Source organism: Arthrobacter sp. 01T425, from assembly GCF_056398725.1.
This window is the reverse complement of record NZ_JBFTPY010000019.1, coordinates 1-82,153: the sequence shown is the minus strand read 5'-3', so window position 1 is coordinate 82,153 and position 82,153 is coordinate 1. Positions and strand designations below refer to the sequence as shown.

Annotated in this window: 76 protein-coding genes, 1 tRNA gene, 1 rRNA gene and 2 riboswitches; of the genes, 19 read left to right on the top strand and 59 right to left on the bottom strand. The window is 67.0% G+C overall.

Features of this window, described 5'->3' with window-relative positions; translation table 11 throughout:
* From AC1DNG_RS18385 to AC1DNG_RS18360, 6 genes are all read right to left on the bottom strand, one after another.
* Window positions 1-1,138, bottom strand: a 1,138-nt coding sequence (locus AC1DNG_RS18385) for an L-serine ammonia-lyase (protein ID WP_476887947.1), incomplete at its 3' end; no start/stop codon positions are given.
* 174 nt (window positions 1,139-1,312) lie between these two features.
* Window positions 1,313-2,659, bottom strand: coding sequence for a serine hydroxymethyltransferase (gene glyA / locus AC1DNG_RS18380; protein WP_476887946.1), 1,347 nt, complete (start codon window positions 2,657-2,659; stop codon window positions 1,313-1,315).
* Window positions 2,656-3,039: a glycine cleavage system protein GcvH gene (gcvH, locus tag AC1DNG_RS18375; RefSeq protein WP_230007215.1), complete on the bottom strand. Its 384-nt coding sequence runs from the start codon at window positions 3,037-3,039 to the stop codon at window positions 2,656-2,658. Before gcvH ends, glyA begins: the two co-directional genes overlap by 4 nt.
* A 510-nt stretch (window positions 3,040-3,549) precedes the next feature.
* Complete coding sequence (gene gcvT / locus AC1DNG_RS18370) at window positions 3,550-4,698, bottom strand: glycine cleavage system aminomethyltransferase GcvT (RefSeq protein WP_476887945.1); 1,149 nt, start codon at window positions 4,696-4,698, stop codon at window positions 3,550-3,552.
* 12 nt (window positions 4,699-4,710) lie between these two features.
* Window positions 4,711-7,632 carry an aminomethyl-transferring glycine dehydrogenase gene (gene gcvP / locus AC1DNG_RS18365; RefSeq protein WP_476887944.1) on the bottom strand — a complete coding sequence of 974 codons (2,922 nt, stop codon included), beginning with the start codon at window positions 7,630-7,632 and terminating at the stop codon, window positions 4,711-4,713.
* A 39-nt stretch (window positions 7,633-7,671) separates the two neighbouring features.
* Window positions 7,672-7,786, bottom strand: a riboswitch (glycine riboswitch).
* Between the two features lies 1 nt (window position 7,787).
* A riboswitch (glycine riboswitch) is annotated at window positions 7,788-7,886 on the bottom strand.
* A gap of 307 nt (window positions 7,887-8,193) precedes the next feature.
* Window positions 8,194-8,733 carry a TetR/AcrR family transcriptional regulator gene (locus AC1DNG_RS18360; protein ID WP_079555622.1) on the bottom strand — a complete coding sequence of 180 codons (540 nt, stop codon included), beginning with the start codon at window positions 8,731-8,733 and terminating at the stop codon, window positions 8,194-8,196.
* 67 nt (window positions 8,734-8,800) lie between these two features.
* On the opposite strand from AC1DNG_RS18360, the gene AC1DNG_RS18355 reads away from it, so the two are divergent.
* Entirely contained in the window at window positions 8,801-10,387 is a 1,587-nt protein-coding gene (locus tag AC1DNG_RS18355; protein ID WP_476887943.1) for an MFS transporter, read from the top strand.
* A 138-nt stretch (window positions 10,388-10,525) separates the two neighbouring features.
* Here the strand turns inward: AC1DNG_RS18355 and AC1DNG_RS18350 are convergent, their stop codons facing one another.
* Together AC1DNG_RS18350 and AC1DNG_RS18345 are read right to left on the bottom strand one after the other, a co-directional pair.
* Window positions 10,526-11,005, bottom strand: coding sequence for a Dps family protein (locus AC1DNG_RS18350; RefSeq protein ID WP_028275324.1), 480 nt, complete (start codon window positions 11,003-11,005; stop codon window positions 10,526-10,528).
* A gap of 166 nt (window positions 11,006-11,171) precedes the next feature.
* Entirely contained in the window at window positions 11,172-11,990 is an 819-nt protein-coding gene (locus tag AC1DNG_RS18345) for a sigma-70 family RNA polymerase sigma factor (RefSeq protein ID WP_026538956.1), read from the bottom strand.
* A 243-nt stretch (window positions 11,991-12,233) separates the two neighbouring features.
* Here AC1DNG_RS18345 and flgN point away from each other — a divergent pair, with 243 nt between their 5' ends.
* Window positions 12,234-12,749 (top strand): flagellar export chaperone FlgN, encoded by a 516-nt coding sequence (gene flgN / locus AC1DNG_RS18340; RefSeq protein WP_476857540.1) that lies wholly within the window; start codon window positions 12,234-12,236, stop codon window positions 12,747-12,749.
* Window positions 12,750-12,763: 14 nt separating this feature from the next.
* On the opposite strand, the gene AC1DNG_RS18335 is transcribed toward flgN, so the two are convergent.
* The 13 genes from AC1DNG_RS18335 to AC1DNG_RS18275 form a co-directional block, all read right to left on the bottom strand.
* On the bottom strand, window positions 12,764-13,012 hold the full coding sequence (locus AC1DNG_RS18335; protein WP_026538957.1) for a carbon storage regulator: 249 nt from the start codon (window positions 13,010-13,012) through the stop codon (window positions 12,764-12,766).
* Between the two features lie 9 nt (window positions 13,013-13,021).
* The gene (locus AC1DNG_RS18330) at window positions 13,022-14,293 is read right to left on the bottom strand and encodes a hypothetical protein (protein WP_476887942.1); all 1,272 of its coding nucleotides are present in this window, start codon (window positions 14,291-14,293) and stop codon (window positions 13,022-13,024) included.
* Window positions 14,271-16,319, bottom strand: coding sequence for a flagellar biosynthesis protein FlhA (locus AC1DNG_RS18325; protein WP_476887941.1), 2,049 nt, complete (start codon window positions 16,317-16,319; stop codon window positions 14,271-14,273). Before AC1DNG_RS18325 ends, AC1DNG_RS18330 begins: the two co-directional genes overlap by 23 nt.
* 73 nt (window positions 16,320-16,392) lie before the next feature.
* The gene (locus AC1DNG_RS18320) at window positions 16,393-17,481 is read right to left on the bottom strand and encodes an EscU/YscU/HrcU family type III secretion system export apparatus switch protein (RefSeq protein ID WP_476887940.1); all 1,089 of its coding nucleotides are present in this window, start codon (window positions 17,479-17,481) and stop codon (window positions 16,393-16,395) included.
* A complete protein-coding gene (locus AC1DNG_RS18315) occupies window positions 17,481-18,239 on the bottom strand; it encodes a flagellar biosynthetic protein FliR (RefSeq protein WP_476872222.1) in 759 nt (252 codons plus the stop codon). Before AC1DNG_RS18315 ends, AC1DNG_RS18320 begins: the two co-directional genes overlap by 1 nt.
* 1 nt (window position 18,240) lies before the next feature.
* Window positions 18,241-18,516 carry a flagellar biosynthesis protein FliQ gene (gene fliQ, locus AC1DNG_RS18310; RefSeq protein WP_079555610.1) on the bottom strand — a complete coding sequence of 92 codons (276 nt, stop codon included), beginning with the start codon at window positions 18,514-18,516 and terminating at the stop codon, window positions 18,241-18,243.
* Window positions 18,513-19,379, bottom strand: a complete 867-nt coding sequence (gene fliP, locus AC1DNG_RS18305) for a flagellar type III secretion system pore protein FliP (protein ID WP_476872221.1) — start codon at window positions 19,377-19,379, stop codon at window positions 18,513-18,515. Before fliP ends, fliQ begins: the two co-directional genes overlap by 4 nt.
* Window positions 19,376-20,002, bottom strand: a complete 627-nt coding sequence (gene fliO / locus AC1DNG_RS18300; protein ID WP_476851541.1) for a flagellar biosynthetic protein FliO — start codon at window positions 20,000-20,002, stop codon at window positions 19,376-19,378. Before fliO ends, fliP begins: the two co-directional genes overlap by 4 nt.
* A complete protein-coding gene (gene fliN / locus AC1DNG_RS18295; protein WP_028277087.1) occupies window positions 20,003-20,725 on the bottom strand; it encodes a flagellar motor switch protein FliN in 723 nt (240 codons plus the stop codon). It lies immediately after the preceding gene.
* Window positions 20,722-21,618 (bottom strand): flagellar motor switch protein FliM, encoded by an 897-nt coding sequence (locus AC1DNG_RS18290; protein ID WP_223914317.1) that lies wholly within the window; start codon window positions 21,616-21,618, stop codon window positions 20,722-20,724. The genes fliN and AC1DNG_RS18290 overlap by 4 nt, the downstream gene beginning before the upstream one ends.
* A gap of 109 nt (window positions 21,619-21,727) precedes the next feature.
* Window positions 21,728-22,552, bottom strand: a complete 825-nt coding sequence (locus AC1DNG_RS18285; RefSeq protein WP_079555607.1) for an OmpA/MotB family protein — start codon at window positions 22,550-22,552, stop codon at window positions 21,728-21,730.
* Entirely contained in the window at window positions 22,549-23,358 is an 810-nt protein-coding gene (locus tag AC1DNG_RS18280) for a motility protein A (RefSeq protein WP_028277084.1), read from the bottom strand. The genes AC1DNG_RS18285 and AC1DNG_RS18280 overlap by 4 nt, the downstream gene beginning before the upstream one ends.
* A gap of 2 nt (window positions 23,359-23,360) precedes the next feature.
* Window positions 23,361-23,663: a flagellar FlbD family protein gene (locus AC1DNG_RS18275; RefSeq protein ID WP_018775806.1), complete on the bottom strand. Its 303-nt coding sequence runs from the start codon at window positions 23,661-23,663 to the stop codon at window positions 23,361-23,363.
* Between the two features lie 285 nt (window positions 23,664-23,948).
* Between AC1DNG_RS18275 and AC1DNG_RS18270 the strand changes: the two genes are divergently transcribed.
* On the top strand, window positions 23,949-25,115 hold the full coding sequence (locus AC1DNG_RS18270; protein ID WP_476887939.1) for a cytochrome P450: 1,167 nt from the start codon (window positions 23,949-23,951) through the stop codon (window positions 25,113-25,115).
* Window positions 25,116-25,129: 14 nt separating this feature from the next.
* Here the strand turns inward: AC1DNG_RS18270 and rox are convergent, their stop codons facing one another.
* The 18 genes from rox to AC1DNG_RS18180 all read right to left on the bottom strand — a co-directional run bounded on the left by rox (window position 25,130) and on the right by AC1DNG_RS18180 (window position 41,695).
* Window positions 25,130-26,590 (bottom strand): rifampin monooxygenase, encoded by a 1,461-nt coding sequence (rox, locus tag AC1DNG_RS18265; RefSeq protein WP_476887948.1) that lies wholly within the window; start codon window positions 26,588-26,590, stop codon window positions 25,130-25,132.
* Between the two features lie 79 nt (window positions 26,591-26,669).
* The gene (locus AC1DNG_RS18260) at window positions 26,670-27,134 is read right to left on the bottom strand and encodes a phage tail protein (protein WP_476851543.1); all 465 of its coding nucleotides are present in this window, start codon (window positions 27,132-27,134) and stop codon (window positions 26,670-26,672) included.
* 197 nt (window positions 27,135-27,331) lie between these two features.
* A complete protein-coding gene (locus AC1DNG_RS18255) occupies window positions 27,332-28,498 on the bottom strand; it encodes a flagellar hook protein FlgE (protein WP_028277079.1) in 1,167 nt (388 codons plus the stop codon).
* A 31-nt stretch (window positions 28,499-28,529) separates the two neighbouring features.
* A complete protein-coding gene (locus tag AC1DNG_RS18250) occupies window positions 28,530-28,964 on the bottom strand; it encodes a flagellar hook assembly protein FlgD (protein ID WP_018775811.1) in 435 nt (144 codons plus the stop codon).
* A gap of 18 nt (window positions 28,965-28,982) precedes the next feature.
* Window positions 28,983-31,094 (bottom strand): flagellar hook-length control protein FliK, encoded by a 2,112-nt coding sequence (locus AC1DNG_RS18245; protein ID WP_476887938.1) that lies wholly within the window; start codon window positions 31,092-31,094, stop codon window positions 28,983-28,985.
* Window positions 31,091-31,822: a C40 family peptidase gene (locus tag AC1DNG_RS18240; RefSeq protein ID WP_476887937.1), complete on the bottom strand. Its 732-nt coding sequence runs from the start codon at window positions 31,820-31,822 to the stop codon at window positions 31,091-31,093. Before AC1DNG_RS18240 ends, AC1DNG_RS18245 begins: the two co-directional genes overlap by 4 nt.
* The gene (locus AC1DNG_RS18235; protein WP_026538968.1) at window positions 31,819-32,253 is read right to left on the bottom strand and encodes a flagellar FliJ family protein; all 435 of its coding nucleotides are present in this window, start codon (window positions 32,251-32,253) and stop codon (window positions 31,819-31,821) included. The genes AC1DNG_RS18240 and AC1DNG_RS18235 overlap by 4 nt, the downstream gene beginning before the upstream one ends.
* Window positions 32,250-33,578 (bottom strand): FliI/YscN family ATPase, encoded by a 1,329-nt coding sequence (locus AC1DNG_RS18230; RefSeq protein WP_476887936.1) that lies wholly within the window; start codon window positions 33,576-33,578, stop codon window positions 32,250-32,252. The genes AC1DNG_RS18235 and AC1DNG_RS18230 overlap by 4 nt, the downstream gene beginning before the upstream one ends.
* Window positions 33,575-34,324 (bottom strand): FliH/SctL family protein, encoded by a 750-nt coding sequence (locus AC1DNG_RS18225; RefSeq protein WP_476887935.1) that lies wholly within the window; start codon window positions 34,322-34,324, stop codon window positions 33,575-33,577. The genes AC1DNG_RS18230 and AC1DNG_RS18225 overlap by 4 nt, the downstream gene beginning before the upstream one ends.
* The gene (gene fliG, locus AC1DNG_RS18220) at window positions 34,314-35,330 is read right to left on the bottom strand and encodes a flagellar motor switch protein FliG (RefSeq protein ID WP_476887934.1); all 1,017 of its coding nucleotides are present in this window, start codon (window positions 35,328-35,330) and stop codon (window positions 34,314-34,316) included. The genes AC1DNG_RS18225 and fliG overlap by 11 nt, the downstream gene beginning before the upstream one ends.
* Window positions 35,327-36,931: a flagellar basal-body MS-ring/collar protein FliF gene (gene fliF / locus AC1DNG_RS18215; RefSeq protein WP_028277074.1), complete on the bottom strand. Its 1,605-nt coding sequence runs from the start codon at window positions 36,929-36,931 to the stop codon at window positions 35,327-35,329. Before fliF ends, fliG begins: the two co-directional genes overlap by 4 nt.
* Entirely contained in the window at window positions 36,931-37,242 is a 312-nt protein-coding gene (gene fliE, locus AC1DNG_RS18210; RefSeq protein ID WP_028277073.1) for a flagellar hook-basal body complex protein FliE, read from the bottom strand. The genes fliF and fliE overlap by 1 nt, the downstream gene beginning before the upstream one ends.
* Window positions 37,242-37,634: a flagellar basal body rod protein FlgC gene (locus AC1DNG_RS18205; RefSeq protein ID WP_079555549.1), complete on the bottom strand. Its 393-nt coding sequence runs from the start codon at window positions 37,632-37,634 to the stop codon at window positions 37,242-37,244. Before AC1DNG_RS18205 ends, fliE begins: the two co-directional genes overlap by 1 nt.
* Complete coding sequence (gene flgB, locus AC1DNG_RS18200; RefSeq protein WP_028277071.1) at window positions 37,634-37,975, bottom strand: flagellar basal body rod protein FlgB; 342 nt, start codon at window positions 37,973-37,975, stop codon at window positions 37,634-37,636. Before flgB ends, AC1DNG_RS18205 begins: the two co-directional genes overlap by 1 nt.
* A 145-nt stretch (window positions 37,976-38,120) precedes the next feature.
* Complete coding sequence (locus AC1DNG_RS18195; RefSeq protein ID WP_476887933.1) at window positions 38,121-38,546, bottom strand: hypothetical protein; 426 nt, start codon at window positions 38,544-38,546, stop codon at window positions 38,121-38,123.
* A complete protein-coding gene (locus AC1DNG_RS18190) occupies window positions 38,539-39,048 on the bottom strand; it encodes a flagellar export chaperone FliS (RefSeq protein WP_476887932.1) in 510 nt (169 codons plus the stop codon). The genes AC1DNG_RS18195 and AC1DNG_RS18190 overlap by 8 nt, the downstream gene beginning before the upstream one ends.
* Entirely contained in the window at window positions 39,045-40,373 is a 1,329-nt protein-coding gene (gene fliD / locus AC1DNG_RS18185) for a flagellar filament capping protein FliD (protein ID WP_476887931.1), read from the bottom strand. The genes AC1DNG_RS18190 and fliD overlap by 4 nt, the downstream gene beginning before the upstream one ends.
* Before the next feature lie 149 nt (window positions 40,374-40,522).
* Window positions 40,523-41,695, bottom strand: coding sequence for a flagellin N-terminal helical domain-containing protein (locus AC1DNG_RS18180; RefSeq protein WP_476857556.1), 1,173 nt, complete (start codon window positions 41,693-41,695; stop codon window positions 40,523-40,525).
* Between the two features lie 292 nt (window positions 41,696-41,987).
* On the opposite strand from AC1DNG_RS18180, the gene AC1DNG_RS18175 reads away from it, so the two are divergent.
* From AC1DNG_RS18175 to fliW, 4 genes are read left to right on the top strand one after another with little or no spacing between them, the layout of a single operon-like run.
* Window positions 41,988-42,476 (top strand): flagellar protein FlgN, encoded by a 489-nt coding sequence (locus AC1DNG_RS18175; RefSeq protein ID WP_476857557.1) that lies wholly within the window; start codon window positions 41,988-41,990, stop codon window positions 42,474-42,476.
* Window positions 42,477-42,486: 10 nt separating this feature from the next.
* A complete protein-coding gene (gene flgK, locus AC1DNG_RS18170; RefSeq protein ID WP_476857558.1) occupies window positions 42,487-43,899 on the top strand; it encodes a flagellar hook-associated protein FlgK in 1,413 nt (470 codons plus the stop codon).
* Window positions 43,900-43,901: 2 nt separating this feature from the next.
* Window positions 43,902-44,825 (top strand): flagellar hook-associated protein FlgL, encoded by a 924-nt coding sequence (flgL, locus tag AC1DNG_RS18165; protein WP_476857559.1) that lies wholly within the window; start codon window positions 43,902-43,904, stop codon window positions 44,823-44,825.
* On the top strand, window positions 44,822-45,226 hold the full coding sequence (gene fliW / locus AC1DNG_RS18160; protein ID WP_476887930.1) for a flagellar assembly protein FliW: 405 nt from the start codon (window positions 44,822-44,824) through the stop codon (window positions 45,224-45,226). Before flgL ends, fliW begins: the two co-directional genes overlap by 4 nt.
* A gap of 53 nt (window positions 45,227-45,279) precedes the next feature.
* Here fliW and AC1DNG_RS18155 read toward each other — a convergent pair whose 3' ends face one another.
* The 3 genes from AC1DNG_RS18155 to AC1DNG_RS18145 form a co-directional block, all read right to left on the bottom strand.
* Window positions 45,280-45,825 carry an AMIN-like domain-containing (lipo)protein gene (locus AC1DNG_RS18155; protein ID WP_476857582.1) on the bottom strand — a complete coding sequence of 182 codons (546 nt, stop codon included), beginning with the start codon at window positions 45,823-45,825 and terminating at the stop codon, window positions 45,280-45,282.
* Between the two features lie 320 nt (window positions 45,826-46,145).
* The gene (locus tag AC1DNG_RS18150; RefSeq protein WP_018775830.1) at window positions 46,146-46,448 is read right to left on the bottom strand and encodes a DUF4193 domain-containing protein; all 303 of its coding nucleotides are present in this window, start codon (window positions 46,446-46,448) and stop codon (window positions 46,146-46,148) included.
* Between the two features lie 193 nt (window positions 46,449-46,641).
* Complete coding sequence (locus AC1DNG_RS18145; protein WP_476887929.1) at window positions 46,642-47,136, bottom strand: GyrI-like domain-containing protein; 495 nt, start codon at window positions 47,134-47,136, stop codon at window positions 46,642-46,644.
* A 234-nt stretch (window positions 47,137-47,370) separates the two neighbouring features.
* Here AC1DNG_RS18145 and AC1DNG_RS18140 point away from each other — a divergent pair, with 234 nt between their 5' ends.
* From AC1DNG_RS18140 to AC1DNG_RS18125, 4 genes are all read left to right on the top strand, one after another.
* Window positions 47,371-48,396: a nitrilase-related carbon-nitrogen hydrolase gene (locus tag AC1DNG_RS18140; RefSeq protein ID WP_476887928.1), complete on the top strand. Its 1,026-nt coding sequence runs from the start codon at window positions 47,371-47,373 to the stop codon at window positions 48,394-48,396.
* Window positions 48,393-49,436, top strand: coding sequence for an agmatine deiminase family protein (locus tag AC1DNG_RS18135; protein ID WP_476887927.1), 1,044 nt, complete (start codon window positions 48,393-48,395; stop codon window positions 49,434-49,436). The genes AC1DNG_RS18140 and AC1DNG_RS18135 overlap by 4 nt, the downstream gene beginning before the upstream one ends.
* Window positions 49,433-51,001: an APC family permease gene (locus tag AC1DNG_RS18130; RefSeq protein ID WP_476851555.1), complete on the top strand. Its 1,569-nt coding sequence runs from the start codon at window positions 49,433-49,435 to the stop codon at window positions 50,999-51,001. Before AC1DNG_RS18135 ends, AC1DNG_RS18130 begins: the two co-directional genes overlap by 4 nt.
* A 240-nt stretch (window positions 51,002-51,241) precedes the next feature.
* Window positions 51,242-52,564, top strand: a complete 1,323-nt coding sequence (locus AC1DNG_RS18125; RefSeq protein WP_476887926.1) for a hypothetical protein — start codon at window positions 51,242-51,244, stop codon at window positions 52,562-52,564.
* 25 nt (window positions 52,565-52,589) lie between these two features.
* On the opposite strand, the gene AC1DNG_RS18120 is transcribed toward AC1DNG_RS18125, so the two are convergent.
* From AC1DNG_RS18120 to speB, 7 genes are all read right to left on the bottom strand, one after another.
* Window positions 52,590-53,468 (bottom strand): polysaccharide deacetylase family protein, encoded by an 879-nt coding sequence (locus AC1DNG_RS18120; RefSeq protein ID WP_476887925.1) that lies wholly within the window; start codon window positions 53,466-53,468, stop codon window positions 52,590-52,592.
* Window positions 53,469-53,521: 53 nt separating this feature from the next.
* On the bottom strand, window positions 53,522-54,445 hold the full coding sequence (locus tag AC1DNG_RS18115; RefSeq protein ID WP_476851558.1) for an NAD-dependent epimerase/dehydratase family protein: 924 nt from the start codon (window positions 54,443-54,445) through the stop codon (window positions 53,522-53,524).
* Window positions 54,446-54,483: 38 nt separating this feature from the next.
* A complete protein-coding gene (locus AC1DNG_RS18110; protein WP_476851559.1) occupies window positions 54,484-55,242 on the bottom strand; it encodes an SDR family NAD(P)-dependent oxidoreductase in 759 nt (252 codons plus the stop codon).
* A gap of 100 nt (window positions 55,243-55,342) precedes the next feature.
* On the bottom strand, window positions 55,343-56,638 hold the full coding sequence (locus AC1DNG_RS18105) for a D-arabinono-1,4-lactone oxidase (protein WP_223914341.1): 1,296 nt from the start codon (window positions 56,636-56,638) through the stop codon (window positions 55,343-55,345).
* A gap of 28 nt (window positions 56,639-56,666) precedes the next feature.
* The gene (locus AC1DNG_RS18100; RefSeq protein ID WP_476872206.1) at window positions 56,667-58,169 is read right to left on the bottom strand and encodes an aminobutyraldehyde dehydrogenase; all 1,503 of its coding nucleotides are present in this window, start codon (window positions 58,167-58,169) and stop codon (window positions 56,667-56,669) included.
* A gap of 99 nt (window positions 58,170-58,268) precedes the next feature.
* Complete coding sequence (locus AC1DNG_RS18095; RefSeq protein ID WP_230007952.1) at window positions 58,269-59,741, bottom strand: purine-cytosine permease family protein; 1,473 nt, start codon at window positions 59,739-59,741, stop codon at window positions 58,269-58,271.
* A gap of 179 nt (window positions 59,742-59,920) precedes the next feature.
* Complete coding sequence (gene speB / locus AC1DNG_RS18090) at window positions 59,921-60,925, bottom strand: agmatinase (RefSeq protein WP_223914344.1); 1,005 nt, start codon at window positions 60,923-60,925, stop codon at window positions 59,921-59,923.
* A gap of 195 nt (window positions 60,926-61,120) precedes the next feature.
* Here speB and AC1DNG_RS18085 point away from each other — a divergent pair, with 195 nt between their 5' ends.
* Both AC1DNG_RS18085 and AC1DNG_RS18080 read left to right on the top strand, forming a co-directional pair.
* On the top strand, window positions 61,121-62,674 hold the full coding sequence (locus tag AC1DNG_RS18085; protein ID WP_476860113.1) for a PucR family transcriptional regulator: 1,554 nt from the start codon (window positions 61,121-61,123) through the stop codon (window positions 62,672-62,674).
* 50 nt (window positions 62,675-62,724) lie between these two features.
* Entirely contained in the window at window positions 62,725-63,435 is a 711-nt protein-coding gene (locus tag AC1DNG_RS18080) for a methylenetetrahydrofolate reductase (protein WP_476857571.1), read from the top strand.
* A 66-nt stretch (window positions 63,436-63,501) separates the two neighbouring features.
* Here the strand turns inward: AC1DNG_RS18080 and AC1DNG_RS18075 are convergent.
* Both AC1DNG_RS18075 and AC1DNG_RS18070 read right to left on the bottom strand, forming a co-directional pair.
* Window positions 63,502-63,578 (bottom strand) — tRNA-Thr (locus AC1DNG_RS18075).
* A gap of 227 nt (window positions 63,579-63,805) precedes the next feature.
* A complete protein-coding gene (locus AC1DNG_RS18070; protein WP_476887924.1) occupies window positions 63,806-64,696 on the bottom strand; it encodes a DsbA family protein in 891 nt (296 codons plus the stop codon).
* A gap of 182 nt (window positions 64,697-64,878) precedes the next feature.
* Here AC1DNG_RS18070 and AC1DNG_RS18065 point away from each other — a divergent pair, with 182 nt between their 5' ends.
* Window positions 64,879-66,399: an alpha,alpha-trehalose-phosphate synthase (UDP-forming) gene (locus AC1DNG_RS18065; RefSeq protein WP_476887923.1), complete on the top strand. Its 1,521-nt coding sequence runs from the start codon at window positions 64,879-64,881 to the stop codon at window positions 66,397-66,399.
* On the top strand, window positions 66,389-67,234 hold the full coding sequence (otsB, locus tag AC1DNG_RS18060; RefSeq protein WP_476887922.1) for a trehalose-phosphatase: 846 nt from the start codon (window positions 66,389-66,391) through the stop codon (window positions 67,232-67,234). Before AC1DNG_RS18065 ends, otsB begins: the two co-directional genes overlap by 11 nt.
* 33 nt (window positions 67,235-67,267) lie before the next feature.
* Here the strand turns inward: otsB and AC1DNG_RS18055 are convergent, their stop codons facing one another.
* Window positions 67,268-67,669, bottom strand: coding sequence for a VOC family protein (locus AC1DNG_RS18055; RefSeq protein ID WP_476887921.1), 402 nt, complete (start codon window positions 67,667-67,669; stop codon window positions 67,268-67,270).
* Between the two features lie 262 nt (window positions 67,670-67,931).
* Between AC1DNG_RS18055 and AC1DNG_RS18050 the strand changes: the two genes are divergently transcribed.
* Window positions 67,932-69,014 carry an ABC transporter ATP-binding protein gene (locus AC1DNG_RS18050; protein ID WP_476887920.1) on the top strand — a complete coding sequence of 361 codons (1,083 nt, stop codon included), beginning with the start codon at window positions 67,932-67,934 and terminating at the stop codon, window positions 69,012-69,014.
* A 240-nt stretch (window positions 69,015-69,254) separates the two neighbouring features.
* Window positions 69,255-70,673 carry a DUF4032 domain-containing protein gene (locus tag AC1DNG_RS18045; RefSeq protein WP_476887919.1) on the top strand — a complete coding sequence of 473 codons (1,419 nt, stop codon included), beginning with the start codon at window positions 69,255-69,257 and terminating at the stop codon, window positions 70,671-70,673.
* A 48-nt stretch (window positions 70,674-70,721) separates the two neighbouring features.
* Here the strand turns inward: AC1DNG_RS18045 and AC1DNG_RS18040 are convergent, their stop codons facing one another.
* The 5 genes from AC1DNG_RS18040 to AC1DNG_RS18020 all read right to left on the bottom strand — a co-directional run bounded on the left by AC1DNG_RS18040 (window position 70,722) and on the right by AC1DNG_RS18020 (window position 78,170).
* Window positions 70,722-72,092: an FAD-binding oxidoreductase gene (locus AC1DNG_RS18040; RefSeq protein WP_476857574.1), complete on the bottom strand. Its 1,371-nt coding sequence runs from the start codon at window positions 72,090-72,092 to the stop codon at window positions 70,722-70,724.
* Between the two features lie 34 nt (window positions 72,093-72,126).
* Window positions 72,127-74,112, bottom strand: coding sequence for a glycoside hydrolase family 13 protein (locus AC1DNG_RS18035; protein ID WP_476887918.1), 1,986 nt, complete (start codon window positions 74,110-74,112; stop codon window positions 72,127-72,129).
* 2 nt (window positions 74,113-74,114) lie between these two features.
* Complete coding sequence (locus AC1DNG_RS18030) at window positions 74,115-75,098, bottom strand: sugar ABC transporter permease (RefSeq protein ID WP_476887917.1); 984 nt, start codon at window positions 75,096-75,098, stop codon at window positions 74,115-74,117.
* Window positions 75,095-76,747, bottom strand: a complete 1,653-nt coding sequence (locus AC1DNG_RS18025) for an ABC transporter permease subunit (RefSeq protein WP_476887916.1) — start codon at window positions 76,745-76,747, stop codon at window positions 75,095-75,097. The genes AC1DNG_RS18030 and AC1DNG_RS18025 overlap by 4 nt, the downstream gene beginning before the upstream one ends.
* Before the next feature lie 124 nt (window positions 76,748-76,871).
* Window positions 76,872-78,170 carry a sugar ABC transporter substrate-binding protein gene (locus AC1DNG_RS18020; protein ID WP_476872196.1) on the bottom strand — a complete coding sequence of 433 codons (1,299 nt, stop codon included), beginning with the start codon at window positions 78,168-78,170 and terminating at the stop codon, window positions 76,872-76,874.
* 280 nt (window positions 78,171-78,450) lie between these two features.
* Here AC1DNG_RS18020 and AC1DNG_RS18015 point away from each other — a divergent pair, with 280 nt between their 5' ends.
* Window positions 78,451-80,229 carry a glycoside hydrolase family 13 protein gene (locus AC1DNG_RS18015; protein WP_476887915.1) on the top strand — a complete coding sequence of 593 codons (1,779 nt, stop codon included), beginning with the start codon at window positions 78,451-78,453 and terminating at the stop codon, window positions 80,227-80,229.
* A gap of 2 nt (window positions 80,230-80,231) precedes the next feature.
* Window positions 80,232-81,263 carry a LacI family DNA-binding transcriptional regulator gene (locus AC1DNG_RS18010; protein WP_476887914.1) on the top strand — a complete coding sequence of 344 codons (1,032 nt, stop codon included), beginning with the start codon at window positions 80,232-80,234 and terminating at the stop codon, window positions 81,261-81,263.
* 169 nt (window positions 81,264-81,432) lie between these two features.
* Here the strand turns inward: AC1DNG_RS18010 and AC1DNG_RS18005 are convergent, their stop codons facing one another.
* Both AC1DNG_RS18005 and rrf read right to left on the bottom strand, forming a co-directional pair.
* A complete protein-coding gene (locus AC1DNG_RS18005; RefSeq protein WP_476887913.1) occupies window positions 81,433-81,933 on the bottom strand; it encodes an SRPBCC domain-containing protein in 501 nt (166 codons plus the stop codon).
* A 126-nt stretch (window positions 81,934-82,059) separates the two neighbouring features.
* Window positions 82,060-82,153, bottom strand: a 5S ribosomal RNA gene (rrf, locus tag AC1DNG_RS18000); the annotation flags it as partial.

Sequence of the window (82,153 nt, the reverse complement as noted above, 5' to 3'; positions counted from 1 at the left end):
GCTGGGGCGTGCCGCCCATGACTTCGGCCAGGCCGGCGGCCGCCATCGACGACGCCGAGCCCACCTCGCCCTGGCAGCCGACTTCCGCCCCGGAGATCGAGGCCTGCTCCTTGTAGAGCACGCCGATGGCGCCGGCGGTCAGCAGGAACCTGACGATCGTCTCGTCCCGGTCGGCCTGGGTGGCCTGGTCCATGCCGGGGGCGAAGTGCAGCGCGTAGTAGAGCACGGCCGGGATGATGCCGGCGGCGCCGTTCGTGGGGGCGGTGACGACGCGGCCGCCGGAGGCGTTTTCCTCATTCACGGCCAGCGCGATCAGGTTGACCCATTCCTGCCAGTACTTCGGGTCCCGGTAGTCGGGGTCCTGGCCGCGGGTTTCCTTCATCAGCCGTTCGTGCCAGTCCGGGGCGCGGCGGCGGACCTTGAGCCCGCCGGGCAGCAGCCCGGTGCGTTTGAGGCTGACCTCGACGCAGCCTTCCATCACCGAGTAGATGTGCAGCAGCCCGTCGCGGATTTCCGCTTCGGTGCGGGAGGCGCGCTCGTTGACGAACATGATCTGCCCGATCGAGAGGCCCTTGGACTGGCAGCGGCCCAGCAGTTCCGCGGCCGTGCGGAACGGCAGCGGCAGTTCCTTCTTGGATTCGTCGAGTTCCTTCAGGGCCGCGTCCTCCTCGCCCTCGCGGACAATGAAGCCGCCGCCGACGGAGAAGAATGTGGCGCGGTGGAGGACTTCGCCGTCGGCGTCGGAAACCGTGAACGTCATGCCGTTGGTGTGCCGGGGCAGGATGGTCAGCGGCCGCAGGATCATGTCCTTCACCCCGTACGGCAGGGCGACCGAGCCGGCCAGCTGCAGAGTACCGGTCTCAGCGATCGTGGCCAGCCGTTCCTCCACTTCCTCGGGCAGGATCAGTTCGGGGTGGAAGCCTTCCAGGCCGAGAAGGATCGCGGTCATGGTGCCGTGCCCGTGGCCGGTGGCGGCCAGGGAACCGTACAGGTCCACGCGCAGCGACGCTACCTTCTCCAGGTTCCCGGAGGCCTTGAGTTCCTCGGCGAAGAGGGCGGCGGCCCGCATGGGCCCCACGGTGTGTGAGCTGGATGGCCCTATTCCGATGGAAAAGAGGTCGAAGACTCCAACAGCCATTGTCGGTTCCTAACTAGGTCTTGCTGTGGCCCGGCAGAGGGTCCTGCCGGAAGGCGCTGCGGGCGCTGGTTGGCGGCCGCATGCCGGATGCACGACGCCGGGCGGCGGCTTGTGGCGGCAACCCGGCGTCGTGATCTGTACTGCTGTTAGTTCTGTACTGCTGCTACTTCAGTCTTACGTCGCCTGGGCGAGGTTTTCAACCGAGGGGTAGAGCGGGTGGGCGGCGGCGAGGGCCTGGACCCGGGAACGCAGACCGGACAGGTCCGCGCCGGCGTCGGCGGTCAGGGCCTCGGCGATGATGTCGGCAACCTCGGCGAAGGCCGCCTCGCCGAAGCCGCGGGTGGCCAGCGCCGGAGTGCCGATCCGCAGCCCGGAGGTGACCATCGGCGGGCGCGGATCGAACGGCACGGCGTTGCGGTTGACCGTGATGTCGATCGCCGCGAGGCGGTCCTCGGCTTCCTGCCCGTTGAGCTCACACTCGCGCAGGTCCACCAGGACCAGGTGCACGTCGGTGCCGCCGGAGATCACGTTGATCCCCTTGGCGGTGACGTCGTCCTGGACCAGGCGCTCGGCGAGGATCCGGGCGCCGGCCAGGACACGCTCCTGGCGCTCCCTGAACTCCTCGGACCCGGCGATCTTGAACGCCACGGCTTTGCCGGCGATGACGTGCTCCAGCGGCCCGCCCTGCTGCCCGGGGAACACCGCCGAGTTGATCTTCTTGGCGATCTCGGCGTCGTTGGACAGGATGATGCCGCCGCGCGGACCGGCAAGGGTCTTGTGCGTCGTGGAGGTGGTGACGTGCGCGTGCGGGACCGGGGACGGGTGCAGACCGGCCGCGACGAGGCCGGCGAAGTGCGCCATGTCCACCATCAGGTAAGCGCCCACCGAGTCGGCGATCCGGCGGAACTCGGCGAAGTCGAGCTGCCGGGCGTACGCGGACCAGCCGGCCACGATCAGCGCCGGCTTGTGCTCCAAGGCCAGGGCCTCGACCTCGGCCATGTCGATCCGGTGGTCCTCCTCACGGACCTGGTACGGGATCACGTTGTAGAGCCGGCCGGAGAAGTTGATCCGCATGCCATGCGTCAGGTGCCCGCCGTGCGCCAGGTTCAGGCCCATGATGGTGTCGCCCGGACGGATCAGGGCATGCATCACGGACGCGTTAGCCTGCGCGCCGGAATGCGGCTGCACGTTGGCGTATTCCGCACCGAACAGGGCCTTGACCCGGTCGATCGCGAGCTGCTCCACAACGTCAACGTGCTCGCAGCCACCGTAATAGCGCTTGCCCGGGTAGCCCTCGGCATACTTGTTCGTCAACACCGAACCCTGCGCCTGCATCACAGCCTTGGCGGTGTGGTTCTCCGAGGCGATCATCTCCAAACCGTCACGCTGCCGGGTGAGTTCGGCGTCGATCTTCGCGGCGATCTCCGGATCCAGCACGGACAAGTCCGCGTCCAAGCTCGGAGAAACGACCTGCTCGAAGGCCAGCGTCTGGGTGCCCGCGGCCGCCGATGCGCCGCTCACAGTTCGCCACCGTTCTTGGACGCGTACTCCTGCGCGGAGAGCAGCGGGCCGTCCGATTCGGCGGCCACCTTGAAGAGCCAGCCGGCACCGTACGGGTCGCTGTTGATCAGCGCGGGGTCATCGACGACGGCGGGGTTGATTTCGGTGACCTCGCCCGTGACCGGGGCGTAGAGGTCCGAGACCGACTTGGTCGACTCGACCTCGCCGCAGGTCTCCCCCGCAGTCACCGCGGAACCGACCTCGGGCAGGTCCACGTAGACGATGTCGCCCAGGGCATCCGTGGCGACGGCGGAGATGCCGATGGAAACAACGTTTCCGGCCTCGCGGGCAACCCACTCGTGCTCGTCGGAGTACTGCAGTTCAGGGGCAACTTTTGCCATGTGTTTTTCCTTTACGTTTGAAAAGTCGTGGGCCACAACAATTGGGGTGGGTTGGGTGGCGGATGAGGCAATTCCTCCGCGTGCTCGCTCGTCCCTCGCTTAGACGCACGCTTCCGGAATCCCCTCACCCGCCGCTATTCAGTTCAGTTTTTGGGGCCAGCCGTTTCCCCGGAAGAAACAGTGGCTTTTCGATATCTTCCAGAGCCGGGGTGCTCCGAGGCTTCAAGGGTGTCATCAAGCTCAACCCCCAATGATCGGGCTTGGGACAGTCCTACCCCGCGGCAGGCGCTACATCCCCCAGCACTTTTGCTTTCGAAGGCGCCGGTACCCGTCGGTCCTGTTGTGGTCGGTTTTCCACAAAGGTGAGCTTCTCGCGAGGGGCGGCTGGCCGCGGTTTTCGAAAGCGTGCGTCTAAGCGAGGAACGAGCGAGCACGCGTGAAAACTGGGGCCTGCCGTCCCCGGGGCCGGGTACTGCTGAGGCACCCGGTCCCGCTGAGGTACCCGTTCGGCTACTTTTGGCGCTTGTAGAAAGGCAGTGCGACAACTTCGAAGGGTTCGGCCTTGCCGCGGAGGTCGATGTCCAGTGCGGTGCCGGGCTCGGTGAATTCGACGTCGACATAGGCCATCGCGACCGGGTAGCCGAGGCTCGGGCTGGGCTGGCCGGAGGTGACTTCGCCGACGACGTTGCCGTCCTTGAGGACCGGGTAGTGGCCGCGGCCGGCCCGGCGCCCGAGGCCCTTGAGCCCGACGAGCTTGCGGCCCGTCGTGGCGCCGGCGCCGGTTTCCTTCTTGGCGGCCAAGGCGGCCTTGCCGATGAAGTCGCCTTCCTTGGACAGGGCGACGACGGGGCCCAGGCCGGCGGCGAACGGATCGCCCTCCAGGGAGAGCTCGTTGCCGTAAAGCGGCATGCCGGCCTCGAGACGGAGCGAATCGCGGGACGCGAGACCGGAGGGGGTCAGCTCGCCGTCCTCTGCGATGGCGACGAGCGCCTGCCAGAGGGCGGCGGCGGCGTCGTTCGCGACGAAGATCTCGAAACCGTCTTCACCGGTGTAGCCGGTGCGGGCCAGCAGGAGGTCCTGGCTGGCTCCAGCGAACATGAACGGGACGTCCACTGCGGCGTAGTACTTCAGGCCGGTGACGAGCTCGTGCTGCGCGGCGGGGACCAGGCGCAGCAGGATCTCCTGGGCCTTGGGTCCCTGCACGGCGATCAGCGAGATCTCGGCGGACGCGTCACGGACGGTGACGTCGAATCCGCCGTCCTTTCCGGAACCGGCGCGCTCGGCCAGGGCCGCGGCGACGACCTTCGCGTTGCCCGCATTGGGGACCACAAGGAATTTCTGGTCGCCGCGGCGGTAGGTGATGAGGTCGTCGATGATGCCGCCGTCCTCGTTGCAGATCAGCGAGTACTTGGCCTTGCCGATGGCCATCGCCGAGATCTTGCCGACCAGGGCGTAGTCCAGGAAGGCTGCGGCGTCCGGGCCGGTGACCCAGACTTCGCCCATGTGGGAGAGGTCGAACAGGCCCGCGGACTTGCGGACGGCGTGGTGCTCGGCTAGTTCCGAGCTGTACTTCAGCGGCATCTGCCAACCGCCGAAGTCCGTGAAGGAGGCGCCGAGCTTCTTGTGCTCTTCGTAAAGTGCCGTGTAATTCTCATTCATCGGTGGCTGTCCCTAGCTGTCAGAGTCGGAGTTGGCGGAGTCGTCGGAGTGGACTGCTGTGTCTTCTTCGAAGGCCTCGAGGGGAGGGCACGAGCAGATCAGGTTGCGGTCCCCGGCTGCGCCGTCGATGCGGCCGACGGGCGGGAAGTACTTGTCCTGCTTGAGCGTGTGGACCGGGAAGACGGCCTGCTCGCGCGGGTACTCGCGGGTCCAGTCGGTGCTGATCACGGCAGAGGCGGTGTGCGGGGCGTTGCGCAGCGGGCTGTGCTCCACGGTGAAATCGCCGTTGGCCACCTGGTCGATCTCGGCGCGGATGGCGACCATGGCCGTGATGAAGCGGTCGATCTCGCCCAGGTCCTCGGATTCGGTGGGCTCCACCATCAGGGTGCCGGCCACCGGGAACGCCAGGGTGGGGGCGTGGAAGCCGTAGTCGATGAGGCGCTTGGCCACGTCCTCGGCGGTCACGCCGGTCTTGGCCGTGAGTTCGCGCAGGTCCAGGATGCACTCGTGGGCCACCAGGCCGCCTTCGCCGGTGTAGAGCACCGGGAAGGAGTCGTTGAGGCGGGCCGCGATGTAGTTCGCCGCGAGCAGCGCGGACTTGGTCGCCTCGGTGAGGCCGCGGCCGCCCATCAGCTTCACGTAGGCCCAGGAGATCGGCAGCACGCCGGCCGAGCCGTAGCGGGAGGCGGAGATCGGGGTGCCGTCGGCGCCATTGGCGGGATCAGCCGCGTTGCCCGGCATGAACGGTGCCAGGTGCGCCTTGGCCGCGACCGGGCCGACGCCCGGTCCGCCGCCGCCGTGCGGGATGCAGAAGGTCTTGTGCAGGTTCAGATGCGAGACGTCGCCGCCGAACATGCCGGGCTGGGCCAGCCCGACCAGGGCGTTGAGGTTGGCGCCGTCAATGTAGACCTGGCCGCCGGCGGCGTGGACCGCGTCGCAGACCTCGCGGACATCGGCGTCGTACACCCCGTGCGTGGACGGGTAGGTGATCATGATGCAGGACAGCGCGTCCTTGTGCAGCTCGATCTTCGCGGTCAGGTCCGCGTGGTCGATCGTGCCGTCCGAAGCCGTGGCCACCACCACGACCTTCATGCCGGCCAACACGGCCGAGGCCGCGTTCGTGCCGTGCGCGGAGGCCGGGATCAGGCAGATGTTGCGCTGGGCATCACCGCGGGAGAGGTGGTAGCCGCGGATCGCCAGCAGCCCGGCGAGCTCCCCCTGGGAACCGGCGTTGGGCTGGATGGAGACCTGGTCGTAGCCGGTGATCTCGGTCAGCTGGCCTTCGAGGTCCTCGATCAGTTCACGCCAGCCGGCGGTCTGGGATTCCGGGGCGAACGGGTGGATGGACGCGAACTCCGGCCAGGAGATGGCCTCCATCTCGGCGGTGGCGTTCAGCTTCATGGTGCACGACCCCAGCGGGATCATGGTCCGGTCCAGGGCCAGGTCGCGGTCCGAGAGACGGCGGATGTAGCGCAGCAGCTGGGTTTCGGAACGGTGGGTGTTGAACACCGGGTGCTGCAGGTAGTCGGAGGTGCGCTCGACGGCGGGGTCCAGGCCGAACGCAGTGTCCGTGCCTGCAGCCGCGGCAGTCACGGACGCGCCGAACGCGGCAATGACGTCGGCGACGACGGCCACCGTCGTGGCCTCGTCGGCGGAGATGCCGACGGTGTCGGCGTCGATGGCGCGCAGGTTGACGCCCTTGGCGTCGGCTGCCGCGATGATCTCAGCTGCCCGGCCCGGCACGGAGACGGTGATGGTGTCGAAGAAAGAGGTGTGCAGCACGTCCAGGCCGGCGGCCTTCAGGGAGGCGGCGATGGTCTTCGCGTGGACGTGGACCGACTGGGCGATTGCCTTCAGCCCGTCCGGGCCGTGGTAGACGGCGTAGAAGGAAGCCACGATGGCCAGCAGGGCCTGGGCGGTGCAGATGTTGGAGGTGGCTTTCTCGCGGCGGATATGCTGCTCGCGGGTCTGCAGGGCCAGGCGGTAGGCGGGAACGCCGGCGTTGTCCTTGGAGACACCCACGAGGCGGCCGGGCATGGAGCGCTCGAGCCCCTTCTGGACGGCCATGTAGGCAGCGTGCGGTCCGCCGAAGAACAGCGGCACGCCGAAGCGCTGGGCGGATCCGACGGCGATGTCAGCGCCCTGCTCGCCCGGGGACGTGATCAGGGTCAGGGAGAGGAGATCTGCCGCGACGGTGACGAGGGCGCCGCGTTCCTTGGCGTCGGCGATCACGGCGGTGTGGTCGAACACGCGGCCGGAGACGCCCGGCTGCTGCAGGACGACGCCGTTGATGACGCCGTCGGGCAGGCCCTTGGAGAGGTCGGCGACCTCGACCTCGAAGCCGAGGGCCTCGGCGCGGCCCTTGACGATCGCGATGGTCTGGGGCAGGCAGTCGGCGTCGAGGACGGTCTTGCCGTCGTGCGCCGTCTTGTTCTTATTCGCGCGGCGCATCATCAGCACGGCCTCGGCCACGGCGGTGGCTTCATCCAGCAGGGAGGCGTTGGCGATCGGCAGGCCGACCAGGTCCTGGACCATGGTCTGGAAGTTCAGCAGCGCCTCCAGCCGGCCCTGCGAGATCTCCGGCTGGTAGGGCGTGTACGCGGTGTACCAGGCCGGGGCTTCGAGGATGTTGCGGCGGATCACCGGCGGGGTGAGCGTGTCGTAGTAGCCCTGCCCGATCATCTGCACGGCGGTCTTGTTCTTCGACGCCAGCTTGCGCAGCTCGGCGAGGACTTCGACCTCGCTCAGGGCCGCGGCGAGCGCGAGGTCGGCGTCCTGGCGGATGTCCTTCGGAACGGCGGTGTCCACCAGGGCGTCGACGGTGTCGTAGCCGACAGCCTTCAGCATGGCGTCGACGTCGGCCTGGCGGCGCGCGCCGATATGCCGGTCAACGAAGGACGTGGAGGCTGGGGTAACAGTCACAAGGAACTCCATAACTCAGGCGGCGCAGGGTACGCCACATTGATTCGGGTTCCTCCCCGCTCTGTATTGGACCTGAGAGTTTCCGCGCAGCCCGCGTTTCAGGGCTCCGCTTGCACCGTCGGTGAGCACAGCATGTCCGGGACACGCCTGCTACTTTCCAGAGATGCCTTGCCGCGGCGGTACATGGGCCTGAGAGATTCCTGGGGAGGGTTTGCTCCTACGGCGCCTGCTTGTACCTACTTGCAGGACTCTCCCGCCGCAGATCAAAGGCGTATTTAATTAGGTGTTCAATCGGGGGTGACTACAGTCACAACTCTCATTGTCCTATGCCGGGCGCGCGTCCGCAAACTCCCTCCCGGCGGCGGACCCAGGTTACGGGCCACGAGCCACCCGGCGGCGAATCCGGCGGCGCGAATTCGCCGGAAACGCCCGGAGTCGCCGCAACTTTCCGGCGTACTCGAACGCTTCCGGCGAATTCGGCGGGGAGTAAGGGGGTCGGCGGGGAGTAAGGGGGTCGGCGGGGAGTAAGGGGGTCGGCGGGGAGTAGGGGGTCGGAGGGGGTGGGTGTGGGCTTCAGCCGCGCAGGCGCTCGACGGCGGCCAGGAGGCTCTGGACGTCCGCCTCGACTTCCGGCGGCGGCCCGCCGGGACCCCGCGCCAGCATGGCGTTGAAGTACAGCCCGTCCCCCATGCACAGGACGGCCTTCGCCATGGCGGGCCCGACGTCGGCCGCCAGCAGTTCCAGCCAGCTCGCCTGGCCGGCGGCGAAGCGGCGGAGGGTTTCCCCGTGCGCCACCTCGGCGAGCCGCGTGGCCGCCACGAAGACCCGGTCCATGGGCGTGTCCGCCCACACCGAGGACTTGATGAAGTACGCCGCCGCCCCTTCCGGGGCTGCCGCCATGGCCGCAACATCGGCAGCCAGGAGCCGGTCCAGCCGTTCCAGCAGGACCGCGATCATGGCCTCTTTCGTCGGAAAATGGTAGAGCAGGCCGCCCTTGGAGACGCCGGCCCGGCGCGCGACGGCGTCCAGCGTCGCGGCGCGTTCACCGACTTCGATGAGCAGGGATTCGAAGGCATCGAGGACGGCCTCGCGGGCGACGGGTTTCCTGGGCATGCCTCCCATCATGCCTGTCCGCGCGCGCATTTCTTAACTGTACCGTCCAGACGGTATAGTTATCCTTATGAGCATTTCATCGATCACCGTAGCCACCAGCACTCCTGCGGCCACCGGGCCCCGGGCACCGTGGCGTGACTGGGTGGCGCTGGCCCTGCTGATGTTCCCCGTCCTGCTCGTGGCCGTGGACAACACCGCGCTCACGTTCGCCCTGCCGGCCATCGCCAGCAGCCTGACCGCCTCCGGCGTCGAACTGCTCTGGATCGTCGACGCCTACCCCCTGGTCCTGGCCGGACTCCTGGTCGCGATGGGTTCCCTGGGCGACAGGATCGGCCGGCGCCGGCTGCTGTTCGTGGGCAGCGCAGGCTTTGCCGCGGTGTCCGCCGTGACGGCGTTCGCGCCGAGTGCGGAATGGCTGATCGCCGGCCGCGCCGGGCTTGGCCTGTTCGGCGCCATGCTGATGCCATCCACGCTGTCGCTGATCCGGAACATCTTTCCGCAGCCCAACCGGCGCAGGCTGGCGGTGGCGATCTGGGCCGCCGGCTTCTCCGGCGGCGCCGCCCTCGGCCCGATTGTCGGCGGCTGGCTGGTGGAACACTTCTGGTGGGGCGCCGTCCTGCTGGTCGCGGTGCCGATCATCCTGCCGCTGCTGCTGCTCGGGCCGGCCCTGATCCCGGAATCCCGCGATCCGAAGCCGGGCCGGGTGGACGTGCCCAGCATTGCCCTGTCCCTGCTGGTCATGGTGCCGGTGGTCTACGGGATCAAAGCCCTTGCCACCCACGGGCCGGCTCCCGAGGCCTTCGCGAGCATCGGAACCGGCCTGCTCATGGGCTATGTGTTCATCCGGCGGCAACGCGCGCTTGCCCGTATCCACAGGACAGACCACAGCACCGCGCCGATGCTCGACGTCAGCCTGTTTGGCAACCGGATCTTCAGTACGGCCATTGTGGCCAACGTCCTGGCACTGTTCTCCTTCAACGGCTTCATTCTCTTCCTGGCCCAGCACCTGCAGCTGCTGGAGGGCCAGTCCCCCTCGGCCTCCGGCGTCGCCATGGTCCCGGCCCTCATCGCCACGGTTGTAGCGGGGCTGCTCGTGGTCCCGCTGGTGCGCAAGGTGCGGCCCGGCTTTGTGGTGGCCGGCGGCCTGCTGCTGAGCGCGGCGGGCTATTTCGTGGTGGCATTCGGCGACCACAGCCAGGGCCCGTCGCTGCTCCTTGCCGCCCTGCTGGTGCTCTGCCTGGGGGTGGGGGCCGCGGAGACGATCTCCAATGACCTGATCCTGGGCGCGGCGCCCGCCGATAAGGCAGGGGCAGCCGCCGCTATCTCCGAGACCGGCTACGAAGTGGGGTCCCTGCTGGGTACGGCGATTCTCGGCTCAATCCTGACGGCCTCCTACCAGGGCAACCTCCGGCTTCCCGCGGGCGTGTCCGAACTCGCCCCGGCGGCGGCCACCCGCCAGGCCGGTGAAACCCTGGCCGGCGCTGTGGATCTGGCCCGGATGCTTCCGGCGCCCCTGGCCGAGGCGGTGACGGCGGCCGCGCGCACCGCCTTCGACTCGGGCGTGCACGTCACGGCGTCCATTGCACTGGTCCTGATGTCCGGGGCCTGCGTCCTGGCCGCCGTCGTCCTGCGGTCGGTGCCGAAGGCCCAATAGGGCTCAGCGGCCGCCGTCAGCGTCAAGCCGTCGTCAGCACCAAGGGGTTCCAGCCCTTAAACAGCAGCGTCCGGCGCCGGGAGGATACCCGGTGCCGGACGCTGCTGTTTTTTTTGGGGGGGGTGTGGGAGCCGGTCCCTACTTGCTGTCCGGGGTGGTCACGCTGGCAGTGGCCCGCATGGTCTCGGCATTCACCATCCAGGCGTACTGCTCAAACTTGGCGATGAACTCGTGCAGCAGATCCGCGGTGGTGGGATCTTCCTCGTCCACTTCGTCATGGACCTTGCGCATGGTGCCGACGGCCGCCTCAAGCGCGGCGACAATCCGCTCGATGGCGTCCTTCGTGTTGATCAGGCCCTTCGGGAACTCGGCCAGTGCGGTGGACTTGGAAACCGTGGAGCTTCGGCCGTCCGGGAGGGCGTGGAGGGCACGCATGCGCTCGGCAAGGTCATCCGCGAATCCCCGGGCGGCGTCGATGATTTCATCCAGCTGGAGGTGAAGGTCCCTGAAGTTGGTCCCGACGATGTTCCAGTGTGCCTGCTTGCCCTGAACGTGGAGTTCGATCAGGTCCACCAGTACTGCCTGCAGGTTGGTCGTCAATGTTGGTGATGCTTTCATGAATCCTCCTCGATAGAACCGGTGCCGTGCGGGCCGCGCATGCCATTGCTGGCACCCCGGCCGATGCTTCCGACGCTACCGCAGCGCGGCGCCGGGCCGCGATGCTTCTGGGAGGAATTTCTCGGTCAGCTTACTAAGTCGGCTTACTAACCGTTTTGGGGGCGGCTTAGACGGCCTCGTTGAGGATGGGCCCACGCGGGAACACGGCCCGTGTGATGCCGCCGGAGGTGGATTCGGACAGCTGGGTGAGGTAGTCGTTGCGCCGCCTCGGGGTAATCCTGGACTGGGGCTGGAACGGCTGCTCGGGGTCGTCGGCGTAGTGGGCGCTCAGGCCGTCGCGCATGAGCCGGATGGCTTCCGAACGCTGCTGGGACACCGCTGCGTGCGTGGATCCGAGTTCCGCGGCCAGGTCTTTGACCGTGCGGTCTCCGAAATAGATCTCCTCCACCACGTAGCGCATCCGTTCCGGAAGGGATTTCACGGCGGCCCGAAGGTACTGGAGCCGTTCGTCCGCGAGCACGGAGTGTTCCGGGGTGAGGGTTTCGGCGGCCAGGGTGTCCACCACGGCCTCGTCGAGGGGCGTCAATGTGCGCGAGGCATCCGCGAGCGCGGCCTCCACAACGCTCTGCTGGACGCCCAGGGCAGAGGCGATCTCGTCCACTGTGGGGGTGCGGCCCAGGGCGGACGCCAGGGTTTCCTGCACGGACATGGTTTCCTTGATCCGGCGGCGGGCGGATCGGGTGGCCCAGTCGCTGGCCCGCATCTCGTCTGCGAAGGCGCCAAGGATACGCCGGCGCGCGAAAGCGCCGAACGGCACCCCGAGGCCTGGATCGAACGAATCGGCCGAGGTAATCAGGGCAATAGCGCCGGCTGACGCCAAGTCATCGCGAGAAAGGTGTGACGCCTTCGAGCACAAATCTGAGACGAGATACCCCACCAGCGGAAGGTGCTGCGTGACCATCTCGTTGCGTTCCACGCGATTCAATACTGTGTCCCCCCATGAGACCGGATCCGAAGGGTCCTCGACCCTTAAAACGCCGAGAGCCGCACCCAAAACCGACCGGTGCTCCCCCCATTGGAGTCAGCGTTCGCAAGTAGGGCGCAGCACCCATGGAGGAAACCTATCACCTGTTCCAAGATCTGCGTGTACCCTCAGGGAAAAGCTGTGCGAAAAATGCGGTGACCGCCCCGAAGCTGTGATTCACGGGGCGGAAAGAGAATGGGGCACATGAGCGCAAGTGATCTCTCCGCGGCACTGTGGCAGGAGCGGCGGCAGCTGGAGCTACTCCTCTTCAGGCTGGAAACGCAGCGCCTGCACGTCGTGGCCGGGAATCTGGAATGGCTGAGCTTCATGGCCTCCGAGATTGAAACCGTGCTGGACCGCCTGCGCTTCGAAGCCCTGGCCCGGAGCGTCGAGTCCGCTGCCGTGGCGGCCCAATGGGGCCTGCCGGCACAGACCACGCTCGTCGAACTGATTGCGGCCGCGCCCGCCGGGCCATGGCCCGAGATCCTGCGCGAGCATCTGGACGCCCTGCACGCACTCCTGGCCCGGCTGGGCGAGGCTTCCAGCGTGAATGAGGACGCGCTGCGGAGCCTCCCGATGCCGGGACGCGCCGGCCCGGCGGGTACGGCCGGGCTTCTGGACCAGCTGACCATGGGAGGAAACCTGGAGCGGTCCCTCGCCGTGCTCCGGCGTTCAGCCCAGCCGCTCCTGGCCCAGTATCTCGGCGGGGACCATGTCTGATCCGGTGCGGGTCCTCAGCCGTCGGCGGGAGTGGCGCGCGGCGGCATGAGCCCGCGCAGCGCTTCCTCGGCGTCCGGGCCCGCTTCCGCCGCCGCGAGGTTCGCCGCTGCGATGGCTTCGATGACTTCCCGGCGCTGGATCGGCACACCGCGGGGCGCCTCAATGCCTATCCGAACACCGTCGCCGCGGCCTTCCAGAACAGTGATGACGATGCCGTCGCCGATCATGATCTGTTCGCCCGGCTTGCGTGTAAGTACCAGCATCCTCTCAATCTACCCTTCAGTCCGGGGAGCATCGTACGATTCCCGCCGGTTCTGCCATGTCGGTTCGGGCCCGGCGGGGCGCCCGTCGATCCAGCCCACGGGCAGTCCCAGGCCATTGACGCTTTCAGGCGACCCGGTCTCCGAGGCGCCGACCACCGCTACCGCGGTCACGTTGAGCTGGGCGGACAGCACGCCGACCCAGCGCGCCGTGTCCTCGTGCTTGCGTCCGGCATCGACCACAACCCAGACCTGGTCGGCGGAGAGCGCCGCCACGGACGGCACCCGGGCCAGGGCGTTGCGGGCTTTGCCCAGTCCGAACGCCACCAGGACGGTGCGCTCCGTCACCACGGCATGGGCGCGCGCGGCCGTGGCACTTTGGCGTCCGTCGACGTGCAGGTGGCCATAGGCGGAGAGCTCACCGGCGGTGCGCACATCGGCACCTCCGGAGGCCATGGACATGGCCAGGGCGGTATCCATCGCGTCCTCCCCCAGCCCGATCAGGAGCACGAGATCGCCGACGCCGGTCAGCGGAGCCGGAGCCGGGGCACCCGCAGCGTTGCCCGGCGCGACGGCGGCCGGGTGCGCGGGGCTCCCGACGGCGGCCGGTTGCGCGACGGCGGCCGGGTGCGCGGGGCTCCCGACGGCTGCGGCGGGGTGCGCGGGGCTCCCGGCGGCGGCGGGCGCTGCGGCGGGCGGATCTGTGGGGGTCCGGAGCCCGGTGCCGAGCTGTTCCAGCAGTTCGGCGAAGTCCCGCGATTCGGTGGACACACCGGCAGGAGCGGGCCGGTGCAGGCTCAGCTCGGCGGCGTCCGCCTCCTCCAGGAGTGCGGCGATGGCGGCGCCCTGCAGGTGATGGGTCGGGGCGGCGGGCCGTGCCGACCCTCCGGCCGGGCCCGCCTGCGCTGCGGCCCGGGCCGCCGGCGGGGCCGGTGCTGCCGCCACGGCTCCGGCGTCGTACTTCCCGGCGGGGGTCCCGGCGCCCGGAACAGTGCCCGCGGTAGCCGCCCCGGCGGCGGTCTCCCCGGCGGGACCACCAGTCGCCGGGCCGGAATCGGCCCCGGCCAGGATGTCGGCGTCAGGCACTACCTCGCCGGTGACGACCTCGTGTTTGGACTGGAGCTCGATCATGGCCTCGTAGCGGTCCTGGGCGAAGAGGCCGGCGATTCCGGGGCTGCTGACGCGTTCGGCGGACACGATCCGGGCCGCCGAACCGTACAGCTGTTCTGCCTTGCGGCGGATTTCCTCGAGCGAGGCTCCCTTAAGCCGATAGCGGTTCGGCATGGCGCACCACTCCTACTGTTTCGATCCGGACGTTGGCGGAGGTCACCTCGCGGTAGGACAACACGGGCACCGATCCCGGCTGCGCCCCGACGAGGCGGTAGATGGCGGGCCGGAGCGCGGGTGCACAGACAAGCACGACCTGGCGGTTGGCGGCGGCCGCGGCGTCGACGGCCGACCGCACCGAGCGCAGCACGGCGTCGAGCCGTTCCTGCCCCATGACGATCTGGCTGCCGCCCTCCGCGGGCCGCATGTCCTCGAGCATGTGTTGTTCCAGGACGGGGTCGATCATGATGACGTTGAGCACCTCGCCGTCCATGAACTTGGCCGTGAGGGCGGGGCCCAGGGCCTGCCGGGCGGCTTCCACAAGCGATTCCGGATCCGTGGAAATCTTGGCACGGAGCGTGAGGGCCTCATAGATCCGGGCGAGGTCGTTGATGGGCACCTGCTCATCCAGCAGGCCCTGGAGGACGCGCTGCAGCTCGGCGAGGGAGAGCAGGGCCGGGGTCAGTTCGTCGACGGCGGAGGGGCTCTGCTTGCGCACGCCCTCGGTCAGCACCCGGACGTCCTCGCGGGACAGCAGCCGGGCAGCGTTCGCCGCGACGATCGAGGACAGGTGGGTGACCAGGACGGAGACCCGGTCGATCACTGTGGCACCTGTCATTTCGGCGTTGTGGCGCATCTCCCCCGGAATCCATTTCCCGGCGAGCCCAAATACGGGTTCGATCATCGCCGGGCCCGGGAGCGAGTCCAGGTTCTCGCCCAGGGCGAGCATCTGGCCGCTGGGGGCCGTGCCGCGGCCGGCTTCCACGCCGGCAATCCGGATGGCGTAGGTCGACGGCGGCAGGTCCACACTGTCCCGGGTGCGCACCGGCGGGATGACCAGGCCCAGTTCCATGGCGATCTTGTGCCGCAGGGACCGGACCCGGGCCAGGAGGTCATCGGAGGCGCCGGAGACCATATCCACGAGGTCAGGTGCGAGCAGGATCTCCACGGGGTGGATGCGCATGTCTTCCAGCAGCTTCTCGTTCGGATCCTGTTCCGGGAAGTTCAGCGCGGTCGACTCGGCCTCCCGGGCCGTTTCCGCCAGCTGTTGGCTTGCCGCGGTCCGGCGGGAGGCGATGAACAGGCCGGCGCCTACGACGACGAACGGGATCGGTGGCATGCCGGGGATCAGTGCCATGGCGACGGCGGCGACGCCGGCGATCATGAGGGCGTTCGGTGACTGCAGCAGCTGGGTGGAGGCCGTCCGCCCCATGTCGGACTCGGCGTTGGACCGGGTCACGATCATGCCGGTGGAGACGGCCATGAGCAGTGCCGGGATCTGGGTGACGAGCCCGTCGCCCATGGTCAGCAGGCCGTAGGTGTTCAGGGCGTCGCCGATTTCCAGGCCGCGCTGGACCATGCCGATGGCGATGCCGCCGACGAAGTTGATGATGATAATGATGATGCCCGCGATGGCGTCGCCCTTGACGAACTTCGAGGCGCCGTCCATGGCACCGTAGAAGTCGGCCTCGGCAGAGACTTCGGCCCGCCGCTCCCGGGCCTGGGTGTCGGTGAGGAGGCCGGCGTTGAGGTCGGCGTCGATCGCCATCTGCTTGCCGGGCATGGCGTCGAGGGTGAAGCGCGCGCCCACCTCGGCCACGCGCTCGGCGCCCTTGGTGACCACGACGAACTGGATCACCACGAGGATGAGGAACACGACGGCGCCGATGATCATGGAGCCGCCGACCGTCACCTTGCCGAAGGCTTCAATGACCTGCCCGGCGTATCCGTTGCCCAGGACCAGGCGGGTTGAGGCGACGTTGAGGCCGAGCCGGAACAGCGTGGCCACCAGCAGCAGGGACGGGAACACCGAGAAATCCAGCGGTTTCTTGACGAACATGCTGGTCAGCAGGACCAGCAGTGCCAGCAGGATGTTGCAGACGATGAGGAAGTCGAGCAGCGGCGCGGGAACGGGAACCACCAGCAGGAGCACGATCCCCACGATGCCGATGGGCACCACCAGCCGGTTCAGCCTGTTGTTCATGGTGCTGTCCTTTCACAGACGCTGATTCCCGAAGATTTCGTGCCGTGTTGCACGCTGTGGAGCCCGCCGTGTTTCATACGGTGGCCACCGTGGTGGTCATGCGGTGCATCCCGGCAGCGGCGCCCCGGGCCTTGAGTGCCATGACGAACGCGAGGACGCCGGCCACCGCCCGGTAGAAGTCCACCGGGATCTCGTCCCCCAGCTCACAGGCCCCGTGGAGGGCCCTGGCCAGCGGGATGTCCTGGACCATGGGCACGTTCTTTTCCTCGGCTTCTTCCCTGATCCTCGCAGCCACGTGGCCGGCGCCCTTGGCAACGACGCGGGGCGCGGATTTTCCGGGCTCGTATTTCAGGGCCACCGCCACGTGCGTGGGGTTGACCAGGACGACGTCGGCGTCCCCGATCGCCGCGATCATGCGGTTGCGGCTCATGGCCATCTGGCGCGCCCGGCGTTGGGACCGGATCAGCGGATCGCCCTCGCTGTTCTTGTTTTCGTCCTGGACTTCCTTCTTGGACATCCGCGTCTTCTTGCGGTTGCGCCGCATCACGACGAAGAAGTCGGCCGCGGCCAGCACGATGCCGGCGGCCACCGCGAACTGGACCAGGGCGGCTATCCCGCCGGCGGCGGCCTGCACTACCCCGGCGACGGGCAGGCCGCCGGCGGTCAGCAGCACCGGAACCAGTCCCTGCACGACGGTGTAGAGCACCAGCCCCACGACGCTTGCCTTGAGCAGCGCCTTGAGGCCGCCCCACACGGCCTGCGCGCCGAACAGCCGCTTGATCCCGGCGAGCAGGTTGAAGTGTTCGAATTCGAGCCTGAATTTCTTCAGGTGGACACCGCCCTGGAGGGCCGAGCCGGCGAGGACGGCCAGGAATACGACAACCAGCAGGGGTCCGACGATCCCGGCGATGGACGCGAAGCCGGCTTCCAGCGCCCGGACGGCTTTGCCGGGGTCCGGGGCGGACACGATCCCGCGGATGCTGAAGAGCTGGTCCGTGGCGGCGTTGGCGGCCCGGTCCACCGTGCTGGGCAGCATCAGCGCGGCGACGCCGACGCCGAGCCAGGCGGTGAGGTCCTGGGAACGGGACAGCTGGCCCTTGGAGCGGACCTCCCGCATTCGTTTCTCGGTGGCTTGCTCGGTCTTTTCCTGTGAATCCGCCATCAGCCCACCCCCAGTACGGCTTTGGCGGCCTGCCCGGCGAGGCTGGAAACGAGTCGGGGCAGGGCCAGGAACATGAAGCCGGCCAGCGTCAGGGTGAGCAGGATCTTCAGCGGGAAGCCGAGGGAGAAGGCATTCAGCGCCGGGGCCACGCGGGTCAGCAGGCCGAGCCCGACGTCGGCAAGGAACAGGACCACCAGGAGGGGGCCGGCGATCTGCACGGCGGCAAGGAACATGCCGGACACCGCCGCGATCATGGCCTGCACCGGCTGGGCCAGGTCGATCCCCCCGGCCAGCGGCAGGGCGGCAAAGCTGCCGGTGAGGCCGGTGATGACGAGCTGGTAGCCGTCGGAGGCGAAGAGCAGGGCCAGCGCCGCCATTTGCAGGAGACGGGTGAACTGTGCGCCGTTGACCATCATTTGGGGGTCGTAGGCCTGGGCCATCTGGAACCCGCTGAAAAGGTCGATCAGGCTGCCGGCGGACTGGATGGCGGAAAAGATGACGAGGACCAGGAAGCCCAGGACCAGCCCGGTGACGAGCTCCAGGACCACACCGGTGACGAACCCGGCGGTGTCCCGGGGCATGTAGCCGCCGGCCAGGCGCTGCGTCACCGCCAGGCCCAGGCCCAGCCCCAGCATGGCTTTGACGCGCCCCGGAATGGCGTGGTGCGAGAAGGGCGGTGCCACGACCAGGAAGGCGGTCATCCGGACCGTTGCCAGCAGCAGGACTTCAAGCCAGGCCGGGTCGATGGGGATGCCCACCTCACAGGCCTCCGAGCAGGGACGGAATCTTCGCGAAGAGGTCGTTGGTGAAGCCCACCATCTCCGAGATCATCCAGTGTCCGCAGACAATCAGGGCCACGGCCACCGCGGCAGCCTTCGGCACGAAGGACAGCGTGGCTTCCTGCAGCTGCGTGATGGACTGCAGCAGGGAGATGGCCAGGCCCACCACCAGCGCCGTGACCAGCACGGGCGCGGAGAGCTTGGCGGCCACGATCATGGCCTGGAGGCAGATGTCCAGGACCGCGTTGGCGTTCATCCTGAACCCGCATAGCTCTGGATGAGCGCGGTGATGATCAGGCCCCAGCCGTCCACGAGCACGAAGAGCAGGATCTTGAAGGGCAGCGAGATCATGACGGGCGGGAGCATCATCATGCCCATGGACATCAGGGCCGCGGACACCACGAGGTCAATCACGAGGAACGGGATGAAGATGACGAAGCCGATGATGAACGCGGCACGGAGTTCGGAGATCATGAACGCCGGGATGAGGGTCTGCAGCGGCACGGCCTCAGGCGTGGCCGGGTTCTCGGCTCCGGCGGCACGGGACATCAGGGCGATGTCCTCCTCGCGCGTGTGGGCGAGCATGAAGTGCTGCAGCGGACCCGATGCGGCGCTGACGGCACCGTTGAAGTCCAGTGTGCCGTTGAGGTAGGGCTGGACGCCGAGGGTGTTCATCTCGTTGATGACGGGCCACATCACAAAGATCGAGAGGAACAGAGCCAGCCCGGCCAGGACCTGGTTCGGCGGGATGGAGGGCAGGGACAGCGCGTTGCGGGTCATTGCCAGGACCACAAAGATCTTGGTGAAGGACGTCATCATCAGCAACAGCGAGGGCGCAACGGCCAAGAGGGTGATGCTGATCAGGGTCAGGACAGCGGAGGAAGGTTTCCCGTCCATCCCGTTGATCTGGATGTTGATGTTCCCGCCGTCGGGATTGGCAGGGTCGGCCGGGGGCACCGGCGCAACAGGGTCGATGGGTGCGGCGTGGCCTGCCGAGGCATTGAGCCACAGCAGGAGGACGGCAAAGAGCACGGCGGCGAGCCCCAGGGCCAGGAGCCTGAGGGGTCTTGCGCCAGCTGGTCGCGGGCGGGTGGTGCTGGTGGGGAGCGGGAAGATCAATTGCGGCGTCCGCTCCTGAGCGCGGCGGCAGCCTGCTTCCAGGTGGAGCCGGACAGGATGGAGCCGTGCAGCGGCGGATGGGCCGACCCGCCGCCGGCGCTGACGCGGCCGGCGTGGCCGCGGGCCGCGGAGCCGCGGTGAAGGGAGCTGCGGCGGGACGGCGGCAACTCCCGGACACCGTTCTGACCGTCGGCGAAATCGTCGGCGTCGACACCGTCCGCAAAATCGTCGCCGTCAGCGGCGGCATCACCTGCCGGCATGGCCGGCTGGCTGCTGAAGTGGTTGCCGGCGAGCGGGCTGGCGTCAGCGAGGATCCGGGCGAAATCGCCCAAGCCGCGGCTGGTGCCGGGGACCGCGACTTCTTCGGGTTCGGGCGGAATGTCCCCGGTGTGCAGGACGTTGACGGCGTGCTCGGTGACGCCCAGGAGGAAGCGCTGCCCGGCGGCGTCGACCACCACCACGGAGGCTTTTTGTCCGAGGCTCTGCCGGCTGACGATGGTCAAGGCGCGGTCAGCCCGGCGCCGTCCGGTGCCCTTGCCCAGCCGGTGCTGCAGGAACCACATGAGGCCAAGCACCGCGCCCAAGGCCACGACTACCCGCAGCCCGAGGATCAGTGCGTCCATTCAGCTGAGCCCCTCGGCCACGTCGAGGATCCGGGTGATCCGCACCGCGTAGTCTTGGTCGAGGACCACGACTTCGCCGTGCGCGATCAGGCGGCCGTTGAGCAGGACGTCGGCCGGGGCGCCGGCGGAGCGGTCCAGTTCGATGATCTTGCCCGGTTCCAGCGACAGGACGTCCCGGACCGACATCCGGGTGCGTCCGATCTCCACGGTCAGGGCCATTTCAATGTTGTTGATCCGGCCGAGCCGGCCGGCCACGGTGTCCCCGCCGGCGAACAGGTCCCCGCCGCGTTCCTGGCTGTTGCTGTGTTCGCGGAGCCGGACGGCGAACCAGGCCGCAGCGTTGCTGCCGTCGGAGAGTTCAAAGACGGCCGTGTCGGGATCCGAGAGGAGCCCTGAGACGTCGGATTCACGCAGGTCGGACAGGACACCGGCCCCGAAGACTGAGCTGGCGCTTTCCATCGCGGGGCGCAGCACGTCGGTCACGGAGACGTGGCCCAGCTGGGACCCCGCGCCGGCGGCCTCGTCAAGGAAGGTGCGGTCGCTGAGCATGAGGGCGAGGTCGGCGGTCACCGCGCCGACGAAGGTCGCCGTGACCGCCTGCCGGGCGTAGGCCGCCGCGGACCGGGCAGGCACCAGCGCGACAACCTTCAGGGCCACCGGGCTCGGGAGCTCCTCGACGAGCCGTTCCGCCGACATTTCGTGCTTGGTCAGGGTGATGCTCATCGTTGGTTCTCCTCGATTGTGACAATTACTGCGGCCGCGCGGGAGCCGTTGCGGGCCGGGGCGGCAGTGGCCAGCCGGGTTCCGTCCAGGGTGAGGTCAAAGGGCCGGTTCTCCAGGTGCGGCAGTGTCAGGACGTCACCGACGGCGAGACCCAGGACCTGGCTCGGGGTAACGAACGACGTCGAGAGCCGTACGGACAGTTCCACCGGGACCTGCTCCAGTTGGGCGCTGACGCGGGCGGCCGCGTCTTCGCGGGAGTCGGTCGGGTTGACCTTCTTGAGCCGCCCCAGCAGGATTCCGGCCGGAACGGCCAGTGTGGCGGGCGCGTTGACGTCGCCGACGCTCATGGTGAAGGAGGCAACGATCATCAGTTCGCTGGGTGCGGCGGCCTGGGCGAACTGGGAGTTGTATTGGATGGTGTCCACCCGGACGGCCTCGCTGAGCAGCGGGCCCAGGGAATAGCCGAGGTCTTCGAGGGCCTCGTCCATCAGGCCCTTGATCAGCGCCTGCTCGATCTGGGTGAACTTGCGGTCCGGCATGGGCGAATCGTTGGTGGCGCCGAGCATGCGGTTGACCCAGCCGAGGGCGGCCGGGCCGGGGAACTGCACCACGAGCTTGGAATCGTGGGCCTCCACGGTGCACAGGACCATGGCGGTGACGGCGGGCAGCGAGGCGGCGTACTCGTCGTAGCTGAGCATGCTGACGTCTTCCAGGCGCACCACGGACTTGACGCGGACCTTGGCGGTGAGCTGGGTGCCCCACTGGCGGGCGAAGGTTTCGAAGGCGAGCTCCAGCACCCGGCTGTGTTCGCGCGCGAGCGTCGCAGGACGGCGGAAGTCATAGACGCTGACGGTCCGCTCCCGTGCCACTTCCCGCTCATCCAGAACACTCACGGTTGCCACTATCGGCAAGGGAACTCGTGGCGTAAGCAATCTGCCGGAGGCAAAAATGCAGGCAAAACTCCGGCAAAGAACCCAGGCGATCCGCCGTAGCCGGGAACGGCTACTTCTCGCTGAGTTTCAAGGCCTCCGGAATCAGTGCCCGGACGACGTCGGGCTTGTCGGAAATGACCACGATGTCCACCCGGCGGTTTCGCTCCATGAGCGCCGGCGTGGAGTCGTCGTTGACCTGGCGGGCAGAACCGAACGCGACGGCACCGATCGTGCCGGGGGCTATGCCGCCGCGGTCCACCATGTACCGCAGGACATTGACGGCGCGCGCCGAGGACAGTTCCCACGTCGAGGGGTAGGCCGTGATGCCGTTCGCGGCGTGGCCTTCGACCATGATTTCCATGCCGGCCGGTTTGAGGACCGGTGAGATGACCTGCAGCACCCGGGAGGCCCGGGAGGTGAGCTCGGGCCGGTCAGGTTCGAAGAAAGCCTGCGATCCGACGAGCTTGACCGTCAGGCCGCGCTGGTCGATCTGGAACTCGACGTTCTCGCTCAGCCCGGCTGCCGCCAGGCCGGCCTGCATTTTCTGCTGCAGCGCCTTGAGTTTGTCCACTTCCTTGATCGCTTCAGCCATATTCTCGGGGGATGCGGTGGCCGCGCCCTTGACGGCGGCGAACGCCTCGAGGTCCTCTTTCACGAGTTCCGGCGGCACCACTGTGCCCGACGCCGTATCCACCGTTTCCGTCGCGACTGCGCCGAATCCCGTGGCCAGGGAGTTGCGGAGCTTTTCAAACTTGTTGGCGTCCACCGTGGACATCGCGAAGAGGACGATGAACATGCACATCAGCACGGTGACCATGTCCATGTAGGACGCCATCCAGCGTTCGTCGACGTGGTGTTCTTCCGGCTTCTTCCGCCCGCGCCGCCTCGGGCTCACGCTGCCTCGTCCATCCTGTCGGACTTGTCAGCGCCGGCCTTCTTGCCGGAGCTCTTGAGCTGGTGCTCGGGGACCATGGCGCGGAGCCGTTCGGCCAGCAGAAGCGGCTGGGCACCGGACTGGACCGACAGCATGCCTTCCATGAGCAGCGTCATCCGTTCGATGTCCAGTTCCGAGAGCCGGGCCATCCGGGCGCTGAAGGGAAGCCAGATGAAGTTGGCGGACAGCAGGCCCCACAGGGTGGCGACGAAGGCTGCCGCGATCATCGGGCCGAGGTGGTCCGGGGTGGAGAGGTTTTCCAGGACGTGGGTCAGGGATACCACGGTGCCGATGATGCCCACGGTGGGGGCATAGCCGCCGAGGCTCGCGAAGAATTTGGAGTTGGCGTGATCGCTCCGTGACTTGGAGTCGATCTCGTCCTCCATGAGCATCCGGAGGTCCTCGGCGTCGGTGCCGTCGGCGATGTTCTGCAGGGCACGGGCAAGGAAGGGGTCCTTGACGCTGGCCGCTTCCTCTTCCAGGGAAAGCAGGCCCTCGCTGCGCGCCTTTTCGGCGAAGCGGACCATCTGGTCAATGCTTTCCTGCGGCTTGGCGGTTTTGCCGAGGAACATCTTGGGGAGGGCTTTGAAGGCCTGGACGACGTCTTTGAGGGTGTTTCCGGCGATCCCGACGGCGAGCGTGGCGCCGAAGACCAGGATCATGGGGGCCGGGAGGAGCAACGCCGACAGGCTGGCGCCCTCGAGCGACACCATGGCGATAACGGAGCCAAAGGCGAGGAGCAGTCCGATGACTGTTGCGGGATCCATCGTTACTTTCTGGGTTGCGCGGGCGCCGTGGGACCGGCGCCGTCGTCGTAGGGGTCGTCGTCCGGGTCTTCAGTCCGGACCAGGCTGAGGGGATAGCCGGTGATGGCCGGAAAGTCCCGGGCTTTGCTCAGGATGTACGCCCGGTACTCTGCGATGAGCTCGACCACCTCGGCGAGGCTTTCGAGCACCACGTAGGCGGCGCCATCGAGTGTCACCAAGTGCGTATCCGGGCTCTCGTGGATGCGTTCAATGAGGTCCGGATTGACCGCGAAGCGCGTTCCGTTGAGGCGTGTGACGACGATCATGGGCCGATTCTGCTCTGTGAGGGGAAGGGTGTTCTCCTCCGTACTGTCGGCAGCCGGGGCCCCTTCGTTAGGCGCCGTCGTCAGGCGCCTTGTCAACGTGCCGGTGCCCGGGGGCGGCCGGCGCAGCAACATTCCCCGTGCCAAGGCCGCCGCGCGGTATTAGGGTGGGATCTGACGGGGCCACCCGGCCCGCCCCGTTGGACGTCTGCTCCACCGCAGTTCGTCCCGTGCAGTTGGCCCAGTGCCAGGAAACGACGGCCGCCCGCCTCATCAGGAAGGCCAGCCATGGCGCCATTTCCGGATTTTGAGCAGCCGTTGAACCCGTTTCCCCGCTACGCAGCCATGCGGGACAGTGAACCCGTTTTCCAGGACCCGGACACCGGCGTCTGGCACGTGTTCCGCTACGACGACGTGCAGCGGGTCCTGTCCGAACACGCCACATTTTCTTCCCGGATGGGTGGGGACAACCCCTCCGAAACGGGCCAGCTCTTCGCCGCCAGCCTGGTCAACACGGACCCGCCGCGGCACCGCCAGTTGCGTTCGCTCGTGACGCAGGCGTTCACGCCGCGGGCAGTCGAAGCGCTCGCCCCGCGCATCTCGGAACTGACCGACAAGCTGCTGGAGCCGGTGGTGGCCGGCGGCGCCACGGACCTGGTCGAACAGCTCGCCTATCCGCTTCCGGTGATCGTAATCGCCGAACTCATGGGCATTCCGGCCTCTGACCGGGACCGGTTCAAGCTGTGGTCCGACGTGATCGTGAGCCAGACCCGCCCGGGCGCCGACGATTCCGTCCACACCGCAGCCAACCGGGAAATGGCGGAGTACTTCATGGGCATGATCGAGGAGCGGCGGCACCGGCCGGGCAATGATTTGATCAGCGCGCTCCTCGCGGCCGAGATCGACGGGCAGAAGCTCAGCCCCATCGAGTTGCTGGGATTCTGCAGCCTGTTGCTCGTGGCGGGAAACGAGACCACCACCAACCTGATCGGCAATGCGGTGCTGTGCTTCACCGAATCGCCGGGCACGGCGGAACGCCTCGTCGCCGAGCCTACCCTGCTCCCGCACGCCATCGAAGAGGTGCTGCGCTACCGCTCCCCCGTCCAGTCCATGTACCGGCTCTCAGCCGTCGACACGACCGTGCGCGGCCGCACCATCCCGGCAGGCTCACCGGTCATTGCCTGGATCGGCTCGGCGAACCGCGACGGGGAGCAGTTCCCGAGCCCGGACGAGTTGGACGTCGAACGCTCACCCAACCGTCACCTCGCCTTCGGGCAGGGCATCCATTTCTGTCTGGGGGCGCCCCTGGCGCGGCTGGAGGCCAGGATCGCGCTGGAGGCCGTGCTCTCACGGCTGCCGGGGCTTGCGGTGGACCCCGACGCGCAGTTGGAGCGGATGGAAAGCATGATCGTCTACGGGGCGAAACAGCTTCCCGTGACCTGGCAGGCTGCCTGACGGCGCGCACGGCGTCAGGGGCGGCGATCGTGACCGTCTCCGGTGCCCTCGAGGGCGGCCCCGAACCATGTCGGCAGGTGGTGGAGCAGGTCGTCCTGGTCGTCGCCGATCCATGCGACGTGGCCGTCCGGCCGGAGCAGGACCGCGGGCGCGTCCAGTTCCCCGCTGGCGTCCGCGACGTGGTCGATCCGGTCCGCCCATCCTGCCACGGAGAGTTCGCCGGTCTGGTCCAGCAGGAGCCCGCGGCCTTTGCGGGTGAGTTCGTAGAGACGGCCCCGCGACAGAGGAATGTCGCGCAGTCGCCTGCCGAGCAGCTCGGGTCCTTCGCCGAAGTCGTAGCGGACCCCGATCGCGGTAATCTTCTCGGCCAGGAAACGGCTGACGTCCTCGAAGTCCATCAGCTCGCTCAGCAGCCGCCGCACGGCCTGCGGGCCGGGCTCGGTGGACAGAAGCTCGCTCTGGGCGCGGGTGATGGTCAGCACGCCTTCGGCGACCGGGTGACGCTCGGCGTAATAACTGTCCAGCAGCCCGTCAGGCGCCCACCTTTTGACCTCGGCGGCGAGCTTCCAGCCGAGATTGAAGGCGTCCTGGATGCCGAGGTTCAGTCCCTGCCCTCCCAGTGGCGGGTGGACGTGCGCCGCATCGCCGGCGAGCAGAATGCGGCCCACCCGGTATTGCTCGGCAAGCCGGGTGGCGTCGCTGAAACGGGACAGGGAGCGTGGTGAGTGGACGCCGAAGTCGGTGCCTGCGAACGCCCGCAGCTGCGTCCGGAACTCCTCCAGCGTCGGCGGGACTGAGCGGTCCTCGGCCACGGCCGCCGCGGGCACGACGGCGCGGTACAGGCCGTTTCCGGCGGGGCCGATGCCGAACCCCTTGTGGGTCTTGCGCACCTCCTCGGCGACCGCGGCCAGCTGGTCCGGCGCCGCGGTCACCTTCACCTCGCCCAGGAGCCACTCGGTCTTGGCCGGCTCGCCGGGGAAGCCGATGCCGAGCAGTCTGCGCACCAGGCTGCGTCCGCCGTCGCAGCCGACCAGCCAGCGCGAGCGCAGCCGTGTGCCGTCAGCGAGTTCGACGCTCACCGCGTCCTCGTCCTGCTCGACCCCTGCCACCTCGCAGCCGCGGCGGATCTGGGCGCCGAGCTCACCGGCGCGCTCGGCCAGCAGGCGATCGGTGACCGGCTGGGGGATGCCAAGGACGTAGCCGTGTGCGGTGTCCAGGTTCACCGGCCGGGGCTTGTCGATCCCGGCGAAGCGACCCACGCCGCCGGGATACTGTTGCCCGTGGGCGAGGAACCGGTCCAGCAGCCCGCGCTGGTCCATGATCTCGATGCTGCGCGGGTGCAGGCCGAGCGAACGGACCGCCTGGCTCGGCTCCGCGTCCCTCTCCAGCACGAGCACGTCCACGTCGTGCAGCCGCAACTCGCTGGCCAGCATCATCCCCGTCGGGCCGCCGCCGCTAATGATCACGTCGAAAATATGGAACCCCAATCCCAGAAACTCACTTTCCGGATTGCCCGGCTGCGTCCCGCAACCTGAAATGCGGGGGTGAGCCCGATCAGTACTCGCCCTTGATCACGAAGTAGGAGCCGCGAATAACGCCCGCCAGCTTCGACTTTTGGCGGGCGAACTTGAAGCGCGGCGCCAATTCCTCCGGAACTTCCATGCCGTCGGCAAGTTTGAACCCCACCGCTCTCTTCCCGCCGTCCTCGATGCTGTACATGACGTTGACCGACAGTCCCGACTCGTAAAAAACATAGGCCATCCGCAAACCGTCGACTTCGAAGGCGGTCGCCTCCAGCGGGCGGGAGCCGATCACGATCTCGCGTTCATCCCGGAGGATGCGGCTCACCCGGTCAACCACGTCAGGAACTTCGCTCGCGGGGCTCACGGTGAAGGCGTGGCCGTACTTATTCCGGTAATAGCGGGCCTCGTTGGCGCGCAACCCGGCGAGGGCCTCGGAGACGGGCGACGATTCCAGGCCGACGGTAGAAACGGTCTCGAAGTCAACGATGTACGGCATGTGCCCTCCTGGACAGACGTGTTGGGACCAATGCTAACGCGACGACGTGCTGCCGCTAACGCGACGACGTGGCTGCCGGACGCCGGAACGCAAACGCCCCCCTGAGGTGTGATCCGGGGAGACAGCTCCGGGTCCGGCAATACCGGAAACCCGAAGCTGTCTCCCGAATCCTTAGGGGACAAGCACGATTCCGCTCATTAGCGCTTGAGCTGGGTCAGTTCCTGGAGAACCTCATCCGAGGTGGTGATGATGCGGGCGTTGGCCTGGAAACCGCGCTGCGCAACGATCAGGTTGGTGAATTCCTGGGACAGGTCCACGTTCGACATTTCCAACGAGCCGCCGGTCAGGGTGCCAAGGCCGGGGTCGCCCGCAGCACCGAGCTGCACGCCGCCGGAGTTGCCGGTTGCGACGTAGGAGGAGCCGCCGGCCTTCTCCAGGCCGCCCGGGTTGGTGAACTTGGCGAGGGCGATCTTGGCGAGGACCTGCTTGATGCCGTTGCTGAATGACCCGACCAGGGAGCCGTCGCTGCCCAGCGTGTAGGACTCGAGCTTGCCGACGGGGGCACCGTTCTGGCCGCTGACGGTCAGCGAGCTCATGGCAGCGTAGCCGGAAACCTTGGAGACATCGATGGTGATGCCGTTGACGGTGACGTTGCCGCCTGCGGTGGGCTTGCCGTTCGTGTAGGTCACAGACCCGGTGGCTGTGGTGCCGTTGTCGTCGGCGGCGATGTTCCAGGTGCTTCCGGCCTTGGTGAAGGTCATTGACACGCTGCGTTCGGTGCCGGCGGCGTCGTAAACCTTGACGAGACGGTCCAACTTGGTGCCGTCGACGGCGTCGCTGGGCAGGTTTCCGTCCAGCGTCACCGAGTCGGTCTTCTTGGCCACCATGGTGTTGGGGTTCAGCGTAATGTCGCCAACGGGGCCTCCCGCGTTGATCACACCGTTGGTGGCGGTCCAGCCCTGGAGGATGCCGCCGTCGGGGCTTACCAGCTGGTTGGCTGCGTCCGGGCTGAACGCGCCGGCGCGGGTGAAGAGCTGGCTGCCGCCCTTGCTGGTGACGAAGAAGCCGTCACCGGAAATCATCAGGTCGGTGGCCCGGCCGGTGCTCTGCGATGAGCCCTGGGAGAAGTTGGTGGTGACGCCGGCAACCCGGACGCCCAGGCCGATCTGGGCGGGGTTGCTGCCGCCGGTCGCGGCCTGCGGGCCGGTGGCGCCCTGCTGCAGCTGGGACAGGGTGTCCTGGAACTGGGTGGAGGAGGCCTTGAAGCCTGCGGTGTTGACGTTGGCGATGTTGTTGCCAGTAACGTCCAGCATGGTCTGGTGGGCGCGGAGGCCCGAGATTCCGGAGTACAGCGAGCGGAGCATGGGAACTGCCTTTCTACGGGTGAAGAACTGGTTAGGAAGCGGCCGGAGCCGTAAGCCCGGTGATGGAGTCGAGGGGAACGGAAAGGTCGCCGATCGTGACGGACGGAACCGATCCCGCATAGCTGACGGAACTGGCGACGCCGGTCCCGGTGGTGCCGTCCGCGAGGGTGTAGCCGACCGAGTGTCCGATCAGCTGGGCTGCCGCCGTCCGCATCTGGAGGGAGAAGCCCTCCTTGCTGTTGGTGGTCAGTTCGGTCATTTTTTCCATCATGGAGAGCTGAAGGGTCTGGCTCATCATCTGGTTGGTGTCCATGGGCGCGCTCGGGTTCTGGTTCTTGAGCTGCGTCACGAGCAGGGACATGAACACGTTGGCATCCATGGTCTGCGAGGGGGTCCGCACGGCAGAGGCCTGGGTGGCCTCCCCCGCCGCCGTTACCGGCTGGGATGCGATCGGCTGAATCGTCATAAGTCGCGTTCCTTCGTGTCAGACAAGAATGTCGAGGGTGGTCTGGGGGCCGTTCAACAGCCTGGCGGTGCGTATGGCTTGATCATCGGCCAGTGCATCCCAGCGGTTTCCGGGCCGCGGCCCGTTCCGGTCGCCCGGGCCGGAGCCGCTGCCGCCGGGGCCCGAGCCGCTGCCGCCGGGGTCCCGGCCGGTGCCGAACTGGCCGCCGGTCCCCGTCCGGTCCTGGCCCGTGCCGTGCTGGGCCCCGTGCTGCCCGAAACCGGGACCGTTGTGGTCTGAGAGGTCAAGGCTGGCCGCGAATCCGGCGCCGTGGAGTTCCCTGCGGAGTTCGGGCAGGATTCCGCGGACGGCTTCACGTCCCGCATCGCCCGGGGCGAACAGCTCAATCCGGACGCCTGCGGCGTCGATCTGGGCCCGGACCGTGAGTGGACCGAGATCCTCCGGGCTGACCTTGAGGGTCATGATGTGCTGGCCCTGGGGTGCCCCCACGAGGGTGAAAAGCGGTTTGGCCAGCTGGGACTGGAGGGGCGCCGCGTAATGGGGCGCCGGCGGGGACGCCGACTGGAACGCCGGCTGCGCAGCGGCCTGGGCAGCCGGCTGGGGCACGGCCTGGACCACGGTTGCCGCCGCCACAGTCGGCTGGACGGGGAAGGCGGCCGCCGCGGGGGCGTCGCTTTCCGGATTGGACCGAGCCTGGGCGGCGTTGGGCACCGGTGCCGCGACTGGTTCCGTCAGGACGCCGGCGTGGAAAGGAGCGGGGGCGTGTGCGGGTGCGTTTGCGGGTGCGGGGGCGGGTGCGGTTCCGGTTCCGGTTCCGGTTCCGGTTCCGGTTCCGGTGGACATGCTGCCGGAGGATCCGGTGCCGGCTCCGGGGCTGCCGGATGGCGCCGGACCGGACGGGGTCGTGCCGGGTGAGGTGGTCAGCGACGTCGGCGCTTGTCCGGGCGCGGAGGGAGCGACGGCGGCGACGTCTGATCCGTTGACCGCCCGCGCGGACACGGCCGCGGTGGTGGCCGCCGGCGACGCACCATGACCAGACCCAAGTCCCTGGGCAGTCTGCGCCGCCGCTGCCGCGCCCGGTGCCGCGGCGGCGGCCGGAGGTGTGGCGCCGGCCTGCACCGGGACTGCCTGCGTTGGCCCGGCAGGTGCAGCAGCCTTAGGTGGGCCACTGAGCACCGGAACGGGACCTGTCGCAGGGGTGGTCCCCGCGGCGCCGGTGGCAGTCGAGGCCAGCGGCGCGGCCGCGACAGTAGCCAGCGGCGCGGCCGCAACAGTAGCCGGTGCGGTGGCCACGGCGTCGACGGGCGCAGCCGTCGGGGCAGGATCGTTCCCATTGACCGGCCGGTTGACCGGTCCGCCGGCGGCGGCCTTGGGCCCGGCCAGCGGGACCGCGCCCGCCGTCTGCGAGGCCGCAGCGGCGTTCGGCTTACCGTCCGGCATGGTCCCAGCGGGGACGGCGGCCACAGTCTGGCGCCGCGTTGCGGCCAATCCCGGGGTCGCGACGGCCGGGGAATGCGCGGCGGCGGCCGGCAACTCGTCGGGAAGGACCGCCGAGGCCGCGGACGCAGTGATGGCCGGTGCGGCAGTACGGGAACCATCGTTGCTGTCCGACGGCGGGGCTACCGCCTGCGCCGACTGTCCGGGCAGCGCAGCCTGACCAGCCTGACCACGTTGTGTATAGGAGACAAACTGGGCCGGCGGGAATTCGGCCGTGCCGTACTGGGCTGGAACGTGCGGGGCCGGAACGTACGGGGCCGGAACGTGCGGGGCCGGCCCGGGGCTGGTGATACCGGACGAAGCAGCGTCGGTCCCCGGCGCGGTCCCGGAAGCAGCGTCGGCCCCCGTCACAGTGTTCGCAGCGGTGCCGCTCAGCGAAGCGGGGTCCGTGGCGCCGTCGGGCTGCGGCAGTTCGGCCGCCGTGTCATCGGCCGCCGGTACAGCCTTAGCGGCGCCAGGCTCTGCCGCGGTGCCGTTGCCCGCTGCGCCCTGGACGTCGTTGAGGACTGCGTCGAAGGACGCGGCGGCTGTGTTTCCGTTTTCGCTGCCGGGCCGCGGGTCCGCGCCCTGCCGGGCCGCCCGGACGGTCGCCCCCAGCGCGGCCGCAAGCTCCGTCGATGCCGCCGCCTTCATGATGCAGCCCCTGCGGGAACGATGCGCCGGATGGAGGTCAGGTTGGACTGCTGCTCCCAGGCGTCGCGGATCTGGATGGTCTTGCCCGGCACGGGTGCGTCGATCGCCTTGCCGTTGCCCAGGTAGATGGAAATGTGGTTGCCGCCGAAGCTCACCAGGAGGTCTCCGGGTTTCGCTTCTGCGAGGGACGCCACCGGGGTGCCCTGGCGCATCTGGTCGCTCACCACACGGGGAAGCTCCACGCCGAGGTCCTTGAAGACCCGCTGGGTGAAGCCGGAGCAGTCCATGCCGGAGGCCGGATTGGTGCCGCCCCACACATAGGGAACACCGATGTACTTCTTCGCCACGGCCACCACGTCATTGCCCGTCGCGGCCCCACCGGTATGTACGGTTCCGGCTGCCTGGGCGCCGGTGAGCGCGGCCGTCCCGGCCGCCGCAGCGCTACCTGGTCCGAATGTGCCGCCAATGCCCAGTGACGTGCCCAGTGAGGAGCCCAGGCCCAGGCTGTCCGTGAGGGAGGCGGCATCCGTTGCGCCACTGCCGCCCAGTGCCGCGGCAAGTGCCTGGGTGAACGTGGCGGAGTCGCCGGTGCCGGTTGCGGACGCGAGCGAGGTAGCAGCCGCAGCCTTGGCAGCGGCTGCGCTGGTTTCCGTGGCCGCAGGCCGGCTCAATTCCGCGATCATCGACTGGATGCCCTGCATCCGGCCGATCGCTTCAGTCATGCTCATGGCTTCACCTGCTGCTCATCGCGGTGCCAGAGCGTCGAGGCGATCTCATCGAGGGCCGACTGCTCGGCGCGCAGGTCCGCGGAGTTGACCTCGGCGTCGTGCCGGGCTTGCAGTTTTTCCAGCCCCACGGACCGCGTGCGGGCAGCGATGAACTCGGCCCGGGCGTTGGCTTCGTCGGCCTCGGCCAGGTGGGTGAGGTTTTGCAGGTCCGCGAGCATGCTGTGCGCGGATGACCGGGCGGCCGCCACGGCGCGCAGTGAGGCCGAGCTGGAGATGGGGTCATCCGTGGCGGCAAGTTCGCGGCGGGCGGCGGCTTCTCGGACCCGGACGGAGCTGGAACGTGAGCGGGCGCGCGCCAGCCCGGTTGCCGCCTGGTCCTGCTGGAGCTGGCGGAGGCGCAGGAGGCCGGCCAGTGAGAATTCGCGGTTCATGCTGCTGCTCCCAGGATCGAAGTGAGGTGGCCGAGCCGTTGCCAGGACTCGGGGTGGGCCGTGGATTCGTCCATCGGCTGCTGGAGGAAACCGCTGACGTCGTGCTCGTGGTTCAGCGCAGCGTCCACCAGCGGGTTGGTCCCGGCCTGGTAGGCGCCGACGTCGATCAGGTCCTGTGCCGCCTTGCGGGCCGCGAGGACCCGGCGGAGCGTGGCGGCGGCGTCGAGGTGTGGCCGGGAATTGACCTTGCTGGCCACCCGGGACACGGATCCGAGCACGTCCACGGACGGGAAGTGCCCGGTGACGGCGAGTTTGCGGTCCAGCACCACGTGGCCGTCCAGGATGGAGCGGGCGGCGTCGGCGATGGGCTCGTTATGGTCATCGCCGTCCACGAGCACGGTGTAGATGCCGGTAACTGAGCCGGTCTCGGCCGTGCCGGCGCGTTCCAACAGCCGGGCCAGGATGGAAAAGGTCGACGGCGGGTAGCCGCGGGTGGCAGGGGGCTCGCCGGCCGAGAGGCCAATCTCGCGCTGCGCCATGGCCACCCGGGTCAGGGAGTCCATCATGAGCACCACATCCTGGCCCTGGTCGCGGAAGGACTCGGCGATGCGGGTGGCGGTGAAGGCCGCGCGCATGCGCATCAGGGCGGGTTCGTCGGAGGTGGCGACCACCACGACGGAGCGCGCCAGGCCGACGGCGCCGAGGTCGTCTTCGAGGAACTCGCGGACTTCGCGGCCGCGTTCGCCAACGAGGGCGATCACCGAGACTTCGGCGTCGGTTCCGCGGGCGATCATCGAGAGGAGGGAGGATTTGCCGACCCCTGAGCCGGCAAACAGGCCCATGCGCTGGCCCTTGCCGAGCGTGGTCATGGTGTCCAGGACGCGCACGCCGGTCTGCAGCGCGGTGTCGATGCGGGCGCGTTTCATGGCGTTCGGTGCCTCGTTGTCGATCGGCACTCGCGGCCCGCTGAGCAGCGGACCCTTGCCGTCGATCGGGCGTCCCAGGCCGTCAAGGACCCGGCCGAACAGGCCCCGCCCGGTGGGAACCAATACCGCGCTGCCTTTGGCGCGCACCGGGTCACCGGCAGCCACGCCGGCCAGCCGGCCCAGCGGCATGCAGCGCACGGAGCCGTCCAGCGCCGCGACGACTTCGGCGTCAAGGCCCGGGTTCCCGCCCACGGTCACGAGGTCACCAAGGGCGCAGTCCAGACCCGACACTTCCAGGCCCAGCCCGATGACCGAGGTGACGACGCCGACCCGTTGCGGGGCGGCCGCGGCCAGCGCGGCGGCATAGTCGGCGCCCTTCGGCCGCCACTCGGCGATCATGCCTGGCCCCGGTAGGCGCCGGCACCGAATTCGGCCCGGCCGGATTCTCCCGGCACGGTGTCTCCCGGCACGACGTCTCCCGGCACGGTGTCTCCCACCAATGCGCCACCCAGCGGGCCCTCTGCCGACGCTGCCTCTCCCAGCAGCGCCGTGCGGGCACGTCCCAGGGCGGTGCGGAGGCTGGCGTCGAACCAGCCCTGCTGGTATTCGACCTTCGCGTCGCCGCGGCCCAGGGAGGGGTCCGCGATGAGCGGCAGCCCGGCGGGCAGTTCCTGGCCTTCCCGGCTGAGGACGTCGATGTCCGCCGGGTGCAGCCGGATTGCCAGTACCGTGGCGGAGTCATTCCCGGAGAGGGCGCGGGCCAGGGCGGCCCGGGCGGTCCGGGTGCCTTCGGCCAGTTCGTAGCCGAGGATGGCCTCGGCCAGTTCCAGCGCCGTGCGGGCCAGGATTTCCTCGGCGTCCTGCAGCGCCTGCACGTTGCGGTGCGCAAAGTCTGTCCTGGCGACGGCGAGGGCGCGCACGGCACGGTCCAGGTCCTGCTGTCCGGCGGCCAGGGAGGCCGCCTGCTCGGCGGCCATCCGGTCCCGCCAGCGGCGCTGCTCTTTCGCTGCGGCGCGCACACCGGCGGCGTAGCCCGCGGCGTGGCCTTCGGTGTAGCCGGCCTGTTCGGCGGCCGGGCCGTTGGCCCGCAGCGACGGGAAGACGACGCGCGCCGGGGCGTTGGCCGCGCCGTTGTCAGTAGACATAGTCTTCTTCGTCCCCGCGCTGGATGGTGATCTGGCCTTCGGCCTCGAGCTCGCGGATGGACCGGACGACGGCGGCACGGGCCTCTTCGATCTGCGAGGCACGCAGGGGTCCCAGGGCGGCGATCTCGGATTCGAGGATTTCCAGGTTGCGCCCGGAGACGTTCGTCGTGATGGTTTCCAGGACCGGCTCGGAGGCACCCTTCATCGCCGTCGCCAGGACGGCCGCGTCAAGTCCGCGCAGCACCAGCTGCACGTCGCGGCGTTCCAGCTTCACAATGTCGTCGAACGTCACCATCTGGGCCCGGATCTCCACCGCGAGGTCGGGATCGAGCAGGTCCAGGCCGTCCAGCACGGACCGTTCCGTGCCGGCGTCGGTCCGGTTGATGATCTCCAGCAGCGGCTGGATGCCGCCCACCACCTTCGAGGCCTGCTGGGACACGGCGGCGCCGCCGCGGAGTTTGAGGGTGTCGGCGACGATCCCGATCGCCTCGGGCGCGCCGGATCCCATGGTGGCGATGCTGAGCGCGACGTCGGCGCGCAGCGAGCCGGGCAGCCCGGACATCACGGCCGAGGCCTTGCGCGGGCTGAGGTGGGCGAGGACCAGGGCGATGGTCTGCGGCAGTTCGCCGTCGATCAGGGCCAGGATCTGCACGGGTTCGATGTCTTCGAGGAACTCGAAGGACTTGCCGGCCATATTGACGGTCAGGCGGTTCATGAGCCCGGCGGCCCGTTCCGAGCCGAAGGACGCCTCCAGCAGGCCCTCGGCGAGTTCCCGGCCGCCCCGGGCCTGGCGCGTGGTTGTCAGCGCGGCCTGGTGGAAGTCCTTCATGATCTGCTCGGTGACGTCAGAGTCCACCTTCCGGAGCTTGACGATCTCCCCGGCAATCTCCTCCGCCTCGGTGTCCGTGAGCTGGGCCATGACCTTGGCGGCGTTCTCGGGGCTCATCTGCATCAGGACGACGGCGGCGCGCTGGGTGCCGGTCAGGGGCGTATCGGCGGGTTTCATGCCGGTTGCCTGTCATCCATGAGGCTGCGCAGGTAATCGGCGGCCCGTTCCGGGTTGGCGGCGACCATGTTGTCGATTTCAAACCGGCGGCGCTCGGATTCCAGCTGTTCGGTGCTCGGGCCCGGAAGCGGGGGCAGGGCGGTGATCGGGATCGCCGACGTCGCCGGCGGAAGGGCCACCACAGGCGGGGCCACCGGCATGATCTCCAGGTCCAGGCGTTCGCCGAGGTCCACGGGCTCGCGCTTCTGGCGGCGCCGCAGGATGATCGTGACCACCAGGGCCAGGATCAGCAGGCCCAGCAGGATACTGCCTGCGGTGACGAGGGTTCCGAAGAACGCGGCCTGCTTCTCGGCTTCGGCGTTGGCCTGGGCCTCGGCGAGCGCCTTGGCGGCGTCGTCGGCGGCTGCGGTGCTGAACGGCACAACCTCGACCGTGACAATATCGCCGCGCGCGGTGTCGGCCCCGGCTGCGGAGGTGACGAGGTTCTTCAGCGACGCCAGGTTCAGGCCGCCGGCGGCGGCCTGGCTGACGGCGACGGAAATTGTCTGCCGCTTGATGGCACCGGCCGGGATGGTCCGGTCCTCGGTGACCTTGTTGACCGCGTTGTTCTTGGTTTCGGTGGAGGAATCGAAGTTGCCGTTGCCGCTCGTGCCGCCGGGAACAGCGATGTTGTCCGGACCGAGGACGCCCGCGGCGCCTCCCCCGGTTCCGGTGTATTTCTCGGTCTTGGACGATTCACTCAGCGGCAGGGCGCCCTCGGCATTGGAGAAAGTCTCGCTCTTCTGCTGCGCCGATTCGCCCGTCACGTCGGCGGCGACGGCGACCGTGGAGTTGCCTGGGCCCACCACGCGGTCCATGACCGCGCGGACGGCGTCCGAGGTGCGCTGCTGGTAGTCGCTGGCCTGCTTGGTGGACGATCCTGCGGTCCCGCCGCCGACGGTGGAGAGCACGTTTCCCTGCGAATCGACCACGGAGACGTTGGAGGGCTTGAGGTTTTCGATGGCGGCGGAGGTCAGGTGGACGATCGCCTGCACCTTGTCACCGGTCAGGGCAGCGCCGGCGTCGGTCTCGATGAACACTGAGGCGGTGGTGTCCGGGGCCTTGGACACAAACACTGTTTTCTCGGGGATGGCGAGCCGGACGGCGGCGGTCTTCACGCCGTCCATGGCGGAGATGGTGCTGGCAAGTTCGCCCTCGAGGGCGCGCTTGTACGTGACGGACTGCTGGAATTCCGAGGACGTCACGCCCATCTTGTCCAGCAGGGAGTAGCCGGTGGCGGCGGCAGTCGGCAGGCCCGCGGCCGCTGCCTTGAGGCGCTCGTCGTAGACCTTGTCCTGCGGCACCAGGATGGTGGATCCGCCGTCGCTGAGCTCGTACTGAACGTTGTCCTTGCGGAGCTGTTCGACGATGCCGTTGGCGTCGGTGGTCTGGAGGCCGGAGAACAGCGGGGTCAGCACAGGGCGGGTAAGCCAGGCGGACAGGGCAACAATGCCCACCACCAGCAGGGCAGCGCCGATCACGGCGATGGTGCGCTGGCCGGCGGTGAAACTCTTCAGGCCCGCGCCGAAGCGCTGGAAGAAAGCGTTAATCTGCGGAGGCATCAGGCCTGCATCCTCATGATCTCGTTGAACGCGTCAACGCCCTTGTTGCGCATGGTGGCCATGAGCTCCAGCGTCACCTGCGCCCGGGTCGCGGCAAGCGTGGCGTTGTGGATGTCATCCAGGTTGCCGGTCACGGCGGACACAGCCAGCTGGTTCGACGTCGACTGCAGCTGCTGGAGGTTATCCACCGCGCCGGTGAGGGAAGTGGCGAAGGCGGAGCCGTCAGTGCCGGCCACGGGTGCCGCTCCGGCGCCCGTCACATAGTTTGTCGGCAGGACGCCCTGGACGGGGGCGATGGGGGCGACAGTCATTAGGAGCGTCCAATCTCAAGGGCGGCCATGTAGGTTTCGCGGGCGCGATCCACCACCTGCGCGTTGGCCTGGTAGCCGCGCTGGGCGATGATGAGCGCACCCATCTGTTCGGCCATGTCAATGTCCGGGTACTTCACGTTGCCGTTGGCGTCCGCCAGCGGGTGATCCGGCTGGTAGACGATCCTGCCCTCGGCGTTGCCGAGCTGGGTGCTCTTGACGTACACGCCCGAGCCCTGCGAGCCCTCCGCGGCCTCGACATACCGGGCCTGGAAGGCGGGGCCGGACGTGGCGGAGGCGTTGTTCATGTTGGCGAGGTTGTCCGAGACGGCATCGAGCCACTTGCGGTGGACAGTGAGGGCGGAGCCGGCGATGCCGATCATGTCGAAGGTCATCAGCTGGTCCTCAGGGCGGAGCGCACGGCGGTGAACTCGGTGTTGACGGCGCGTGCGGCGAACTGGAAACGCAGCACGGTGTCGATGTTGGACAGGGTTTCGGTGTCCAGGTTGACGTTGTTGCCGTTCAGCTGCGTGGGCTCCAGGGACTCCGCCGTGGTTGCCTGGACGCGGCCGTTCCCGGACTGCACCGACGCTGCGAGGGCGTCCTCGAAGCTGACGCGCTTCGCGTGGTAATTCGGCGTGTTGACGTTCGCGATGTTGTTCGCGATGGTCCGCTGGCGCAGTGCCAGCCCGTCCATGGCGCTGGCCAAGGCGGCGGAAGTCACGGATTCGAGCACAGAGTCCTGCCTGGGAAAGGTGGGGGTGGCCGATCCGTGGCCGGTAATCGAGCGATCCGTGCTCTTATAGTGGTTATCGGCACTGGTCAGCGCCGCGTTAGGCGAAATCAAAAGACTATTTCAGATGTTTTGGAACCCGGGATTCTTAGCCGTTGACATCCAGGTACAGGGCTCCGGCGGACTCCCCCACGCCGGGCACCGACGATACCGCCTGCAGCTGCCGGGCGACTCCCAGCCGCGCCTCTTCCAGCCGGAGGGCAACGCGTTCCTGGGCGGCTGCCAGTGCGACGGCGCGACGCCGGGCGGTCGCCGGCAACGGCCCGGTCATCGACGGCGGAGACCAGCGCTTCTCCGGCCGGGGTTCCGCCACCGATCCCGCGGGAGCGGCGAGCGGGCCCAGCGGATCCTTCAGGGTCCGCTCGGCGGCCTGCACCGCCATTTCAAGCACATCCAGGACGGCCATCCAGGCAGCCAGGGTGGTGTCTTCAGTGATCTTGCCGGGAAGGGACGAATCGGCGTCGTTGGATCCGGTTCCCCCTGGGCCAATATCCAAGTAAGCCTGTTCAGCCAAAGCCGAGACTCCCGCCGCCTGTTCCGGGCCCGGTGTTCCAGGCCCCTGCTGCCGGGAAACCGGCTGGAGCTGCGGCGGGAAACGCCGCGGGGGTTGCGGGCGCGGGTACCACGGCCGCGGCCTCGTGCCAGGTCTGCCGCAGGGGCTCCAAGAGTTCGATCGCTTCCCGGGTCAGCGCCGCGTCCCGCTGGATGTTCGCGTTGGTCAGTGCGGTGGAGACGTAGTTGTAGACGCCCAGCAGCCCGTTGGCACCGTCCCACGCGTCGACCTTCAGCGAGGCGGACAGCTCGGACACGATGGCCTGGGCGTGCAGCAGGTTTTCCGATGCCGTGGTCCAGTCGGCAGCGTGCTGCGCCGTTTCCGCCCGGCCCAGGTCCAGCAGGAGGCGGTCGTAGAGCATGGTGAGGAGGCGTGCCGGCGGAGCCGACAGGACCGAGTCGGCCAGGTACTGGTTCCGCTGGCCGGCATTGCCGTAGCCGCCGCCGAAGGAGGTCAGAGTCATGATGAAGAGCTTCCTGAAGAGAGTCCTGCGAGTTGGGAGGACAGCCAGGACGACTGCGCTTTCATGCCGCTGAGAGCGACCTCCAGCGCGGAGTAGGTCCGCTGCAGCGTGGTCCGACGCATTTCCAGGCGGTCATCCCAGTCGGCGATCTGGTCGGTGTAGTCCTTCGCGGTGGACTGTTGTCCCTTGATCTTGGTGCTGAGGAGCCCCGTGGAGGGATCGGAGGCCTGCTTGGCGGCGTCCGCCACGCGGCCCGCGATAGTGGCCACGGCCGCCATTGTTCCGGCCGGGTCCTTCGCCAGGGCGTCGCCGAATTTGGTGGCGTCGAATTCCATCGTCCCGGTCTTGGTCACGCTGATGCCAAGCTCAGACGGCGATTTTCCGTTCAAGGGCTGGGACGCAGCGGCCAGGATCGCGGCGTTGACGGTACGAACGGTGCTGTCTCCGGTGAACACGCCGCCTGAAGTGACCGGGTTGCCGGAGGCGTCGGTGCTGCTGACTACGGCGCTCTTGGTGGCGATCTGCGCCAGGACTCCGTTGACGGAGCTAACCAGGTCAGAGGCGGCCCTGCTGATCTGGGCGTCGTCACGGGCAACGGTGACGCGTGTGGGGGTGGCAGAGACCTCGGAGACGCTGATCGAGACTCCGCTCAGGACATCCGCGAAGGTGTTGGTGGCGGAGCTGAGCGTCGCCTCGGCAGCTGTTCCCGCCCACAGCTTGATCTGCGCGTCCTGCCCAGACTGAACTTTGGTCAGCCCGGCGGTGCCGTCCGGATCGGCGATGCTGAACCCGCCGGCGACGCCGGTCTTGGACGAGGCAAATTGCAGCCGGTACTCGCCGCCGCCCACTGAAACTTTCGATGCGACAATGCCGGCGCCGGAGAGATTCACGGCGGAAACGACGTCGTCAAGAGATGAAGTGAGCGGGGTGACCGTGATGGCCTGGCCGCCTTCGCCGGTGACCGTCATAGTGGTGTAGGGCCACGCGGCGAGGTTCTTGCTCACGGAGACCTGGGTCTGGGCCAGCTGGGAGACGGTGAAATCAACCGCACCCGGTTTCGCTCCGGTACCGACCACGGTGGTGACTTTGGCGGAACTGCTCGAGGCCGAATACAGTTCGAGGCTTTTGGGATCGGAAAGCTTACCGGCCTTGGTTGCGAGGTCCGCGACGGCGGTATTGAGTCCCTGCAGGGCCGAGATGCGGGTTTGGACCGTTGCGGCCTTGTTCTTCATCAGGCTTTGTGGGATTGCTTCCACGGCCATGAGGGAATTGATCAGGGCTGTGGTGTCCAAACCGCTGGAAAGTCCGTCGATAGAAAGTCCCATGCCTGCAACTCCTTAGAACAATGGCTGGCTGAATCAGTAATGACTGGTGGTACTGCACAGCGCCCGGGGAGAAGAATTCCCTCCCCGGGCGCCACGTGCAGTCTGAGCTACCTAGCGGAAGTCACCGGAGTGATCGCTTCCCGCTGTGTTTAGCGCAGGAGCTGCAGTACACCCTGGTTGGACTGGTTTGCCTGGGCCAGCATTGCGGTGCCGGCCTGGGACAGGATGTTGTTGCGGGTGAACTTGACCATTTCCTCAGCCATGTCCGTGTCGCGGATACGGGAGTTGGAAGCCGTCAGGTTTTCCTTGGCCACGTTGATCGTCTGCACAGCCGACTCGAGGCGGTTCTGGGTTGCACCCAGGTCTGCACGAGCCGTCGACACTGCGGTGATCTGCGTGTCGATCAGCTTGATGGAAGCCTGAGCGCTTGCGGCGGAAGAGAAATCGAGACCTGTCGTGGCCGCTCCCTTTACACCGACGTCGAGGCCCGTACCGGCGGCAGCGTTGTCAGCGTTCTCAAGCAGGCCGCCGTCCTTGGCCTGGACCGAGATGCCGGTGCCCTTGCCGTTGGCGTCCTTCTCAACCGTGACCGTGAACTTCGACGCGAAATCGGTGTCCTTCCGCAGTGCATCGGCGTAACCCTCGACGCTAGTGAAAGGACCCGCAGCGGCCAGAGTAGACGTCGCTACGGTGGTAACGACCCCGTCCTTCGTGGACGTGAACGAAGCTTCACCTGTCAGCAACGCCGGGTCAGCAATTGCAAACGTGCTGCCGTTATTGGACATGGTGCCCAGGTTCAGCGTCGTAGCAACACCCTTGACGTTTGCACCGGACAGGTCAACGGCGATCTGGCTGGCCGCGTCACCGTTGGCACCGACCTGGATGTTCAGCGTCGGGTTGTCACCGTTGAGCAGCTTGGTGCCGTTGAAGTCGGTCCCGCCAGCGATACGACCAAGTTCATTGACGAGGCTGGTGGCTTCAGTCTTGATAGCCGCGCGGGATTCGGTGTTGTTCGTATCGTTGGCTGCCTGAACACCCAAGTCGCGCAGACGCTGCAAGATGGAGTGAGCCTGGTTCAGGCCGCCTTCAGCGGTCTGGACAAGGCCAATGCCGTCCTGGGCGTTACGGGAAGCAACCGTGAGGCCGCCGATCTGGGACTTCAGGCCCTCGGAGATCGCCAGGCCGGCCGCGTCGTCACCGGCGCGGTTGATGCGCAGGCCGCTGGAAAGCTTCTCCAGCGACTTGGACAGGTCGGTCTGGGTGTTGCTGAGGCTGCGGTAAGCGTTGTTCGCAGCCATGTTGGTGTTGATCTGCATTCCCATGATGTTTCCTCCATGATTGGGACGATGTGCGACGGCCCATCCGTGGGCCTTCAGAAGTAGTTATCGCCATTTGGCCAGCACACGTAAGGAAGATTCCAAAAGAGTTTTCAGTTCAACGCCCAATCTGGTCCCGACTGCTATCAGCCTTATTGCCGCTAACGAATCCTGCGCCCCTGCCGATAGTTTCTACGAACCCTGCTGGAGGCCAAATCGTCCGCACGATGAAATCGACGCCCCGGCACCACCGCACCAGTCATTTGCACCATTCACACATGAGGGAGCCGTCCGGACCATGGCCATCCACGAACTTTCAGCCCTGCTGTGGCGGGAGCGTGAACTCCTGGACGTTCTCACCTTCAAGCTGGAGGAAGAGCAACTGCTGCTCACCGCCGGCAAATCCCGCTGGCTTCCCCACGGCACAAAGGAAGTCGAGCAGGTTCTGGAACACCTCTCCAAGGCGAGCCTCGCCCGCACCATCGAAGCCGCCGTCGTGGCCGAAACCTGGGGACTGCCCACCGACGCGTCCCTGGGTGAACTCGCCGCTGCCGCGCCGGAAGGCGCCTGGTCCGAAATCCTCACGGCCCATCTGACGGCCTTGACCCACCAGACGGCCCTGATCAAGGAACTGCGCGACTCGAACGAGCAGTACCTGCGCACCGCAGTCCGTTCCACCCAGGAATCCCTCGCGGATCTGCGGCCCACCGCTGCGGCCGGCACCTATGACGCCCAGGGCAAGACCGGGGAAACTGCAGCCTCGCGTATTTTCGACAAGCAATTCTAAGGAAGCGACCATGAGTACCTTCGGCGCGCTGAACACCGCCTACCGTGGCTTGACCGCCGCCCAGCAGGGCATGAACGTGGCCGGGCAGAACATTGCCAACGCCGCCACCGAGGGTTACACCCGGCAGCGCGTCCAGCAATCGTCAATCGTGGCTCCCGCGCAGGGCCTGTTCGGTTCGGGCCGCCCCGAAGCCGGGAATGGCGTCTCCGTGGACGGCATCGCACGCTTGGGCAGCAGCTTCCTTGACGGAAGCGTCCGCTCGACGGCGGCCCAGTCCGGCTACGCCAGCGCCCGGTCCTCGGCGCTCCAAGGGATCGAGGGCATCCTTCAGGAACCCGGCGAAAACGGCATCTCCACCGCGCTCCAGGGCTTCTGGTCGGCCTGGCAAGGCGCCGCCAACCACCCCAACGACTCCGCCGCCAAGGGACTGGTCCTGCAGGCCGGCAACGACCTCGCCAGCAAGGTCTCCTCTTCCTACCGCTCCCTTGAGGGCCAGTGGAGCAGCGTCCGCGGCCAGGCCCAGGGCGCCGTGGACACCGTCAATGCCGCCGCCACGCAGGTGGCCGCCTTCAACACCAGCATTCGCTCAACCCTCGCCGCGGGAGGATCGGCCAACGAGTTGATCGACGCGCGGGCCAAGCTCACCGAGACCATCTCCCGGCTGACCGGCGGCACCGTCAGGGAACAGGCTGACGGCACCGTGGATGTCCATGTCGGCGGAAACGCCCTCGTGATGGGCAGCTCCGTCCGGGCACTCGCCCTCTCCGGAAGCCAGACTGCGGACAAGCTCGGCACAGCCGTGCAGCTTGAGTGGGCGGACCGGCCGGGTGCGGCAATCGCCGTCGCCGATGGGGAAATCGCCGGCGCGTTGTCCGTCCTGGCTCCTGCCGCGAACGGCGGCGCCATCGATTCGGCCGCACAGTCGCTGAACAAGTTCGCCGGCGACCTGCGGGACGCGGTCAACGCCCTTCACTTCGGCGGACGGACCTCTGACGGCTCGGCGTCCGGTAACTTCTTCGACCCGGCCGCCGCGGGCCCTGCGGCGCTCGCTCTCGCTGTTGTGCCCCAGGCCGCCGCAGAGATCGCAGTCGGCGTGGCGGGTGCGGGGAACCTGGACGGCAGCCTCGCCGACAAGATTTCACAGCTTGGCACTGGGCCGGGGTCTCCGGACCGCGCCTGGGCAAACATCGTCACCGGGATCGGTGTGCAGTCACGCGGCGCCCAGCAGCATGAAGCGTTGAGCTCGGCAGCGGAAATCTCCGCGCAGTCCAACCGTTCCTCGCAGGCGTCCGTCAGCCTGGACGAAGAAAACGTCAGCCTGCTCACCAACCAGCACGCATACCAGGCCGCGGCCCGCGTCATGACGGCTGTGGACGAAGCCCTGGACGTCCTGATCAACCGCACCGGACTGGTAGGAAGGTAGACATGCTGAACCGGGTAACCAACCTGACCATGAGCACAACCGCCCAGCGGACCCTGCAGGCCCAGCAGTCCAAGCTGGCCCAGCTGCAGGAAAAGGCGACCACGCTGGACAAGATTTCGCGCCCGTCTGACGATCCTGCCGCCACGGCGCAGGCTCTCGATACGCGCGCGCGGCTCGCCGCCAACGCCCAGTACGGCAGGAACATCGACGACGGCGCCAGCTGGCTCAACGCGGCCGACTCCGCCCTCAGCCAGGCCACCAACGTCATGAACCGCATCCTCGACCTCACGGTCCAGGCCGGCAACGGCGCGCTCAACCAGGCGGGCAAGGACGCGATCGCCGTCGAGCTCGAAGGGCTGAACAAGGATCTGCTCTCAACCGCCAACAGCAAGCACCTTGGCCGGAACATTTTTGCTGGAAGTTCGGACGCGGCCACGGCCTTCAGCCCAGCCATCCCGGCCGACCCGAGCATCCCAGGAGACACCGGAACTCCCCCAGTCTTCAACGGCGTCGCCGGCGGCTCAGTGGAACGGCGCATCAGTGCCGACAGAACTGTCCGGGTCGACGCGGACGGCGCCGCGATCTTCGGCAGCGGCTCCGGCTCCGTCTTCGACGCCGTCACCAAGACCATCGAGTCACTGCGCAAAGGTGAGGATGCCACTGTGAACCTCACCAACCTGCAGGCGTCGTTCAAGAACATCGTCAGCGGGCGTGCTGAAATAGGATCACGGCAGGTGCAGCTGGAACGCGCCGGCAACGTCAACACCGAACTGGAGGCCACCTTGGATGCACAGAAGATGGGCATTGAAAAGGCAGATCTCGGCAGCGTCATCATGGACCTGAAGCTTCAGGAAACCAACTACCAGGTGGCCCTCGCGGCGACGGCCCGGGTGCTTCAGCCCACCCTGATGGACTTCCTGCGGTGAGCACCCCGGTCATGGACACTCCGGTCGCAAGCCTGCCCCTCACATTCACCGCACCCATGCCTGGCTTCGAGGAGCTGCACGATTTCGCGCTGCGGAGCGTCGAGGGCGCGGCCGGACTGTACGCCCTGGAGGGAGGTTCCAGCCCGGTGCGGCTATTCCTGGCCGATGCGGCCGTGTTTGCACCGAGCTACTCTCCGCCGATCCCGGCAGCCTCGCTGGAGGCCCTCGAACTCGACGGGCGGGACGCCGCCCAGGTACTGGTCGTGGTGAACCACTCGCCCGGTTCCACGACCGTCAACCTCATGGCCCCGATCGTTCTGAACCGTGCCGCCGGGCGCTGCACGCAGCTGGTGCTGGACGGCCGGGACTTCCCGCTCCGGGCCGAGCTCGGCTCGCTCTAGCCGACCCGCCCGGCAAGGCGCGCAGCCCTGCCTTGCGACCGGCTTCACCAGCCTCACCAGAAATGCGCCACGTCCACCACGAGCCGGGACCCGGTGCCCGGCCCGGGCAGGGCCAGGACCCGGAACGGCAGCCGGGCGCGGACCCCCAGGCCAATGGTCGAATAGCCCTCGAAGCTGCCCGCCCACGCCACCTGCCGGAACGTCTGGTAGCCGGCCACGTCAGCCAATTCATTCTTGTTCGCCGGATTGTAGGTGGGATTGCCGGCGTCGTCATATGCGGGTGCATTGACCGTGAGCTGAATGAAGGCCTGGCCCCGCAACGGGACCGGCAGGCCGGACCCGTCCTGCACCACCGCGGGTACGTAGCGGACACTGTAGCCGGCCACGGGGCCGTTGAGGTCAATGACCAGCCGGTCGAAGCAGTAGTGCTGACCGGTGCGGACGTCCACCACCTTGGCCTGGCTCATGGCCGGATCCAGTTTGCTCAGCGACCCCCAGGCCAGTCCGCAGTACGGGTCTGCGGCGGCCGGCGCCGGCGCAAGAATCCCGAGCGCGGCGGCCATCAGAACAGCCGCGAGCAACGCGTTGACCTTTTTCAACTGGATCTTCTTCAACTGGGTCTTCTTCAAGGCCGCCACCCCCTGGTGCTGCCTGACCCTTGGGCTGGCGGAACAGTCAGCGCAGGTCAGACGCTTTCAGCGTAGGCGGGCCCGGCCCGGCGGGCGAGGTCCTCCACAGTTTCGGCGCCCAACCGTTAGCGTGGCCCGCTGCTGGTCACGGACGGATTGCACGGACCCTGTTCGTGAAGGTCGTTCACGAACAGATAACACCGCCAGCAGCAGGCCTGGCCGGGAACGGCGAAGCGCCGGCACCCTCGCGGGTCCGGCGCTTCGTACGGCCTGTCTGTTGCCGGAAGGTTTTAGCCTTCGCAGTCGCGGCAGTACTTCATGCCGTTCTTCTCAAGGGCCACCTGGGACCTGTGGCGGACCAGGAAGCAGGAGGAGCAGGTGAATTCATCGGACTGCTCCGGAACAACAATGACCGTCAGCTCTTCGCCGGACAGATCTGCACCGGGAAGATCAATGCCTTCAGCGGTGTCGTTCTCATCGACGTCGATCACAGCGGTCTGCGCGCCGCCGCCGCGGGACGCCTGAAGGGCCTCCAGCGACTCAGCGGGAGATTCTTCTTCTGTCTTGCGTGGGGCGTCGTAATCGGTAGCCATATCGGGGTTCACTTTCGTTGCTGCGCAGCGCCATTTCAGGCACCTCAGTGAAGCAGTTTAGGACATTATGCATGGAGTAGAGCAATAGTGTGGCCTATCAGACAGAATGAGTCGGACGGGCCCTGGAAACCCGGGCAGCGGCCCCCGGCCGGGGCCCCTCCGCGCGGCGGCCGGGCAGTGCAGGTGCGGCATTTCAGTCGACCGGCCAGACCACGAGCGTCTGCCACTTAGCTGGATCGGGTTCGACGCCGGGATCGGTGAGGTAGTACTCCCACATTGCTGCTCCCGGGCTCGCGCCGTCCTGCCGCATCCGCGCCATGATCGCGCCGTAAGTGCGCTGCAGTGATTCGTAGGGACCGATGTGCATCGCCTCGTAGGCCTGGCCTGCGGGGAGGGTGCCGGCGACAACCGCCGTGTCCGCTCCACTGGGGTTCGTGAACGGCGCGGCGAGGGGGAACCCCGCCTCCACGTCGACGACGTCCGTCGGCATGCCGCGGTACAGCGCGAACGGGGGTCCGGCCAACTGGACATGCTGCTCCTGCGCCGCACCCATGACGGCGGCGAAGGCACGGCCGAAAAAATCCCGCAACGCATTCATCGGGACTGTCTCATGCACCACCGCCGTGGGCTGTTCCTTGAGTTGGGCGGCCCTGATGTCCGGGGCCGGCCCCGGGTTCGTTTGAGTCATACCCCAGACTCTGCCGGGACTAATCCACGGTCTAGGGCCTTACGGCCCGCGCCCCCAGGGGAGGTCCGCGCCGTGGTCCAGTAGCGGTCCGGCTGCCGGCCCGGGGACGGCGCGGGTTCCACCCCGAATAAATAAATGAACTTTATTCATATTAGGTCTTGCCCCGTGCCGCCATCACCCTCAAACTAAATGAACAACGTTCATTAATGTGACGCCCGTCTCACTGGAGTAGCCATGATCGAAATCACGTCCCTCGACACCCCGCCCTCCCTCGCCCGCACGCTGCCCTCCGGCCGGCCGGCTCTGCGGATCGGCGTCGTGCAGCATCGCTGGCATCCTGACGCCGCGGCCCTGCACGCCGAACTGGACGAAGGCATCGGGCGCGCCGCCCGGCTGGGAGCAGCCGTCGTCTTCCTCCCCGAGCTCACGCTGTCCCGCTACCCCGCGGACACGCTTCCCGAAAATGACGCCGCCCGCGGCGGGACCACGCGCCCGCGGCCCTCGGACATTGCCGAGGATCTGTTCACCGGCCCCACGTTCCGGTTCGCGGCGGACGCGGCCCGGAGGCACGGCATCTGCGTCCACGCTTCGCTGTACCAGAAGGCGGAGAATCCGGACGGCACAGACGACGGCCTGGGCCTGAACACCGCCATCCTGGTGTCCCCCGGGGGCGAACTCCTGGCCCGCACCCACAAGCTCCACATTCCCGTCACGGCAGGCTACTACGAGGACAAATTCTTCCGCCAGGGCCCGGACGGCGACGATGCCTACGAGGTCCACTCCCCCGCCGAACTCGGCGGCGCACGGTTGGGCATGCCCACCTGCTGGGACGAGTGGTTCCCGGAGCTGGCGCGGATCTACTCCCTCGGCGGCGCGGAACTCCTGGTCTACCCCACAGCCATCGGCTCCGAGCCCGACCACCCCGACTTCGACACCCAGCCGTTGTGGCAGCAGGTCATCGTGGGCAACAGCATCGCCAACGGGCTGTTCATGGTGGTCCCCAACCGCTGGGGCAGCGAAGGCACGCTGAACTTCTACGGTTCCTCCTTCATCTCCGATCCCTACGGCCGGATCCTTGCCCAGGCACCGCGGGACGAATCCGCGGTGCTCGTCGCGGACCTCGACCTCGACCAGCGCCGGGACTGGCTCACGCTTTTCCCCTTCCTGGCCACCCGACGCCCGGACACGTACGGGCGGCTGACCGAACCGGTTCGCCCCGACGCCCCGCTCGGCGCCGACACCAGCAAGGCCACCGCATGAGCGCGTGGCGGATGCCGTCCGAAACGGCGCCCCAGGACCGTGTCTGGATGGCGTTCCCCACCGGCGGCTACACCCTGGGCGAAACAGCGGCAGAAGCCCACGCCGCCCGCTCCGTCTGGGCCGCCGTCGCGAACGCCGTCGTGGAATTCGAACCGGTCACCATGCTGGTGGCGTCGGCGGATGTGCAGACCGCGGCGGACTACCTCCACCCGGATATCGAGGTGGTCCCCGCCGCGCTGAACGACGCCTGGATGCGGGACATCGGCCCCACGTTCGTCCTCGACGACGGCGGCCGGCTCGGCGCCGTCGACTGGGTCTTCAACGGCTGGGGCGGCCAGGACTGGGCCGCCTGGGACAAGGACGCGCTCGTGGCGTCGGCCGTCGCGGCCCGCTCGGGGGCCAGCCACCTTGTCTCGCCGCTGGTGAACGAGGGCGGCGGCATCCACGTCGACGGCGAAGGCACCGTCCTCGTCACCGAGACGGTCCAGCTCGATCCGGGCCGCAATCCCGGGCTCAGCAAGGCCGACGTCGAAGCCGAGCTGGGCCGGACCCTGGGCGTAAGCCACGTCGTCTGGCTTCCCCGCGGCCTGACCCGGGATTCGGAACGGTTCGGCACGCGCGGCCACGTCGACATCGTTGCGGCCATCCCGTCCCCGGGCACCGTGCTGGTCCATTCCCAACAGAACCCGGCACACCCCGACTTCGAAGTCTGCCGGGCCATCATCAGCCACCTCGCCACCACCCGGGACGCGGCCGGCCGCGAATGGAACATCATCGAGGTCCCCGCCCCGGAAACCCTGACGGATGAGGAGGGGTTCGTCGACTACAGCTACATCAACCACCTGGTGGTCAACGGCGGCGTCATCGCCTGCACCTTCGGCGACCCGATGGACGAAAAAGCCTTGCGCATCCTTGGCGACGCCTACCCCGGCCGCAGGGTAGTCGGCATCGACGCCCGCGAGCTCTTCGCCCGCGGCGGCGGCATCCACTGCATCACCCAACAGCAACCATCCGTCCCCCAGAAAATAGGTCAGCAATGAGTCAGACTATCGGCCGCGAAGACGGCACCATCACGCACGACGTCGTCGATCCGGCCGGTTCCAAGCACGGCATCTCGGGCAAGGGGCTCAAGGGCGGCCAGCTGGGCCTGCTCGCCGTCGTCGTCCTCGGCATCTCCTCCGTGGCACCCGCCTACAGCCTGACCAGTTCGCTGGGACCCGCCGTCGGCGCCGTGGGCCTGCAGCTGCCGGCGATCTTCATTGTCGCGTTCATCCCGATGATCCTGGTGGCGTTCGCCTACCGTGAGCTCAACGCCGATTCACCGGACAGCGGCACCACCTTCACGTGGGCCACCAAGGCGTTCGGCCCGTTCGTCGGCTGGCTGGGCGGCTGGGGTCTGCTGGCCGCCAACATCATCGTCCTGTCCAACCTGGCCGGCGTCGCGGTGGACTTCTTCTACCTCTTCCTGGCCCAGGTGTTCAACAACCCGGACCTCGCGGACCTGACCTCCAACACGGCCGTAAACATCATGACGTGCCTGGTGTTCGTGGCACTGGCCGTCTGGGTCAGCTACCGCGGCCTGCACGCCACCAAGCTGGTGCAGTACACCATGGTCGGATTCCAGGTCCTCGTCCTGGGCATCTTCGTCGTCATGGCACTCACCCACGCCGCCTCGGGCGACTCCGGCACCGCGATCGCCTTCAGCTGGGACTGGTTCAACCCGATGAAGATCGGCAGCTTCGAGCAGTTCGCCGCCGGCATGTCACTGGCCGTCTTCGTCTACTGGGGCTGGGACGTGTGCCTCACCGTCAACGAGGAAACCAAGGGCGGCAAGGGTACCGCCGGCCGGGCAGGAACCACGACGGCGGTCGCCGTCCTGGCCCTTTACCTCGTCGCGATCGTGGCCACCATGATGGTTGCCGGCACCGGAACCGACGGCATCGGCCTGAACAACCCGGACAACCAGTCGAATATCTTTGCGGCACTGGCTTCCCCAGTCATGGGTCCGCTGGCCATCCTGATGTCCCTGGCCGTTCTCTCCGGCACCGCGTCGTCCCTGCAGTCCACCATGGCCTCTCCCGCACGCAGCCTGCTGGCGATGGGCCACTACGGGGCACTGCCGCCGCGCTTCGCATCCGTCAGCAAGCGGTTCGGGTCCCCCGGTTTCGCAACGGTGATTGCCGGTGTGATCTCCGGCGGCTTCTACGCCGTCATGAAGGTAGTCAGCGAGAACGTCCTCAATGACACCATCATGGCCCTGGGCCTGATGATCTGCTTCTACTACGGCCTCACGGCCTTCGCCTGCACCTGGTACTTCCGGCACAGCCTGTTCTCCAGCGTCCGCAACTTCTTCATGCGGCTGCTGTTCCCGGTCCTGGGCGGCCTGGTCCTCACCGTGGTCTTCTTCCAGACCGCCGTGGACAGCTGGGCACCGGAATTCGGCAGCGGCTCGGAGGTCTTCGGCGTGGGCCTGGTGTTCATTCTGGGGATCGGCATCCTCGCCCTCGGCGTCGTGATCATGCTGGTCGCCGCGAAACTGCATCCGGGCTTCTTCCGGGGCGAGACCATCCGGAAGGACACCCCCGCCCTGGTGGTTCCGGAGTAGCCTCCCAGCAACGACCCGCCGGCCCGAATGAGCTCGGAGCCGGCGGGTTTTTGCGTGCGTCCGTCGCCCGCGTAGCTGCCAGACATGTTGAGGAACACCTCCCCGTGCTAGATTCACGCTGTCTGCATTTCCGCGGGCTCTAGCGCAGCCTGTTCCGGGCGCGGCAATTTGGGGGAAATTTTTATGCTGCTATTCGACCGCGTCCGGCCTCTATCAATTCCGTTGTTCCTTGGTGTGGTCATGATGCTTTCCCTGACACCGCTTGCCCCCGCATCCGCCGCGCCGGATACGACGACGGCGGTCAGTGCAGCGTCCGCCGCGCCGTTGACGACGGCCCCCGTGCCGACGGTCAAGGGCACAACAAAGGTCGGCTACACCCTGACCGCGGTCCCGGGCATCTGGGGTCCGGCACCCGTCACTCTGACGTATCAGTGGAAGGCGAACGGCGTCGTCATCATTGGCGCGACCGCCGCCGCCTACAAACTGGCCGCGGCGCAGGCCGGCAAGGCCCTTACCGTCACCGTCACCGGAACCAAGACCGGCTACACCACCGCCGCGAAGACCTCGACCCCCACCGCAGCCATCGCCGCCGGCTCGCTCGGGCCGGCCCCGGTGCCGACGATCACCGGAATGACAAAAGCCGGCTACACTCTGACCGCAGTCCCGGGCACGTGGGGTCCGGCTCCCGTCATCCTGAAGTACCAGTGGAAGGCGAACGGCGTCGTCATCATTGGCGCGACCGCCGCCACCTACAAACTGGCCGCGGCGCAGGCCGGCAAGGCCCTCACCGTCACCGTCACCGGAACCAAGACCGGCTACACCACCGCCGTGAAGACCTCGGCCGGCACAGCGGCAGTCACGCCCGCAGGACCCGGCGTCGACGTGTCCTGGCCGCAGTGCGGCAAACCGCTGCCCAAGGGCCAGAGCTTCGCGATCATTGGTGTGAACAACGGCCTGGCGAACAACACCAACTCGTGCCTGGCCACCCAGCTGTCCTGGGCCGCCACGTCCACCGGCGGGACCGGGCAGCCCCTCGTGGCCCTGTACGTAAATACCGGGAACCCCGGGACGGCCGGCTCCTGGTGGCCCACCAGCAACACCTATGCCGGGAAGACCGTGGCCAACCCCTACGGCACGTGCACCAAGGGCTCGGTCGGTTCGGCGTGCTCCTATATGTACGGTTACGCCAAGGCCTACGACGACGCCATCATCCGCGGGGTCAAGAACCCGGCCTCCTACACCTGGTGGTTGGACATCGAGACCGAAAACTCCTGGTCAACGAACAAGGCCGCCAACAGAGCTGATCTGGAGGGCATGGCCGCCTACTTTGCCAGCATCGGCGCCAAAACCGGGCTCTACTCGACCGGCTACCAATGGGCACAGATCATCGGCACGGTGCCCTCGACAAGCAACCTTTACGCCCAGCCAAGCTGGCTCGCCGGCGGGAGCTCCTTCCAAAACGCCAGCAGCATGTGTTTGGCAGCGCCGCTGACAGGCGGCGGGAAAGTCACCATGGCCCAGTACATCTCGGGCGGCTTCGACTACAACAAGTCCTGCATCTGAGTTCCAGCCTCCGGCCAGTCCGGATTCAGTAGTCCGGATAGAGCTCCTCGGACGCTGTAACTGGATTGAGGGGCTCGGCAATCAATGCGGGGTCACCGAGTGCCGCTTCCGCGAGCGCTTCGCACGTCGAGAAGCGGACATCGCCTCGTTCCAGCGCAGTTTCGATCACGGTCCGCAGCGCCTCCAGCCGTCCTGCCCGCCCAGTGAGGAACGGGTGGCAAGTGAGCATGAAAAGAGCACCATGACGTCGCATTGCGTCGATCTCATGAATCCACATGTCCGCCACGACAAGTGGCGACTGGATGATTTCACCGATCTTGGGTTCCGGAAGGAAGGCATACTGCTCCCAGTCATCCAGACTCCAATGTGGGGGGAGCTCCGCAACTGTGCCTGCGGGGGTTTCGATGAGATAGGGGACGTCCGCGTCCATCAGGCTGGAATCGTATTTCAGCCCGTATTCAGCCACCAACGACGGTGTCTGCCACGAGGGCTCCCACAGTGCGGCGCGATGCCCCTTTGGAGAAATGCCGAAACGCCCGAGTGCAGCTAGCGCCAGATCGAAGTCGGCGCGTTCGTCGTCGAAACTCATGTTCACCGCGGTGCGGTGAGTGTGTGAGTGGTGCGCGATCTCATGACCCGATTCCAGGACCTGTTCCACCATGCGGGGATACCGCTCCGCGGTTACTCCTGGAATGAAGAATGTCGCCGGCTGCTGCACATCCTCCAACATCTGGAGAATCCGGGGAACACCCACCTTGGGTCCGAACGCCTGGTGGGTCATCGCCATCGCATTGTCGGCGTAGCGCCGGCCGGCGGCCAGGACGGGCGACTCGGCGTCGACGTCGAAGGTCAACGCGGCAACGCAGGCCGCCCCCTGCCTCCAGCCGCTTTTATCGAATGTCATGTTCGTCCCTCTTCGAAGAAATGGGTTGGAAGAAATGAGTCAGAAGAAAGGGGTCAGAAGTCATGGGTGGAGAGCCAGTCGGCATAGTCGCCGAGGGCCCGATGCAGCGGCCAGACCGATTCGTAGCCGAGATCCGCGGCTGCGGAAGCGATGCTGAAGTGGCCCTGCAGATCCAAGGTTGGATCCGTCCCGGGCCCGATCTCCACGGAGGCGTCCGGGAATGCGATTCGAACTTCTTTGACGACGTCGCTGAGTGTCCAGTACTCGCTGCCGGAGATGTTGTAGGCCAGGGGCCTGGCCCGGGCCGTTTCTGGTGCCTGGACTGCCGCCAGGACGGCAAGAGCGACGTCGCGGACGTAGACAAGGTTGTAGCGGTGGTCGGCCCCGTGGTCCTGTGAGAATGAACCGTCGCGGACTACGCCGCGCATAATGTCCCGCATGACTTCATCCATGCGGTTTCCGGGTCCGTAAACCTGGCCGATGCGCAGGGAGATGACGTCGATTCCATACCTGTCGCCGTAGACCCGTCCGAGCCATTCCCCGGTAACCTTCGTCACGGCGTAAGGCGTCGTCGGATTTACTGGCTCCGATTCGAGAACCACCGGTGCTGAGGTCTTTCCGTACACGCACTCGGAAGAGAAGTTGATGATCCGTTTGACGCCGTGGAGTCGTGCCGCCTCGAAAACCGCCACCGTTCCCTCGACGTTGGCAGCAAACGTAGCCAGGGGAAAGCTCAGGGAATAGGTCGGGTGGGATATGGCGGCGGTATGGACGATGGTGTCGACGTCGTGCTCCTTGAATACTTCGAGGAGACGGGGGATATCGAACAGTTCGCCCTGGACGGAAACGACGTCGGGGCGTGGCGCCTCGATGAAGTCCCGGTTGTAGCTGACTGTTTGATGGCCGGCGTCGGCGAGTTCGTTGACGATGTGGCGTCCGGTGAATCCGGCACCACCTGTGACCAGAACAGAGCTCATGTGATGTTGCCTTTCACTAGGTGCGTTGGATGTGGGATTCAATGTCCGAGTGGGAACGTCGTGGTCCGACCACCATCGACAACAAGGTTTGTTCCCGTGACATACGAGGATTCAGGACCCAACAGCCACAGCGCCGCGGCTGCAATCTCCTCGGGCAGGGCGAACCGGCCAAGCGGCACGGACACTTCGTCCCGGGCGCGTTCTTCTTCGTTCGCGAACTCGGCCGCAAGCATCGGGGTATCTGTCGTGCCCGGCGACAGTGCGTTGACCCGGACGCCGGCCGGTGCGAGTTCGGCGGCCAGTGACCGCATCATCGACAGCACGCCGCCCTTGGTCGCGGTGTATGCGGTGTAGCCTGCCTGGCCGACGAGTGACAGCTCGCTGGCAGTGCAGACCAGCGATCCACCGCCGTTGGCCGAGAGCGTCCGCGCCGCTGCCCGGGCGAAGTGGAAAGTGCCGGTCAAGTTCACCCGGATCAGTCTCTGCCACAGCTCGTCGGATGTTTCGGCGATGGGCGCAACACTGGAGATTCCTGCGGCGTTGAAGGCCCCGCTCAGGGGCCCGAGTTCTGCTTCCGCCCGGGCGAAGGCGCCATCGACCTGTTGGGACTCAGATACGTCGGCTTCGATGAAGATCACAGCGCCCGAGACTTGGCTTTTTGCGTCTTCAAGCAGACGGTCCGGGAGACCGACCGCTGCAACCTTTGCCCCTTGCGCCAGAAGGGCCCGGGTGGTCGCGAGACCGATGCCGGAGCTGGCTCCGGTGACAAGGTAGGCCTTGTCCTGAAAATGGCTCATGTCTCCTCTTCCCCGTTGGATGTGGAAAGGCGGGCAGCATGCCCCCGGTCACGATTCGGGGGCATACGCCGGATTTGCCGGTTTAACCTTGATGGCTGATTTAGCCAACGAGCGCACGAGTGTGGTCGTTAAGGAACATGCCGCGGGGGTCGAACTCCCGGCGTATCTGGATGAAGGTGTCAAGCTCCGGGTAGAGACGCTCCAACCGGCTCCTCGTCATGAAATGGATCTTTCCCCAGTGCGCGCGGGGCTCGAATTCCTGCAGCACCGCATCCGCATCCCGGAAGAAGGGCCAGTAGTCGGTCCCGGGTTCGGTGGTCAGGGTGATGACGGTGGTGTCGCGTCCTTGGAACTGGGACATGTAACCTTCGTCGGCTTTCACCCAGCGCACCTCAACGGGGTACTTCTGGTCGGAATGCTTGGTGCGGATCAGCTCCTGGACAGCCTGGACTGCCGCCAGGCCGTGTTCGCTGGGAACGAAGTACTCCAGTTCATGGAACGGTGTGGTGAATCCGCCCGGGTAGATGCGGTACGACCGGTCCAGCCGGGCACCTTCCGTGCGGGAAATTTCACGCTCGTCCTGGACCTGGGCGACGTTGTACCGCTTGGTGTAGCTGCGGTTTGCCATGCTCTGGCCCGGCGAACCGGGCAGGTCCAGGAGCTCACAGGAATCGTTGTCCGGGCACCAGAGGAACGAGTAGTGCCGGTTCCCGTCGATGTCGGCCTGCCAGGTTGCCGCGGTCTCCGCCCACGTGGGATAGGTAATCTCCTCCTGCAGGTAATAGCGGTCCTCGACCGCCAGTTCGACCTCCAGGAAGATTCCGAGCGTCCCCAAGGCGACCTGGGCGGCCCTGAGTTCGCGGAGTTGCCCTTCGCCGATTTCGACGATTTCGCCGTAACCGTTGATCAGCCGGACCCAGCGCAGTGCCGATGAGAAGCTGCCCAGGTTCTTTCCGGAGCCGTGGGTGCTGGTGGCGAGTGCCCCGGCGATCTGCTGCTTGTCGATGTCGCCCTGGTTGCCCAGTGCCAGCCCCTGCTCCCACAGCGGATCGCCAAAGGCGTTGATGGTGGTGCCGGCCAGGGCCCTCGCACGGCGTCCCATGAGGTCGGTTCCGGTGATGGCCGAGAGTGCGGACATGTCCATCAGGACTCCGCCCGTCTGGACAAGCGGTGAGGACGAATGCCCTGAGCCGACTGCACGTACGGGGAGGCCTTCGCGGATGGCGAACCGGACGGCGTCGAGCGCCTCCTGTTCGTTCCGCGGCCGGACGGTGAAGGCCGGCGTGGCGCTCTGGTTGCCGCCCCAGTTGGTCCAGGTTACGTCTGTCCCGAACGGAGCGGACGGGGTTGCGGCGCGCGCCGACGACGCGGAGTGGGGATGATTCGTGGTGGTCATTGCTGGGCTCCGATGCTGGTCTAAACGCTCATGCGCCGTGGTTGATCATGACGTGCTTGGTCCGGGAGTAATCGTCCAAGGCATACAGCGAGAGGTCGCGGCCGTAGCCGGATCCCTTGAATCCGCCCCACGGAACCTCGCAGGCCAACACCAGGTGTGAATTGACCCAGACGGTGCCGAAATCGAGCTGCTTCGGAATGCGGAGCGAGAGGCTCGAATCCCGGGTCCATACCGAGGCGGAAAGCCCGTAGGGACTCTCGTTGGCCCGGGTGATGGCCTCTTCAGTGGAGCTGAAGGACTCGACGGTGACCACTGGGCCAAAGATTTCGTGGGTAGCAATATGCGCCCCGGCCGGGACGTTGCTGATTACGGTGGGTTCAATGAAGTAGCCGGGGCCTTCCAACGCCGAGCCGCCGATGGCCACCTGAAGGCCCGCAGCCTTTGCCTCGGCAAGGGCTTCCTTCACGCGTTCGAAGTGCGGGCGCGAAATCATGGGACCGATTTCCACGTCTTCCCCTGCGCCCGGAGCGCCGACGACGAGCGTGCTGACTTCGCGTACCAGGTGTTCGGTGAACTCCTCGGCCACGGACTCGTGCACGAGCACACGGCAGGCGGCGCCGCAGTCCTGGCCGGCATTCCAGAAGCCGGCGTTTCGCACGCCGGCGGCGGCCGCGCGGAGGTCGGCGTCGGGGAAGACAACAACCGGGGCCTTGCCGCCGAGTTCCAGATGGACGCGCTTGACGGACCTGGCCGCGGTCTCCGCCACTGCCTGTCCGCTGACGACGCTTCCCGTCAACGCAACGAGGGCGACATCAGGGTGTTCGGAGAGTCGCTGCCCAACGGTTCGGCCCTTTCCCGTCACGACGTTGAGGATGCCGTCGGGGATGCGTCCGGCGACAAGTTCTGCCAGCTTCAGCGTCGAGAGCGGCGTCTGTTCCGAGGGTTTGAGGACGATGCTGTTTCCGGCGGCGAGGATGGGCGCGATCTTCCAGGCAGCCATCAGCAGCGGGTAGTTCCAAGGGGTGATGACGCCGACGACGCCGACGGGTTCCCTGAGGATGACCGAGGTGTGTCCGGTGGCGTAGTCGCCGCCTGCCATGGAGGTCAGTGTGCGGGAAGCCCCGGCCATGAACCGGAAGGTGTCGATGGTGCTGGAGACATCGTCCTCCGCGACGGTTCGCGGTTTGCCGGTGTTGGCGGACTCGATGATTTCGAAGGCTTCACGGTTGGCTTCAATGATGTTGGCGATCAGGGAGAGCACCTCGGAGCGTTCCTTCGGTGTCGTGGTGCCCCAGGACTTCTGGGCCGCCACGGCTGCTTCAACCGCAACGTCCACATCCGCGGCCGTGCCGGCAGGAACCGATGCGATGACCTGTTCCGTGGTGGGGTCGACGACGTCGATCAGCCGGGTCGCGGAACCGGAAACAAACGTTCCGCCGATGAAGTGCCCCGCCGGAGGCAGGAAGCTGGCGCAGCTTTGCTCCTCGGAGGAACGTCGGACTGTGAACTGCTCGGTGTCAGTGAGTGTCATGATATTTCGCCTTTGTTTTCTGCGCCGATCGCGGCGCCGGGAGTTTGGTGTGGGGGCGGGCGGTCTGTGCCCGGGGTGCGCGGTGTGCCGGAGCGGGCGTTACGCCCGCGGCGCCTCAATCAGGTCACCTGCGAATGCGGGCGACTGAAAGGGGGCGGCTTCCGGCGTTTTCCGGAACATGCGTGCCGCGAAGTAGTACAGGGGTGCAACAACCACCAGGCCGACAATCCAGGAGAGGTCCACGCCGTTCATCGCTGCGGCAGCGGGGCCCGTGAACATCGCTGTCGCCGAGAACGGAACCTGGATCAGTGCGCCGGCAACATAGGCTCCGATCGCCACCCAGTTGAACCTTCCGTACACTCCGCCGTCGCGCTTGAAGAAGTCTTCAACCCGGTAGTCGCCGTGCCGCAGGAGGTAGTAATCGACCAGGTTGATGGCCGTCCAGGGAACCAGGACGTACATCAGGAAGGAGAGGAAGTTCGTGTAGAAGAAGATGAAATTGTCACGGGCGAACAGCGCGATCATCAGGGCTAGGGTGAAGAGGAGGATTGACGCAATGGTCCGGGTCTTGGCGTGGGGCAACCAGGCCGGCCTGAACGTCTGCCCAATGGTGAGGGTGCACAGGACCCCGCAGTAGAGGTTCATGGCGTTCGACGCCGCAACGCCAAGGCAGAAGATTCCGATGATCACCATGGTCCATGGCCCGAGCAGGGCTCCCAGGCTCCCTACTATTTCGACGCTGCTGCCATCGTTGATCAGCGCCAGTGCGAGCGTTCCCACCAGGGCACCCAGGACCATCGGGAAGAGTGTTCCCAAGACGCAGCCTGAATAGGACGCCCAGAACGCCGGGGCCGAGCCGGTGCCCTGAGGCATGTAGCGGGAGTAGTCCGAGACGTAGGGAGCGTAGGCGAGCTGCCAGAGGGCGGAGACGGAGATAGTGGCCATGAAGCCGACCCAGTTGAAGTTTCCCTGGTCCAGGAAGCTGGCCGGCAATCCGTGGACGGCCAGGATCCAGACGAAGGCCAGCACCAGCGCCAGACCGGCCACGATGCTCAAGATGCGTGCATAGGCGTGGATGAGCCGGTAGCCGAAGATGGTGGCCACGACGCTCACGACGCCAATGACAATGATGCCTGCATCGACGCTGATGCCCGGGGTGACTGCGGCCAGCGCTTGGCCGCCAAAGACGAGGTTCGCCGCAAAGAACCCGATGTACATGACCACCACGATGACCACGATCAGCAGTGCCCCGTACGAACCGAACTGGCCGCGGGTCTGAATCATCTGCGCCACGCCCAGCTGCGGGCCCTGGGCCGAATGCAGTGCCATGAAGATGCCACCGACAACGTTCCCAATGATGATTCCGACGATTGCCGGCACAAAGCTGAGCCCGAACACCGTCGTCGCGAGTCCCCCGGTCACGATGGTCATGATCATGATGTTGGAACCGAACCAGATGGTGAAGAGGTCCCGGGCCTTGCCATGGCGTTCGTGGGCCGGGATGGGTTGAATGGTCTTGTCCTCGAGCCGGGGTACTTCGGCTGTGACGGCGTGAGTGGGTCGAGCGTTCATGATGCGTTCCGGGAGTTCATGGGAACCTCTTTGTTCTGTCCCGGCGCTTCGTCGAGCACGGGATCTGATGTATCAATCATTCGTGACTTTTGTCACAGTGGTAATCCGGCGATTGAATAGTTGCCGTAGACCTGTTCATACATATGTATAAATCAGGTGCGAGAGCCCAGCAGTTGTGGTCAGACGGTGGCCGCTTGCAGCTCCTCAGTGACGTTGGCGGTGGCCTTGCTGCGGTTCACCATCAGGGCGAGGAGGTCGAAGACCAGCGTCGCCGCGGCGACTGTGGTGATGTCCGCATGGTCGTACGCCGGAGCGACTTCGACAACGTCGGCGCCCACGATGTTGATGCCGTTCAATCCGCGGAGCAGCGCCAGCAGTTCGCGGGAGTGGAGCCCGCCCATTTCCGGGGTGCCGGTGCCCGGGGCGTAGGCCGGGTCCAGGACGTCGATGTCGATGGAGACATAGACCGGGGTGTCGCCCAGCCGGTCCTTGACGCGCTGGATCGCGGCCGGAACCCCGATGACGTCCAGGTCCGAGCAGCGGATGATCTGAAAGCCGAACTCGTGGTCGCGAAGGAAATCGTTGCGGTCATAAACCGGGCCGCGGATGCCGACGTGCATCGACTTGTCCTCGACCAGAAGGCCTTCCTCGAAGGCCCGGCGGAAGATGGTTCCGTGCGTGACCGGCTGGTCGAAATAGGTGTCCCAGGTATCCAGGTGTGCGTCGAAGTGGAGCAGGGCCACGGGGCCGTGGACCTTGTTCAAGGCCCGCAGCATCGGGAGCGCGATGGTGTGGTCGCCGCCGATGGAGATGAGCCTCTTGCCGGAGCCGGCGTCGCCAAGGAGCGGGAGGGCCTGTTCCTCGATCTCGCGGACTGCGCGGGCGATGTCGTAGGGGGTACAGGCGATGTCGCCGGCGTCCACAACTTGGGCTTCGTATACCGGCTCAACGTCGAGCTCAGGGTGGTAGCCGGGGCGCAGGAGCCGCGACGCTTCACGGACAGCGGCCGGACCGAAGCGGGCGCCGGGGCGGTAGGAGGTACCGCCGTCGAACGGGACACCGACGATCGCAATGTCGTAGTCCGGGACCCGGTCAATCTGAGGAAGCCGGGCAAAGGTGCCCAGGCCCGCGTAGCGGGGAACTTTTGTTGCGTCGACGGGGCCGATTGGCTTGTGCGTGGTCATGACTGGGGTCCTCCGGTTGCTGTGGTTTCAGTCGGCCTGGCAATTTCTTCCTGCGCCGGTCGAGGTCTATGCCTTAACTATTAGTGATCTGAGTCACGCGGTACATCCGCCGATTGACTACAAAGAGCCGAGAGGCTTATACATATGTATAAGCGGCCCGGGGACGGCCTCCGGACTCATGAACAGGAACCGCGCATGGCGATCACCGTGGCCGAACTGCTTGCCGAACCCCAGCTGGGACTGAGCCTTCTGGCGGGCTCCGCCGGTCTGGGCAACCGGGTCACCTGGGCCCACACCTCCGACCTGCCGCGCCTGTGGGAATGGGTCACCGGCGGCGAGCTCATGATGACTAACGGGCTCTCCATTCCGGCCGATCCCGAGGGGCAGGTTGAGCTTGCCGAGGCACTGGTGAACGCAGGTGCCAGTGCACTGGCGATCGGCGAGCAGATGCATGCCCCTGAACTCTGTCTCGAGTTCCTCGATGCCTGTGACCGCTTGCCGTTGCCGCTCATCAGCATCCCCTACCCGCTTCCGTTCATCGCCATCGCACGTTCGGTCGCTGAGTCTTCGTTGCTCGAAGAGTCCCGCAGGCTGCGCCAGACGGCCCGTATTTATGACCTGCTGCGGCTGGCGGGGCCATCTGAGGGCAACTGGCTGGGACTGATCCTGGGTATCGAAGCCGAACTCGATGCCAGCCTCTTCGTCATTGATCGACGGTGCCTGCACGCCTGGCATCCCGGAGGCCAGCCGCTGCCACCGGGCCTCAAGCAGCAACTTGAACCGCTGACCAGCAAGTCACCGGTGGCCAGCAAGAAGTTCCAGTGGCATCGGTTGGGGGAAGGCCACCTTCTGATGATGGATATTCCGACTCACGCCAACGCGCTTCTGGTGGTGCTGCCGAAATCCGAACCGCTCCCGGACGCGGTAGTGCTGCTCCATGCGGCCACAGTCCTGGGACTCGAGCTGTCGCGGACGGTGCTGTCTCTCGAGAACCAGCGCCGGCTGGGTGCGGAGTTCCTTTTGCAGGCCTTTGACGGGCGCCTGGGCATAGCCGACATTGAAAGCCGACTGCCTGAGTTCGGGATTTCGTCACGGGAATTCCTCATCATCTCTATGTCCAGCGACGACGGTGAGCGCCTGGCAGGGATCCACGTTGATCTCTGGCGACACGGCTACCCGACGGCGTGCCAGCGCAGATTCGACACAATCCATTTGGCTGTTGCAGCAGACTGCACCGATGATCTGCTGCGACACACGGTCCCCTTGGACGTCAGGATCGGGATCAGCCGGCCTTCCGCGGCCGCTGGTGTGCAGAGAGCTCTTCAGGAATCGATGTGGGCACTTGGGACGGCGTCAAGCACCGGCGAGCGGTTGGTCCGCTATGCCGAGGGACCCTCGTGGCTCGGGCTCACCAGCTTTGAGGAAGGCCACGCCCTGGTACAGCGGCTCCTCGGACCCATTTTCGAGTACGAACAGCGGGAAAACGGGGACCTCATCGTCACGCTCAAGACGTTCCTCGACACGCAACGGTCCTGGCAGAAAACGGCAGCCGCCCTGTTCGCGCATCGGCAGACCATCATCTATCGCATCCGAAAGATCAGCGAGCTGACGGGCCTCGATATGACCGAAACCTCCACTCTGGCGCAACTGTGGTTTGCCCTGCAGATCCATGAAGCCATGGACCTCCACGACAATCCGCGGCGCCTGCCGTCGGCTGAGGTCAGCACTCCACGACGGCAGTACCGCTGACCACGACGCTCACCATCACGTGTCTGCCTCACCACGGAACCGGGCGGACCATGCGCACGGCCGCCCAGCTCAGTCTGCTCGGCTACACCGTGGTCCCGCACATCGCGGCCCGCAGCCTGGCGGATCGCACCCAGCTGGCCGGCATCATCCGGGAATGTGCTGGGTACGGCATCTCAGAAGTGTTCGCGGTTGGCGGTGACGCCCCGCAGCCCGCGGGTCCCTTCGCCGATGGCGGCGAGCTGCCGCGCGAGATCGCCGAAATCAGCGGCGGCCAGATGGCCGTTGGGGTCGCCGGGTATCCGGAGGGTCATCCCGGCATCGGCCCGCTGCAGCTGCTCGAATCATTGTTGGCCAAGCAGGAACTTGCCTCCAACGTCGTCACGCAGATGTGCTTCTCGGCAGACAGTATCCATAGCTACACGGCGATGCTGCGTCGCGAGGGAGTCATGCTTCCAGTCCGGGCCGGGGTTGCCGGGGCCGTCCCAAGAACCAGGCTGATTGCACTGGCAACGAAGATCGGCGTCGGAACGTCCCTCCGGTTCCTTAGCCGGAAACGACCGCTCGCCCGCCGCCTCCTGAGCGGCGAACGCTACTCGCCCGGGACTCTCATCAACGAGCTGACCGCCCAGCCTGTCGTCGACGGCATCCATCTCTACAGCTTCAATTGTTTTGACGAGTTACCCGGTACCTTCGCCGCTTCGTCGACGGAACCCTCCGCCACAGGGCTGGAAACGTTGACTGGAAATGCGTCGCCCGGCTAGTCGCCTGTTTTAGGACATAAGAAAACCCCTCCGTCCCGGCCAAATTCGCCGGAACGGAGGGGTTCGTGGGGCCCCCTGTCGGATTCGAACCGACGACCCCCGCTTTACAAGAGCGGTGCTCTGGCCAACTGAGCTAAGGAGGCATTCCTGCTTCCCGACACAACTCCGGGCCACAAAATGGCGCGGATGCCAGGACGCTAGACAAGATTAGCCCACCGACGCCCGGTGAGAAAAACCCAGAGAAAAACGCTCAACGCCCCTCCCGCCCAGCGAAGGCCGCAGCGAAGACTAAAAGCAATGGCCCGGCCCCGGAACGATCCGGGGCCGGGCCATCAACTTGTGGCCTTCAACGGCATGTGCCCTTGTGCGGTTACTTCTTGGCGTCGACCGCGGCCTGCAGGTACTGGTCGAACGGGGTCTGGGCGCTGTCGCCGACGCCCCACTGCTTGCCTTCAACGAACACGGTGGGCGTGCCGGTGATGCCGATTACCGTGGCCTCCTGGGTGGTGTGCTTCACCCACGGACGGTAGGTCTTGCCATCCACGCACGTCTCGATGCTCTTGGCCCCGGCGTCGGTGGCCAGCTTCTTCAGCTCGTCGTCGGAGAGTCCGGCGCTGCCTTCGGCCGGCTGCTTGGCGAACAGCAGGTCGACGAAGTCCGAGTACTTCTCCGGGGATTCGTTGACCACGCAGGCTGCGGCGTTGGCCGCGCGCGAGGAGTAGTTCGTGGTGGACCGGCTGTCAAGGAATCCGAGCGGGCGGTACTCCACGGTGATCTTGCCCTCGTTGCGCAGCTTGGTGAGCGTCTCGTTGTACTGCGCCTCGAAGTTCTTGCAGACGGGGCAGATGAAGTCGATGTAGAGGACCACCTTGACCGGCTTGCCGGCCTCAGCCTCGGCGCCCGGGGCCGTGACCGGAGACGGCGGCGTGGCCGGAGCGGACGGGAGGTCGGACAGCTTCACGGTTGCGGGATCGGTCTTCGCCACCTCGGTGTTCGCCAGCAGGGTGACACCGCCGTGGATGTTGCCATTGGCCGGAGTGGGTCCCTCGTCTGCAACCGGGGCGTTGTTCTTGATGTTGGAGGTGACAACCAGCGCGACGATCACGATGATGGCGACGACGGCGGCAACGATGCCCCAGCCGATCAGCAGCTTGTTGCGCTTCTCCTTCTTCAGCTGCGCATCGCGGATCTCGCGGGCTTTCTCGCGCGCCGCGGCAGTGCGCTCTGCCTTAGACAGTCGGGGTTCGTTTGCGGGGCTCATTGGTTCCTCGGGTCGTTCGGCCAGGGACGGTCCACTCAGTGGCAACGTCATCATTTTAGGGGAGAAACCCGAGAACTTGCGCTTTCAAGTTTCCCTTCCGCCTGCCCAACGGACGAATAGCCCGGAAGATTCCGGGCGGCTAGGGTTGATGAAGAGCCACGAGCGGACCCCAGGGGGCACCAATGGAAGCAACGGACAGCGCCGGCCACGGCACACAGAGCACCACTGACGCGGCGCAGACCGCCACAGACGGCGCCGCCACGGGCGCCTCGGCAGGGGATCAGTTCGACTTCATGGTGGTGTCCAACCGGCTGCCCGTCGACCGCTGTTCTGCCGACGAGGCCGGCTGCGAGGATGGCTGGCGCCGCTCCCCCGGCGGACTCGTGACAGCCCTGGCCCCGATGATGACCAAGACCGACGGCGCGTGGGTGGGCTGGCACGGGGCCCCCGATGAGACGGTCAAGCCTTTCAGCCACGGCGGCATCGACCTGATCCCCGTCCAGCTGAGCACCGAAGACATCGAGCTTTTCTACGAGGGCTTTTCGAACGCCACGTTGTGGCCGCTTTACCACGACGTGATCGCCCCGCCGGAGTTCCACCGCACGTGGTGGGATTCGTACCGGAAGGTCAACCGGAGGTTCGCCGACGCCGTCATCCGCCATGCGGCCGAGGGTGCGACCGTCTGGGTGCAGGACTACCAGCTCCAACTGGTTCCCAAGCTGCTCCGGGAGGCCCGGCCGGATCTGAAGATCGGGTTCTTCAACCACATCCCCTTCCCGCCGCCGGAGATCTTTGCCCAGCTCCCGTGGCGCCGTGCGATCATCGACGGCCTGCTGGGCGCGGACCTGGTGGGCTTCCAGCGCAGCAGCGATGCCGGAAACTTCATGCGCTCCGCACGGCGCTTCCTTGGCGCGAGCGTCAAGCAGCAGCAGGTCCATGTCAGGGGCGCCGATGGCGAGACCACCCACATCGCGAGGGCCCAGGCGTTCCCGATCTCCATTGACGTCAAGCAGATCAGCGAGCTGGCGAAAAAGCCGGAGGTAATCGAGCGGGCGCAGCAGATCCGCCGGGACCTCGGCAACCCCAAGACCATCCTGCTCGGCGTCGACCGGCTCGACTACACCAAGGGCATCCGGCACCGGCTCAAGGCGTACGAGGAACTGCTGCAGGACGCCAAGGTCACCGTCGAGGACGCGACCCTGATCCAGGTGGCCAGCCCCAGCCGTGAGCGTGTGGAGCAGTACCGCCTGCTCCGCGAGGAGGTCGAGGGCACAGTGGGCCACATCAACGGCACCTTCGACACCATGGAGAGCACGGCCGTCCGCTACCTGCACCACAGCTACCCCATCGAAGAGATGGTGTCCCTGTACCTGGCCGCGGACGTCATGCTGGTCACCGCCCTGCGCGACGGCATGAACCTCGTCGCCAAGGAATACGTCACGGCCCGGACAAACAACGACGGAGCGCTGGTACTGAGTGAGTTCGCCGGCGCCGCCGACCAGCTCAAGCAGGCCCTGCTGATGAACCCGCACGACATTGACGGCCTCAAGGACACGATCATGAGGGCCGTCAACATGCAGCCGGCCGAGGCATCACGCCGCATGCGGGCCATGCGCAAGCAGATTCTGGACCACGACGTCGACCTCTGGTCCTCCGACTTCCTGAAAGCCCTCGCCGAAAAGGTTGTACGCGATGACTCCTGACGCCGCCGGAACCCACGACTCAGAGACCAACACTCCAAACCCGGCCCCACTCTCACTCTCCCCTGAGCTGCTGGCAGCCGTGCGCCGCGTCGCCGGCACGGGGCACCTGCTCGTGGCGATGGACTTCGACGGCACCATGTCACCGCTCGTGGATCATGCGGCCGACGCCCGTGCGCTCCCGCGCGCCGCCGCCGCCTTCGCGGCGCTGGCGGAACTTCCCCGGACGACGACGGCGCTCATCTCCGGCCGGGCGCTGGACAGCCTGCGGGCCGTCGCCTCCCCGCCGGAGGAGACGCTGCTGATCGGCAGCCACGGCGCAGAGGTCTGGATGGGGCCCGGCTCCTCGGAGCTCATGCTCGACGACGCCCAACGCGAACTCCTGGCCGAGGTCCGCCGGGAGCTTGAGGGAATCGTGGAACAGGCCCCGGGGACCCTTTTGGAAGACAAGCCGGCCGGCGTCGTCCTGCACACGCGGCTCGCGGCGGACGACGTCGCCGAGGACGCCGTCGCCGCGGCGCGGGCGGTCCTGCAGGACCGCAGCGGCGTCTTCCTCAAGTCGGGCAACCGCGTCCTGGAGACCTCTGTCGTGAACGCCTCAAAGGGCGAGGGCATTGCCTTCCTGCGGCAGGCTGCCGGAGCCACGGCTGTGGCTTTCGCCGGAGACGACACCACCGACGAGGACGCCCTGGCCAGCCTCGTCCCGGGCGATCTCGGGGTAAAGGTGGGGCTCGATTTCACCCAGGCCGAGTTCCGGGTGGAGGCGCCGGTGCACATCTGCGAACTGCTGGAGGCCCTCCTGCGGGAGCGGAAGAAGGCCCTCGACTCCGGGAGCTAACCCGGGCCTACGGAGCGGTCAACCGGGCGTCGGTCACGACTCAGGTTCGTAGCCGATCAACCAGTGCAGTCCGTGACGGTCGAGGACCTGGCCATCTGTTGCGCCCCAGGGCTTCGGGGCAAGGGGGTCGATCACACGGCCGTCAACGGCGAGCCTGTCGAACCACTCGTGGAGAACTGCCGGTTCGGCGGTCCCCAGCAGCGAGAGCATGAGGCCTTCGAACCGGACGCTTTTCTCCCCCGGGGCCGCATCCGACCCCGCCAAAGCGACTGCGCCGTTCAGCTGTCCGTGGGCAATGGCATCCGGCGGGCCATCGCTGCGGTTGAACTCCTCGTAGGTGAACAAGGCAAGCTCTCCGCCGAAGACGTCGGCGTAGAAGCCAAGTGCTTCACGCGCCGTGCCGGGGAAACTGACATAGATCTGCAGTGCCGTCATGCGCACAGCATACATACCCACTTCTGGCGCCATGTGACTGACCCCACGTGTGACATCCGTAACTTTTTAACCCATTTGGCATATATCTGACATACTCTGTTTGTGATGTGGCGCACAACTACCGTGCGGCGTCACTGGGTACTCCTCGGCTTCGGCCGAGGAGTATGCGTATGAAATCCCACAATTGAATTAACAACTGCATAAAACGACCATTCACTACGGATCGTCCGGCACGTACCTGCCGGTGAAGGGATTGATAACTGTGGCTACAGTTACTTTTGATAACGCAACACGTCTGTACCCGGGCACCGAGAAGCCCGCTGTTGACAGGCTCAACATTGATATCGCCGATGGCGAATTCCTGGTCCTCGTTGGACCCTCCGGCTGCGGAAAGTCGACCTCCCTGCGCATGCTTGCAGGTCTCGAGGACGTCAACTCCGGCCGCATCCTCATCGGCGACCGCGACGTCACGGACGTCCCGCCGAAGGATCGCGACATCGCCATGGTGTTCCAGAACTATGCCCTGTACCCGCACATGACCGTGGCGGACAACATGGGCTTCGCACTGAAGATCGCCGGCGTCAGCAAGGAAGAGCGCGCCGAGCGCGTCCGTGAGGCCGCCAAGCTGCTCGACCTCGAACCGTACCTGGACCGCAAGCCGAAGGCCCTCTCCGGCGGCCAGCGTCAGCGCGTTGCCATGGGCCGCGCCATTGTGCGTAACCCGCAGGTCTTCCTGATGGATGAGCCGCTGTCCAACCTTGATGCCAAGCTGCGCGTGCAGACCCGCACCCAGATCGCGTCCCTGACCCGCCGCCTCGGCGTCACCACGGTCTACGTGACCCACGACCAGGTCGAGGCCATGACCATGGGTGACCGCGTCGCCGTGCTGAAGGACGGCCTGCTGATGCAGGTCGACACCCCGCGCAACCTGTACGACAAGCCCAAGAACGTCTTCGTGGCCGGCTTCATCGGCTCCCCCGCCATGAACCTGCTCGAACTCCCCGTTGTCGACGGCGGCGTGCAGTTCGGCGGAACCGTTTACCCGGTACCGCGCGACGTCCTCGAGGAAGCCCACGGCCAGACCGTGACCCTCGGTTCCCGCCCGGAAGACCTTGAGACTGTCGCCCAGGGTGAAGGTCTCCAGGTCGAGGTCGACGTCGTCGAAGAACTCGGCGCCGACGCTTACGTCTACGGCCACACCACGCTCGACGGCCAGAGCCACGACATCGTGGCCCGCGTCGACGGCCGCCGCCCCCCGATGAAGGGTGAGTCCATCTGGGTCCGCCCCCAGTCGGGCCACGTACACCTGTTCGACACCAAGACCGGCCTGCGCCTCGGCGACTAGTCCCCACCGGCTCCCTAACCTCGCTTCGCGTCGGTCGGGGAACCCTGCCGGCGTGGGCCCATCCACCGGCTCCCTTACCTCGCTTCGCGTCGGTCAGGGAACCCTGCCGGCGTGGGCCCACCCACCGGCTCAGCAGACGGCGGTCCTCCCCAGTGGAGGGCCGCCGTCGGGCGTTAACAACCCTGCTTTAGGTGCGGCCCGCCAAATACGGAAGAATTGATTCATGACCGAGGAAACCCCATGACCGAGGAAAACAGTGCCCAGTGGCACGACGAGCCCACCGACTACGGTCAGATCGGGAAACTGCCCCGGTTCGAGGCCGCCAGCGCCAATGACCAAAAGGCCGCGATGGTGTCCAGCTCGCTGAGCATCACGGCCGCCGCCACCGAGCCCGAGCTGCTGGACCTGCCCTGGCACATCGCCCTCGAGGATTGGCCGGCCGAATATCTGGCAGCCCTCCCCCGCGGCATCTCCCGGCACATCGTGCGCTTCGCCCACCTCGGCGGCTCCGTGATCGCCATCAAGGAAACCTCGGAACACGTGGCCCGCCACGAATACCACATGCTGCGCAAGCTCGCCCGGCTGGACGTTCCCGGCGTGGAGCCGGTGGCGGTCATCACCGGACGCACCACCCCGGAGGGCCGGCCGCTGAACCCGGTGCTGGTCACCCGGCACCTGAAGTTCTCCATGCCCTACCGTGCGCTCTTCTCCCAGATGCTGCGCAAGGACACCCTGACCCGCCTCATCGACGCCCAGGCCCTGCTGCTGGTCCGGCTGCACCTGATCGGCTTCTACTGGGGCGACGTCTCGCTCTCCAACACCTTGTTCCGCCGCGACGCCGGCGCGTTCGCCGCCTACCTGGTCGATGCCGAGACCGGCGAACTGTACCCGGATTTGTCCACCGGCCAGCGCGAGTACGACCTCGAAATCGCCCGCGTCAACATCGCCGGGGAACTCATGGACCTCCTCGACGGCGGCCTGATCGAGGAGAAGGTGGACCCCGTGGCCACCAGCGAGCTGATCATGGACAGCTACCGGCGGTTGTGGACCGAGCTGACGGCAAAGGAATCGTTTGAGATCGGGGAACGCTGGCGCGTGGCCGCCCGGATCCGGCGGCTCAACGAGCTGGGGTTCGACGTCGAGGAATACGCGATCAAGACCACGCAGAACGGCTCGACCATCCAGCTCCAGCCGAAGGTCGTCGACGCCGGGCATCACCAGCGCCGGCTGCTGCGCCTGACCGGCCTGGACGCCCAGGAAAACCAGGCCCGCCGGCTCCTGAACGACATGGACTCGTTCCGGGCGGACAACAACCCGGGCATGGACGAGGAATACAGCGCGCACCTGTGGGTCAGCCAGATCTTCGAACCGATCGTCCGGGCCATCCCCCGCGACCTCTCCGGCAAGCTCGAGCCGGCCGAGGCGGTGCACGAGGTCCTGGAGCACCGCTGGTACATGTCCGAGAAGGAGAACCGGCACATCCCCCTGGCGGAGGCCGTCCAGTCCTACATCGACAACGAACTCCGCCACCGCCGGGACGAGGCAGCGATCATGCTCAACCCGGACACGGGGTTGCTCAAGATCCTTGAGGTGGAGACCGAGGAATCACGCTACGGCGCCGACGACTCAGAGGACGAATACCCCGACTCCGACGACTAATCCGCGCGCCGGGCATGTTGTGGCACGGCCGGGCTAAATCGCCTTGAGCTAAATCGCCTTGCCGGGGTTCAGGATTCCGGCCGGATCGAAGAGTTCCTTGATCCGGCGCTGCAGCTCACGCACGGGTTCCTTCTGCTCCAGGCCAAGCCAGCGCAGCTTGTACTGCCCGATCCCGTGTTCGCCGGTGATCGTGCCGCCCATGGCCAGGGCCACGGCGATCGACCGGTCCAGGGCGGCGCCCAGGCGGCCCATGGCATCGGGGTCCACGGCATTGTCCACCCGGTCGACCCAGAAGGTGGGGTGCAGGTTGCCGTCACCGGCGTGTGCCACGACTTTGAGCTGCACCCGGTGCTCCGCCGCCATGGACTCAAGTTCGGCGACGTAATCCACCAGCCGCGAACGCGGCACGGCCACGTCCTCGCCCACCCGGTATTCGTCGTCCACCTCGGTCCCTCGGCTGTTGCGGCGCAGTTCGACAAGCTCCTCTGCCTCCGCGTTGGCCTCCATGGTCACCACCGCTCCTCCCGCCACCAGGACCGGGCGGATGGCCGCGGCTTCCGCCGCCGCGCCGAAGCCGTCGGTCTGGATCAGCAGCAGGGACGCCCCGCGCGCGGCCAGGTCCGAGCCGTGGATCTCGTCGAGTTGGGCGAGCGAGCCGCCGTCGAGCAGTTCCATGATGGCCGGCTGCACACGGGCCCTCCCCACGGCGAGGACCCCGGCCGCGGCGCTGCGGAAGTCCGGGTAGAAGGCGGCGATGGTGTGAACGTCGCGCGGCAGGTACTTCAGCCGTACGGTGACACCGACCACGATCCCCAGGGTCCCCTCCGAGCCGACGAACAGCCCGGTGAGGTCATAGCCGGCGACGCCCTTGAAGGTCTGGTGGCCGGTATGGATGAGGGAGCCGTCCGCGAGGACGACGTCGAGCGCCAGGACAGAGTCGCGGGTCACCCCGTACTTCGCGCAGCGCAGCCCGCCGGCGTTGGTGGCCACGTTGCCACCGATGGTGGACATCTTGAAACTTGCAGGATCCGGGGCGTACATGAGCCCGTGCACGGCGGCGGCCGCATTCAGGTCGGCGTTAATGACGCCGGGTTCCACGACGGCGGTCTCGTCGTCCGGGTTGAGGTCCAGGATGCGGTTCATCCCCTCGAGCGTGAGCACCACGCAGCCCGCGCTCGCGTGGGCGCCCCCGGAGACCCCGGTACCGGCCCCGCGCGCCACAAGCGCGACGCCAAGGTCGGCGCAGGCACGCACAGTAGCCTGCACGTCGGCCACCGATTCGGCGCGGACCACCGCCTGCGGGAGCTGATAATCCAGGACGGGAGCCTGGTCCACGGCATAGGCGGCCAGGGTGGTCGCGTCCACGGCAATTTTCGCCGCGCCCAGGGCGGTGGTCAGCTCGTCGATGATGCTGCGCATGCGGTCTCCAGTTCGGTCGAATCCGGTTCCCAGTCTAAGACTGCGGGAGCGGCAGCCGGGTCCCGGGCAGCACCCATGCGGCAGCGGCCGGACCCCGGGTGCGGATCAGGGCGGATCGGGCGGTCTCATCCGCCCTGATCTTCCCGGCAGACGCGTCCGGCGATGGCTCCGGCGCCCCGCCCGGCTCCCCGCGCGGCTCCCGCCGCAGTTCCACCATGACCTCGCCCGCCGCGTAGGCAGGCCGCCCGGCCAGGGCCGCGAACTGGGCCCCTGAGAGTGTTCCGAGAGCCAGTTCCGCCTCCGCCCCGGCCCGGGCCACCACCACGAGTACGGCGCTCTGCCCTGTTTCACGCACGAACGCCAGGACGTCCCCGCGTGCGTACAGCCAGCGCACGCCGCCGCCCGTCAGTGCGGGCTGGTCCCGGCGCAGCGCGGTGAGGGCTGCGTAGTCCGCCGTCAGGTCGGTGAGGATGCGGCTGGGGTCGTCCCAGGGCATGGGCGTCCGGGAGGACTCCCCGTTGTCGCCTTTGAGTCCGAACTCGTCGCCGGCGAACACCACGGGAACGCCCGGCAGGGTGAACATCAGCAGCGCGCCGAGCCGCTGGCCGCCGTCGATCATCACGGTGGCCGCCCGCGCGGTGTCGTGGCTGTTCAGGGCGTTCATGTTCTGCTGACGGACGTCCCAGCTGAACGCGGAAGCGAGGTCCAGGTGCGTGGCCAGGAAGTCCTCCGCGGCGGTCCGGTTGGGGCCTGGCAGCGGGGTTCCAAAGAAATTGACGTGTCCCGCGTCCCCTGCGAGCCAGGACCACAGCGGGCGGGTGAAGTTGGAGTAGGTCATGGCACCGTGCCAGTGCTCGCCGCTGAAGTCGGGTGCCGCGTCATTCGTGGCCTCGGCGAGCAGAGCCGCCTCGGGGTTGATCGAACGGACGCGGTCCGCGATCAGCCGGGCGACGTCGTAGTTCAGATCGGTGCCGCCGAGCCTGCCGGTCATGTTGCCGACGTCGATCCGCCAGCCGTCCAGGTTGAACGGCGGCCGGAGCCAGAGCGCCACCGGGGAATCGTCATCCAGGACGAATTTCTCGCGCAGGCCCGGGGAGGCCCAGTTGAGCTTGGGCAGCGACCTGACGCCGTACCAGGACTCGTACGCCGTGTGGTCGGCATTGAAGTAGTAGTACCCGGCTTCCTCGGAGGCCCGGTCGGCCAGGGCGCGCTGGAACCATTCGTGGGCGTCGCCGGAATGATTGGCCGTGAGGTCACCCATCACCCGCAGGCCGCGGGCGTGGGCGGCCTGGACGAGTTCCACCAAGGCCTCGTCCCCGCCCAACAGTGGGTCCACCATGGAAAAGGTGGCGGCGTCGTAGCGGTGGTTGGAGCGGGCCGGGAAGAACGGCGTCAAGTAGATGACGTCGGCCCCGAGCGCCTGAATGTGGTCCAGCCGCTCGGTGATGCCCCGGAGGTCGCCGCCGTAATACTGGTACGGGGTCTGCGGACCGGAGCCCTCGACCTCGGTCGTGTCCCACCCGCACGGCACGGCCCAGTCCGGGAACGCCTCGTCCGGGGAAGTATGTTCCGGCGCCGGCTGCGACGGCGTGGAGCGGGCGAAGCGGTCCGGGAAGATCTGGTACATCGTTCCCCGGCGCAGCCATTCGGGGGCGGGCCGGAACGTGGTGAGGCGGAAGTCGGCGTAGTCGGAGACGTCCCGGCTGAATAGGCCCTGCGCGTTCAGGGTCCAATACCGCGGGCCGACCTCGATCAGGAACCGGTAGCGGGCCACCGGGTTGGTCACCACCATCGCAGCCTCCCACCAGGCCCACCCGTCGACGTCGCCAAGGTTCCTGGCCGGATCGTAGCGGGGTTCGCCGTCGTGGATGGACCGGAGCCACACCCGGGCGGGCCGCCCCCAGACGGCCGGCACGCGGAGCCGCAGCCGGACGTCCGCCCCCGGTTCCACGTGCCGGGGCGCGTGGAGTGCCGAACCGTCGTGGTGCGGCAGCGGGCCGGCGCTGCCTGGCAGCGTCATGCCTAGCCCTTCACCGAGCCCGCGGTGAGGCCGCTGACGATGTAGCGCTGCAAGAACAGGAACAGGGCCATCACCGGGATGGCGCTGAGCACGGCGCCGGCGGCAAAGACTCCCCAGTTCTCCGAGCGCTGCTGCGCCACGAAGGAGTACAGACCCACGGCGAGGGTCTGGCTGTCCGGGTCCGTGAGCACCACGGAGGCGATCACGAACTCGCCGGAGATGCCGATGAACGTCAGGAGGCCCACCACCGCCAGGATCGGCGTGACGAGCCGCATGATGATGCCGAAGAAGATCTGCGCGTGGCTGGCGCCGTCGATCTTCGCCGCCTCGTCCAGGGACTGCGGCACGGTGTTGAAGAAGCCGTACATGAGGTAGGTGTTCACGCCCAGGGCGCCGCCCAGGTACACCATGATCAGGCCCAGCTGGCTGCCCAGGCCGAGGGCCGGGATGACCTCGGAGATGCCGCTCAGGAGCAGGAAGATGGCGACGACGGCCAGCAGCTGCGGGAACATCTGGAGCAGCAGCAGGCTCAGCAGGCCGATCCGGCGCCCGGTGAAGCGCATCCGGGAGAAGGCGTACGCCGCCATGGCGCCCAGGAACACGGTGGCCGCGGAGGTCACGCCGCCCACCACCATGGTGTTGCCGAACCAGCGGGCAAAGGGCCGCGAGGGCATGTCGAACAGGGCGGTGAAGTTGCCAAAGTCGATCCTGCTGAACAGCGCGTTGGAACCCACCAGGGTGCCGGTGGAGTTGAGCGCTGCGGACAGCACGTAGAGCAGCGGGAAGACCGCGAAGACCGTCACGATGCACCCCACCAGGTGGCGCCATCCTTTGTCCTTGAACCAGACGCCGAACGGGCGCCGGCGCTGCAGCGACTTGAGGTATTCGACGTCGGTCGCGCCGGTGGTGATGTTGCCGGGGCCGGTCCCTCCACCCTGCCAGGTTTTCTCTGCCGGAGCGGCGGTGCGCGATGCTGACCCGTTCATGCGTTCACGTCCTCGAGTGCCTTGGTCTGCTTGAAACTGATGGCCGAGACAGTGGCCACGATGATGAAGATGATGATCGCCAGTGCGCTGGCGAGGCCGTAGTCACGGCCAGTGCCCTGCCCGAATGCCACCTTGTACACCAGGGTGATCAGGATGTCGGTGGCTCCGATGTCCCGGTTGGTGTCCTCGAAGCGGGGTCCGCCGCCGGTGAGCATGAAGATCACGTTGAAGTTGTTGAAGTTGAAGGCGAAGGAGGAGATCAGCAACGGCGCGATCGAGACCAGCAGCAGCGGGAGCTTAATGGAGCGGAACACCCGCCACGGGCCGGCACCGTCCATCCGGGCGGCCTCGTCCAGCTCGCTGGGCAGCGACTGCAGCGCGCCGGTGCAGACCAGGAACATGTAGGGGAAACCCAGCCAGAGGTTGACCACCAGCACGCTGATCTTGGCCAGGAACGGGTCGGTGAGCCAGCCGATGGATGCCCCGCCGAACAAGTTCTGGTTGAGCCACCCGAATTCCGGGTTGAGGATGCCGGACCAGACCAGGCCGGTGAGGAAGGCGGGGAAGGCGTACGGCAGGATCATCAGGATCCTGTAGACCTTCTTGCCCCTGAGGTCCTCGCGGTTGAAGGTGATGGCCAGGAACAGCCCCAGCGCAAAGGTCAGAGCGACGGAACCCAGGGCGAAAGTGAAGGTCCAGAGGATAACGCCGAGCAGCGGGCCGCGCAGGCTGGGGTCGGTGAAGGCGCGGGCGAAGTTTTCCATCCCGACGTCGATCTTCCAGCCGGTGGAGAGCGTCTCGCCGTTGCCTGCCGCGAAGGCGCCCTTGCCGTTGTCGCGGTAGACGGCACCGGAGGCGGTGTCCGTGAAGGTGTCGGCAGCGGCGTCGTACTTCAGCGACGGCTTGAACTGGTAGGCGTTGCTGCCGTCCGCGGTGCGCAGGGTGCCGTCGGCCGGGTTGGCGGAGACCGGGACCGTGATGTCCAGGATGCTCTGCTGGTTCGCAACGATCTCCTGGAAGTTCAGGGTTCGGTAGCCGGCCAGGGCGTTGGCCTTCCCGGTCGAGTCCTTGCCGGCGCCGGGGGCTTCCGCGAGCGGCGTCTCGGTGTTACCGAGCGAGACCTTGCCCTGCGGGTCGGTGCAGAGAAGGTAGAAGGAGTTGTCCTTGGTGAGCACGGCGGCCTTGTAGGCCGGCGACTCGGGCACCCGCTTCTGCGCGGTGAGCTGGATGGCGGCGATCGCGTCACCCTTGGTGCTGTTGTGGCCGTCGCCGTAGTTGGTGAACGCGATGTAACCGCTGAACATGACCACGAAGACCTGGAATACGAGCAGGAAGAGCACGCCCGGGGCCAGGTACTTGGCGGGCAGGCCGCCCTTGCGCAGGTAGATCCAGTTGATCACCAGCACGACGGCGGCGGAGACTCCCAACGCCAGCCAGGACTGGCTCAGGAAAAGCATCATCAGGATGTAGACAGCGAGGGCGTCCACGAGGCCCAGCAGCACGATCTTCGCGATGGTTCCCTTCACCCCCTCGGGGCCGCTCCGGCGTGGGTGGGCGCTGCCGGCCCGCCGGGCTGAGGTTGTGGGGGCGGCGTCCGGGGCGGACGACAGTGCGGGGTCTATGTCCTCGCGGAGTTCGGTATCTGACATGGCTGTCTACAGTCCTTGGGAGAAGCTGGGGTGATGCAGGAACGGGCCGGGCGGCCTCACGGCCGCCCGGCCCGGTGCCGCCGGTCACTGGCGCTTGGCGAAGCGTCAAGAACCGGCGCGGGGACTAACCCTTGATCTTGCTCTTGATGCTGGCGGCCATCTTGGCCCAGTCAGCGGCGGGGTCGCCCTGGCCCTTGATGAGGGCGAGCTCGGTGGCTCCCCAGTCGGCCCAGACGGCACTCATTTCCGGGATGGCCGGCATCGGGACGCCGTTGGCGCCGATCTTGCCGAAGGCGGCGACAACCGGGTCGCTTGCTGCCTTCTCGAAGGAGGCCTTCAGTGCCGGCGGGCGGCCACCGGCCTTGTACATGGAGTCCTGTGCGGCCCCGGAGGTCAGGTAGTTGGTGACGAACTCGTTGGTGGCCAGGGCGTTGGCGCTCTTGGCGCTGATGAAGAAGCCGTTGACGCCGATGAACGGCTGGGCCGGCTGGTCGCCGGTGGTCGGCAGCTCGTCGACAGCGAACTTGATGCCCTTCTTCTGCACGTCCGGCACGTTCCACGGGCCGGTCAGGTAGTACGGGGACTCGCCGGCCAGGAACTTCTCCTTGGCGATGTCACCGGTGATGTTGGAGTTGATGATCTTTTCGCCCTTGTCGCCCCAGGCGGCCAGCTTCTTGGCGAACTCGACGCCGGAGGCGTCGCCGATCAGGAGCTGCTTGGGGTCGTAGCCGCCGTCGGCTGCCTTGCCGAAGACCTGCGAGCCCATGGAAGCCTGCAGCGGGTAGAGGTGGTACGGATCGCCCTGCTTCGGGTCCATGCCCACGAGGAACGGGAACTTCGCCTTGCCGTCGGCCACGGCCTTCTTGCCGTTGGCGACGACCTCGTCCAGGGTCTTGGCGCTCTGGGCAACGAGGTCCGTGTTGCGGAGCAGGGCGATGTTCTCGATCGCGTACGGGACGCCGTAGACGGAGCCGTTGTAGGTCATGGCCTTGATGGAGGAGTCCTGGAACTCGGACTTCTTGTCCCCGAGCTCCACCGGAGCGATCACGCCGTTCTGGACGAACTTGCCGACCCAGTCGTGCGGGCCAACGATCAGGTCCGGGCCCTTGCCGGTCGGGACCTGGGTGATGAAGTCGTCGCGGACAGCGGCGAAGTCCTTGACGACGAGCTTGACCGCGATGCCGGTATCGGTCTGGAACTTGGCCGTGATGTCCTTCAGCGCGGGTGCGCGCTCGGCATCGACCCACATGGTGATCGTGCTGGCGCCGGAGGCCTTCAGGTCAGGCTTGGCCGTCGCGGTCGCGGGTGCGGTGGCTGCGGCGCCGCCGCACGCGCTGAGGGCCAGTGCGGCCACTACGGAAATAGCGCCCGCGGTGAATACGCGGCGGCTCGTTCCGTTCGTGAGGGTGTTCTGCACCTTCATTGGTGTCCCTTTCATAAATTCCTGCATCCACGCGTAAGGCCCTGGAAGTCCATTCCAGAGCCCCGTGGCATCGTCGGTGATGTGGCTCACAACTGCAAGCGCTTCCAAAGTACACGCTAGGTACCACTTTGAAAAGTCACCGCACCGGCCCGGGGCGAGGGACTCCGCTGGCTGGCCGGACGCCGGGCCGGGGACAGTCCTAGCGTGGGACGAAACTGCCCGATTCGAATGTGACTGGAAGCGTTTTCATTTTTGGGGTGTGGGACTTACGATTACCGTCATGTCCGTTGATTCAGTTCTCCGCTCCCCCGCCGCGCAGGCCGGCCCCCTGACGGGTCCGCTGACCCCGGTGCACGCCGCAGACCACATCCCTGGATGGTGGCGGTCCGCCGTCATCTACCAGGTCTACCCTCGCTCGTTCCGGGACCTGAACGGCGACGGCATCGGCGACCTCGCCGGAATCACCGCCGAGCTTCCCCGGCTCGCCGACCTGGACATCGATGCCGTCTGGCTTTCGCCGTTCTACCGGTCTCCGCAGCGCGACGCCGGCTACGACGTGAGCGATTACTGCGACGTCGACCCCCTGTTCGGCACGCTGAACGACTTCGACGCCATGATTGCCGAGGCCGCGCGGTTGGGACTGCGGATGATCGTTGACCTGGTGCCCAACCACTGCTCGGACCAGCACGCGGCCTTCCAGGCCGCCCTGGCTGCTCCCGCCGGCAGCCCGGAGCGGGACATGTTCATCTTCCGCGACGGCAAGGGAACCTTCGGCGAAGAACCGCCGAACAACTGGCAGTCCCACTTCGGCGGTCCAGCCTGGACCCGTATCACCGAACCGGACGGCGCCCCGGGCCAGTGGTACCTGCACCTCTTCGACTCCTCCCAGCCGGACTTCAACTGGGACAACCTCGCCGTCCACGTGGAATTCGAGCGGGTCCTGCGCTTCTGGCTGGACCGCGGCGTCTCCGGTTTCCGGGTGGACGTGGCGCACGCCCTCGTGAAGGCCACCGGCCTGCCGGAGTGGGGCGGCCGCGCCGACGGCAGCAGCTCTGACGGCTTCCCCGGCCACGACGCTCCGATGTTCGGCCAGCCCGCCCTCCACGACATCTACCGCCAGTGGCGGCGGATTCTCGCCGAGTACGGCGCCGACCGGATCCTCTGCGCCGAAGCGAACGTGGACCCGCTCCCCCGGCTCGCCGACTGGGTGCGCCCGGACGAAATGCACCAGGCCTTCAACTTCCCCTACCTCCACGCGGGCCTGGACGTGCATCGCATGCGCCACGTCATCACCGAGTCACTGACGTCGCTGGACGCCGTCGCCGCCCCCAGCACGTGGGTGCTCTCCAACCACGACGTCGTCCGCCACGCCACCCGCTTCGGATACAACGGGCAGGCGCCGCGCGACGGTGACGGAATCGGCACCTGGGATCCGCAGCCGGACGAGGACCGCGGACGGTCCCGCGCGGCAGCGGCGTCCCTGTTCATGCTCGGGCTGCCCGGCGGGGCTTACCTCTACCAGGGCGAAGAACTCGGCCTTCCGGACGGGATCGACATCCCGGACACCCGGCGCCAGGACCCCACTTTTGCCCGCACCGGCGGCGCACGGCTGGGCCGCGACGGCTGCCGCGTCCCGCTGCCCTGGCGGGCCGGAGAACTCCACGCAGGATTTGGCGACGGGCAGGACCCGTGGCTGCCGCAGCCGGAAAGCTTCGCCCGGCTGGCGCGGGATGTGCAGGCCGCTTCACCGTCGTCGCACCTAAGCCTCTACAAGCGCATGCTGGAGCTCCGCCGCCGGCTGGACCTGGGCCGCGGCTCACTGTCCTGGTACGAGGACCTGTGCACGGACACGAGCCTTGCCTTCCTCAACGGCTCCACGCTGGTGCTGCTGAATGTGGGGTCCGAGCCCTTGGAACTGCCCGCCGGGCGGGTGCTGCTGCGCAGCTCAACGTCACCGGAGGCCGGCTACGACGTTGGGGGCATGGACAGCGCCGGCGATCCGTTAAGCTCAGGTGAAACTGTTTGGCTGGAAATCTACATCGAGGACACGGAGGGCTAGGCATGCCCGGCATCAAGGACGTCGCGGAACGGGCCGGCCTCTCCATCGCCACCGTTTCGCGCGCCTTGAGCGGCAAAGGCAACGTTTCCCCGCGAAGCCGGGAACGCGCCCAGACCGCCGCCGCTGAGCTTGGCTTCGTCCTGTCCTACCACGCTTCCAGCCTGGCCTCCGGGCGCAATCACAATGTCGGCCTTGTTGTCCCCTCGGTCCACCGGTGGTTTTTTTCCTCGGTGGTCGAAGGTGTCTCTGCCACCCTGCTGGACGCCGGCTACGACCTCACGCTGTACAACGTCAGCGAGGGCCTGGAGCGCCGCCACAGTGTGCTGAACGACTTCCTGCTGCGCAAACGCGTGGATGCTGTGATCGCAGTGTCCTTGGAGCTCTCCGAGGCCGAGATCGACCAGCTGCTGGCCATCCACCGTCCGATCGTCGGGATCGGCGGCCCGTTGCCTGGCGCGTCGACCATCCGCATCGATGATTCCGGCATCGCGGAGGCCGCAGCCCGCCACCTGATCCAGCTCGGCCACAGCAAAATCGCCCATATGACCGGCGATGCCGCCTACGACCAGGATTTCCGCCTTCCCGGGACACGCCAGGCGGGCTTCAAGAAAGCCATGCGCGACGCCGGGCTGACGGTCCGGCCGGAGTGGCAGATCTCCGCCGATTTCACGATCCAGGGCGCCTATGCCAACGCCCGTACGCTGCTCGGCACCTCACCGGAGCGCCCCACGGCCGTCTTTGCCGCCTCCGACGAGATGGCGATTGGGACGATCCTCGCTGCCCGGGATTTCGGCCTGCGGGTGCCGCAGGACCTCTCCGTCATCGGCATCGACGGCCATGAACTTGGTGAGGTCTTCGGGCTGACCACGTTCGATCAAGACGCGCGGGGCCAGGGCGCGCTGGCCGTGCGGCGCTTGTTGGCCAGGCTCGACGGCGCCGGAGACGCGGCGGCCCCGCACACCGAATACCCTACGCGCTTTGTCATCCGGTCCAGCACCGCCGTTCCGCCCCTTGACCAAGGACCGATCCGCTAGTCTCCGGCTATTTTCTCCGTGGCGGCGTTCCTGCCCAGTTCCTCGTTCCATTGCCTGGCCGTCTGCCCAGAACGGCCCGGAAGGCCGGGGAGGCCCCACGGGTTCTCCGCCCCGGTCCACCGAGCAACTGGGAAGCAACGCCTCGATCCGGCCCACAGGCCAAGCAAGCTCAGGCGCCGGCGCCGCCCATGAAGCGAACAAAACGGTCCAGGACGCCGGGCCAGCCGGCCGCGTAGTCTGCCCGGGCGGCCGCGGGATCCTCGGCGCCTTCCCAACCGCTGTGAACCAGGCGGAGCTCTGTTCCCTCGCCGACCGCCTTGAAGGCCACCCGGAGCTCAGTGGACCATATGGCAGTGGTCCCAGGGTGCCAGCTGGCATGGAAGGACAACGGCGGCTGCCAGTCGTCAATGGATCCCCACACGGCTGTCCGGCCATCATCAGCGGTCTCCATGATGAGGCTCTCCTCGAACTCCACGTAGGAGCCGGCGCCATAGACGCTGTGGTCCTCCAGCGGCCACCAGAGGTGCGTATGTTCGGTGAATCCCACAAAGGCCCGGGCGACGGCGCCGAGTACCACCACCGTGTAGACAACCGGCTCCAGGCCGTCTGCTACCTCCGGCTCGGGGCCATCAGAAGGGTCAACGGGAGCATGGCTGAAGAGGTTATCCATGGGCACCAACTCTACCCGCGCCGCCCAACCGGACCCGCATGGGGTTTCGGCTTGAGTATTTCGTATGGGCCGTTAAATGCGGGAGGACCCCCACCTGGTGGTGGGGGTCCTCGACCGTTAATGGTGTTCCGGCGGTGACCTACTCTCCCACACCCTCCCGGGTGCAGTACCATCGGCGCTGTGGGTCTTAGCTTCCGGGTTCGGGATGGGACCGGGCGTT

Bases quoted from the DNA above. Each gene is read 5' to 3' on its own strand.
- gcvH (WP_230007215.1), bottom strand. From the start codon at position 3,039: ATGGCAAAAGTTGCCCCTGAACTGCAGTACTCCGACGAGCACGAGTGG.
- gcvT (WP_476887945.1), bottom strand. From the start codon at position 4,698: ATGAATGAGAATTACACGGCACTTTACGAAGAGCACAAGAAGCTCGGC.
- gcvP (WP_476887944.1), bottom strand. From the start codon at position 7,632: ATGGAGTTCCTTGTGACTGTTACCCCAGCCTCCACGTCCTTCGTTGAC.
- AC1DNG_RS18360 (WP_079555622.1), bottom strand. From the start codon at position 8,733: ATGCCCAGGAAACCCGTCGCCCGCGAGGCCGTCCTCGATGCCTTCGAA.
- AC1DNG_RS18355 (WP_476887943.1), top strand. From the start codon at position 8,801: ATGAGCATTTCATCGATCACCGTAGCCACCAGCACTCCTGCGGCCACC.
- AC1DNG_RS18350 (WP_028275324.1), bottom strand. From the start codon at position 11,005: ATGAAAGCATCACCAACATTGACGACCAACCTGCAGGCAGTACTGGTG.
- flgN (WP_476857540.1), top strand. From the start codon at position 12,234: ATGAGCGCAAGTGATCTCTCCGCGGCACTGTGGCAGGAGCGGCGGCAG.
- AC1DNG_RS18335 (WP_026538957.1), bottom strand. From the start codon at position 13,012: ATGCTGGTACTTACACGCAAGCCGGGCGAACAGATCATGATCGGCGAC.
- AC1DNG_RS18330 (WP_476887942.1), bottom strand. From the start codon at position 14,293: ATGCCGAACCGCTATCGGCTTAAGGGAGCCTCGCTCGAGGAAATCCGC.
- AC1DNG_RS18325 (WP_476887941.1), bottom strand. From the start codon at position 16,319: ATGAACAACAGGCTGAACCGGCTGGTGGTGCCCATCGGCATCGTGGGG.
- AC1DNG_RS18320 (WP_476887940.1), bottom strand. From the start codon at position 17,481: ATGGCGGATTCACAGGAAAAGACCGAGCAAGCCACCGAGAAACGAATG.
- fliQ (WP_079555610.1), bottom strand. From the start codon at position 18,516: ATGAACGCCAACGCGGTCCTGGACATCTGCCTCCAGGCCATGATCGTG.
- fliO (WP_476851541.1), bottom strand. From the start codon at position 20,002: ATGGACGCACTGATCCTCGGGCTGCGGGTAGTCGTGGCCTTGGGCGCG.
- fliN (WP_028277087.1), bottom strand. From the start codon at position 20,725: ATGAGCATCACCCTGACCAAGCACGAAATGTCGGCGGAACGGCTCGTC.
- AC1DNG_RS18280 (WP_028277084.1), bottom strand. From the start codon at position 23,358: ATGGATCCCGCAACAGTCATCGGACTGCTCCTCGCCTTTGGCTCCGTT.
- AC1DNG_RS18275 (WP_018775806.1), bottom strand. From the start codon at position 23,663: ATGATCGTCGTCACACGCCTCAACGGAACGCGCTTCGCGGTCAATCCG.
- AC1DNG_RS18270 (WP_476887939.1), top strand. From the start codon at position 23,949: ATGGCGCCATTTCCGGATTTTGAGCAGCCGTTGAACCCGTTTCCCCGC.
- AC1DNG_RS18260 (WP_476851543.1), bottom strand. From the start codon at position 27,134: ATGCCGTACATCGTTGACTTCGAGACCGTTTCTACCGTCGGCCTGGAA.
- AC1DNG_RS18255 (WP_028277079.1), bottom strand. From the start codon at position 28,498: ATGCTCCGCTCGCTGTACTCCGGAATCTCGGGCCTCCGCGCCCACCAG.
- AC1DNG_RS18250 (WP_018775811.1), bottom strand. From the start codon at position 28,964: ATGACGATTCAGCCGATCGCATCCCAGCCGGTAACGGCGGCGGGGGAG.
- AC1DNG_RS18245 (WP_476887938.1), bottom strand. From the start codon at position 31,094: ATGAAGGCGGCGGCATCGACGGAGCTTGCGGCCGCGCTGGGGGCGACC.
- AC1DNG_RS18240 (WP_476887937.1), bottom strand. From the start codon at position 31,822: ATGAGCATGACTGAAGCGATCGGCCGGATGCAGGGCATCCAGTCGATG.
- AC1DNG_RS18235 (WP_026538968.1), bottom strand. From the start codon at position 32,253: ATGAACCGCGAATTCTCACTGGCCGGCCTCCTGCGCCTCCGCCAGCTC.
- AC1DNG_RS18230 (WP_476887936.1), bottom strand. From the start codon at position 33,578: ATGATCGCCGAGTGGCGGCCGAAGGGCGCCGACTATGCCGCCGCGCTG.
- AC1DNG_RS18225 (WP_476887935.1), bottom strand. From the start codon at position 34,324: ATGTCTACTGACAACGGCGCGGCCAACGCCCCGGCGCGCGTCGTCTTC.
- fliG (WP_476887934.1), bottom strand. From the start codon at position 35,330: ATGAAACCCGCCGATACGCCCCTGACCGGCACCCAGCGCGCCGCCGTC.
- fliF (WP_028277074.1), bottom strand. From the start codon at position 36,931: ATGCCTCCGCAGATTAACGCTTTCTTCCAGCGCTTCGGCGCGGGCCTG.
- fliE (WP_028277073.1), bottom strand. From the start codon at position 37,242: ATGACTGTCGCCCCCATCGCCCCCGTCCAGGGCGTCCTGCCGACAAAC.
- AC1DNG_RS18205 (WP_079555549.1), bottom strand. From the start codon at position 37,634: ATGACCTTCGACATGATCGGCATCGCCGGCTCCGCCCTCACTGTCCAC.
- AC1DNG_RS18190 (WP_476887932.1), bottom strand. From the start codon at position 39,048: ATGACTCTGACCTCCTTCGGCGGCGGCTACGGCAATGCCGGCCAGCGG.
- fliD (WP_476887931.1), bottom strand. From the start codon at position 40,373: ATGGGACTTTCTATCGACGGACTTTCCAGCGGTTTGGACACCACAGCC.
- AC1DNG_RS18180 (WP_476857556.1), bottom strand. From the start codon at position 41,695: ATGGGAATGCAGATCAACACCAACATGGCTGCGAACAACGCTTACCGC.
- AC1DNG_RS18175 (WP_476857557.1), top strand. From the start codon at position 41,988: ATGGCCATCCACGAACTTTCAGCCCTGCTGTGGCGGGAGCGTGAACTC.
- flgK (WP_476857558.1), top strand. From the start codon at position 42,487: ATGAGTACCTTCGGCGCGCTGAACACCGCCTACCGTGGCTTGACCGCC.
- flgL (WP_476857559.1), top strand. From the start codon at position 43,902: ATGCTGAACCGGGTAACCAACCTGACCATGAGCACAACCGCCCAGCGG.
- AC1DNG_RS18150 (WP_018775830.1), bottom strand. From the start codon at position 46,448: ATGGCTACCGATTACGACGCCCCACGCAAGACAGAAGAAGAATCTCCC.
- AC1DNG_RS18145 (WP_476887929.1), bottom strand. From the start codon at position 47,136: ATGACTCAAACGAACCCGGGGCCGGCCCCGGACATCAGGGCCGCCCAA.
- AC1DNG_RS18140 (WP_476887928.1), top strand. From the start codon at position 47,371: ATGATCGAAATCACGTCCCTCGACACCCCGCCCTCCCTCGCCCGCACG.
- AC1DNG_RS18135 (WP_476887927.1), top strand. From the start codon at position 48,393: ATGAGCGCGTGGCGGATGCCGTCCGAAACGGCGCCCCAGGACCGTGTC.
- AC1DNG_RS18130 (WP_476851555.1), top strand. From the start codon at position 49,433: ATGAGTCAGACTATCGGCCGCGAAGACGGCACCATCACGCACGACGTC.
- AC1DNG_RS18125 (WP_476887926.1), top strand. From the start codon at position 51,242: ATGATGCTTTCCCTGACACCGCTTGCCCCCGCATCCGCCGCGCCGGAT.
- AC1DNG_RS18120 (WP_476887925.1), bottom strand. From the start codon at position 53,468: ATGACATTCGATAAAAGCGGCTGGAGGCAGGGGGCGGCCTGCGTTGCC.
- AC1DNG_RS18115 (WP_476851558.1), bottom strand. From the start codon at position 54,445: ATGAGCTCTGTTCTGGTCACAGGTGGTGCCGGATTCACCGGACGCCAC.
- AC1DNG_RS18110 (WP_476851559.1), bottom strand. From the start codon at position 55,242: ATGAGCCATTTTCAGGACAAGGCCTACCTTGTCACCGGAGCCAGCTCC.
- AC1DNG_RS18105 (WP_223914341.1), bottom strand. From the start codon at position 56,638: ATGACCACCACGAATCATCCCCACTCCGCGTCGTCGGCGCGCGCCGCA.
- AC1DNG_RS18100 (WP_476872206.1), bottom strand. From the start codon at position 58,169: ATGACACTCACTGACACCGAGCAGTTCACAGTCCGACGTTCCTCCGAG.
- AC1DNG_RS18095 (WP_230007952.1), bottom strand. From the start codon at position 59,741: ATGAACGCTCGACCCACTCACGCCGTCACAGCCGAAGTACCCCGGCTC.
- speB (WP_223914344.1), bottom strand. From the start codon at position 60,925: ATGACCACGCACAAGCCAATCGGCCCCGTCGACGCAACAAAAGTTCCC.
- AC1DNG_RS18085 (WP_476860113.1), top strand. From the start codon at position 61,121: ATGGCGATCACCGTGGCCGAACTGCTTGCCGAACCCCAGCTGGGACTG.
- AC1DNG_RS18080 (WP_476857571.1), top strand. From the start codon at position 62,725: ATGCGCACGGCCGCCCAGCTCAGTCTGCTCGGCTACACCGTGGTCCCG.
- AC1DNG_RS18070 (WP_476887924.1), bottom strand. From the start codon at position 64,696: ATGAGCCCCGCAAACGAACCCCGACTGTCTAAGGCAGAGCGCACTGCC.
- AC1DNG_RS18065 (WP_476887923.1), top strand. From the start codon at position 64,879: ATGGAAGCAACGGACAGCGCCGGCCACGGCACACAGAGCACCACTGAC.
- otsB (WP_476887922.1), top strand. From the start codon at position 66,389: ATGACTCCTGACGCCGCCGGAACCCACGACTCAGAGACCAACACTCCA.
- AC1DNG_RS18055 (WP_476887921.1), bottom strand. From the start codon at position 67,669: ATGACGGCACTGCAGATCTATGTCAGTTTCCCCGGCACGGCGCGTGAA.
- AC1DNG_RS18045 (WP_476887919.1), top strand. From the start codon at position 69,255: ATGACCGAGGAAAACAGTGCCCAGTGGCACGACGAGCCCACCGACTAC.
- AC1DNG_RS18040 (WP_476857574.1), bottom strand. From the start codon at position 72,092: ATGCGCAGCATCATCGACGAGCTGACCACCGCCCTGGGCGCGGCGAAA.
- AC1DNG_RS18035 (WP_476887918.1), bottom strand. From the start codon at position 74,112: ATGACGCTGCCAGGCAGCGCCGGCCCGCTGCCGCACCACGACGGTTCG.
- AC1DNG_RS18030 (WP_476887917.1), bottom strand. From the start codon at position 75,098: ATGAACGGGTCAGCATCGCGCACCGCCGCTCCGGCAGAGAAAACCTGG.
- AC1DNG_RS18025 (WP_476887916.1), bottom strand. From the start codon at position 76,747: ATGTCAGATACCGAACTCCGCGAGGACATAGACCCCGCACTGTCGTCC.
- AC1DNG_RS18020 (WP_476872196.1), bottom strand. From the start codon at position 78,170: ATGAAGGTGCAGAACACCCTCACGAACGGAACGAGCCGCCGCGTATTC.
- AC1DNG_RS18015 (WP_476887915.1), top strand. From the start codon at position 78,451: ATGTCCGTTGATTCAGTTCTCCGCTCCCCCGCCGCGCAGGCCGGCCCC.
- AC1DNG_RS18010 (WP_476887914.1), top strand. From the start codon at position 80,232: ATGCCCGGCATCAAGGACGTCGCGGAACGGGCCGGCCTCTCCATCGCC.
- AC1DNG_RS18005 (WP_476887913.1), bottom strand. From the start codon at position 81,933: ATGGATAACCTCTTCAGCCATGCTCCCGTTGACCCTTCTGATGGCCCC.